General features: G+C 41.5%; 106 protein-coding genes, 1 pseudogene and 1 other annotated feature (1 of these 108 running past the window's edge). Of the genes and pseudogenes, 56 read left to right on the top strand and 51 right to left on the bottom strand.

The annotated features are described in order from the left end of the window. The 3 genes from M3204_RS07185 to M3204_RS07175 all read left to right on the top strand — a co-directional run. Window positions 1–36, top strand: partial view of a hypothetical protein gene (locus M3204_RS07185; protein WP_251480265.1) — the 3' portion only. Its footprint begins 708 nt before the window's first position; the window shows 36 of its 744 coding nt (coding positions 709–744); its start codon lies off the left edge, out of view; its stop codon occupies window positions 34–36. Window positions 37–57: 21 nt separating this feature from the next. After that, window positions 58–930 carry a DUF3307 domain-containing protein gene (locus M3204_RS07180; RefSeq protein ID WP_251480263.1) on the top strand — a complete coding sequence of 291 codons (873 nt, stop codon included), beginning with the start codon at window positions 58–60 and terminating at the stop codon, window positions 928–930. 249 nt (window positions 931–1,179) lie between these two features. Continuing rightward, window positions 1,180–2,568, top strand: a complete 1,389-nt coding sequence (locus tag M3204_RS07175) for an FAD-binding domain-containing protein (protein WP_251480260.1) — start codon at window positions 1,180–1,182, stop codon at window positions 2,566–2,568. A 4-nt stretch (window positions 2,569–2,572) separates the two neighbouring features. Here the strand turns inward: M3204_RS07175 and M3204_RS07170 are convergent, their stop codons facing one another. After that, window positions 2,573–3,463 (bottom strand): DMT family transporter, encoded by an 891-nt coding sequence (locus tag M3204_RS07170; RefSeq protein WP_251480257.1) that lies wholly within the window; start codon window positions 3,461–3,463, stop codon window positions 2,573–2,575. 145 nt (window positions 3,464–3,608) lie between these two features. On the opposite strand from M3204_RS07170, the gene M3204_RS07165 reads away from it, so the two are divergent. The 12 genes from M3204_RS07165 (at window position 3,609) to M3204_RS07110 (ending at window position 19,375) form a co-directional block, all read left to right on the top strand. Further along, window positions 3,609–5,018: a PLP-dependent aminotransferase family protein gene (locus tag M3204_RS07165; protein ID WP_251480254.1), complete on the top strand. Its 1,410-nt coding sequence runs from the start codon at window positions 3,609–3,611 to the stop codon at window positions 5,016–5,018. A gap of 91 nt (window positions 5,019–5,109) precedes the next feature. Beyond that, window positions 5,110–5,871, top strand: a complete 762-nt coding sequence (locus M3204_RS07160) for an exodeoxyribonuclease III (RefSeq protein ID WP_251480251.1) — start codon at window positions 5,110–5,112, stop codon at window positions 5,869–5,871. A 412-nt stretch (window positions 5,872–6,283) separates the two neighbouring features. Continuing rightward, window positions 6,284–6,931 carry a helix-turn-helix transcriptional regulator gene (locus tag M3204_RS07155; RefSeq protein WP_251480249.1) on the top strand — a complete coding sequence of 216 codons (648 nt, stop codon included), beginning with the start codon at window positions 6,284–6,286 and terminating at the stop codon, window positions 6,929–6,931. A gap of 14 nt (window positions 6,932–6,945) precedes the next feature. Continuing rightward, window positions 6,946–7,764 carry a pyruvate, water dikinase regulatory protein gene (locus M3204_RS07150; RefSeq protein WP_251480246.1) on the top strand — a complete coding sequence of 273 codons (819 nt, stop codon included), beginning with the start codon at window positions 6,946–6,948 and terminating at the stop codon, window positions 7,762–7,764. Beyond that, the gene (ppdK, locus tag M3204_RS07145; RefSeq protein WP_251480752.1) at window positions 7,764–10,436 is read left to right on the top strand and encodes a pyruvate, phosphate dikinase; all 2,673 of its coding nucleotides are present in this window, start codon (window positions 7,764–7,766) and stop codon (window positions 10,434–10,436) included. Before M3204_RS07150 ends, ppdK begins: the two co-directional genes overlap by 1 nt. Before the next feature lie 214 nt (window positions 10,437–10,650). Continuing rightward, complete coding sequence (locus tag M3204_RS07140) at window positions 10,651–11,031, top strand: hypothetical protein (RefSeq protein WP_251480243.1); 381 nt, start codon at window positions 10,651–10,653, stop codon at window positions 11,029–11,031. Between the two features lie 337 nt (window positions 11,032–11,368). Then, window positions 11,369–13,945, top strand: a complete 2,577-nt coding sequence (locus tag M3204_RS07135) for a DEAD/DEAH box helicase (protein ID WP_251480240.1) — start codon at window positions 11,369–11,371, stop codon at window positions 13,943–13,945. Window positions 13,946–14,052: 107 nt separating this feature from the next. Further along, entirely contained in the window at window positions 14,053–15,324 is a 1,272-nt protein-coding gene (locus M3204_RS07130; protein ID WP_251480238.1) for a LysM peptidoglycan-binding domain-containing protein, read from the top strand. A gap of 162 nt (window positions 15,325–15,486) precedes the next feature. After that, window positions 15,487–15,870 (top strand): phasin family protein, encoded by a 384-nt coding sequence (locus tag M3204_RS07125; protein WP_251480235.1) that lies wholly within the window; start codon window positions 15,487–15,489, stop codon window positions 15,868–15,870. A 14-nt stretch (window positions 15,871–15,884) separates the two neighbouring features. Further along, window positions 15,885–17,561, top strand: a complete 1,677-nt coding sequence (locus tag M3204_RS07120) for an ABC1 kinase family protein (RefSeq protein WP_251480231.1) — start codon at window positions 15,885–15,887, stop codon at window positions 17,559–17,561. A 127-nt stretch (window positions 17,562–17,688) separates the two neighbouring features. Further along, window positions 17,689–18,615, top strand: coding sequence for a glutaminase A (glsA, locus tag M3204_RS07115; RefSeq protein WP_251480229.1), 927 nt, complete (start codon window positions 17,689–17,691; stop codon window positions 18,613–18,615). A gap of 106 nt (window positions 18,616–18,721) precedes the next feature. Further along, on the top strand, window positions 18,722–19,375 hold the full coding sequence (locus tag M3204_RS07110) for a hypothetical protein (protein ID WP_251480226.1): 654 nt from the start codon (window positions 18,722–18,724) through the stop codon (window positions 19,373–19,375). Between the two features lie 74 nt (window positions 19,376–19,449). Here the strand turns inward: M3204_RS07110 and M3204_RS07105 are convergent, their stop codons facing one another. Together M3204_RS07105 and M3204_RS07100 are read right to left on the bottom strand one after the other, a co-directional pair. Continuing rightward, entirely contained in the window at window positions 19,450–19,824 is a 375-nt protein-coding gene (locus M3204_RS07105) for a hypothetical protein (protein WP_251480223.1), read from the bottom strand. Between the two features lie 5 nt (window positions 19,825–19,829). After that, complete coding sequence (locus tag M3204_RS07100; protein WP_251480207.1) at window positions 19,830–21,020, bottom strand: ParM/StbA family protein; 1,191 nt, start codon at window positions 21,018–21,020, stop codon at window positions 19,830–19,832. 202 nt (window positions 21,021–21,222) lie between these two features. Here M3204_RS07100 and M3204_RS07095 point away from each other — a divergent pair, with 202 nt between their 5' ends. The 3 genes from M3204_RS07095 (at window position 21,223) to M3204_RS07085 (ending at window position 24,339) form a co-directional block, all read left to right on the top strand. Further along, window positions 21,223–22,008, top strand: coding sequence for a CsxC family protein (locus M3204_RS07095; RefSeq protein WP_251480190.1), 786 nt, complete (start codon window positions 21,223–21,225; stop codon window positions 22,006–22,008). Between the two features lie 318 nt (window positions 22,009–22,326). Beyond that, the gene (locus M3204_RS07090; protein ID WP_251480188.1) at window positions 22,327–23,106 is read left to right on the top strand and encodes a CsxC family protein; all 780 of its coding nucleotides are present in this window, start codon (window positions 22,327–22,329) and stop codon (window positions 23,104–23,106) included. A 102-nt stretch (window positions 23,107–23,208) separates the two neighbouring features. After that, entirely contained in the window at window positions 23,209–24,339 is a 1,131-nt protein-coding gene (locus M3204_RS07085) for a hypothetical protein (RefSeq protein ID WP_251480186.1), read from the top strand. Between the two features lie 46 nt (window positions 24,340–24,385). Here the strand turns inward: M3204_RS07085 and M3204_RS07080 are convergent, their stop codons facing one another. Beyond that, a complete protein-coding gene (locus M3204_RS07080) occupies window positions 24,386–25,207 on the bottom strand; it encodes a CsxC family protein (protein WP_251480182.1) in 822 nt (273 codons plus the stop codon). Between the two features lie 295 nt (window positions 25,208–25,502). Then, complete coding sequence (locus M3204_RS07075; RefSeq protein WP_251480179.1) at window positions 25,503–26,267, bottom strand: CotY/CotZ family spore coat protein; 765 nt, start codon at window positions 26,265–26,267, stop codon at window positions 25,503–25,505. Between the two features lie 195 nt (window positions 26,268–26,462). Between M3204_RS07075 and M3204_RS07070 the strand changes: the two genes are divergently transcribed. The 6 genes from M3204_RS07070 (at window position 26,463) to hutG (ending at window position 33,355) form a co-directional block, all read left to right on the top strand. Then, on the top strand, window positions 26,463–27,053 hold the full coding sequence (locus tag M3204_RS07070; protein WP_251480176.1) for a branched-chain amino acid aminotransferase: 591 nt from the start codon (window positions 26,463–26,465) through the stop codon (window positions 27,051–27,053). Window positions 27,054–27,241: 188 nt separating this feature from the next. Beyond that, the gene (hutP, locus tag M3204_RS07065) at window positions 27,242–27,679 is read left to right on the top strand and encodes a hut operon transcriptional regulator HutP (RefSeq protein ID WP_251480173.1); all 438 of its coding nucleotides are present in this window, start codon (window positions 27,242–27,244) and stop codon (window positions 27,677–27,679) included. 105 nt (window positions 27,680–27,784) lie between these two features. After that, a complete protein-coding gene (hutH, locus tag M3204_RS07060) occupies window positions 27,785–29,311 on the top strand; it encodes a histidine ammonia-lyase (RefSeq protein WP_251480170.1) in 1,527 nt (508 codons plus the stop codon). A gap of 107 nt (window positions 29,312–29,418) precedes the next feature. Then, window positions 29,419–31,080: a urocanate hydratase gene (hutU, locus tag M3204_RS07055; protein WP_251480167.1), complete on the top strand. Its 1,662-nt coding sequence runs from the start codon at window positions 29,419–29,421 to the stop codon at window positions 31,078–31,080. Window positions 31,081–31,161: 81 nt separating this feature from the next. Then, window positions 31,162–32,442, top strand: a complete 1,281-nt coding sequence (hutI, locus tag M3204_RS07050; protein ID WP_285856816.1) for an imidazolonepropionase — start codon at window positions 31,162–31,164, stop codon at window positions 32,440–32,442. Beyond that, a complete protein-coding gene (hutG, locus tag M3204_RS07045; RefSeq protein WP_251480163.1) occupies window positions 32,411–33,355 on the top strand; it encodes a formimidoylglutamase in 945 nt (314 codons plus the stop codon). Before hutI ends, hutG begins: the two co-directional genes overlap by 32 nt. 212 nt (window positions 33,356–33,567) lie before the next feature. On the opposite strand, the gene M3204_RS07040 is transcribed toward hutG, so the two are convergent. The 7 genes from M3204_RS07040 to M3204_RS07010 form a co-directional block, all read right to left on the bottom strand. Continuing rightward, window positions 33,568–34,593, bottom strand: coding sequence for an LLM class flavin-dependent oxidoreductase (locus M3204_RS07040; RefSeq protein WP_435367708.1), 1,026 nt, complete (start codon window positions 34,591–34,593; stop codon window positions 33,568–33,570). 187 nt (window positions 34,594–34,780) lie between these two features. Then, window positions 34,781–35,515 carry an exonuclease domain-containing protein gene (locus M3204_RS07035; protein ID WP_251480160.1) on the bottom strand — a complete coding sequence of 245 codons (735 nt, stop codon included), beginning with the start codon at window positions 35,513–35,515 and terminating at the stop codon, window positions 34,781–34,783. 5 nt (window positions 35,516–35,520) lie between these two features. Then, window positions 35,521–36,489 (bottom strand): DUF294 nucleotidyltransferase-like domain-containing protein, encoded by a 969-nt coding sequence (locus tag M3204_RS07030; RefSeq protein ID WP_251480158.1) that lies wholly within the window; start codon window positions 36,487–36,489, stop codon window positions 35,521–35,523. A gap of 297 nt (window positions 36,490–36,786) precedes the next feature. Beyond that, window positions 36,787–38,109 carry an ammonium transporter gene (locus M3204_RS07025; RefSeq protein ID WP_251480155.1) on the bottom strand — a complete coding sequence of 441 codons (1,323 nt, stop codon included), beginning with the start codon at window positions 38,107–38,109 and terminating at the stop codon, window positions 36,787–36,789. A gap of 136 nt (window positions 38,110–38,245) precedes the next feature. Further along, complete coding sequence (locus M3204_RS07020; protein ID WP_251480153.1) at window positions 38,246–38,569, bottom strand: MerR family transcriptional regulator; 324 nt, start codon at window positions 38,567–38,569, stop codon at window positions 38,246–38,248. 93 nt (window positions 38,570–38,662) lie between these two features. Then, a complete protein-coding gene (gene fbpA / locus M3204_RS07015; RefSeq protein ID WP_251480151.1) occupies window positions 38,663–38,815 on the bottom strand; it encodes a Fur-regulated basic protein FbpA in 153 nt (50 codons plus the stop codon). A gap of 15 nt (window positions 38,816–38,830) precedes the next feature. Next, window positions 38,831–38,974 (bottom strand): hypothetical protein, encoded by a 144-nt coding sequence (locus tag M3204_RS07010; protein WP_251480148.1) that lies wholly within the window; start codon window positions 38,972–38,974, stop codon window positions 38,831–38,833. Window positions 38,975–39,142: 168 nt separating this feature from the next. Here M3204_RS07010 and M3204_RS07005 point away from each other — a divergent pair, with 168 nt between their 5' ends. From M3204_RS07005 to M3204_RS06980, 6 genes are all read left to right on the top strand, one after another. Then, complete coding sequence (locus M3204_RS07005) at window positions 39,143–40,009, top strand: dimethylarginine dimethylaminohydrolase family protein (protein WP_251480145.1); 867 nt, start codon at window positions 39,143–39,145, stop codon at window positions 40,007–40,009. Between the two features lie 160 nt (window positions 40,010–40,169). Continuing rightward, window positions 40,170–41,630: an alanine/glycine:cation symporter family protein gene (locus M3204_RS07000; RefSeq protein WP_251480142.1), complete on the top strand. Its 1,461-nt coding sequence runs from the start codon at window positions 40,170–40,172 to the stop codon at window positions 41,628–41,630. Window positions 41,631–41,951: 321 nt separating this feature from the next. Beyond that, complete coding sequence (locus M3204_RS06995) at window positions 41,952–42,872, top strand: CBASS cGAMP-activated phospholipase (RefSeq protein WP_251480139.1); 921 nt, start codon at window positions 41,952–41,954, stop codon at window positions 42,870–42,872. 84 nt (window positions 42,873–42,956) lie between these two features. After that, complete coding sequence (locus tag M3204_RS06990; RefSeq protein ID WP_251480749.1) at window positions 42,957–43,226, top strand: DUF1292 domain-containing protein; 270 nt, start codon at window positions 42,957–42,959, stop codon at window positions 43,224–43,226. Window positions 43,227–43,413: 187 nt separating this feature from the next. Beyond that, window positions 43,414–44,190 (top strand): class I SAM-dependent methyltransferase, encoded by a 777-nt coding sequence (locus M3204_RS06985; protein ID WP_251480136.1) that lies wholly within the window; start codon window positions 43,414–43,416, stop codon window positions 44,188–44,190. 59 nt (window positions 44,191–44,249) lie between these two features. Next, the gene (locus M3204_RS06980; RefSeq protein ID WP_251480134.1) at window positions 44,250–44,519 is read left to right on the top strand and encodes a hypothetical protein; all 270 of its coding nucleotides are present in this window, start codon (window positions 44,250–44,252) and stop codon (window positions 44,517–44,519) included. Between the two features lie 459 nt (window positions 44,520–44,978). Here the strand turns inward: M3204_RS06980 and M3204_RS06975 are convergent, their stop codons facing one another. Further along, window positions 44,979–46,895: a hypothetical protein gene (locus tag M3204_RS06975; RefSeq protein WP_251480131.1), complete on the bottom strand. Its 1,917-nt coding sequence runs from the start codon at window positions 46,893–46,895 to the stop codon at window positions 44,979–44,981. 264 nt (window positions 46,896–47,159) lie between these two features. Continuing rightward, window positions 47,160–48,314 carry a glycoside hydrolase family 18 protein gene (locus tag M3204_RS06970; protein WP_251480128.1) on the bottom strand — a complete coding sequence of 385 codons (1,155 nt, stop codon included), beginning with the start codon at window positions 48,312–48,314 and terminating at the stop codon, window positions 47,160–47,162. A 185-nt stretch (window positions 48,315–48,499) separates the two neighbouring features. Here M3204_RS06970 and M3204_RS06965 point away from each other — a divergent pair, with 185 nt between their 5' ends. From M3204_RS06965 to M3204_RS06950, 4 genes are all read left to right on the top strand, one after another. Next, window positions 48,500–49,291, top strand: a complete 792-nt coding sequence (locus M3204_RS06965; RefSeq protein WP_251480125.1) for an alpha/beta fold hydrolase — start codon at window positions 48,500–48,502, stop codon at window positions 49,289–49,291. A gap of 63 nt (window positions 49,292–49,354) precedes the next feature. Continuing rightward, window positions 49,355–49,639, top strand: a complete 285-nt coding sequence (locus M3204_RS06960) for a DUF3219 family protein (RefSeq protein ID WP_251480122.1) — start codon at window positions 49,355–49,357, stop codon at window positions 49,637–49,639. Between the two features lie 3 nt (window positions 49,640–49,642). After that, complete coding sequence (locus M3204_RS06955) at window positions 49,643–50,635, top strand: LLM class flavin-dependent oxidoreductase (protein ID WP_251480119.1); 993 nt, start codon at window positions 49,643–49,645, stop codon at window positions 50,633–50,635. 158 nt (window positions 50,636–50,793) lie between these two features. After that, a complete protein-coding gene (locus M3204_RS06950; protein WP_251480116.1) occupies window positions 50,794–51,513 on the top strand; it encodes a YebC/PmpR family DNA-binding transcriptional regulator in 720 nt (239 codons plus the stop codon). A gap of 179 nt (window positions 51,514–51,692) precedes the next feature. Here M3204_RS06950 and M3204_RS06945 read toward each other — a convergent pair whose 3' ends face one another. Continuing rightward, entirely contained in the window at window positions 51,693–51,953 is a 261-nt protein-coding gene (locus M3204_RS06945) for a hypothetical protein (RefSeq protein WP_251480113.1), read from the bottom strand. Window positions 51,954–52,236: 283 nt separating this feature from the next. Here M3204_RS06945 and M3204_RS06940 point away from each other — a divergent pair, with 283 nt between their 5' ends. From M3204_RS06940 to M3204_RS06930, 3 genes are all read left to right on the top strand, one after another. Then, window positions 52,237–52,791, top strand: a complete 555-nt coding sequence (locus M3204_RS06940) for a methyltransferase domain-containing protein (RefSeq protein WP_251480110.1) — start codon at window positions 52,237–52,239, stop codon at window positions 52,789–52,791. Between the two features lie 333 nt (window positions 52,792–53,124). Then, window positions 53,125–54,084 (top strand): nucleoside hydrolase, encoded by a 960-nt coding sequence (locus M3204_RS06935; protein ID WP_251480108.1) that lies wholly within the window; start codon window positions 53,125–53,127, stop codon window positions 54,082–54,084. A gap of 264 nt (window positions 54,085–54,348) precedes the next feature. Beyond that, complete coding sequence (locus M3204_RS06930; protein WP_251480105.1) at window positions 54,349–54,687, top strand: hypothetical protein; 339 nt, start codon at window positions 54,349–54,351, stop codon at window positions 54,685–54,687. 508 nt (window positions 54,688–55,195) lie between these two features. Here the strand turns inward: M3204_RS06930 and M3204_RS06925 are convergent. The 5 genes from M3204_RS06925 to parE all read right to left on the bottom strand — a co-directional run bounded on the left by M3204_RS06925 (window position 55,196) and on the right by parE (window position 62,671). Then, window positions 55,196–55,687: a staygreen family protein gene (locus M3204_RS06925; protein WP_251480101.1), complete on the bottom strand. Its 492-nt coding sequence runs from the start codon at window positions 55,685–55,687 to the stop codon at window positions 55,196–55,198. A gap of 83 nt (window positions 55,688–55,770) precedes the next feature. Next, window positions 55,771–56,529: a hypothetical protein gene (locus M3204_RS06920; RefSeq protein ID WP_251480098.1), complete on the bottom strand. Its 759-nt coding sequence runs from the start codon at window positions 56,527–56,529 to the stop codon at window positions 55,771–55,773. Window positions 56,530–56,621: 92 nt separating this feature from the next. After that, window positions 56,622–58,049 carry an alanine/glycine:cation symporter family protein gene (locus tag M3204_RS06915; protein ID WP_251480095.1) on the bottom strand — a complete coding sequence of 476 codons (1,428 nt, stop codon included), beginning with the start codon at window positions 58,047–58,049 and terminating at the stop codon, window positions 56,622–56,624. 204 nt (window positions 58,050–58,253) lie between these two features. After that, window positions 58,254–60,695 carry a DNA topoisomerase IV subunit A gene (parC, locus tag M3204_RS06910; protein ID WP_251480092.1) on the bottom strand — a complete coding sequence of 814 codons (2,442 nt, stop codon included), beginning with the start codon at window positions 60,693–60,695 and terminating at the stop codon, window positions 58,254–58,256. Continuing rightward, window positions 60,692–62,671, bottom strand: a complete 1,980-nt coding sequence (gene parE / locus M3204_RS06905) for a DNA topoisomerase IV subunit B (protein ID WP_353056012.1) — start codon at window positions 62,669–62,671, stop codon at window positions 60,692–60,694. Before parE ends, parC begins: the two co-directional genes overlap by 4 nt. Window positions 62,672–63,234: 563 nt before the next feature. Here parE and M3204_RS06900 point away from each other — a divergent pair. Further along, window positions 63,235–64,647, top strand: a complete 1,413-nt coding sequence (locus M3204_RS06900; protein WP_251480086.1) for a S8 family peptidase — start codon at window positions 63,235–63,237, stop codon at window positions 64,645–64,647. A gap of 81 nt (window positions 64,648–64,728) precedes the next feature. On the opposite strand, the gene helD is transcribed toward M3204_RS06900, so the two are convergent. From helD to M3204_RS06865, 7 genes are all read right to left on the bottom strand, one after another. After that, window positions 64,729–67,056 (bottom strand): RNA polymerase recycling motor HelD, encoded by a 2,328-nt coding sequence (gene helD / locus M3204_RS06895; protein ID WP_251480084.1) that lies wholly within the window; start codon window positions 67,054–67,056, stop codon window positions 64,729–64,731. Window positions 67,057–67,324: 268 nt separating this feature from the next. Next, window positions 67,325–68,461, bottom strand: coding sequence for a glycerate kinase (locus tag M3204_RS06890; RefSeq protein WP_251480081.1), 1,137 nt, complete (start codon window positions 68,459–68,461; stop codon window positions 67,325–67,327). A 91-nt stretch (window positions 68,462–68,552) separates the two neighbouring features. Then, window positions 68,553–69,821: a GntP family permease gene (locus M3204_RS06885; protein WP_251480078.1), complete on the bottom strand. Its 1,269-nt coding sequence runs from the start codon at window positions 69,819–69,821 to the stop codon at window positions 68,553–68,555. A 133-nt stretch (window positions 69,822–69,954) separates the two neighbouring features. Further along, a complete protein-coding gene (locus M3204_RS06880) occupies window positions 69,955–71,100 on the bottom strand; it encodes a sugar diacid recognition domain-containing protein (protein ID WP_251480077.1) in 1,146 nt (381 codons plus the stop codon). Window positions 71,101–71,200: 100 nt separating this feature from the next. Further along, window positions 71,201–71,614, bottom strand: coding sequence for a CoA-binding protein (locus tag M3204_RS06875; RefSeq protein ID WP_251480073.1), 414 nt, complete (start codon window positions 71,612–71,614; stop codon window positions 71,201–71,203). A gap of 113 nt (window positions 71,615–71,727) precedes the next feature. Then, window positions 71,728–73,029 carry a purine/pyrimidine permease gene (locus M3204_RS06870; RefSeq protein ID WP_251480070.1) on the bottom strand — a complete coding sequence of 434 codons (1,302 nt, stop codon included), beginning with the start codon at window positions 73,027–73,029 and terminating at the stop codon, window positions 71,728–71,730. Between the two features lie 255 nt (window positions 73,030–73,284). Continuing rightward, the gene (locus M3204_RS06865; protein WP_251480067.1) at window positions 73,285–74,721 is read right to left on the bottom strand and encodes a phospholipase D family protein; all 1,437 of its coding nucleotides are present in this window, start codon (window positions 74,719–74,721) and stop codon (window positions 73,285–73,287) included. Window positions 74,722–74,960: 239 nt separating this feature from the next. Between M3204_RS06865 and plsY the strand changes: the two genes are divergently transcribed. Beyond that, window positions 74,961–75,545 carry a glycerol-3-phosphate 1-O-acyltransferase PlsY gene (gene plsY / locus M3204_RS06860; RefSeq protein WP_251480065.1) on the top strand — a complete coding sequence of 195 codons (585 nt, stop codon included), beginning with the start codon at window positions 74,961–74,963 and terminating at the stop codon, window positions 75,543–75,545. Window positions 75,546–75,581: 36 nt separating this feature from the next. Here plsY and M3204_RS06855 read toward each other — a convergent pair whose 3' ends face one another. Further along, window positions 75,582–76,421 carry an STAS domain-containing protein gene (locus M3204_RS06855; RefSeq protein ID WP_251480062.1) on the bottom strand — a complete coding sequence of 280 codons (840 nt, stop codon included), beginning with the start codon at window positions 76,419–76,421 and terminating at the stop codon, window positions 75,582–75,584. A 239-nt stretch (window positions 76,422–76,660) separates the two neighbouring features. Here M3204_RS06855 and M3204_RS06850 point away from each other — a divergent pair, with 239 nt between their 5' ends. The 4 genes from M3204_RS06850 (at window position 76,661) to M3204_RS06835 (ending at window position 80,098) form a co-directional block, all read left to right on the top strand. Continuing rightward, complete coding sequence (locus M3204_RS06850) at window positions 76,661–77,647, top strand: sensor histidine kinase (RefSeq protein ID WP_251480060.1); 987 nt, start codon at window positions 76,661–76,663, stop codon at window positions 77,645–77,647. A gap of 133 nt (window positions 77,648–77,780) precedes the next feature. Next, window positions 77,781–77,969, top strand: a complete 189-nt coding sequence (locus M3204_RS06845) for a hypothetical protein (protein ID WP_251480057.1) — start codon at window positions 77,781–77,783, stop codon at window positions 77,967–77,969. 566 nt (window positions 77,970–78,535) lie between these two features. Next, window positions 78,536–79,705 carry a CapA family protein gene (locus tag M3204_RS06840; RefSeq protein WP_251480054.1) on the top strand — a complete coding sequence of 390 codons (1,170 nt, stop codon included), beginning with the start codon at window positions 78,536–78,538 and terminating at the stop codon, window positions 79,703–79,705. Window positions 79,706–79,804: 99 nt separating this feature from the next. Next, a complete protein-coding gene (locus M3204_RS06835) occupies window positions 79,805–80,098 on the top strand; it encodes a HesB/YadR/YfhF family protein (RefSeq protein ID WP_251480052.1) in 294 nt (97 codons plus the stop codon). 335 nt (window positions 80,099–80,433) lie between these two features. On the opposite strand, the gene M3204_RS06830 is transcribed toward M3204_RS06835, so the two are convergent. The 8 genes from M3204_RS06830 to mtnA all read right to left on the bottom strand — a co-directional run bounded on the left by M3204_RS06830 (window position 80,434) and on the right by mtnA (window position 86,304). Beyond that, a complete protein-coding gene (locus M3204_RS06830) occupies window positions 80,434–80,727 on the bottom strand; it encodes a hypothetical protein (protein ID WP_251480049.1) in 294 nt (97 codons plus the stop codon). After that, window positions 80,728–81,171 (bottom strand): acyl-CoA thioesterase, encoded by a 444-nt coding sequence (locus tag M3204_RS06825; protein WP_251480046.1) that lies wholly within the window; start codon window positions 81,169–81,171, stop codon window positions 80,728–80,730. It lies immediately after the preceding gene. A 2-nt stretch (window positions 81,172–81,173) separates the two neighbouring features. Then, a complete protein-coding gene (locus tag M3204_RS06820; RefSeq protein ID WP_435371089.1) occupies window positions 81,174–83,498 on the bottom strand; it encodes an AAA family ATPase in 2,325 nt (774 codons plus the stop codon). A 99-nt stretch (window positions 83,499–83,597) separates the two neighbouring features. Beyond that, on the bottom strand, window positions 83,598–83,819 hold the full coding sequence (tlp, locus tag M3204_RS06815) for a small acid-soluble spore protein Tlp (protein ID WP_251480039.1): 222 nt from the start codon (window positions 83,817–83,819) through the stop codon (window positions 83,598–83,600). Window positions 83,820–84,008: 189 nt separating this feature from the next. Further along, window positions 84,009–84,152: an acid-soluble spore protein N gene (locus M3204_RS06810; protein WP_079509087.1), complete on the bottom strand. Its 144-nt coding sequence runs from the start codon at window positions 84,150–84,152 to the stop codon at window positions 84,009–84,011. Window positions 84,153–84,222: 70 nt separating this feature from the next. Continuing rightward, the gene (locus tag M3204_RS06805) at window positions 84,223–84,354 is read right to left on the bottom strand and encodes an FbpB family small basic protein (RefSeq protein ID WP_251480036.1); all 132 of its coding nucleotides are present in this window, start codon (window positions 84,352–84,354) and stop codon (window positions 84,223–84,225) included. 222 nt (window positions 84,355–84,576) lie between these two features. Further along, window positions 84,577–85,098: a peroxiredoxin family protein gene (locus tag M3204_RS06800; protein WP_251480033.1), complete on the bottom strand. Its 522-nt coding sequence runs from the start codon at window positions 85,096–85,098 to the stop codon at window positions 84,577–84,579. 156 nt (window positions 85,099–85,254) lie between these two features. Continuing rightward, entirely contained in the window at window positions 85,255–86,304 is a 1,050-nt protein-coding gene (gene mtnA / locus M3204_RS06795; RefSeq protein ID WP_251480030.1) for an S-methyl-5-thioribose-1-phosphate isomerase, read from the bottom strand. Window positions 86,305–86,631: 327 nt separating this feature from the next. Between mtnA and M3204_RS06790 the strand changes: the two genes are divergently transcribed. Then, on the top strand, window positions 86,632–87,663 hold the full coding sequence (locus M3204_RS06790) for an NAD-dependent epimerase/dehydratase family protein (protein WP_251480026.1): 1,032 nt from the start codon (window positions 86,632–86,634) through the stop codon (window positions 87,661–87,663). 24 nt (window positions 87,664–87,687) lie between these two features. On the opposite strand, the gene M3204_RS06785 is transcribed toward M3204_RS06790, so the two are convergent. Both M3204_RS06785 and M3204_RS06780 read right to left on the bottom strand, forming a co-directional pair. Next, the gene (locus M3204_RS06785; RefSeq protein ID WP_251480023.1) at window positions 87,688–88,224 is read right to left on the bottom strand and encodes a DUF3231 family protein; all 537 of its coding nucleotides are present in this window, start codon (window positions 88,222–88,224) and stop codon (window positions 87,688–87,690) included. Between the two features lie 64 nt (window positions 88,225–88,288). Next, the gene (locus M3204_RS06780) at window positions 88,289–89,182 is read right to left on the bottom strand and encodes a LysR family transcriptional regulator (RefSeq protein WP_251480020.1); all 894 of its coding nucleotides are present in this window, start codon (window positions 89,180–89,182) and stop codon (window positions 88,289–88,291) included. Window positions 89,183–89,318: 136 nt separating this feature from the next. Here M3204_RS06780 and M3204_RS06775 point away from each other — a divergent pair, with 136 nt between their 5' ends. Continuing rightward, window positions 89,319–90,605, top strand: a complete 1,287-nt coding sequence (locus tag M3204_RS06775) for an NCS2 family permease (RefSeq protein WP_251480017.1) — start codon at window positions 89,319–89,321, stop codon at window positions 90,603–90,605. A gap of 73 nt (window positions 90,606–90,678) precedes the next feature. Here M3204_RS06775 and M3204_RS06770 read toward each other — a convergent pair whose 3' ends face one another. Both M3204_RS06770 and acnA read right to left on the bottom strand, forming a co-directional pair. After that, a complete protein-coding gene (locus tag M3204_RS06770; protein WP_251480015.1) occupies window positions 90,679–91,236 on the bottom strand; it encodes a hypothetical protein in 558 nt (185 codons plus the stop codon). A 498-nt stretch (window positions 91,237–91,734) separates the two neighbouring features. Next, window positions 91,735–94,443: an aconitate hydratase AcnA gene (gene acnA / locus M3204_RS06765; RefSeq protein WP_251480012.1), complete on the bottom strand. Its 2,709-nt coding sequence runs from the start codon at window positions 94,441–94,443 to the stop codon at window positions 91,735–91,737. 332 nt (window positions 94,444–94,775) lie between these two features. Here acnA and sspO point away from each other — a divergent pair, with 332 nt between their 5' ends. Further along, a complete protein-coding gene (gene sspO, locus M3204_RS06760) occupies window positions 94,776–94,925 on the top strand; it encodes a small acid-soluble spore protein O (protein WP_251480009.1) in 150 nt (49 codons plus the stop codon). Between the two features lie 136 nt (window positions 94,926–95,061). Here sspO and M3204_RS06755 read toward each other — a convergent pair whose 3' ends face one another. Next, a complete protein-coding gene (locus M3204_RS06755) occupies window positions 95,062–95,319 on the bottom strand; it encodes a hypothetical protein (RefSeq protein WP_079509096.1) in 258 nt (85 codons plus the stop codon). A gap of 114 nt (window positions 95,320–95,433) precedes the next feature. Here M3204_RS06755 and M3204_RS06750 point away from each other — a divergent pair, with 114 nt between their 5' ends. Next, a complete protein-coding gene (locus M3204_RS06750) occupies window positions 95,434–95,577 on the top strand; it encodes a small acid-soluble spore protein P (protein WP_079509097.1) in 144 nt (47 codons plus the stop codon). A gap of 40 nt (window positions 95,578–95,617) precedes the next feature. Here the strand turns inward: M3204_RS06750 and selA are convergent, their stop codons facing one another. Both selA and M3204_RS06740 read right to left on the bottom strand, forming a co-directional pair. Then, complete coding sequence (gene selA / locus M3204_RS06745) at window positions 95,618–97,027, bottom strand: L-seryl-tRNA(Sec) selenium transferase (RefSeq protein ID WP_251480006.1); 1,410 nt, start codon at window positions 97,025–97,027, stop codon at window positions 95,618–95,620. 126 nt (window positions 97,028–97,153) lie between these two features. After that, window positions 97,154–97,342 (bottom strand): annotated as a pseudogene (locus M3204_RS06740) (Rdx family protein); the annotation flags it as partial. Between the two features lie 189 nt (window positions 97,343–97,531). Between M3204_RS06740 and selD the strand changes: the two are divergent. Continuing rightward, window positions 97,532–98,584 carry a selenide, water dikinase SelD gene (selD, locus tag M3204_RS06735; protein WP_285856812.1) on the top strand — a complete coding sequence of 351 codons (1,053 nt, stop codon included), beginning with the start codon at window positions 97,532–97,534 and terminating at the stop codon, window positions 98,582–98,584. A 29-nt stretch (window positions 98,585–98,613) separates the two neighbouring features. Here selD and M3204_RS06730 read toward each other — a convergent pair whose 3' ends face one another. Then, window positions 98,614–99,561, bottom strand: coding sequence for an L-threonine 3-dehydrogenase (locus tag M3204_RS06730; protein WP_251480000.1), 948 nt, complete (start codon window positions 99,559–99,561; stop codon window positions 98,614–98,616). 73 nt (window positions 99,562–99,634) lie between these two features. Beyond that, window positions 99,635–100,825 (bottom strand): glycine C-acetyltransferase, encoded by a 1,191-nt coding sequence (locus M3204_RS06725; RefSeq protein WP_251479998.1) that lies wholly within the window; start codon window positions 100,823–100,825, stop codon window positions 99,635–99,637. A gap of 393 nt (window positions 100,826–101,218) precedes the next feature. Here M3204_RS06725 and arcA point away from each other — a divergent pair, with 393 nt between their 5' ends. Next, window positions 101,219–102,451, top strand: coding sequence for an arginine deiminase (arcA, locus tag M3204_RS06720; protein ID WP_251479996.1), 1,233 nt, complete (start codon window positions 101,219–101,221; stop codon window positions 102,449–102,451). Between the two features lie 48 nt (window positions 102,452–102,499). On the opposite strand, the gene M3204_RS06715 is transcribed toward arcA, so the two are convergent. The 3 genes from M3204_RS06715 to M3204_RS06705 all read right to left on the bottom strand — a co-directional run bounded on the left by M3204_RS06715 (window position 102,500) and on the right by M3204_RS06705 (window position 105,588). Beyond that, on the bottom strand, window positions 102,500–102,781 hold the full coding sequence (locus M3204_RS06715) for an AbrB/MazE/SpoVT family DNA-binding domain-containing protein (protein ID WP_251479992.1): 282 nt from the start codon (window positions 102,779–102,781) through the stop codon (window positions 102,500–102,502). Window positions 102,782–102,930: 149 nt separating this feature from the next. Next, window positions 102,931–104,361 carry a proline--tRNA ligase gene (proS, locus tag M3204_RS06710; protein ID WP_251479988.1) on the bottom strand — a complete coding sequence of 477 codons (1,431 nt, stop codon included), beginning with the start codon at window positions 104,359–104,361 and terminating at the stop codon, window positions 102,931–102,933. A gap of 67 nt (window positions 104,362–104,428) precedes the next feature. After that, window positions 104,429–104,641: a binding site (T-box leader), on the bottom strand. A 218-nt stretch (window positions 104,642–104,859) separates the two neighbouring features. After that, window positions 104,860–105,588 carry a YqcI/YcgG family protein gene (locus M3204_RS06705; protein ID WP_251479985.1) on the bottom strand — a complete coding sequence of 243 codons (729 nt, stop codon included), beginning with the start codon at window positions 105,586–105,588 and terminating at the stop codon, window positions 104,860–104,862. Window positions 105,589–105,953: 365 nt separating this feature from the next. On the opposite strand from M3204_RS06705, the gene M3204_RS06700 reads away from it, so the two are divergent. The 5 genes from M3204_RS06700 to M3204_RS06680 all read left to right on the top strand — a co-directional run bounded on the left by M3204_RS06700 (window position 105,954) and on the right by M3204_RS06680 (window position 111,076). Then, window positions 105,954–107,504, top strand: a complete 1,551-nt coding sequence (locus M3204_RS06700) for an ABC-F family ATP-binding cassette domain-containing protein (RefSeq protein WP_251479982.1) — start codon at window positions 105,954–105,956, stop codon at window positions 107,502–107,504. Between the two features lie 299 nt (window positions 107,505–107,803). Then, window positions 107,804–108,676, top strand: a complete 873-nt coding sequence (locus M3204_RS06695; RefSeq protein ID WP_251479978.1) for a putative selenate ABC transporter substrate-binding protein — start codon at window positions 107,804–107,806, stop codon at window positions 108,674–108,676. Window positions 108,677–108,685: 9 nt separating this feature from the next. Next, window positions 108,686–109,432 (top strand): phosphonate ABC transporter ATP-binding protein, encoded by a 747-nt coding sequence (locus M3204_RS06690; RefSeq protein WP_251479976.1) that lies wholly within the window; start codon window positions 108,686–108,688, stop codon window positions 109,430–109,432. A gap of 1 nt (window position 109,433) precedes the next feature. Next, window positions 109,434–110,234, top strand: a complete 801-nt coding sequence (locus M3204_RS06685; protein WP_251479974.1) for a PhnE/PtxC family ABC transporter permease — start codon at window positions 109,434–109,436, stop codon at window positions 110,232–110,234. Beyond that, the gene (locus M3204_RS06680; protein WP_251479971.1) at window positions 110,231–111,076 is read left to right on the top strand and encodes a PhnE/PtxC family ABC transporter permease; all 846 of its coding nucleotides are present in this window, start codon (window positions 110,231–110,233) and stop codon (window positions 111,074–111,076) included. The genes M3204_RS06685 and M3204_RS06680 overlap by 4 nt, the downstream gene beginning before the upstream one ends. Before the next feature lie 195 nt (window positions 111,077–111,271). Here the strand turns inward: M3204_RS06680 and M3204_RS06675 are convergent, their stop codons facing one another. Both M3204_RS06675 and M3204_RS06670 read right to left on the bottom strand, forming a co-directional pair. After that, window positions 111,272–111,694, bottom strand: coding sequence for a hypothetical protein (locus M3204_RS06675; RefSeq protein ID WP_251479969.1), 423 nt, complete (start codon window positions 111,692–111,694; stop codon window positions 111,272–111,274). Window positions 111,695–111,823: 129 nt separating this feature from the next. Then, window positions 111,824–111,970, bottom strand: coding sequence for a hypothetical protein (locus tag M3204_RS06670; protein ID WP_251479966.1), 147 nt, complete (start codon window positions 111,968–111,970; stop codon window positions 111,824–111,826). Window positions 111,971–112,371: 401 nt separating this feature from the next. Between M3204_RS06670 and M3204_RS06665 the strand changes: the two genes are divergently transcribed. Beyond that, entirely contained in the window at window positions 112,372–113,457 is a 1,086-nt protein-coding gene (locus tag M3204_RS06665; protein ID WP_251479964.1) for an AI-2E family transporter, read from the top strand. Between the two features lie 38 nt (window positions 113,458–113,495). Here M3204_RS06665 and M3204_RS06660 read toward each other — a convergent pair whose 3' ends face one another. Then, entirely contained in the window at window positions 113,496–114,224 is a 729-nt protein-coding gene (locus tag M3204_RS06660) for an esterase/lipase family protein (protein ID WP_251479962.1), read from the bottom strand. Between the two features lie 179 nt (window positions 114,225–114,403). Here M3204_RS06660 and M3204_RS06655 point away from each other — a divergent pair, with 179 nt between their 5' ends. Continuing rightward, a complete protein-coding gene (locus tag M3204_RS06655; RefSeq protein ID WP_251479960.1) occupies window positions 114,404–114,904 on the top strand; it encodes a YhcN/YlaJ family sporulation lipoprotein in 501 nt (166 codons plus the stop codon). Window positions 114,905–115,343: the final 439 nt, after the last annotated feature.

Below are 115,343 nucleotides of genomic sequence, written 5' to 3'. Positions count from 1 at the left end.
ATAAAAGGTCAGGTCCAGGAAATATTCTGTCTCTAGGACCCGATGAAAGGAGCAGGCATGCTTTTATTAAGTTTAATCATTGCACATTTAATAGCTGATTTTTACCTGCAGACCGATTTCATGGTGCAGGACAAGCTGAAGTATATTAAAAAGCATATACTCCATCATTTATTCGTGAATACAGCTGTGCTGTCTGGAGGATGGCTCATTGTTAATGATATCGCAGACCCTCTGATTGCTATCGTTTGGCCTGTGCTCTTTATAGCTTTTACGCATTTCGTGATTGACATTTCAAAAATAAAACTTGTTGATAAATATACCGACAGCGAAAATCTCAATAAATTATGGTTTTTTGTGTTGGATCAGCTTCTTCATCTATTTATGATTCTGATTGCACTTCAGTTATTTTATAGTATACCGATAGTTTCAGTAACTGATAGAATCACAGAATTACTGATGAAAAATGAGAGCCAGTTAAGTGTGCCAAATGCGATTCTGTTCACTGTAATCATTTTAATTTTAGGAACGACTGTCAGCGGACATCTCATCAGGATACTGCTTGGCTCGCTGCCAGGCCAGCTTTTAACCTTTGAAGGAAAGTATACGTTTAAGAATGAGCTGAAAGAGTCTGTATACCCGAAAAATAGCAATGGTGAAAAAGGGCTGTCAGAGCAATACAGCTATATGATTTTTAATAAGCATGATATGTCACGCGGGAAACTTATTGGTTATATTGAACGGCTGCTCGTCATCCTGCTAACATTCTACGGTTCGTACCCGGCGATCGCCTTCATTGTGACTGCAAAATCCATAGCCCGGTTTAAACAAATGGATGACCGTGATTGGGCAGAGTATTTTCTTCTGGGCACTTTAACATCAATGTTTTTGGGAATATTATTCGGAATCATTTTAAGAGAAATCCTAATTTAGTAACACTTTTTAAGGTAAACTTTTTTGCCTTCACAACCAAGGTATTTCGAGTTTTAATGGAATCCCTGTTAAGGAACCTTCTCGAAAAGAGCTTGAAGCCAAGATATTACTGGATGGAAACTTGGTTCGGAAAACAACAATTTATGCGCAAACGGCGGTTGGTAATAAATGTATAGCAGCCAATGAGGATGCCATAGTTGAATTTTCAGGGTAAAGGGTAGAAACGGCCTGGTAAATGGAGTGAGTTTGATGAACATCGTTCTCTTTGATAAAGACCTGCGGATTACTGATCATCAGCCATTATCCGAAGCGGCTAAATTAGGGGAAGTCTTACCCCTTTATGTCTTTGTGCCTTCAAAATGGCAAGGTACAGAGCTCTCTGTCCGCCATTTGCAGTTTGTCATTGAAAGTCTTGAGGAGCTTTCAAAGCAAATACAAGAACACGGCGGGGAACTCTTTTTCGCAATTGGCGAGATTGAAGCTGTGCTGGAAGAGTTGCTCCAATCATTTGGATCAATCAATGTATTTACCCATAAGGAAAATGCTGTAAAAAGCACAGCCGGCGTAAAATGGATAGCTGAAAATAAACAGCAACTGATGACATATGGCCCAGACTTGGAAGGAGTCTCGAACAAGCTTTTAAATAGCGTTTTGAAGTCCTATCTAGTGGAACCAGTAAATGATTCTCTTAAAAGGATTGAAGTTCCGGCACATGTTCCTGGGATCCTTTTTACAGATCTTAGAAAACTGCAAAATTTTAAAGTCGAAGGCAGGAAAATCCGTTTCGGACAACAGGGCGGGGAATTGAAGGGATTTGAGACTCTGGATTCGTTCCTTGAAGGCAGGTTCGCAAATTACATCGAAAACCACCAGAAGCCAATACCGTCCTCCCTTTCATCATCCAGACTTTCTGCTTATATTACTTGGGGAAATATCTCTGTGAGGACAATTTTCCAAAGAACAAGCGAAAGAATTCAATCGTGTGAATCTGAGAAAGAGAAGCTTCAGCTTGAAGATTTTTTATCAAAGCTCGTATCCCGTGCGAAGATTTGTAACGGCACTAAAGTGATTGATAATAATTCTAATGAAGGCCAACTGAAAAAGGAATGGAATGAGGAATGGTACCAGCACTGGATAAATGGGAAAACGGGAATACCGATCATTGATGCCGCCATGAGGAGTCTTGACAAAACCGGGTGGTTAAATTTCACGTTAAGGGGAGTAGTCCTTTCTTTTATTTGTAAATCATTGCTTCAGGACTGCCGAAAACCATCAGAGGGATTGGCAAAATTGTTTTTGGATTATGAGCCGGTTATTCATGACTTCCATGTCCTGCAGCAATCGGGCATATCAGGGAAAGGGAAGATTATCAATCCTGTTAAAGTTGGCAAACAGCTTGATCCTGAGGGGGCATTCATTCGTAGATATGTACCCGAACTGAACCGCATTCCAGAGGAGTACATCCATGAACCTTGGCTTTACCCGGGTTTTTACAGTCTCGGCTATGAACCCCCCATTGTAGATGTGGTAAAAGCGAACAAACAAGCTCGGCTTCATTATCAGAGGATAAATGACAATAGAAAAGAGAGCAAGGTAAAAAAGAATCTGGAGACGGAGCAGCTTTCCTTCGATCTGTGAAGGTTTAAGCCGATTCTTTATCTGCTACAAACTCCTTGCTTTTCCCCTTAAAAAAGGTCAAAGATACTCCGATGAGCGTAATGAGTCCACCGATAACTGTCCAAACGTCAGGGACCTCACCCAGCCATACCCAAGCAATAAGGAAGGAAACGGCAGGTGTCAGATACAATGAACTTGCTGCTTCGGATGCACCAGATTTTGCAGTAATATAGGCTAAGGCTAAATAGGCGATCACCGTAGGGAATAGTCCAAGATAAAAAGCACTTATTGTTGCCCCCGCTGGTGCTTCCATCAGCTGTGTTCCTAAACCAGGTGCAAAGAAACTCATCAAAAATGTCGCTGCCCATATGGTATAGGCAGTGAAGGGGAGGGCCCCGTATTTACTTAAGTAATTCTTCTGAAAAACAAAGTAAAGTGATTCGGAAAGGGATGCAATTAAAATCAAGAAAACACCACTTCCAAGTTCAAAGCCCCCACCAGTGCCAAAGGAAAGGAAGAAGATCCCGACCATGCTGATGGCAGCCCCGCTCCAGTACCATAATCCAGTGCGTTCCTTGAAGAAGACCCTGCCCAATAATCCGATAAATACAGGTGAGGTAGAGACAAGTAAGCTTGCAGCACCTGCACTTACCGTTTGCTCGCCAAAATTTAGCGCCGTTTGATAGACGGCAAATCCCAAGAATCCGAACAAGAAAATAACAGGCCAATCTTTAACTTCAGGTAATTTCATTTTTGTGTAAATGGCATAAAAAATAAGAGCCAACGATCCGATCAGGAGCCTGAGGAAAGACAATTGCTCAGGTGAATACCCTTCAAGACCATGTCTTATTCCAGCGAAAGCTGATCCCCATAATAAAATAATAAGCAAATGCGCAGCTGCCATTTTAAATTTCATACATATCACCCCTTCAAGAACCATCCAATTTAGTCCTGTGTCAGCTATTGTCTTTCAAATATAACTGGGTCTTGGTAAAATGTATCCAACCAATAGGGGTATATTAAAACCAACCAATTTTAAGTGCATGGAAGGGAGCCGTTAAATGAAAGCGCCAAAATACAAGGTAATTAGCGATTATATTAAGGGACAAATAACCAATGGTACATGGCCGGTAGGCAGCAGGCTCCCTAGCCAGCGGGAACTTGCAAAGCAATTTGAGGTGAACAGAAGTACTGTTGTCACAGCACTTGATGAATTGGCCGCAGATGGCTTAATTGAGGGCAAGCTGGGGATGGGAACCGTGGTGGTCAATAATACATGGACATTGATGAGTGCCAACTCACCTGTAAATTGGAATGAACAGGTCCAGCTTGGCGCACATCAGGCCAGTTTAGCCACGGTCCAGGCTATCAATCTCGCTGAGTCAGATGAGAATTTGATCCAGCTTAGCAAGGGGGAGCTTTCAAAAGACCTTTTTCCTCTGGAGGAAATGAAGGCTGTGATCCAAAAAGTAGCTCAAGACCTGACCCCTTTTGGCTATGAGGACCCTAAAGGGAATCCTGCACTAAGGGAAGCGATCAGTGATTATCTTAAACCGAAAGGAATCGACTCCCCGCCAACATCGATTTTAGTCGTTTCAGGAGCATTGCAGGCTTTGCACCTCATTTCTATTGGGTTATTGGAAAGAGAATCGACAGTGTTTCTCGAAAACCCTTCCTATTTATATTCTTTATCGACCTTCCAATCTGCTGGCATGAAGCTGCAGGGAATTCCGATGGATGATGAAGGAATGCTGCCAGAGATGATCAAGGCGTCCCAACACAGCGGGAGATCGGTATTATACTGCCATCCAACGTTCCAGAATCCGACAGGAACATTAATGAGTGAAAAAAGGAGACAGGAGCTGCTACAGTTAGCTGAAAATATCCAGCTTCCGATCATTGAGGACGATGTGTATGGAGATTTATGGCTTGACTCTCCACCTCCGCCGCCGATTAAATCATATGACAGGCACGGAAATGTTTTGTACGTTGGAAGTCTCTCGAAGAGCCTCAATCCTGGCTTAAGGATTGGATGGATTGCAGGTCCTGAGGCAGTCATTGACCGGCTGTCAGACCTGAAAATGCAAACCGATTATGGCTCAAGCTCTTTATCGCAAAGAGCAGCGGCCGAGTGGCTTTCAAGTGGACTGTACGAAGAATATTTATTTAAGGTAAGAAAGCAGTTAAAGGAACGGAGAAATACCGCACTGGCTGCACTTAATAAACATTTAAGCCGCTGGGCAGATTGGTCTGAACCTGCCGGAGGATTTTTTATTTGGGTAAAAATGAAGCCTGAAATCTCATTAGCTGATCTATACCGGAGAGCACTTTCAAATGGAGTCCTGATTAATCCCGGGAGGATTTATACGACCCAAAAACTGCAGCATTTCAGGCTTTCCTATGCCAATGCGCCGATTGACGACATCGTAAAGGGAATCGCGGTATTAGAATTGCTTATAAAAGACTGCTAAAATTATAGGATGAGCGTTTTGCGGAGCTTTCCAAATGATCCCCTAAGCAAAGCTCAATATAATAAACCAACATCGAGGAGAATATGTATTTATGAAATTAGTATCATGGAATGTGAATGGAATCAGGGCCTGTTCAGGCAAGGGGTTTTTAGACTTTTTTAAAGAAGCCGAGGCGGACCTTTTCTGCATACAGGAAACTAAATTGCAGGAAGGCCAAATTAACCTGGAGCTAGAAGGCTACCATCAGTTTTGGAATTACGCTGAGAAAAAAGGGTATTCTGGAACGGCTGTTTTTTCAAGAAAAGAGCCTTTATCGGTAAAATACGGGATAGGGTCAGCGGACCATGATCATGAAGGCAGAGCGATTACGCTAGAATTCGATCAATTTTATCTTGTGAATGTTTACACCCCAAATTCACAGCGTGATTTGGCTCGCCTTGGCTACCGCTTGGCCTGGGAAGATAGAATCAAGGAATATATGCTTGAACTGGACGAAAAAAAGCCAGTTATCCTATGCGGCGATTTAAACGTTGCTCATCATGAGATCGATTTGAAAAACCCAAAGTCTAATCGCGGCAATTCAGGCTTCACAGATGAGGAGAGGGGAAAAATGACTGATCTGCTAAACAGCGGCTTCGTCGATTCCTTCCGCCATCTCTACCCTGAAGCCGAAGGAGTCTACACATGGTGGTCATACATGAATAAGGTAAGGGATAGGAATATCGGCTGGCGTATTGACTATTTCATCATTTCGGAGAGGCTTGCCCCCGCTATTGTTGAAGCAGGTGCAGAGTGCTTTGTCATGGGAAGCGACCACTGTCCGGTTACGCTTGAACTGAATTTGAATGAATAATTGTTTCCCCTGGGCAGTGGCCCAGGGGGTTTTTTATGGTGATTCTTGTCTTCACCCGAACATAGATTGGGTTCTATTGGTGCCCATTTATCGGAAACCGTCCGATTGTGGTGACCAAAAATGATTCTTATTGAGAAGCCTCACCTGCTGATTCCCGAGTAGGCTTCATAATAGCCTTACGTTCCTCTCTTGTTCATGTAAGGATAATAAGTATAGCCTAATCTAAATTTGAGACTCATAGAGTATAGCCTATATCTAGCAGTGAATACGGCGGTTTAAAAGATTTTTAGAATAAAACTAAACCTTTTCTTTTGATTTTTGGTTAAATGTTATATACTATAAATTAATAAGGATAACACATTTAAATTTTCCTTGATAATGTTACATAATTATTATTGGGGGTTCGTTGGTGGTGAGTTCTATTAAACTAACAAAAAGACAGGAAGAAATCGTTCAAATCGTCAAGGAGGACGGACCAATCACTGGGGAGCAGATTGCGGAAAAGCTAAAGCTGACACGCGCTACCCTAAGGCCTGACCTGGCAATCCTGACGATGGCTGGAAGTCTTGAAGCAAGGCCGAGAGTTGGCTATTTTTTCAACAAAGATAAAGAAAAACAGTTCAAGGCAACGGCTTTTCTTAATCTTAAGGTCAATGATTACAAGGGTCACCCGATAGTCGTGCAAAAATCTTCTTCAGTGTACGATGCGATTGTCCAGATGTTTCTTGAGGATGTAGGAACCCTGTACGCGGTAGATTCTGAAGGATGCCTCGCTGGTGTCATTTCCCGGAAGGATTTGCTGAGGGCGGCAATCGGAAACAAGAATCTCGAGGACCTTCCTGTAAGCGTCATCATGACACGGATGCCGAACATCATTACGGTAAAACCGGAGGAAACGATGCTTCAGGCTGCCAAAAAGCTTGTTTTGAACCGCATCGATTCTCTGCCTGTCGTCCGGGAACTCAATAATAAACCAGATACATATGAAGTCATCGGGCGAATTACAAAAACGACGATTACTAAGATTTATCTAGAAATAGTAGAGCAAAAATCTGTCTAGGAAGTGAGCGCATTTTGGATATGAAGGAAGTTGTTTATGTGGTATCCGATTCGGTCGGTGAAACAGCAGAATTTGTGGTAAAGGCCGTTGCAACGCAGTTTAATGGCGGCCAAGTGGATATTAGGCGTAATTCTTACGTTGAAGACGAAGAGGATATTGAGGATGTCATTATGGTTGCCAAGCAAGGGCGTTCGATCATCGCTTACACCATAGTCGTTCCAGCTTTAAAGGCTTATCTTGATAAAAGGGCACAGGAAGAGGGAATTTATGCCGTCGATCTGCTGAACCCGCTCATGAACGCGTTCGAAAAAAAGTTCAACAAGGAACCTAATCATCGTCCAGGAATGATGCGCAAGCTCGATGATGAATACTTCCGCAAGATCGAAGCGATTGAATTTGCCGTAAAATATGATGACGGCAGGGACCCCCGAGGAATCTTGAGGGCGGATATTGTTTTAGTCGGAGTTTCCCGAACCTCAAAAACACCATTATCCATGTATCTGGCACATAAGCGATATAAAGTAGCCAATGTACCGATTGTTCCTGAAGTGAAGCCGCCTGATGAATTGTTCCAAATTTCCAGAAGCAAATGTGTCGGTTTAATCATCTCGCCTGACAAGTTAAATGAAATCAGGACGGAGAGACTGAAAGCGCTGGGTCTAGGTGCAAGGGCAAATTATGCAAGCTATGAACGGATTCTTGAGGAACTTGATTACGCAGAGAAAATCATGAAGCGTGTCGGCTGCCCAGTTATTAACGTTTCGAATAAAGCGATTGAAGAAACAGCGGGGCTGATACTTGATATTCTAAAAAGTGAGAGGAGTTTTACATGATGTCTAAATTTGTTTATCTCTTTAATGAAGGCAACAGTGGGATGAAAGAAATTCTTGGCGGCAAGGGTGCCAACCTCGCGGAAATGACTCGCATCGGCCTGCCAGTCCCTTTCGGATTCACGATTTCAACAGAAGCATGCAACGCTTATTATGATGCTGGGAAAACAATCCCTGCTGAAGTCCAGGCGCAGGTGCTTGAAGCCCTGGGAGAGCTTGAAGAGAAAACAGGCAAGAAGCTGGGCAATCCTGAAAACCCTCTGCTTGTATCGGTACGATCAGGTGCTGTATTTTCAATGCCGGGTATGATGGATACGATCCTTAACCTTGGAATGAACGATGAAACAGTTGAGGGAATGGCGAAGCTTACGAACAACCCTCGTTTTGCTTACGATTCTTACCGCCGCTTCATCCAGATGTTCAGTGATGTCGTCCTTGATGTCGATGTCTTTTTCTTCGAGCGTCTTTTGGAAGAAACAAGGGAAGCCAAGGGCTATAATTCAGATCCGGAAATGAGTGCAGAGGACTGGAAGGAAGTCATCCAGGGCTATAAAAATATCGTCACAAAGCATACTAGAAAGCCATTCCCGCAGGATCCAAAGGAGCAATTATTCCTTTCAATCAATGCGGTATTTGATTCCTGGAACAACCAGCGCGCGATCGTTTACCGCCGTTTGAATAAAATTCCTTCACATTTAGGTACTGCTGTAAATATCCAGAGCATGGTTTTTGGCAACATGGGTGACGATTCTGGTACAGGTGTTGCGTTTACCCGCGACCCATCTACCGGTGAACACATCCTTTATGGGGAATATTTGATCAATGCACAAGGCGAAGACGTCGTGGCTGGTATCCGTACTCCTCAGCCAATCCAAACACTAAAGGATGAGATGCCTGCGGTCTATCAGGAATTTGTTGATACTTGCGAGCGTCTTGAAAAGCATTATGAGGATATGCAGGATATTGAATTCACAGTTGAACGAGGAGAGTTATTCATCCTCCAGACTCGTACCGGAAAACGTACTGCCCAGGCAGCCATCCGCATTGCGGCTGAGCTTGTTGAAGAGGGCATTATCGATAAAAAGACCGCGTTGCTTCGCGTTGATCCTGACCAGCTTGATCAGCTTCTTCATCGCAGAATTGATGAGAATTATGAGCGGAAACAGCTCGCTAAAGGCTTGCCTGCTTCTCCAGGAGCAGCTACGGGTAAGGTCGTTTTTGATGCGGACGAAGCCGAATTGCTTGCTAATGACGGTCAAAAGGTAATCCTTGTACGTCCTGAAACAACTCCGGATGACATTCACGGCATTATCGCAGCACAAGCAGTCGTAACGAGCCGAGGCGGAATGACAAGCCATGCTGCAGTAGTGGCACGTGGCATGGGAAAAGCATGTATCTGCGGATGTGAGGCCATGAAGATTGATCTTCATGATAAACAATTCCGCGTAGGTGAAGCGGTTGTAAATCATGGAGACATCATCACGATTGATGGAGGAACTGGTGAAATTATGCTTGGCGAAATTCCGATGATTGAGCCAGAACTGTCAGATGAGTTCCAGCTTCTGCTTTCATGGGCGGACGAAGAGCGTAAAATTGGCGTCCGTGCCAATGCGGATAACCCGGAAGATGCTGCAAAAGCTCTTGAATTCGGGGCAGGCGGAATCGGATTATGCCGTACTGAACATATGTTTATGGATGCAGCCAGGGTACCGATTGTCCAAAAAATGATTCTTGCTGAGACATTTGAAGAACGAAATGCTGCGCTGGATGAACTACTGCCAATGCAGCAGGATGATTTCGAAGGAATTCTTGAAGTAATGCAGGGGCTTCCTGTTACGATCCGTTTGCTCGATCCTCCACTTCATGAGTTCTTGCCGGATAAGGAAGAGCTTCTAGTCGAGATTACAAAGCTGCAAATCCTTGACCCTCAATCGAAAGAGCTTAAGGAAAAAGAAGCATTGCTTAAGAAAGTCCGCCAATTGGACGAATTCAACCCAATGCTTGGACACCGAGGCTGCAGACTTGGCATGATCCATCCTGAAATTTATGAAATGCAGGCAAGGGCAATCTTCTATGCAGTGGCTAATTTAGCCGATAAAGGCATTGTGGTGCAGCCTGAAATCATGATTCCGCTTGTCGGACATGTGAACGAGCTGAAGGAGATGCGTGAGCTTGTCAATGCTGCAGCACAGAGTATCCAAGAAGAAACCAACAAAGAATTTGAATATACAGTTGGGACGATGATTGAAATTCCGCGTGCTGCATTGACTGCAGACCAAATTGCTGAGGAAGCTGACTTCTTCTCATTCGGCACGAATGATTTGACGCAGACTACATTTGGCTACAGCCGTGATGATGCTGAAGGGAAATTCCTTCAGGCCTATATCGAACAAAAGGTTTTGCCTGAGAATCCATTTGCCGTGCTTGACCGTGAAGGCGTCGGCAAATTGGTTGAAACTGGCGTCAGTCTTGGCCGGAAAACAAAGCCAGGCCTAAAGACTGGAATTTGCGGGGAGCATGGAGGAGAAAAGAGCTCCATTGAATTCTGCTATAACGCAGGACTCGACTATGTAAGCTGTTCACCATACCGCGTTCCATTAGCGCGACTTGCAGCAGCGCAGGCGACAATCCGTCACGAAAAAAACAACGAAAAAGAAATCGTTTCAGCAAAATAATCATAAATGAAGAGCGTGTTGCTATGACACGCTCTTTCAATTCATACAGCGGAATAAAAATAGAATAAACAGCTTAATTTGAGAAAATACCTTATTAATAGGTAACTGATGGAAAAAGGGGTATACTATTTGTATGAATAAAAATCCTTGGGTCTTCTGGTGTTACGACTCACCATGAGAAGGCGTGAGACCAAACCAGAAAGGATGAGGAAAAATGATCGTGAAATTATATCAGGCTAAAGCAGGCGACGGCAATAAAAAGAAAGGCTTAAGGAGGACTCAGTCCTATTTTACGACGCCTCAGGATGCGGTTTCTGAAGCGCTTGCCTTAAAGGAAAGAATGGATGACAGATATCAAAATGAAATCGAATGGGATTATAAGACCGACTTTTCAGGAACCTCTGAAAAGATGAAAATCTTGAAGGGATATCTAAAGGGCAACCGTGAAAGCACAGCATTTTATCTTGAAATCCTTTGTGTGGAGAATGATGATAAAATTACACCTGTGTCGCCTATCAAGCCTAAAAGCGTAACAAAAGAAGATAAAAAGGTTTTAAATAAGTTCGTAAAAATGTTAAAAGTGCAGAACGCATAAACAAAATTTTTACTAGCCGGTCCTTAAATGTATTCCAGATATAATGAAATGAAGGGCTCGCACAAAAATTTGTGCGGCCTTTTGTTATTCTTTAGGAAACTATAAAATTATTTAGTAGTGGATAACTACAAGTAGTATTCTTAATCCAGCTCCAGCGCCTAGCCCCTCGAGTCGCTTCGGTCCGCCCAATGAAGTCAAAGAACGACTTCACCGGTCGGCCCTCCAGCGCTTGTCGGGGCTGAACGAGGCGCTTGCGCTTTTTGTTCTTACCATTGTCATCAGATTCAAACCGCCATTAATTTGTATTGGAATTTATAAAATCTTAAGGGGCTTATACATGAAACAAATTGATTCAATCCACCAGCAAGCAGTGGAGCATACAAAGAACAAGATTATGGAAGATATCAGTAAATTCCTGGGCGAACACGAATCCGCTCCTGATTTCCATCAATTTTTAGAAAAAAGAAGTACATATATCAGTCAAATCTGGCTGAACGTTTGGCTGACAAAATCGACTAATGATTTTTCAAAACGGGATAAGAAGGAATTTTTAAGCGAGCGGGGTTTCGGAGTTGAAGGTGTGGACCGCAAGTTGATCAATAAGCTTTTCAGGAATGAAATGAGGGAGTACGAACCATTCAACGCTTTCTCTTGGATCGAGAATACTATTGATTACTCCACTTGGGCAGACATGTATGCGAAAGCAAGGAAAAGCTTTTTGAAGAAAGCAGAGGAAGACCGGCTCCTTGAGAAAAAAGCATACGTCCGCAGTCAGATATACGAGGCAGCGCAAGACATTTTAAATGATTATCAAGAGGCTGCCTACCTGAAGATAAGACATGAGACAGCAATGAATTTGCGTGAAATAATGAAAGAAAACCCTAAATATAAGGATATCGACACGTTCATGCTGGAAGAAAGATTGACCGAAATGGGCTCTTTTGATCCAAGTGAGTACCAGACGTTGGCTGATTTTTTTGATGAATTAACAGGACAGATCCATCAAACCACGCATTGGGGCAGGTCTTACTTCGAATATGAGACTTACCAGTATCACTTTGAGAAAAGAGTCAAGGAGTACTTTGGCCAAATAGGAACTGAACAGGTGTTTAAAAATCTGCCAATACAGGTTATAAGTGCTTATAAGGAAATACATGAAGATGAGTTGTCAATCGCTGAAGCAAAAAGAATAATTAATGATGTGCTTGAGCTGTATATTGATGGGTATCTTTATAAACTTCAGGAGGAGTACATCAGTGATTTAATAGGGCTGGCCGAAACCTCATTTGATGAACATATTCATCAGGAAATTTATGAACGGGATCTTGAAGAAAGGGAACGCCGGCGTGCAGAAGAATTAGCAGAGATCGAACGTAAAAGGGAAGAAGAAGCACGCATGCTTGAAGATATTTTCGGCAGGGAATACAATCCTTCTCTTAGGCGGAATGTCACGTATATTCTCCATATCGGTGAAACAAATACCGGGAAAACCCACCATGCACTCGAAAGGATGAAGGAAGCAAAAAGCGGCTTGTATTTAGCGCCGCTGCGTCTGCTTGCGCTAGAGGTTTTTGAAAAGCTGAATTCGGAGGGGGTTCCGTGCTCTCTGAAAACAGGTGAAGAAGAGAAGCCTGTCGAGGGTGCTGCCCATATATCTTGTACGGTCGAGATGTTTCACGAAAAGGACTTTTATCATGTAGTAGTAATTGATGAATCCCAGATGATCGCCGATAAAGACCGCGGCTTTTCCTGGTTCAAAGCAATCACCAAAGCAAATGCTGAAGAAGTACACATCATAGGCAGCAAAAATATAAAGAGCATAATGATGGACCTCCTTGACGATAGTGTGGCTGAAATTTATGAATATAGCCGGGAAATCCCCCTACAGGTTGAGAGCAAGGAATTCAGCCTGAATCATACGAAAAAGGGTGATGCACTTGTTTGCTTTTCACGAAGACAAGTGCTCGAGAATGCTTCGAAATTGCAAAATAGCGGAAGCCAGGTAAGCATGATATATGGAAGCATGCCGCCGGAAACGAGAAAGAAGCAAATGGATCGGTTCATAAAGGGAGAAACGACGGTGGTTGTGGCGACCGACGCCATTGGGATGGGACTCAATTTGCCGATTAGGAGAATCGTGTTCCTGGAAAATGAAAAATTCGATGGAACCAGAAGAAGGAGACTGACCTCCCAGGAAGTGAAACAGATTGCAGGCAGGGCAGGCAGAAAAGGATTATACAATGTCGGTAAAGTCGCTTTTACATCAGAAATCAATGTGATGTCAAAGCTGCTTGAAAAAGAAGATAAGGAAGTAGAGACGTTTTCGATTGCACCGACATCCGGCATCTTTGAAAGGTTCCAAAAATATCATCGCTCACTAGCTATATTCTTTGAACTATGGGATAAATTCGAAAGTCCAAAGGGGACGAAAAAAGCTTCGCTCTCAGAAGAACGGGAGCTTTATGAATATGTCAGGGACACAGAGATTGAAGCAAGGCTGCCGATGATGGAATTGTATGGCTTCTTGCATCTGCCCTTTTCTTCGAGAGAACCTGCTCTTATAGAGCAGTGGCTCGAAACGATCAAGGCAATCGTAGCGGGAACAGAGATGCCAGAGCCGGTTCTCAAAACTTCCAGCTTGGAGGAGCTTGAGTTGTCATATAAAGCCATCGGCCTCCATCTTTTATTCTTATATAAGCTAGGCAGGAAAACAGAGGCAGTCTATTGGGAACGGATCCGTACAGGCTTAAGCGATGATGTCCATGAATATTTAAAGTCAGAAGTTAAAAATTATCAAAAGAAGTGCAGGCACTGCGGAAAAGGAATCCATGTCGATTCCCCATTCCAGATTTGTGACGCCTGCCATTCAGCAAGACTCAGGAATCGTTCTGAGGGCAGGGATCGGTGGAGATAAAAAAGTACAACAGGGTTTCCAAATTGGAAACCCTGTTTCTTTATGAGTATATAACAGCTGATTGGCCATATGATGGATATAGAGATATTACAAAAAGGTGTGATCATATGACTGTCCATGTAGTGAAATCAGGAGAGAATCTTTGGTCTATCGCACGAACCTATGGCGTTTCCATCCAGAGCATTGTTGATGTAAACGGACTTCCTTCGTCCGGTTTAATCATTCCAGGTCTGGCACTCTATATACCTGACCAGCAGCCAATCGTCCGCTTTTATAAAATCAAAGCCGGAGATACATTATGGAAGCTTTCGATACAGTTTCAGACTAGTGTCAGCAGCATTTTAGCAGCCAATCCCGGACTGGATGCTAACAGATTATACATTGGCCAGAATATAAATATACCTTCACCTGTTAAACCCAAAATGTCTACGCTTGGGTTCATAGTTCCGGGCTCATCGCAAACCTTTCTGGGCTCCTTTGAGGCCATCGCTCCCAAGGTTACCTTCCTGGCTGTAGCAGCATATTCCTTTACTGACGAAGGCTATGCCTATTTAGTAATGGATGATACAGCGATTGTCAAACGAAGCAGAGAACTGAATGTGATTCCTTTGTTAATGGTACAAAACACTACAGCTGTGGGTTTTAGCAAAGAGCTCGCCGGCAGTGTACTTGGAAACCCCGTGTACCGCAGGAACCTGGTTAACAGTCTTGTGAATCTTGCCAACCAGAGAGGGTATGGAGGTATAAGTGTAGATTTGGAATTCGTTCCGCCGCCTCAAAGGGAAAACTTCAATACCTTTCTCCGTTATCTGAAAGCGGCAATGGGCAATCTGATTTTGCATGTGAATGTCCATGCGAAGACAGAAGATATCCCAACAAATCCAATAATAGGGGCTTATGACTATAAAGCAATCGGAGAGATTGCAGACATTGTTGCCGTCATGACCATTGATTACGGATATCCAGGGGGACCGCCAGATCCAGTATCACCGATTTGGTGGATTGCACAGGTTGTAAGGTATGCCCTGACACTGATCCCGGCCTATAAAATACAAATTGGCCTCCCCCTCTACGGACATGATAAAGTCGTTTCAACCAATCAATACAAAGGGCTTTCAGTATTAGATGCGCAAAACCTTGCAATTTCGACAGGTGCAGTCGTCCAATTCGACCCAGTGTCAAGGTCGCCCTGGTTCAGGTATTGGAAAGGTACTGAAGAGCATATTGTCTGGTTTGAAGACATTCGGAGTTATATCGAAAAATACAGACTGATAGATCAGTACCAGCTATATGGAGCAACCTACTGGCAGCTAAGCATGCAAGCACCTCAAAATTGGGCGTATTTGGATAAAATAGAGGTGATTAAGACTTTGACTTAATCCTTTCACTGCTGAATGATACAGGCACCTAAGGGAACGGAAAAGTAATTCTTGCACTTGCTATCAAAATAGAGCCAGTGCTTTTTTTGTTTAATAAGGTGATTTAACAGCATTTTGGGGTATTAATAAGTAAATAGTTTTATAAAGGAGGATGACTGCACTATGAATAATTTCTTGAAGAGTGGTTTTTTACTAGGTCTTGGAGCGGCCGTAGCAGGAAAGGAAAAAGTGGATGAAACAATTATGAAGCTGGTCGAAAAGGGCAGCATGACCCAGACAGAGGCAGATACACTTTTTGATGGTTTTTTCCGAAAAGGGGAATCCAAAAGTGATGAATGGAATCAGGAATTCAGAAACATGGCGAGAAGTCAGCTGAGTGAGCTGGGATTTGCGACGAGGGAAGAATTAGATACAGTCAAGGCGCAGCTCGTTCTGCTGCAGGAAGAAATTACACACATTCGAAACAAAAACTTAAATTCGGATTTGGATGAGGCGGAAAGAGGAATGGAAAATATTCCTCCTGGCTTTTCAAAAGACGTGGAATAACAGCAGGTGATGGAATGTTGACAGACCGTTTGAGACGTTTAAATAGATATAGAGAAATTGCATCCTTATTTGTTAAGTATGGATTTGGCTATGTGTTAGAGGAAGTCGGTCTATTTCATGTCCTGTCTTTAAAGGATAGGATTGCCGCTGAAGTTAAAAACGGAAATACAAAAGAAGCCGGACACCGGATCAGGTGTATGCTGGAGGAATTGGGACCGGCTTTTGTAAAGCTTGGCCAGCTTCTTAGCATCAGGAATGATTTGCTGCCTGTAGAAATTGTGCGGGAATTAGAGCTGCTGCAGGATCAGGTACCGCCAGTGCCGGTTGAAGAAATTAAAGCAAAAATAGACCAGGAATTCGGCAGGCCAGCAGAAGAGGTATTCCATTACTTCAACGAAGAGTGCATTGCCGCAGCTTCAATCGGTCAAGTCCATGAGGCAGTACTGCCTAATGGTGAGAATGTCATGGTCAAAGTCCAGCGTCCAGGTATAAAGCAAGTTGTGCATACCGACCTTGAAATTTTAAGAGATATTGCCAGATTAATTGAACAGCGTTACGATTGGGCACAATATTACAATATTACTGATATGGTAGAAGAATTATCCGAATCCATCCGCAGGGAACTTGATTATGCGGAAGAGGCAAGAAATACAGATATTGTCCAACTTCAATTTGAAGATAATGAATCCATTAAAGTTCCGGAAGTATTCCATGAATACTCTACTTCCCAAATCCTCACATTGGAAAAAATCGATGGGATAAAGCTCAACGAGTTAAACAATTTCGTTGCAGGAAAAGATGAGAAGCGATATATTTCTGACTTATTGGTTAGTTCATTCATAACCCAAATTTTAAAAGAAGGCTTTTTTCACGGAGATCCGCATCCGGGCAATATTCTCTATATCCCGGAAAAAAAGCAGCTTGTGTTCATAGATTTTGGACAAGTTGGCAGGCTGTCTGCAAGCATGAGATACAATTCCGCCTCGATGATGATGGGCATCATGCAAGAGGATACTCATCAAATAGTCAAGGCGATTTTCCGGATGGCATATGTGCCATCTGACATAGATGAACAGCACTTTTATGACGATGTTGATGGCATCAGGAAAACGATTGACCGCTCTCCTCAGGAGGGACTTAGTTTGGGATTAACTGTGAAGGAGTTGTTTGGTGCGGCCCAGGAACATCGTATTATCCTTCCAAAGGAAATGACGATGATGGGAAAAGCGCTGATTACTATAGAAGGAATCATTTCGGAAATTGACCCGAGCCTGGATATGATCTCACTTGCAAAGCCATATGGCGAAAAGCTAATGAGAGAACGATATGATCCAATAAAAATGGGGAAAAGGCTTTGGAACAAGACGGAGGATTTGACGGATACGATCACGAATATACCGAATCAAGTAGAGAATGTTTTGGATCAAGCAACTAAAGGTGATTTAAAATTTGAAATCAGCCTGTCGGAAATAAACCGGATTCTTCATAAATTTGATCGAATCAGCAACCAGGTATCCTTCAGTCTAACGCTGCTAGCTTTCAGCATAGTCGTCCTTGGCTTGATTGTTGGGGCTACTTTTGGAAATAATACCGTTCTGACAAGCGTACCGGCAATTGAAATAGGGTTTGTTATTGCTTTTGGGATGTTCCTCTGGATTATTTATTCTATCCTTAAATCGGGCAGGTTTTAGCATTAGCAGTTTGGGAAAAGGCGATGTGATGCATTGCCTTTTTTACTTGGATAAAATGGGGTAATATTAATACAATAGGGTAATTGTAAATTTTATAGTGATCATTACTTTGTCGGAGGAGTCTCTTATGCCTTGCAGATCTACAGCTGAATTAAATGAACTTGTTCGCGAAGCAAAAAAGTATACTGGCAGCGGAAAGACGGCGGATTATATCCCTGCCCTTGCAAAAGCAAATCCAGAGGAGCTTTCTGTTGCTATATTCCATGATGATGGAACATGCGTATCCGCAGGGGATGTAAGGCAAAAGCTTACATTGCAAAGTGTCTCTAAAGTCCTGACACTGGCGCTTGCATTAATGGATTATGGGGAGGAAGCAGTTTTTGAAAAAGTTGGCTATGAACCTACCGGCGATCCGTTCAACTCTATAGTCAAACTTGAATTCAGCCCATCCAAACCTTTGAATCCAATGATTAATGCGGGTGCATTGGCTGTTACCAATATGATCAAAGGATCAACTGCTGATGTGCGTTTTAATAGGATTCTCTCATTCATTCAGGAACTTGCCGGAAATTCATCCATTGGCTTTTCAGAAGAAGTGGCTGAATCAGAATACAGGACATCTGATTTAAACCGGGCGCTATGCTACTTTATGAAGCAGCATGGTGTCATAGATGACGATGTTGAAGAATTACTTATGGTATATACAAAACAGTGTGCAATTGAAATGGATTGTCGAGATTTGGCGCGGATCGGCTGTGTTTTTGCAATGGATGGAATGGAGCCAGTTACGAACCGCCGGCTGATCCCCGCGCAGGTAGCAAGGCTATGTAAAACCTTTATGGTGACCTGCGGAATGTACAATGCTTCGGGAGAATTCGCTGTAAGAGTTGGAATCCCGGCAAAAAGCGGAGTATCGGGCGGGATCATGGGATCAGTGCCAAACCGGTTTGGAATTGGTATTCTAGGCCCGGCATTGGATGAAAAAGGGAACAGTATAGGTGGTATTAAACTGTTAGAGATGATGTCAGATAAATATCATATGAGCATGTTTTAAAGGTGGCATCAAAATGTAAAAATTCAGACAAATATTACCCAAGCCCGTATTGTTTTTTATGCTACGATAAGGTGGTGATATCAATAAAATATGAAAGGAGAAAAGTATGATTGTTGAGCAAAAGGTCATTTCGATGCAGGAAAAGTTAAAAGATGTGGCTTTTGAAGAAATTAGTGAACTGTTTTATTTTGCAAATGAATATTATGGTGAGTACTTACTCGATTTAGTCGACGATTTTACCGAAAAAGAAAAGATTCCTGAAAACGTATCCTCGACGATGGTTCCTCACTTGATTTCCTGGGCGGTATTTTGCCATCAAATCCGCAATAGTAAAAAAACGATTTTTCAGCATTATCTGGAATCTCCTCAGTATAAAAGCAGAAGAAGACCTAAGGTCCATAAAATCATCAATGAATGGAAGTATACAATGCCGGGCTTCTATTATATTGAAGAAATCATCGGGGAAAGGGTGCTTCTAGTAACAGATGTTTTCCAGTTGAAGGAGAAGGTTGTAGGGGTTTATAATGAGGTTTACCATCAGCCGAGAGAAAGGGATATGGTCTTAGGATACCTGCTCCCCGCAGGAGATGGCACATATTCCCCTATTATTGATTTCTTTCATATCCCTGTTTCCCACAAAAGAGAAGCGGCTGTGAGAATCATTGAGTATTATCACAAAAAAGCCGTTACCACTGAACATGAATTCTTCGTAAAGCACTATCCTAAATTGCTCTCCATTATTTCAAGTGTTCTTCAATAATAAATTTAAATTTATAGTATAGATAAAAGTGAAGGACGCGTACTCATGTACGGTCCTTGCTTCTGTTTATTCAACTATCCCCCGAAGGCTTCGAGGATATCCTCGATTTCCTTCATATTGAGAAGTCTTGCGGCATCTGTTTGATCCTTTGGTGTTCTTGGCTGTGCAGCTGGCTTGATCTGGTATACCCCATTTTCCAGAATCGACTTGATTTCCGCAAGCTGCTGAAGGATTTCGGCAGATCCGCCAATCATTGCTGGTTTGGCGCTCAGGTAATGATGAAGTGCCGATAAAACAAGATGGCTAAGTGTGCTGTTTTCGGCATGGTATTCAATCTGCTCCACAATTTTAGCTGAAACAGCGTGAGACTCACCGGTCTTGACATCAATATATCTTTCAGGGACAGTTATCGCGATTTTATTGACATAATCCGTATAAATGTTTGACATACCGATCATCCTTCAACGGAAATTAGTTCCTCGGTATTCTCATGTTGTTTTTTAAGTTGATTCATCTTGGCTAAAATCATGAGTCCGAAGACATTTAGTTTTTCCAGGTTTTCAGGAAAAGTCAGTTCGATCGGACGGCCTTTGTCAGACCATCTCACTGCGGCTTCCTGGATTTGTTTCTGGGCTAGCTTTGCAGCACCGCCTACAGCGATATACCGTGATGCTCCTTTGATTTCACTCGAACTGCTTCTGGCCCGGTCGAAATGTTCAAGGTACTTAATCGCCATGATTCTTAATTGAGGAATGACATATTTGCTGATATCTTTCCTCACACCCGCAAAAGGTTCGACATACCATTCAGACTGGCCGGCAAACAGCTTTTCTTCAAGTTCGGATCTTGAATCAAAAGTGTAAAGTTCATTCTTGCTGACTTTTTTGATGATGGTATCAAGGAATAAATTGATACCGAAGTGGTCACCTTCTACAGAAGCCACCGGTTTATTGTTCTTGATACCTACAAAATCAACTGAGTCGCCGCCGAGGTCGCCAATGATGATTCCTTTCTTGGAATCTTTAACAAGGCTGTCGTCCTTGATGGCAAGTGTGTCAATATCGCGGATCAAGCCTAAATATGCGCAAGCTCCTTCTGCCCCGACGATTACATCCTTTATCTCAAGCTTGACAGTCAATTCTTTTGGCTCTGGTATCCCCGCAACTTTATGAAGGACGACTGTGTGTTTTCCGATCAATCTTTGTTTCAGTATTCCTTTATTTTCTTTATATTGTGTTGTTGGAAGGGATACTGCTAATTGATCTATTGTAAAATCTATTTCAATGTCATCTGGATTGATGATTGAAGCGTGGTAAGCAGCTGCTGCAAATAGAAGGATATAGGTGCGGTCCTCATCTGCTTTTTGATTGTTGCTGGCTGTCAGGCTGACATTTCGTTGCTTGGCAGCTAATTTTCCTGCATAGAATATTTCTCTTTTGTTGGTGATCGCCGGGCTTTTTATCTCTACGATCAAATTTTCTTCGAGGTCTATATCTTCCTCGTCATACGGTTTATCATAAAATTCATCATCATATAATGCGATGGCATTTGGCATCTGGTATTCACTAAGCTCTCCATGATCAGAGGCCAAAACTTTATACCAGCTGTTGCCTATATCAACTGCAAAGAAATTATAATTATTCATTTTATCCTCCTCCTTTTGAATTCTATGCAAAAGGCATGTTCAACTGTGCAAGTACCTATATGTATTAGAAGAAAAATTAAAAAGCGATGTAAATCTTGCAAAATAGCAAAAATCCGCATTTGCTCTGATTCATTCATCTATGCCAAAAACTCTAGTAGGAATAGGATAAATTGTACAAGAAATTTAAAAGGAGGAAAAATGAATGACTAATGATCGTAAAGGATCTCATGGATGTGTCAACACAAATCAATCTGCTTCCATGGAGCAATGTGATAATGTTACCGTTAACCCACCATTAGTAAACGCAGGACCAACAATAGTGCAATTGCCTATTACACTAGCGGAAATTCGTGTAACTAGCAATTTAGTTGCCAATATTCACTTCCCTGATCCTGTTCTGGAAATCAAGGATATTAAAAAGCGGGTGAAAATTGTACAGTGCAGACTGTTATTAGGTGGAAACACTATTGATCCTGCAACTGGATTATTAACAAGACCTGTTCCACTATACCTAAAAGGATTTATCCGCAAAAATATCCAGTATGCAACACCTTGTGCAACTTCAAAGAGTGATTGCGTATCATCAGATTTACGCTCTTTGACAGTGGATGTACCTTTTGAGTGCGTAACTAATATCGCACCTGATCAATTCTTTACAAATCCAGTAATCCCAACTTTTAATTCGCGAAATGAATTTGATTTCTTTAGAGCACAGGATTTAGGACATGGTTTCCCTGAAAAGGATCAACTGCTTTCAAGCGATCTATCGCAATTCCATCAAGTGAGTGAGCAGTCCTATAATCAGCTTCCATATTGTGAGTTGATTTCAAGCAGGATGGTACAATGGGATGAGTCTATTGACCGTTACCCATTGCCTGGCAATGCTCCATTTGAAGAAGGAACATTCCAGACAATTGTAGAGAAGACGATGCTGGATTTCACAATAAAAGTATTGCAAAAGCAGCAAGTAAATATTACAGCTCTATAAGTCTTAGTAGGTTCTTTAACTATAAGTGATCACAAAAAAGTATGCCGATTTCAAAGCTGAAAACGGCATGCTTTTTTGTTTGCTTATGATTTTATATTCACTTTAACTTAATTTTGCTAATGACAATAGAAGCAAAAATAACGAAAATTTTTTTTATTGATGTATTGCAGCAAGTACATTCATAGGAATATAAAGGGATGTCAATGGGTACTTGCCCCAAATTTCGTCTGTGCCCACGGGCTAATGCCTAGACCCAAAAATTCAAAGTGCATAGGATAGACCATCTTCACTCTAAGGAGTTCTAAGGAGGAGCCATGTATGTTTGAATTAGATAAAAATAAGAAGCCCGATTTCGAATGTAAGCCTTCAAATGACAAATTTGAATGCAAGCCTCACCATCATCACCCACACGTAAGCCTTGGAAAGATTGTTACGAAAGTTCCTGTGGTCCTTGCAGAGTTAACGCTGCATGTGAATCTGGATACATTGATCAATTTTCCAGAACCAGTACTTGAAATTAAGGATATCAAGAAAAGAATAAAATTAACCCAATGCAGACTGCTTTTGCCGACTAATAAATTATTCATCAAAGGATTTGTAAGGAAAAATATCCAGTATGCAAGCCCTAGCCAGGAAATTCAATCTTCATCTGCATCTTCTGTAGCTTCAGACCTGCATTCTTACACAGTGGATATTCCATTCCAGGTGATAACTGAAATTAAACACTTCTTGTCGCACCCAGTTATGCCTCAAGTAAACAACCGCAAAGAATTTGATTTCTTTGTATCAAAACCTTTGCCTACTGGATTCCCGGAAAAAGACGAATTGCTGACAAGCGATTTATCTCAATTCCACCAGGAAAGCTCTCAGCACTATAACGAACTGCCTTTCTGTGAACTAGTATCCAGCCAGATCATTGAATGGGATGAAGCGATCGACCGTCAGCCCCTTCCAACATCTTCACCTATAGATGAGGGATATTTCCAGACGATCGAGGAAAAAATGGTGATTGATTTCACAGTCCGCGTTCTTCAAAATCAGCAGATCCGCGTTTCTTCAGCAACTAATGATCCTGATTACTACGACGAGTCAGAATAAATATTTAAAAACGGCGGGGTATTATACTAAACTTTCTATAGTATATGCCCCTTTATGTATTTATCCAATTCGTGAAGGGAGGTTAGGGAAAGGATGCACTAAATGCAGCACCTTCCATTGAACATGCAAAATGGAAATAGAACGTTTCATGAAATGAACCTTTTTCAAGGGAATTGGAGGAATCCAGGACTCGATCGCATGCCGCCTGTAAGTGAATCAGAAATGGAAAAGATTTTTGAGGAAATCGACCATGACCTTGGTGCCGAAAATTTCCGAAGTGAGAATAGCATTCGGTCCACATCAAAAGGCAAAAGCTCAGGAATACCTTTGATTCTCGCACCCCCGCCTCTAAATAGCATCGAAGAAAAATCTGTTGCCACCAAAAAACGTTTTGTTGTGGAAGACCAATACAGTGATGAGTCCAGTGATTTACTTGAATCAAGTGAACTTAATGATGATAATGCATTTAATCAGGAGCTCCATAAAAGCTCTGAGGAATTATTAGGGGAAAAAATGGTGCAAGAAGATCTTGATACTCTTGATCAAGAAGAATCCTCAGAATCAGCCTGGTACAACAATAAAGGACCTGAAGATGAACCAATATCAGATGATCGTGACGAGGAATCATCGGGAGATTATGAATCTCCAATATCAGAACACGATTTAGCGCCGGCAGCATATAGAGCTATACAACATCATATGGCCTTTACAAAAGTGCGGCTTCCATTACATCTGGCCAATGTCGACCTTGAAGTGGATATTTTCGATACATTCAATCTTGCAAGGCCCGTATCATCTGTATCTAACGTAGACTGTTCCCTTCATTCGATAGATGCTGAGGTATTGCTTCCATCAGCAAACTTATTTACGAAAGGAACCCTGCTTTTAACTATTGATTATGTAAGCACGAATGATACTGGAACGATGCATTCAATCAAGATTCATATACCATGGAAAAAGATCATTCCGGTCAAATGGATGCACAAGCCTGAACTTTCCTGGAAAGACAGCAAGGAATATATGTTCACATCCCCTAATGGAATGGATGCGGGCTTCACAAGGGAATTCAGTGAGAGTTTGGTAGAAAAAGTGGATTTCAGCCTTTCAAGCCTTCATTGTGTATGGAATGAACAATTTATTAATAATGAAAGAGTATTAATCCAGGGAACGGCAAAAATGCAAATTGATCTGTTCCAAAAACAATGTGTTGATTTAGAAAGATTACTTTCATAAAAGTAGTGAAACAGGGTGCCTCTATCGAGACACCCTTACTGTGGTGTTAGCCTTCATAGTTCTTGTGTAATTCAGACATCCTGTCTTTCATGCTTTTTGGCTTGTAACCCATGTCATACCCTGAGTCAGAAGAAGACGACGACGACGAAGAAGAAGAAGACTCTTCGCCATATGTGCATCCTAAGTCAACCTGCTGCTTTTGCAGCAATTTGAAGAATAGACCAACTTCTGCTTTTTCAGTAATTTTGCTGAACCTGCCCCAATTATCAAAATCCTTATAAAGATCTAGATCGTTGACGAAAGAAGCAAGTAGCTTGCACTCGATTGGCTCATTGTAGTATTCATACGTAAATGCTCCGGAAGTGCATCGGTCTGCTCCGTGGCCTTTTTTATCAATGAATCTTCTTTCGTAGACTGCGTTCTTTTGGCTGAGGTGCTCATAGTCAGGATAGTTGTGGACATGTACAGACTGACTGCAAGTAAATGGTACATCTACGCTGTAGTCTCTCAGTATACCACTGCACTGCTCTACATACTGGATATTCTTGTGAACAATACCTGAAATATAGAGTTTAACTTTTTTGTAATCCATCTTAGAACGGATCGCTTTGCATTGCGTCAGGGAAACGTTCCTGCGCATATGTTTGATTTCCTTTGCAGCAGTTGGCAAGTAGATATCAGATTCTACTTCTACTTGAAGTTCTACCTCGGACAGTACAACTGGAATATCGGCGACTGGATATTTTAGAGAATTGCCGTTCGGATAGAAGGAATCACTATCGCAATCTACCCGAATCGTTTTTGCTTCATCACATTGAAGCGATGGCGGGCAGCCATGGTGCGAATTGCAACCTGTATTTCTCTTCATTATTTTCACTCCTTTTTTTAATAATCAAAAGCAGTAAGAAACAAGATATTTCTGTTTCTTTCTTTTGACTTACTATTTTATATGCCAGTTCAAAGACAAAGGCATAGACGAATGATAGAGGGCAATCACATATTTTTTTTAAAAGGATAATAATTTAGGAGAATTCGGGACAAGTGCGGATTAATAGATACATAAAGGAACCCCACATACAATTTTGTGTTGAGTGGGGTTCAGGATTTTTATTTCAGCTAGGTTATACCGGATCACCAAGTACGGTTTATATTCGTAGTCCTTCTTATCTAGAATGCTTTTTGCTGCCTGAGCATAAAAGTTTGGTGGGATCCATTTTCTTAGCCTTGACTGGAGGGAAGCATGTAATCCCGACAAAATCTTTCAAATCTACTTCAAAGCATGCTCCTGTCCGGATGAAGCCTTCTATTCCATGATGCTTTCCTTCACATCGTTCCGGGCATAATAGTTCCAGAATCGCACAGCAATCAGAGCCTTTTACAAAATCTGCTACACGGAAAAAAGTGGACTTGATATCATAAAAGCAGCCATTTATTTTCACAACGCCTGTACCGACAAATGTTTCACAATCACCTTTGCTGCAGCCGCACAATAGTTTAAAAGGAATTGTATCGAAGTCAGACTGTTTGCATTGGTTTAACAGTTCTTTAATAGAACGATCACAGCTGACATCACAGCCATGTTTTTTCCTGGTTACTTTATGTTGAGCATCATTGATATCCCTTACTTTTTTGCAGACACAGCTGTGGGAGTGTTTGTAATCATCATAGTCCCTGTCTTTTTTACATCCACAGTCATGAAAATCCTTATCCCAATCCCTGTGCTTATCACGATCATGGTGCTTATCGCAATCGTGGTTCTTATCGCGATCATGGTGCTTATCGCAATCGTGGTGCTTACCACGATCCTTGTGCTTATCTCTATCGTCATCCATATCCCAATCCCTGTGCCTGTGCTTTGGTTTATCCTTCTTGCATCCACAGTCATGGTCATGGTGGTGATCATAATCGTGATCTTGATGGTACTTCATATAAGCATCTCCTTTCTTATAGAGTGGTGATGATATTAACAGGTTATGGGGAAAAGCATTGGTTTGTATGGGGATGTGACTATATGGGTTAAAATCTTTCTCGAATAATGGGAAAACCGATGAAGATTATTTGCTATTTCTAAATTTTACATTCAATATATATAGCAGTTAAATGAAAATGGAGGTTCGGCAATCATGTTAAAAAAACAGGTAGAAGATTATATTTCCAAGGCATCTGCCTCTGGTGCTGTTGAATTACATCCTGAAGAAAAAGCATATGCAGAACGCTTAGGACTTCTGCAAGGAGTCCAGGTTCCGATAAAGGAATCATCTGGGGAACATCGCTTTGAAAAGGCTTATATAGAGAGAGGAAACAAAGAAACAGAGGAATTTCTCGGAGAAGAATCGTCTGAGTTCTTAAAACAGCCTATTTCTTATTTTAAAGAGCGTAAAAATGAATTTATGTATATGGAATCGGAATGGTTTGAAATGGTGAGAGTTGATGCTGTCAGCTTTGAGAACGATGATGTATTTGGTGCTTATGACGTGATGCTGGGTCTTAAGCTTCAGAAGAAATTTGAACCTGTAATCAAGTCATACTTGAAAGAGAATCTCCAGGATGATGGATATGATTTAATGTTCGATGGCAACGAAGGAATTTGGAGCCTTAATTTTGCGCTGAACGGATTAGGAGGGTACAAAGAGGATTTGACAGTCGGTGAGGCATATGGTCTGATCTACAGTTTTTTATTCGAATTGGCCGAGTGGGTTGAAAGCAAGCAATAACAAAGCGCCTTTTAGGCGTTTTTTTTTTATATGGGCACAAGGTGCTCTTAAAGTCACTTTAGTGTGTCATCATACTACTATATTAGAATACTAAAATTTCCCAAAACAATTGACAGTAGGTATATTTGGGGCATAAAATTAATGTTAGTTATTAGTTAATAGTTAAAATTCAGAAAACGGGGTTTATCATGAGCAATAAAATAGCGATTGGGAAAACAGCGATCCTGCTAGCTTCATTAACAGAAGAAGAAATGGGTTTATTCAGCCTATCTTTGGAAGATGTAAGCTATTGTCTCGGCAAGGTTGGGTCGATGAATATGCAAAAAGTGATTTCCGCAGTGGAAACGGCAGCCAAACGCCATGGGCTCATACATCCCAATTTGTATCGGGAAACACATGCACTTTACCATGCAATCATGGAAGGTATGGAAGGAGTAACGAGGGGGCATCTTGCTATTGGCGAGATGAGCCGGACTGTCGGCCTTCGATTTGCCGTTGTGCGCGGGACTCCTTTTACTGATAAAAGTGAAGGGGAATGGATTGCCGTAGCGTTTTATGGAACGATTGGTGCTCCAGTAAAGGGTTCTGAACACGAAACGGTTGGTTTAGGAATCAATCACATATAGTTTTACATTGCCTATAGTCCACTAGTCAGCAGGAGGCGATGATGGTTTAAGTATGCCATTGTCGTCTCCTTTTTATTTTATCTTTTAATCAGGAGGTTTAAGTCAATGGTTGTTTTAACAGGAGAAACATTAACATTGGAACAAATCAAGCGGGTTTGCTACCAGGGAGAAATCCTCGCGATCAGCCCGGATAGCATGCGCAAGGTGGAAGAAAGCAGGGCTGCGGTTGACAAAATCGTCGCTGAAAAAAGAACCATATATGGAATCAATACAGGCTTTGGTAAATTCAGTGATGTCGTTATTGATGAACAGGATGTAAATGCCCTGCAGTTGAACTTAATCCGTTCGCATGCCTGCGGTGTTGGCGAGCCGTTTCCTGAAGTTGTTTCAAGGGCGATGGTGTTGTTAAGACTTAATGCTCTAATCAAAGGTTTTTCAGGAATCAGACCCGTAATCGTCGAACGGCTGACAGAATTGATCAACCTCCAAATCCATCCGGTCGTTCCGCAGCAGGGGTCATTAGGTGCTTCAGGAGATCTAGCCCCATTATCCCATCTGGCACTCGTGCTTCTTGGAGAAGGCAAGGTTTTTTACCAGGGCAAGGTTTGTCATACAGAGGAAGCATATAAGCAGGAAGGTCTCGAGCCAATTGTATTGCAGGCGAAAGAGGGTCTTGCGCTGATCAACGGAACCCAGGCTATGACCGCGATGGGAGTAGTAAACTGGATTGAAGCCAATGATTTAGCTTGCCAGTCTGAGTGGATTGCCGCTCTCACTATGGAGGGCCTTGAAGGTGTGATTGATGCCTTCCATCCAGCGATTCATGAAGCTCGCGGCTATAAGCAGCAGATGGATGTTGCGGAACGAATGAGAGGTTTACTGTCAGGAAGCAAGCTGACGACTCGCCAGGGTGAAAAAAGGGTTCAGGATGCGTATTCATTAAGGTGCATTCCCCAGGTTCACGGTGCATCATGGCAGGCGCTTGATTATGTAAAAGAAAAACTTGAAATCGAAATGAACGCTGCGACTGACAATCCATTAATTTTTGATGGTGGAGAAACAGTTATTTCTGGCGGCAACTTCCATGGTCAGCCTATCGCAATCGCGATGGACTTTATGAAAATAGCAGTTGCTGAATTTGCTAGCATTTCTGAACGAAGGATTGAACGCCTGGTTAATCCACAATTAAATGATCTTCCCCCATTTTTAAGTCCGCAGCCAGGACTTCAATCCGGTGCGATGATCATGCAATACAGCGCAGCATCACTAGTTTCTGAAAACAAGACGCTTGCACATCCTGCAAGTGTAGATTCAATCCCATCCTCTGCAAACCAGGAGGACCATGTTAGCATGGGAACGATCGCGGCACGCCATGCCCATAGTATTATCCAGAATGTAAGGCGTGTACTGGCGATTGAATGCATTTGTGCATTGCAGGCGGTTCAGTATCGCGGTATTGACAAAATGTCACCGCAAACAAGGGCATTTTACGAGGATGCCAGAAAAATAGTTCCTTCCATCACAGAGGATCGGATTTTCTCGGAAGACATTGAGAGACTTGGGGGTTGGCTAAAAAAAAATAATAGGCAGTGGACAGCTATAACAAGGGATGAAGCCAAACTGGCTTATTAAAATTAAAATCTACAATCCTATTAAAATAAGGCTCTTTTCGTCAGATATGTTGCATGGAAAACAATCTAAGCGAAACGGCCATCAATGAAAACGGAGGAGTGGAAAATATGGCAATCGATGCAAAAAGAAACATCAGAGCAAAAAAGGGTCTAGAACTTGAATGCAAAGGCTGGGAGCAGGAAGCAGCATTAAGGATGCTTTATAACAATTTGGATCCTGAGGTCGCTGAGAAACCGGAAGATCTAGTCGTTTACGGCGGGATTGGAAAAGCAGCGCGAAACTGGGAAGCATTTGATGCAATTGTTGATACTCTTCGCAGATTGGAAAACGACGAAACCTTGCTGATTCAGTCAGGCAAGCCAGTCGCTGTATTTAAAACACATAAGGCAGCTCCACGCGTCTTATTATCAAATTCAGTTTTAGTACCTAAATGGGCGAATTGGGAGCATTTCCATGAGCTTGATAAAAAGGGTTTAATGATGTACGGCCAGATGACAGCTGGAAGCTGGATTTATATTGGCTCACAGGGAATCCTGCAGGGGACATATGAAACATTTGCTGAGGTTGCCAGGCAGCATTTCGGAGGCTCATTGAAAAACACGATCACATTAACAGCAGGCCTTGGTGGAATGGGAGGCGCACAGCCGCTCGCAGTCACCATGAATGGCGGTGTCTGTATCGCAGTAGAAATCGATCCTGAGCGAATTCAGAAAAGGATTGATACCCGCTATTGCGACCGGATGACTCATTCGATCGAAGAGGCGATTGAATGGGCGAAGGAAGCGAAGCATAAGGGCGAAGCACTGTCCATCGGGCTTGTCGGCAATGCAGCAGAAGTCCATCTTGAATTGCTGCAAAGGAACTTCAAGGTAGATATCGTCACGGATCAGACTTCTGCTCATGATCCATTGAATGGATACATTCCAGTTGGCCTGACATTGGAGGATGCTGCAAGGCTTCGTGAGGAAAATCCAAAGGAATATGTGAAGCAATCCTGTTTCTCCATGGCGAAGCATGTTGCAGCCATGCTCGAGTTCCAGCGTAAAGGTGCTGTCACATTTGATTACGGCAACAACATCCGCCAGGTTGCAAAGGATCATGGCGAGGAGCATGCTTTCGATTTCCCAGGTTTTGTACCTGCCTATATCCGTCCCCTTTTCTGTGAGGGTAAAGGACCTTTCCGCTGGGCAGCGCTATCTGGAGACCCAGCTGACATCCACCGCACAGATGCGCTCATCAAAGAACTCTTCCCGGAAAATGAACCGCTCCAGCGCTGGATTGACATGGCACAGGAAAAGGTTGAATTCCAGGGACTGCCTTCCCGTATTTGCTGGCTAGGTTATGGTGAGAGAGTGAAAATGGGGCTTGCAATCAACGATTTGGTTCGCAAGGGTGAACTAAAGGCACCGATTGTCATTGGCCGTGACCATTTAGATAGCGGTTCAGTTGCCTCGCCTAATCGCGAGACAGAAGCGATGAAGGATGGCAGCGATGCGGTTGGCGACTGGGCGATCCTGAATGCAATGGTGAACGTCGCAGCAGGCGGTTCATGGATCTCCGTCCACCATGGCGGCGGTGTAGGAATGGGGTATTCTCTACATGCTGGAATGGTCGTAGTCGCAGACGGCACAGACCTCGCAGAAGAACGTCTTAGAAGAGTTCTGACAACTGATCCGGGCATGGGAGTAGTCCGCCATGCTGACGCTGGATATGAAAAAGCAATCGAAACGGCGAAGGAAAAAGGCGTAGACATTCCAATGCTTCCATAAAAATGATTTTCATCAAGGAACTAAAAATGAATCTGAATTATAACCGGACCACATTTTTAACTAAGAAAGGGTGGAACAGGATTGAAATACGATTTGCTCGTACACAATATTGGCCAGCTTATTTTGCCGAAAAGCTCTTCTCAGCCATTAAAGGGCCAGGAGATGAAACAACTTGATATCATAGAAAATGCTGCGTTAGGAATTACCGACGGAAAGGTGACGTGGGTGGGTCCTGATGAAGAAGCCGCTAGTTTTGGTTCATCGGAGCGGATTGATGCGAATGGCAAGGTCGTATCCCCTGGTCTCGTCGATCCCCATACACATTTAGTTTTCGGCGGTTCGCGTGAGCATGAGCATTCATTGAAGCAGGCGGGAGTACCGTATCTTGAAATTCTCGCTCAGGGTGGGGGTATTCTATCAACAGTCACATCAACAAAAAAGGCTTCAGAGGAAGAATTGTTTGATAAAGCATCCTTCCATTTGGAAAGAATGATTTCGCATGGTGTCACCACTCTTGAAGTGAAAAGTGGCTATGGCTTAGATGCTGAAACTGAATTGAAACAGCTAAGAGTCGTAAAAAAATTAAAGGAAAAGTATCCAATCTCGATCGTATCAACTTTCCTCGGAGCGCATGCTGTACCACCTGCTTATAAAGGAAAGGAAAATGAATTCCTAAAAGAGATGACTGAATTGCTGGATGAGATAAGGGATGCAGAATTAGCAGAATTCGTTGATATTTTTTGCGAAACAGGGGTATTCACAATCGACCAATCAAGACAATTTTTACAGGATGCTAAAGATAAGGGCTTCGGCTTGAAGATTCATGCTGATGAAATCGACCCACTCGGAGGGGCAGAACTTGCGGCTTCATTGAATGCTGCTAGTGCTGACCACCTGGTTGCCGCTTCTGACGAAGGAATCGAGCAGCTCAGCAGAAGCGATACAGTAGCGGTATTGCTCCCTGGGACAACTTTTTACCTCGGAAAAGACCATTATGCCCGGGCGAGAAAAATGATTGATGAGGGAACTGCGGTGGCATTGGCGACGGATTTCAATCCTGGAAGCTGTGTTACGGAAAACCTGCAGATGATTATGTCGCTTGCTGCTTTGAAGCTTAAAATGTCTGCTGAAGAGATTTGGAACGCGGTCACCGTGAACGCGGCACATGCGATTGGAAAAGGCATGGATGCAGGAACGCTTGAAATCGGAAAGGCTGCTAATTTTGTCGTTTGGGATGCTACTAACTACAAATATATCCCGTATCACTTCGGCGTGAATCATGCGCATAGTGTTTACCATTCTGGCAACAAACTGTGGGAGAGGAAGCCTTATGGAGAAATTCAGTTATCTTCAGCCAGGTAAACCGGCTGTTTTTAAGGACCAGTTCGTCGCAAAGGTAAATGAGTGCGTAGTTCCTTATTCAGAAGGTGAAAAAGGAGATGTTGGTTTGATTGGTCTCCCTTTTTCCAAAACGTCCATTTCTTTATCACAGGCTTCGGATGCTCCAAGAACAATCAGATCCTGCTTAAGCGGTTTTTCAACATTTTCAGGAGAGCGGGATCTAGATTATGAAGATGTAAAAATCATTGACTTTGGTGATGTATTGACACATCCAACTGATATGGAGGAGTCCATTACGCGCCTCCATCTAAGTGTGAAAGAAATGATTGATAAAAATGTATGCGAGCGGTACATCATGCTTGGTGGGGACCATGGGGTCAGCTATCCATCTATCCGCGCTTTCCGGGAAAGCTTCGGGGAAATAGGAGTGATTCAATGGGATGCGCACCATGATGTGAGAAATTTGGAGGACGGCGGCAGGACGAACGGGACTCCTTTTAGAAGCCTTATCGAGGGCGGATATTTAAAAGGGGAGCATTTGGTACAGATTGGCATTCGTGATTTTGCCAACGCTAAAAAATATCATGAGTACACAAAGGAAAAAGGTCTTTCTGTTTATACAATGGCAGATGTTGACATGACTGGGATCGTCCCTATTATAAAAAAAGAACTAGACAGATTATCTAAATTAGTAGACATAATCTACTTATCTGTTGATATGGATGTAGTGGACCAGGCGTTCGCCCCGGGTTGTCCGGCAATTGGGCCAGGAGGAATTACGAGCAGGGAATTGCTTTCCAGCATTTCTGCAGCTGCTTCTCATGAAAAAGTAAAAGCGATGGACATCGTTGAAATCGATCCTTCTAAGGATTTCCGTGATATTACCAGCAGGCTTGCAGCCGCAGCAATGCTCCGGTTTATGTATGTTCAATAATCCAACGGTCTTTAAAACAGTCTGCTTCTGCATTTTACTTTAGACATCAGGTTTGGAATTTTTAGTTGCAGGTATACAGAACCTGCTAAATTTCAGTCAATCCGTTGCTATTTAATACACAAACTCTTATGAACTAGAGTACTGAATAATCTTAAAAAGGAGGAGAATCCAATGTAGGATTCTCCTCCTTTTTGTTAGGCCGATATTCTATCTTATGCCATCTCTTTAAAAACCTTAGACACAATCTCAAAGGAGTTCAGTCTTGCTTTATGGTCAAAGATTTGGGCGTTAATGATCATTTCGTCTGCCTGTGTTTCGTCGAGGAACTGCTGAAGCTTGGCCTTCACTGTTTGCGGGCTTCCGACGATGGAAGAGCCAATACGGCTGTCAAGCAGCATCTTTTCATACTCGCTAAGCTGTTCATCCATATTTTCAACTGGCGGCAAAAGTGGACTTGGATTGTTCCTGAATAAATTAAGGAACTGCTGCTGCATGGAGGTTGCCAGCAATTGTGCTTCCTGATCCGTTTCAGCTGCAATGACATTTACTCCAACCATCGCATACGGCTCCTGAAGGATATCGGATGGCTGGAAGCTCCTGCGGTAAAGCTTGAGTGCACCAAGTGTATTTTCAGGTGAAAAATGGCTTGCGAAGGAAAATGGCAGTCCCAGCTGTCCGGCGAGCTGTGCGCTATATCCGCTGGAACCTAATAGCCAAATCGGAATGTTGAGTCCTTCCCCTGGTATAGCTTTCACGCTGCGATACTGTGAATCTAATTCAGGATTAAAGTAGGCGCGCAGTTCATCCAATTGTTCAGGGAAGTCCTGTCCATCACTGCGCCGTTCACGCCTTAACGCATAAGCGGTTACCTGGTCGGTTCCTGGAGCGCGGCCCAGTCCCAGATCTATTCTTCCGGGAAATAACGATTCCAGCGTACCGAATTGCTCAGCTATTACTAGTGGAGCGTGGTTTGGAAGCATGATTCCGCCGGAACCAACACGGATTTTAGAAGTCCCTGCAGCTACATGGCCAATCACAACTGATGTTGCTGAGCTTGCGATGCCAGGCATATTATGGTGTTCAGCAAGCCAATATCGGTTATAACCCCATTTTTCAGCGTGCTGGGCAAGATCAAGTGTATTTTTAAAAGAGTCCGCCGCATTGCCGCCCTGGATAATAGGGGACAAGTCCAGGACAGAATATTTAATTTCGTTCAAACGTTTCCCGTTAGTCATCATTTCATCTTCTTTCATTGTAAAAATAATCACACACAGTACGAACACTTTTACTATTCCCTGCGGGTATACAAATCAATAGTACCAATTATCTTTCGGTTATTAAAATAATATGATTTGAGATAAATGAAATGAGGATATATACAGGCTGGAAAGAGGGGGGAGGAAGAATTTTGGAGCGGGGTAAAAATTATCTTAGCAGGGAGAGATATTCGTATACTTCACGCAGATTTTTGTATCCTTTTTCCTGTGCTTTTTCTAAATAAAATGACCATAGCTTCGCAGCCATCTTGGCATCAGCTAATGCGTGATGCCGATTGTTCACTTCAATTCCGCACTCGGAGCAGATTTGTTCTAAAGGCAGCGGGTGCAAAACGGGCTGGCATAGCCTGATTAAAAAAGATGTATCAATTACTCTATGTTCGAACTTAGTACGAAGCAAATCATTAGATATTTTCATCATGAATGCTTGTTCATGCTTAGCGTGATGTGCAACTAATACTGAACTCCCAATAAAACGGAAAAACTGCATTAGAACCTCGGGAGCCTCAGGTGCTGTCTTGAGTTGTTCATCAGAGATATTGGTCAATTTAGACGCTTCTTTTGGAATTGGAGTATCCGTTTTTACTAATGAATAAAATACTTCATTTTCAATTATCCTGGAACCGAGCATTTTGACTGCACCTATCGAAATGATTTTATCTCCTTTTTCCGGATTAAAGCCGGTCGTTTCGAGATCAAAAACTGTAACAGGAAGAACTTCCATTGGGCAATCAAGGCTGTTTTTTTCCTTCATTTCCTTTTGCAGCTGCCTTAAAAATGATATTTGCTGGGGGTTAGACTGGGGCTGCATTCCTGCGTAAATGCTTGATCCCAGCTGGCCGGACATTTGTCTTACAAACCGGATCATATCATTCATACCCATTAATATTACATCCTTTCAATTAACCTTCTGACTTTTTCATATAAATGTTCCCCGGCTCTTAAAATTTCCTTAAGAATTTTCTTTTCCTTCTTAGTTAGTGCCATTCCATCTACGTAATGTCCTGCATCATAATCAATATGACTGCCATGGACAAGTCGGTATTCCAGCAAGTCTGAGAAATGCTCTCTGTAAAATACTTTCTCAACTGGCGTCATTATACTGTCTGAGAGCATGCTGATTCTTGAGAGAGTGGAAGTTCCATTGATTCCTTCATAAAAAGCAAGCAGCCTGACTGCGTTAACATATGGGAAAAAGGCTGTATCTTTTAAGTTGATCGAACCAGAAAAGGTGCCGTACGTTTCCACAAGCAGCTGGCCGAGGATACCCACTCCTTTTTTCAGGTGCATTGTATTATGGAGCATTCTTACAAGTAATTGGTCCTTTTCGCTGTAATTAGCTAGTTGTGTTTTTAAAATCGAAAGCAGGGTTGATTCCCCGTATAATGACCTGGCATCAGCAAAAATAAGTAAATGGCGTATGGATTCCCATGTTGAATCGGTCACCCAATAGTCAAGCTGGTTCCCCCAATCAGCTGAAGACTTGCACCATAATGGGTTGCTAGCCATGACAGAACCCGAGCATTTTTTGTAGCCAACAATCTCCATTCCGTTAGAAATTTCTCTGCCGAGGTCAAGAAAATATTCCAGATCTGTAGGTTCCTCCGCCGCAAATACCATACCGTGGTCCTGGTCGCTCCAAATGGATTGCTCCATTCGCCCAGCACTTCCCATGGCAAAGAAACAAAATGGGGAAGAGGGCTGTCCTCGCCGCATGACGACTTCATGTAAGGCAACTGAGATTACGGACTCATGAACAAAGTCATGAAATAAATTTAATTCTTCATTGTTTATTGAGGCAGCTTTAAATCTCTTTATGCGAAAATCTTTTATTTTGGCATAACTGTTTAATTCCATTTGTCAAAATCACCACCTTTCTTAAAAAATGGCTGTTTTTCATAAATTGTTGTTTTTCGAACCAAGTTTTCATCCAATATATCTCTTGGCTTCGAACTCTTTTCGAAGAGGTTTCTGAACAGGTACTGCATTAACACTCGTAAAAATCCAAATGCCGATCTTTACTTTTGATTGTGAAAGCAACAACGGCTAGGAACACCCTTAAAAATCAAAGGCGGCAGACCCCAGTTTTATTGGGATCGCCGCGAAAAAAATTTCTTTATACTATCCTATTCATAGGATGCCGTCTAGAAGTTCTTAATTGACCGTTGGCTGCTGTGAATTCAATGGAGCTTGTTGTATACTGCTTCCGTTGTGAGTTTTTTCTTTTGCGATAGTTTCAGATCTGACCAATTCCGGATAACCATAGCTGCCATGTTCGCTAATATCCAGGCCGATGATTTCTTCTTCTTCTGTTACGCGCAAGCCTTTCATTGATACCTTCATAATCGATAATATGATATAGGAAACGATAAATGCGAATGCCCCGCAAGCCAAAACACCAAGTGCCTGGACTCCCAATTGCTCAAATCCGCCATCATAAAACAAGCCTGGTTTTCCGACAGCTGCCAGTTCAGGTGTGGCAAAGAATCCTGTTGATAATGTACCCCAGACACCAGCCGTTCCGTGGACTGATAGTGCGAAGATAGGATCGTCTATCTTTCTGCTTTCAAATAACCGGATGCTATAGAATACAAGAATTCCCGCGATTAATCCGATGACTACAGCTGCCCACGTATCAACAAATGCACATGAAGCTGTAATTGCTACTAAACCGGCTAAAGCACCATTCAGCATCATTGGGACATCAGCCTTGCCAACGACAATCCAGGAAATCAGCATAGCTGCGACTGTGCCAGCTGCGGCTGCAAGGTTAGTATTGAGAGCGACGAAACCGAAGAATGCACCGTCGACCGAAATCGTACTGCCAGCGTTGAATCCGAACCAGCCCACCCATAATAACAGGACGCTCAAAGCAGTAAACACCTGGTTGTGGCCTTCGATATTATTAGCTGAGCCATCTTTATTGTATTTCCCGATCCGTGGCTTTAATAAGATCGTAGCAGCCAGCGCTGCCATTGCACCAGTAAGATGGACTACCGTGGAACCCGCGAAATCCTGCTTTCCATGCTCTGCCAGCCAGCCGCCTCCCCAAATCCAATGTGCAATGAATGGATAAACTAATATAGAGAATAAGAGTGCGAAAACTAGGTAAACAGATAACTTTGCCCGTTCAGCAAATCCGCCAAAAGCAATCGTCAGAGAAATGCCGGCGAATGCTAATTGAAAAAGGAAGAAAACAGGGCCGGAAAGTCCTAAGCCTTCGACATCATAACCGGAATAAAAAAAGTCTGAGAATCCAAGAATTGAGTTACCTGTGCCGAATATCAGACCGTAGCCAACTGCCCAAAATACAATTGATGAAATCCCAAACGTTAAAATCGTTTTACCGGCAATATGGCCGGCATTCTTCATCCTTGTTGATCCTGTTTCAAGAAGGATGAACCCCCCAATCATCAAAATAACTAATACGGCAGAAATCATTACCCACAAACTGTTCATTAAAAATGTAATATCCATTGTGTTTCCTCCTTCTAATTATGAATGTAGTTTGTATTCTCGCATGTATTTTGGCAGACAACCACATTTATGTAAGGAAACCTAACATTGTTTTCGGAGACAAAAGAAAAAACTTCCAAAATGGAAGTTTAATTGGTTAATATTTTCGGACGCCGAACCTGGCGTTCAACTGGCCCTGGATCATCTTTTTATGGGCTGCTTCATCATTACGCTTCTTTTCTCGGATCATTTCCTGGCGAATCTCATAAGTTTGGACACCATCTTCAATTTTGTTCGCAATCTCAACTAATTGTTCAACATCGGCAAAAGAATATCTCCTGCTTCCTCCTGAGGTCCTTTCCGGGAAAATCAATTTGCGTTCCTCGTAATAGCGAATTTGCCGTTCAGAAAGACCGGTTAACTCTTTGACGATCCCTATGGTAATCACTTTCTTGTCTTTATAAGAAAATTCATTTGCCAAGCTTTTCACCACACTTTGAAGGAGGTAATTTATTTTATGTTATATTTTCTCACATGGAACTTTTTTTAGCAAAGTATAAATAAAAATGGGTGATTATTTAGAAAAGTCATTCGTTAGAGTTTTTAATTCGGTAATTGTTAACCTCTTTAAATCTTCTTTTGTTTCTTCGGTAAAACCAGATTTTATTAAATGATTGATGTAGTGATCCTTAAGTTTTTCGATCGCTGTCCTCAAATGCATAGACATCGCTTTTTCCCCCTCTTAAAATAATTCATTTTGAACTGCCCTTAATAGCTCATTAGCTTGGTTTCCGTGTTGTTTTAAGAGTTCTTCATATAATTCATCCCTAAATAGGTCAACTAAAATTATTAATTTGGCTAGTTTCATTGCTTTAAGTTGCATCATCGTCATTCTCCTCACTCGTTTTTATAATTTTCATTATCATAAGGAATATTTAAATTATAGTCAGTAAATGTGTAAGAATATCTGACCGAATTTTTTAGGATGGATAAGTAATGTTTAAAGAAGAATAAGGAAAACATATAAATGATTTGGCCAATAGGAGGAATGAGAATGGAACCGAACCGCCAGCCTGACAATAAAGGATTTGTCATGAATGAATACGATGTGCTGAAGAAGGTTATTTTGTGTCAGCCTCAGTACATGACGATACGCGATGTCATTAATGAAACACAGAAACATTTCAAGGATGAAGGTATACATATTGAAGTCGCCTTAGAACAGCATAATGATTTTGTTAATACACTTCGACAATATGGAGTGGAAGTCATATTGCTTCCATACCATAAAAAATACCCTGAACAAGTCTTTACAAGGGATATAGGCTTCACTCTTGGACAGACCATCTTTGTGGCAGAGATGGCAAATGAGGTGCGCAAGGGAGAAGAAGATGTTTTAAAGCAATGGCTGGAGGATGAAGAAATCTCCTATTATAATTTGCTTGGTGATCAAATCGAGGGCGGGGATGTCATCATTGACCAAGATACGATTTATGTGGGATTGAGCAACCGTACAAATCAAAGAGCTGTTGAGCATTTGCAGGGATTGCTTCCACAATTTACTGTACACGCCATTCCCTTTAAAGCTGAATACCTTCATCTTGATTGTGTTTTTAATGTTGTTTCTTCGGATGTTGCGCTTATTTATCGCCCTTCGCTTACAGAGGAGGACATTAAAATGTTCAGCTCACGCTATGAATTGATTGATGTTTCTGAAGACGAACAATTCACTCTCGGTACGAATGTTTTGGGTATCGGAAATAAACGGATCCTAAGCTTGCCGGTCAATAAGGGAGTAAATGAACAGCTCAGAAACAAGGGCTTCGAAGTTATTGAAGTCGATATAACGGAGATCATAAAATCAGGAGGCTCATTCCGTTGCTGTACCCTTCCAATTTTGCGCGAAAGCATTGTTGGTTGATATATATTAACTCCAAACACCCTTCTACTTAAGTAGAAGGGTGTTTTTATACAGCCGCAGAAATTGTTTACTGTTACAAACACATTTTGATTGTCCTTATGTAAATATTATCTTATAATTCTAAATAGAAAGAAATTTAATTAAGCAAAGGGGGATTCATTTGGAAGCTTTTGTATCTTGGCTCAATGGGATTTTGTGGAGTACACCTGTCATTTATACCATTTTAGGCATCGGGTTGCTCTTCTCAGTCCTGACACGATTTTTGCAGGTTAGGCATATCAAAGACATGGTAATGCTTATGTTCAAAGGAAGAAGTTCCGACGCGGGTGTTTCATCTTTTCAGGCCTTATCTATTGCTTTATCAGGCCGTGTAGGAACGGGTAATATCGCTGGTACTGCCACAGCCATTGCGATGGGGGGACCGGGTGCAGTGTTCTGGATGTGGGCAATTGCCTTCATCGGAGCTGGCAGTGCATTCGTAGAGTCAACTCTCGCGCAAATCTATAAAGTTAAGCAAGATGGACTTTATCGAGGCGGGCCGGCATACTACATCGAAAAAGGTCTTGGAATCCGTTGGTTCGCCATCCTGTTTGCAATCTCTGCACTTTTGGCGATGGCGATATTGATGCCAGGTATCCAGTCTAACTCGATTGCAATTGGTTTGGAGAACGCTTTTGGTGTAAGCAAATCAGTAACAGGGTTAATCGTTATCGCTCTGCTAGGCTTAATTATTTTTGGGGGAGTTAAAAGGATTGCGACAGTAGCGCAATACACGGTTCCTTTTATGGCAGTGGGCTATATCCTAGTAGCTCTAGTTATTATCGGGATGAATATTACTGAAGTGCCAGCTGTGTTCGCATTGATCTTCAAAAGTGCGTTCGGTGCAGATTCCATGTTTGGCGGTATTCTTGGCAGTGCAATCGCATGGGGTGTAAAACGCGGTATCTATTCCAATGAAGCAGGCCAGGGCACAGGTCCGCATGCGGCTGCAGCTGCAGAAGTTTCTCACCCTGCGAAACAAGGCCTTGTCCAGGCATTCTCAGTTTATATCGACACTTTATTCGTTTGTTCCGCAACTGCGTTCATGATTCTATTCACTGGCATGTTCAATACTGTCGGAGCAGACGGCACTTTCATCGTCGAAAACTTGAAAGGTGTAGAAGCAGGTCCAGGCTATACACAGGCAGCTGTTGATTCCGTCATACCTGGTTTTGGGGCTGAATTTGTTGCGGTCGCGCTATTCTTCTTTGCTTTCACAACAATCATGGCTTATTACTATATGGCAGAAACAAATATTGCATACCTTCTCAGAGGAAGAAATGGCAAGGTGCCAATGTTCATCTTAAAAGTTGTCATTCTTGGCGCTACATTCTACGGTGCAGTCAAGGAAGCATCTCTTGCGTGGGCATTGGGTGATGCGGGATTGGGATTGATGGTATGGCTGAACCTGATCGCGATTGTCCTTCTTGCAAAACCTGCTTTAATTGCATTGAAGGATTATGAAGAGCAGAAGAAGCAAGGACTCGATCCTGTATTCAATTCCAAGAAACTTGGCATTAAAAACGCCGAGTATTGGGAAGAGGAATACTCATTCAATCATGAAAAAGAAAAAGTTTCATAAGGCTTTAAGAGAAGAGAGCTGATCAATCGCGATCAACTCTCTTTTTTATTTGTGGAGGCTTTTTTCTTAAAATTTTGTTGCTTTTACAACCAAAAGTAAAAATTGGCATTTGAGATTATTACGAGTTTTAATGCATTCCCCTTTCAGAAACCCTCCTCGAAAAGAGCTAGAAGTCCGGAGATATGCCGGATGAACACTTAGTTCGAAAAACTACAATCTATGCGAAAACAGCCTTTTTGGACATTTATCGTTGGGACCATTATATTGTGCAAGTGGAAAGGGAAGGATGAATATATCATTGCTTGATATCGGGGGATAAGGATGAAGATTTTATGCGTGGATGGGGGCGGAATACGAGGTGTCTTTCCTATAGCGATTTTGCAGGCGATCGAAGAAGAATTCCAAACACCTATTGGGGATTTATTCGATGTAATAGCTGGTACTAGTACAGGTTCCATTATCGCCGCATCCGCAGCTATTAAAACACCGATGAACAAGGTGATGGAAAGCTACCTCAAATATGGTGAGAAAATATTTGTCAGAAATGCTAAAGTAGGATTATTTAAAAGCGTCTATACTGACAGGTACTTACGGAGACTTCTGATAAGAGCATTTAAGGATCTGGCTCTTAAAGACATAAAAAAACCCCTTCTGATTCCTGCGGTCGATCTTACCCATGGGAAACCTTATGTTCATCGGTCGGATTATGGTTTTTCAAAGTCAGAAGAACTTTCCGTAAAGTTATGGGATGCAGTACTGTCATCTTGTTCAGCGCCGATTTACTTTCCACCAAACAATGTTAATAATCAATACTTATCCATAGACGGAGGTTTGTGGGCAAATAATCCTTCCTTAGTGAGTGTCACTGAGGTTTTGCACCATTTCAAGGTTGACCTCGACGATATTCAAATCTTTTCGATTGGGACAGGTCAGCAAAGGATTGATTTTACAATTGACGAGAAAAAATACTGGGGCATCCGCCATTGGATGCCGTTTCAATTCCCATCAATGAAGGTAACCCCCAAACTTCTTGATCTGGCAATGGATTTGTCCTCTGAATCAGTTTCGTATCATTGCCGACTTTTGCTTGGTGAACATTATTTCCGTCTCAATAAGGAATTATCAGAAGAAATTCCGTTTGATGATATTTCTTTCATGACAGAAATGAAAATCTGGGGAAAGGAAGTTTTTAATGAAAACAAGGAAGGGATTTTTAAATTTCTAAATGGAGTTTCAAAATGAATGGTTATGTTACTATAAGAATTGGGAAGAAATAGAGAAGACATACTATTTTATGAATATCAACAAATTGGGAGGGGTTGCATGATGGAAAAAATCGATGTAGGCGAAGTATTTACAATTAGTGATGAAAATGATGAGGAACAGGAAGTTGAGGTAATTGGGACAGTTACCATTGAAGGCAAAGACTATGTTGCCGTAAGCTTCGTGGAGGATCTTCAAGAAGAAACCGATGAAGACATCGATATCTTTTTCCTTAAAGTCGATAATGAAGGTGATTTTGCTGCTATTGACTCAGATGATGAGTTTGAAAAGGTTTCCTCTGCATTTGATGAAATGATGAGTGAAGAGGAATAGTGAACAATGGAAACGGAGAGGGTTATTCCTCTTCGTTTCTTTTTTTGGGTTTATTTTCACCTGATACGGCATACCTTCTAAACTGCAAAGGAAATCTTTGAACCCAAAGTATATGCAGAAAAGCAATGGCGAACAATTTTTTCCTTTATTTGTTATTGTTATGTAAGAGCAAAAAGGAGGAGTTAGGATGAGTGAAAAAGAAAAAGTACAACAGCAATTCGGAAAAAATGCCAGTCATTATGTAACCAGTAAATCCCACGCTAAAGGCTTTGATTTGGCTAAACTTGTTGAAATTGTAACCGGCTATGGAGCTTTTTCAGGGGAACTTCTTGATATTGCAACAGGTGGAGGACATGTCGCGAACGCATTTGCACCTTCCTTCCAAAAGGTCACTGCGTTGGATTTAACAGAGGATATGCTTCATGAGGCTGAACAGTTTATCCGTTTGAATGGACATGAAAATGTTGTTTTTATTCAAGGGGATGCAGAAAAAACTCCTTTTCCTAATGAATCTTTCGAAGTCGTCACCTGCAGGATCGCTGCTCATCATTTTCCGGATGTCGATCGTTTCATCAGTGAGGTATTTCGGGTATTAAATCCAGGAGGACTTTTTGTTCTTGTCGATACTGTCGCACCAGAAAAGGATGAATATGATCAGTTTTATAATACAATCGAAAAGAAAAGGGATCCAAGCCATTTCAGAGCATATAAAAAATCTGAATGGATATCAAAGATTGAGAATGCAGGTTTGTATATGGAAAACATGTTTACTTTTAGCAAGAAATTTACCTATGAGACATGGTGTACGATGATGGATTTGCCTGCTAGAGAAAAAAATGAATTAAGTACATATATGAACGCTGCCCCTAAGAGAACACACAACCATTTTTCAATTGAATTTTCTGGTGATGAAGTGCAGAGCTTTAAAGGACAGAGCATCCTGCTTGCTGCTATAAAGAAATGACCTGAAAAGAGGAAATATCGTAAAAAGCGTCGAATTGGTTTTGAAAGGAGTTGATTTAATTGGATAGCGTCATTTTAGTAACCTTCAAGATTAAAGGAATACCCATTCCTATTAAAATAGCATCTACTAATGAACCAAGCAGGGAACAGATCCTTAAGAAAATCTTGGATTTAGCCAAAGGATATAATCTAATAGGCGAGATCCAATTTAAGAAGCTTCTGAAAGAAAACGGACATAAAATGTATATATATGAAATCGGGGACCGGAAATGCATGGTGCTTGTGGAAAGGCTTGAGAAGATTAAGGAGTTTGAGGAAATAGGGACATAGGGATCTCCTAAACATTCACACCAGTCAATTTTATAAAATAACCCAGGAGAAAGCTCTCCTGGGTTATTTGTCGGTATCAAAATAAGATTTAGAAGCATTTGAATTCTGAATCAAGACAGCATATTGGAAGTAGTTAAGCGTACCTCCCTTAATTCCCTTATTCATAAAAATAGTAACATCTGAATAAGGTGTGTGGGCTCCATTCAGTTTAAATAAAGTCACATCACTTTCTGCATACCTTGCTAATATACTAGACGTCACTTCAGAATTAGGGAGAAAAATATTGGAGTTTATATACATGTATGCAATCGATAACACCTTCCTCTTTGTCGGGTGGATTCTGCAGGGATTAAAGTAAAGAAGATGATAAAGGAAAACATAACACGCATTAACGAATCCTCCAATTTACATATAATATCTCCATCATATCACCTATTCATGGGTAAATTGGATAAAATTTCACATATCACTATCTGTTTTTTCAAAGTCTTTCAAAAGAGTGTTTTCAATTTTTCCTTTTCTATTCATTAATGACCCAAGGGAATTTTTTGTTTCAATGAGACTGCCATCGTCAAAGGGAAGATATTGAATGGTCTCAGTCCATAAGTGGCTGGAGTTTTTATCAAATGGCTGTGATTGCAAGGTCATATTGTAATTGCGGTCGCAGCATCGGTGGAGTGTATGATTTTTTCGTTTTCTTGCATTAAACCACATGACTATGTTCAATAGACTCCCCCAGATACCTGTAAAGCTTTCGTTAGCAATCGGGCTGCTTGTAAATTGATATAAAGATAATTTATCTCCATTACCGTATTGAATTTCTGATTTTACCGAAGCGGAGAAGTGAATATCCCCTGAAAGCAAGACACAATAGCTGGGCTTCCAACTGCCGACAATGCTTAGAAATTGATGAAATCCTTTTCCATTGTATTTCCAAGAATCAAAATCAAAGGATGTCTGAACTGGAATACCGAGTACTTTAAAGGGATAAACGTATTTATGAAGGACAGATTCTATTAATCCCATCCCATAAACCGGTGATGGAGAGACTATATTCAGCGGTGTATTTTTCCTCCAGCCGCTTTCCTTAAGTTTTTGAGTAATCTGGTCCCATCCTTCTTTGCTGATCAGAAAAGGAGTCCGAGTAGTTTCCTCTATGATTTTCAAAAGCTTAACCGGCTTTGGCCGCGGGTCAAATTCCCGTTGTGTACGGGTGTCAAGGAAAACCGTTCTTGGAATCGTCGGAGCGACAAAGTGCCAGGAATGGAACTCTGATAAAAAATGGAGACCATCTTGATAATCATCAGAGAAAACATCTCTTGTTTCAATATAGTTACGGATAGTTTTCAAAAAAGTGCGATCAAAGCTTTCGGGATCATTCCCCCAACCCTGAAAAAGCCAGTAGGCAGCCAAGCCATTTGTTACAATATGCTGACCTAAAGGTGAATGGCTGACGGATGCAGTCCAATCTTGCGATATATTCCAGTCATCTGTTATATCGTGATCATCAAAAATCATATATGTTGGGATATTGGCCATTACCCTTCTTGCGGCCGAAATTGAAGGAATAAAACTTCTTAGATTATCAAGCTGCTCTTCATATCTCGCTTCTAGTTTTGTGAGCTCTTTCTTTCTTATCTTCTCGTCATGCTCAAATTTAAGATGCAGCATTCCATGATCCATCACTTGCTGAAAAGTCAGCAGAAGTTCATTTTCCTGTACATAATGCCAGAGCTTAGGATTCCAAACCATTAAATACATTGCGGCATATTCGTCGAAAGAGATTAAGTGATTATCTCCATTTCTAGTTGTAAATTTAGCCAGATGTTCTATCAGATAGTGACGGCCATTAACCTTTTTTAGTCGAGGAGAGAGTGAATCATTGATCAAGGTTCCATCATGAAGGGAAGCTTGATCGCTACCGGACAACTGTTGACGGACAGCAATTAAAATAGGGATGAACGGGTCTGCCACATCATCGGCATAAATCTGGTCACCCATTAAAAATAATGCATTAGGCCGTTCAGAAAGATTTTGACACTGCTCGGTCAGTAATAGATCAGCAGCTGAAAATGCATCAATTCCATTTCCATGCGGTTTCCGGCATGACCCATATAGGATCCTGGTTGGTTCACGTTTATGCTCTATATAAAAAGCAGGATATTTGAGATTTCCATATACAATTGCATCCGAATGTCCGGGTGTTAGTAAATCAAAGCTTCCTAAGTCGCGATGGTGAGCCCCCTTTTTAAAAAACAGATTATAGCCCAATAGTGTGTAAGGAGGGAAGATTTTGTTCTTGGGCATTATTTTTATTAGTGATACATAGAGCTGTTCTCCTGCCTTGATTGTCGTAGTTTCATATTCGATATCCAATGGAAGATATTGAATTTGATCAGTGGACTCTGATTCAAGAATGTGAAACAATTCAGTACCAATTTCCAGCTTTCGACTCAAAGCAATCCATATATATATACAGGAAGGTTCAGCCCTGCGTAATATAGGGCCGCCTAAAATAGTGGGTAATTTCATGCAGATTGCACCACCTAATATTCTTTACTGCTAATTTATTCGAGCGGTACAAATCTATGTCCAGGTTTGATGCAGGCAAAAAAAAGAAGCCAAAATGGCTTCTTTGAGTTATTTTTTTGAAAAGAATCGTGTGTCATCTTTATTTTCTAAGACGTTAGCAATCAAAGTAGTCGCACTATTTGATCCTTGAGCATCGAGGCCGGCTTCCCACACCATCATTCCGCCTAGCTTGTGGTCAAGGGCTAATATGGTTTTCTTTTGGAGTGTGGTATGCCCATTGTAATGATAAGTGGTTCCGTTCAAGCTGACCTTATCCCTTGTAACATTTGCGGGATTATTTTGAATGAGTGCTTTGTATGAAACCTGCTTTATAGCAGGGTCCTCAGGCTGTGCATAAAGAGGAACACCTAATACAAGCTTTTCCCTCGAAAAACCTTGTCGATCAAAAAGATTCGACCAATACGAGACAATATTAGCAGAATAAGAGTAAGGAGATAAATTGGCTGCATTGTATTCGCCATCCCAATGGCCGTCATAAGCCATTAAATTGACATGGTCGAAATACTGGAACATTTTCGGGTCGAATACGACAGAATGGATTTCTGTCCCTGTCACGCTATGTACCTTAGCGTTTACTGCAATGGATAGCTCTTTGCCTTTAGGATGAAGCGAAAAACTTAGTTCTTTTGCAAATGAAGACAGGAATTGCGCATCCTCCTTAGAACGCGGATGTTCAAAGTCGATATCAATCCCATCGAGATTTTCTCTTTCTGCTAAACTGACTAGCTCATAGACTAGTTTTTTTCTAGAATCAGGATTTGAAATCGCAGCTTTAAAGTAATCATAGGATTCGCCGCCATTCATATGGTTCCAGCCTCCTATTGCTAAGATAACCTTAGTATCATGCTGTTTTGCCTTAGCGTTAATTGCCCGCAAATTTTTTAGAGCATGGTCACCGTTTAATAAGAGTTTGCCATCGGCTGTTGGATGGGCAAATGAAAATATCACATGAGTCAGGTTCGTATAGTCGATCTCATCTGGATTGCGAAAGTCCTGGACATAGCCTATCAGCACTTGAGACTCTAGCTTTTTCGCCTTTGGCTCAGCTTTCAGCTCCAGTCTTTTTGCGGATTGCGGAACATGTTCACTATTATATAGTACATCAGCATTCTGTGAATCCTTGCTGGAGTACAGGACACCTGTAATAAAGCCTAAACTGAAGGTAAACAATAAGACCATAATGAGCAGGATACGTTTTTTCATATCAGAATCCTCCTAAGATTATTCAACTTTAAAATTGTAACAGAGAAATAGGCAGCTGCGATGTGGTAATATCAGCCTTTCTACCTGTGCAAACGGAATTTTCTGCAAAGAGTAAGCTGCGGAGAGATTAATAAATTCGTACCAGGGAATAAAATAAGTATTACTAAAGGATAGGAGCAAAAGATATGGAATCAAAAAAAACAGAAGTTGGCAGTACAGCAGTATCATATTTCGATAAAGGTGAAGGAAAAACAATCGTGTTAATTCACGGATTTGCAGGAAGCAAGCTTTATTGGGAGAAGGTGCTTCCGGATTTATCTGTAAATAATCGTGTTATAGCCATAGACCTTCCCGGACACGGTGATTCTGAAATGGAATTAGAAAATTATTCGATTGAAGATATGGCGGGGTTGATAAAGGAATTCCTCGATAAATTAGAACTTGAGGAGGTAACAATGTTTGGACACTCCCTTGGAGGATATATCACACTTGCATTTTGTGAGCTCTATCCTCAATATTTGAATGGTTTTTCACTTGTGCATTCCACTGCCAACCCAGATTCGGAAGAAGCGAAAGCGGGAAGAGAGTCAAATGCAAAAAAAGTTCTCGAACAAGGTCCTGAAGAGTTCATCAAGGGACTATCTACCAAACTATTCTCAAAAGATCATACAGAAATGAATGCCCAAGATATAAAAAACACTGTGGAAATAGGTATGTCCACCTCAATAGATGGGCTGGCAAGCGCATTGATGGCGATGAAGAATAGGCCGGACCGTAATATCGTCCTTAAGGATACGGACATGCCAGTACTACTTATTGCAGGAGAACAGGATCAAATTATCCCACCTGAAAAGACTTTTACAGTAAAAAAGGAAAATATCGAACAACGCATTATTGAAGGGGCGGGTCACATGAGCATGTATGAAAAGCCTGGAGAACTTGTGAAGATCATGAAAGATTTTTTAGCTAAAATTTAAGCATATACCACCTGTCCTTCCCGGGCAGGCTTTTTATTGAGAGCTTAAGGAAGGAGCTGCCAAATGGCCAATGAAATAATATTAGACGACCGTCCCATCACCTTGAAAAAATTCAAGTTGACTCAGGTAGATGGATTACAGCGCATATCCGCAGAATTCAACGTTACAAGTGAGGAGTATCATGATGTAGCCACTTTGCTTTATAAGGGTGAATTTGAAGTGAAAGTGCCAGCTGCTCAGCTCTCCTTTAGGGGTAAAATGGTTGAGTATTCAACATCAGTCACTAATCTATACGAAAGCGGACAGGTTGGCCTGTTTAGATTAGTGTTATTGGAAGTAAAGGAGTAAGCCATGAAACTGAGTATTCTTGACCAGGCACCGATATCAGCGAATCAAACGGCAAAAGAGGCATTAGAGCAATCTGTATTGCTGGCACAAGCTGGTGAGAGAATGGGTTATACACGCTACTGGATTGCTGAGCACCACGATATGACCGGGTTGGCATGCCCTGCGCCTGAAGTGATGCTCCCGTATATAGGGGCAATGACCAACAAAATCAGAATAGGTTCCGGTGCTGTTTTGCTACCGCATTATAAGCCTTATAAAGTCGCGGAGATTTATAATATGCTTTCTACCCTGTTTCCCGGCCGCATTGATATTGGAATAGGCAGGGCGCCTGGTGGTTCAGCGGAAGTGACAAGCGCCCTATCAGATAACTTCCTCCAAAATGTATGGAAGATGCCCGAATCCTTGAGGGATTTGCTCCATTTTATAAATAACGATCATGAAGAAGATAGTGATTTTGCAAAAATCAGCGCTTCACCGCTACCGGAAGTCCGCCCCGAACAATGGCTGCTCGGCACGAGCAAGAAAAGCGCCCTGCTTGCGGCGGAATACGGAATGGCTTACGCATTTGGGTTGTTTATGAGTGAAAAGGATGCAGCAGAGATTTTAGAAAGCTACTATGAGTCATTCAAACCTGGAAGTAACAATGTGCCACAATCGATTTTAACTGTATCGGCAATTTGCGCCGATACGACTGAACAGGCAGAAGAAATCGCGTTAAGCTCGCTTATTTGGAATATCCAGAGGGGAAACAGCGAAGGTCAGTCAGGTCTCCCATCAATTGAGGACGCAAAGCTATACAAACTATCGCATACAGAACACGAAGCAGTAGAAACTATGAAAAAGAAAATGATTATCGGGGACTCCCGTCAGGTAAAGCACAAGCTGCTGGAATTACAAAAACAGTACAATACTGATGAGATCATGATCGTGACTAATACCTATTTAGCAAAAGACCGAATTAGGTCGTATGAGCTGATAGCAGAAGGACTCTTATAATTCAAACTGAAAGAAGACTTCAATACTTCCCTCTTAACAAATCCACTATTTAAGGTATAATATTATCTGTGAAAGGCTGCAGCCACATTCTATTTTTCTTGTTTTTTGGAGATTATGTGATGCAGTTATCTGATATAAGTCGAAAGAGAGTGGAATATATGGGTCGTAAATGGAACAACATCAAGGAAAAGAAGGCATCCAAGGATGCGAATACCAGCCGGGTTTATTCAAAATTCGCGTTAGAGATCTATGTTGCAGCCAGACAGGGTGAACCTAATCCAGAATCTAACCAGGCTTTGAAATTCGTGCTTGAACGCGCCAAGACGTATAATGTGCCAAGGGTGATCATTGACCGTGCGATTGAGAAAGCCAAAGGCGGCGGAGAAGAAAGTTACGATGAGCTTCGTTATGAAGGTTTTGGCCCTAGCGGCTCCATGATCATCGTTGACGCCCTTACGAACAACGTAAACCGCACAGCTTCAAATGTGCGTGCCGCTTATGGCAAGAATGGCGGAAACATGGGTGTTAGTGGATCCGTATCTTATATGTTCGATGCTACAGCGGTAATTGGTTTCGAAGGCAAGACTGCTGATGAAGTCCTTGAAATTTTGATGGAAGCAGATGTAGATGTACGCGATATCATCGAAGAAGAAGATGCTGTCATTGTATATGGTGAGCCAGACCAGTTCCATGCGATACAGGAAGCAATCAAAAATTCAGGTATTACTAATTTTACTGTTGCAGAACTGACAATGCTTGCCCAAAATGACATCACTCTTGATCAAGATGCACAGGCACAATTTGAAAAACTGATCGACGCGTTGGAAGATTTGGAGGATGTCCAACAAGTTTATCATAATGTGGATTTAGGAGAATAAGTGATGAAGATGAAGCAGCCTATGCTATTGCAGCGAGGCTGCTTTTTTGTTTGGGTTTCCACTTTCATAAATGGTTAAACTAAATAAAAAAGTGGACCGCAAACAGCTGTTAGATGAGAGCATATTATCAAGCTGCAGGAGATTAGGATAAAAATGAAGGATCACACTTGCTGAAGTTATTATAAAAAATTCGTTTTTTTCACGGGAAGATATTTACCGTTAGGCAGCTTCTCGACTAAATCAAATTCAATCAGCTTTTTCAGTGAAAGATTGCAATAAGCGGCAGCGTCGTATTTGTCCCTTCCAACTTTAATCCCTATTTCTTTCGGGCCAATCCCAGGGTAATCAAATTCATTTCTATCACTGCTGGATAATTCACATAATGCCGCGTAAATTTTTTTATCCTTTTCGGTGAATTGTTTTTTTAAATGCTTGGCCATGGGAACCTCCTCTTCAAAGGTGTTATCTATTATATAGACATAGAATCCATCTCTACTCAAATGTCAGCTAAAAGCTGAACTTCTGCAGCAGTGTAAGGGGATTTATTTTCCCAAACAGTATAGCCAGAAGAGAGCAGTACAATAGGAAAAGTAATTAATTTTCTACTTAATAAAAGGAATATCACCTCTTATTTTCCCAACATATCATCGGGAGGGTCAGAAGAAATACACTCTTGTAATGATTATGGTATATTCGATGTAAATCGGTGCAGGAGGGTTTCGAATGGATTCTCAAAATAAATGGAACAGAAAGTACAAGGAACGATTAAAAAATCTATCTGAACCAGAACCGAATGAAAGGCTGTATAATCTAGCTCCTTATCTAATTGGGAGGACAGCGATCGATATTGCTTCCGGACTGGGTGGAAATAGTTTTTTTCTTGCGGAGCAAGGCTATGAAGTAACAGCTGTGGACCAATCTGAAGTTGCGGTCAAATTTGTAAGTGAACAAGCATCCAGGCGGCATTTAAAGATAACGGCGTTGACTGCTGACCTCACCCAGGGTCAAAATGATATTTTTCAGTATAAATTCGATTTGGCTGTAATCACTTATTATTTAGACCGAATATTATTCCCTTTAGTTAAAGAAATGGTGAATGAAAAAGGTTATTTCTTTATGGAAACATACTATAAGACTGATGGAGGGGGAAACCAGCCGATCTCCCAGAAGTACAAACTTGAATCAAATGAGCTGTTAAAGGAATTCAGTGAATGGAAGGTTCTCTTTTTTGAAGAAAATGAACAGGAAGGCAGGCAGACGATATTTTGCCAGAAATAGTAGAATATAATTGTTGCGTAATTGAAAGGTGAATGCCCACTGATTTTGTGGGCATTTTTTATGTGGGATAAGAATTTTTAACCAGGCTAAAAGCTCAATAGTCATCGAACATACCATTTCTTCTGCCTGCAAGCAGAGAAGTAAAGGATTCAAAACTGGTTCCCGGTTGCTCACTCGAACATTATAATAGGGAAACATTTAAAAAAATTCCGGATAACAATAAATTCCGAGGTCGAAAGGTAAAAAGATAATTTTTGCTTGAGTCAATTAACCGAATGAACAATACAGGGGGAATCATACAATATAATTATGGCAAAGCAGGAGGGGAAAGCTGTGTATAATATACTTTTGTTTACAGATTCAGGAGTTGATGACTCACTGGCGCTGATGTATGCACTATTGCATCCACAGTTAAATGTAGTGGGTGTTGTAACGGGCTACGGAAATATAACCAAAAAACAGGCAATCAACAATACAGCCTATTTACTTAAACTTGCTGGCAGAGAAGATATTCCGATCATTGCCGGTTCTACTGGGCCGCTGTCTGGTGAACTTGCTACTTTTTATCCCGAAATTCATGGTCCTGAAGGGCTTGGACCAATTAGGCCTCCTGAGGATTTAGGGGAAGTTGAAGTTTACGATATAAACAAAATACTTGAGATTGTAAAAGAGTACCCAAACAATTTGGTTATCGTTGGGGTAGGAAGGCAAACAGATCTTGCTATTCCATTCATTTTATATGGGCAGGAAGCTTTTGAAACGGTTAACGCAGTTTATATCATGGGAGGAGCATTTCTTGTTCCTGGTAACGTTACGGCCGAAGCTGAGGCAAACTTCCACGCCGATCCAATTGCTGCAAATCAGGTGCTCGAAAAGGCAAGGAATGTATTTTTGCATCCACTGAATATAACCAATAAAGCTATTATCCCTCCAGCAGTAATCGACTATCTTGCCGAAAACAGCCAATCGCCCTTTAAGGATCTCATTAAACCAGTATACGATTACTACTTTGAAGCTTATAAGAAGAATGTGCCAGGCATTCAGGGTGCACCGCTTCATGATGTTATAACATTAAGTGCACTTGTAAATAAAAACCTTGTAAAATACCTGCCAAGACGCGTAAGTGTCGAACTTTTTGGTGGGGCTAGGGGGAAGAGCATAGCTGATTTCCGCCCTAAACCGGATCCTGAACCGGAGAAGACACTGGACTGGATCGGGATGGAAGCAGACATACCTGCTTTTATCGAAGACTTTACACTTGTATTCATGAATAGCACAAAAGCTAAAGATTGAAAAAATGACTCCCTGTATATAAATGTAGGGAGTCATGAAGAATATTACGAGATGCATATATAGCTTACGAGTGTAAAATCATGCAGACCTTCAGTTTAGTTCTATTAGGAAACCAACTCTACACCTTTATTAGTCTAGGTGAATATTATAGAAAATAAAAAAGATGCTGATATATGTCCATCGAATGTATTAATTAATAGTAAAAATAGCCTTAAGATTACTTTACGAACCTATAAACCGTATTTATAAATATGGAGGGAGTTCATGAACAACAACCAAAGGTCTTACATTGTCGCAGATGGAGCGAAGAATAGCGGGAATAAATCGAACTCAAATACAACCTTAGGTAATTTTGAAATTAAGCCACCTAACAATACTGGAACAATCCTGGGCATAATTGGCGGAGTATTGACTACTGTGGGTGACGCTTTGGCAACTATTGGAGCAATTATTCAGCTAAACACAGATGTTTCTGTCGACCTTCAATCACAAGTGGATGATTTTAAATCAGATCAAGAGAAGGACATAATGCGGGAAGAAATTGATGATCTTCAGGAAAAGGTGAAACAGCTTGAAAAATTAATTAAGAGTAACCAATATTAAGAGGTTACTCTTAATTAATTTATCTTTGCGAGTTTATGTCATTAATTAAGGGAAGATGATAATCCTGATAAAAAATCTTTTTTATAGTTTACATAACATAAATTCTAGGAAGTTGTATGCGAGGAATTAAATCTCATCTCAATGGCTAAGTATACTTAAATTAGTGAGACGAAACAAAAAATTATAAGTCTGATATTGTTTCTATTTTCTACAATTTAATTTTTAATTAAAATATTATTTTCTCATTTCTATGGGATCATGATTGGTTTCTTGTTTCATTACAACGATCAGCAATTTAAATCCTTTATGAAATTTTGTTAGTACTGCTATTAAACTTGATTAAGTTCTGAAAATTCATCTAATATTCATAGCAATAAAATCGGATCCATTGCTTTAAGTTCTGATATTATGTTCTGAATTAGTTTACATAATATTATTATGTATATATCCTTTTGTTTATTAGCCTCTACCTTCCCTTCGAATTCCAGGTACATAAGAAAACACAGGCTCAAACCTGTGTTTTTTGGGTTTTTAGTCTCTGGGCCAAGTTCAAATAGCTTCTTGGCGTTCCATAGTAAGCTACTTCACTGAATTCTGGGTAAATTGATGTGAATTGCACGTATATAGGCGCATCCAGCAGCCATGGATAATAAGTGTAGAAGCTTCTGTCTCCGTAGATGATACCGGTTAATGCTAAATCCAGTTCTTTTTTGAAGATCATATAACGAATCCGGGACATATTTTTATCATATTCACCGTTACTGATATACACCTTGGCGTACAGCAAGTATTCACCATTTACGGTTATCCAGTCAGCCAAAACCTCATCGCGCATTGTGTAATTGATGGCTTGATAATCATATATTTTGCCGATGCTTAAAAACAACTCACCGGTAGTATCTGAATGAGTTAGAGTATACTTTCTGCAGTCTACAGGTTCGAAAGAAGTTGCAGGCGGAATGTATTTGACATTTAACTTTTCAGGCTTGAATTTGCTCATAGTAAAAGGCTCCTTCCAAAAAAGAATCCCTTGGTCTTTCCATAGCTTATGCCAGCTGCGCCCAATACGTTACAAACGCCTAACTATTGAGAATCTAAACTTTTGACCCTTGTATTGACCAAATTCCACTTGTCATTCTCATAAAACCAGGTGGATTCAACTAAAGCGATTCCATCTGCATTGTATGCTCCATTTATTCGCTGGCTGCCAGTTAATCCGTATAGGTTGTCTTTTATTATAATCGGTTTAAGTGTCCCGTATGGCAGTACCATCAGCTCAGTCGGTTCATTTAATTTACCATCCTGGTAAAGGCCCAGCCGTTCGTAATCCTCTTTCCGGTCGCTTAGGTCAAAGCTATAGGATTGGCCAGTTTCTTCAATTGTCATAGACGCTTTGTAGCCATCTTCGAATTGGGATCTGATTGCTAAAGGATCTGGCACTGTTAAGTCTTTTACGACATTATCCTTCAACGTGTATAAGTAAAAATTGGACAGGCCGCCGCTTCCTCCTGTAGGGACGCTGATAAAGATATCTTTTACTCCATCATGGTTTAAATCCCTATAAGTTGTGACTGGATCGTAGCCGCCTTCCAGCTCGATTTTATAGGTCTCGCCGTTTGAGGCCTTGATTTTAAGAAAAATACTCTTAAGAAATTGTGCACCTTCTTCAAAAGGCACACCCTTAACATAGATCAAATCTTTCTTGCCATCACCAGTTACATCCACTTTTTCTTCTGAAATGGTTGCTGTCTTCTCATGTGATTCACCTGCATACACGCCTGTCAGGGCGGTTAATGACATAAAAAAGAAAGCAGTAAAAGTCATCAATAGCTCCTTCTTCATATGCATCCCTCCAAATTGTATATAGTTAAGATGTCCATTTTTGGAAAAAAGATGCATAAAAACCCTCTGACACAAATCAGAGGGTTTTAATATTAAATCTTATCTTTTGATTCTGCTGTTTTCCTAGCTTCCCACGATTCTATACCTGAGAGACCTGGGATTGAATCAGAGTAAAATACAGGATCTTTCCCTTGTTTACGCTGGTCACGATAATCCTTCAATGCAGCCATTGCAATTTTGGTAAGCATTGTGATCGCAACTAGATTTATTAATGCCATAATGCCCATGAATAAATCTGCTAAGTTCCAGACAACTGCTAAATCTACCACGGAGCCGAATAATACCATTACGATAACGGCAATTCGATAAAGAAGAAGCGCTGTAGGACTTTCTTTGATAAATTCAATGTTAGTTTCACCATAATAATAGTTCCCAATAATTGAAGTGAATGCAAAAAGGAAAATCGCGCCTCCAACAAATGCTGGTGCCCATGAGCCTACGTGTACAGTTAGAGCAGCCTGTGTTAACTGGATACCATCCAGGTCTGCGTTAGTATAAGCTCCCGATAATATAATGATGAATGCAGTAGCTGTACAGATAAGGATTGTGTCCGTGAATACCCCTAGAGTCTGAATCAAACCTTGTTTGACAGGATGAGTTACAGCAGCCGTCGCCGCAGCGTTTGGTGCACTGCCCATCCCTGCTTCATTGGAGAACAGCCCTCGCTTGATTCCCATCATAACAGCGGCACCCATTCCGCCACCTGCAACCTCCTGTAGCCCGAACGCATTTTTAAAGATCAAGGAAAGCATCGCCGGGATTTCGGTCAAGTTTGTTAAAACAATGAAAGTCGCAAGGATTAAATAAAGAACAGCCATGATTGGGACAATGATTTGAGAAACATGAGCGATCCTTTTAATCCCTCCAAATATTATCACAGCGGTTAATGCCGTAAGAATTAAACCCATCCACAACCGATCAACACCAAATGCTTCAAAAGCCAGGGAAATCGTATTGGATTGAACGGAGCTAAAGACTAAACCAAAGGTAAACACAATAATCACTGCAAACAAAATTCCCAGCCAGCGTTTGTTCAGTCCGCGTTCCATATAGTAAGCTGGACCGCCTCGATATTCATCCTTATCCTTAACTTTGTAAATTTGCGCAAGAGTACTTTCAATGAAACTGGAAGCAGCACCAATAAGTGCAATCACCCACATCCAAAAAACTGCACCAGGTCCACCGGCTGAAATTGCGGTTGCAACACCAGCCAGGTTTCCGGTTCCTACACGTGAAGCAAGGCTGACAGTGAATGCCTGGAACGAAGACCGTCCTCTTTTGCCTTCTGATGATACAGTCGCTGGATCCTTTAGAACCCTGATCATTTCAGGAAGATACTTGAATTGAACAAATCTGGTTTTAAAAGTGAAATATGTACCTAATGCAACAAGAACAGCTATTAAGATATAACCCCACATAAAATTGTTTAATTCTGATATTAAGTTATTAAAAAACTCCATAAAAAACTCCTTTACATAAAATTTCATTAACACAAAGCTTTTTTAATATAGTTACCAATGTACCAAATATGCAAAAACATCACAATGGTACTAAACTTCCAAACCAGTTTAGTCATTAAAACTGGTCAGTAAGTCACCTCTATATTTACCCTTTTAATGGATGAAAAAACAAAAAAACACAGGATTTACCCTGTGTTTTAAAAGTTATTCTCTGTCTGTTTCTTTTTCATTTTCATTTTTCCAGAGTTTTGCAAGCTTTCCTGTTTCACTTTCATCAACCAGGAATGAACCGTTTGTGTATCGGTCATTGAATCGAAGTTCTGATGCTCTCACTGTAACGACGTGCTGTTTTTCTGTCTGGAAGAAAATCTCATCCTGTTCACTGACAGCTTCTACACCCATGATGCGGTGAGGATTCGATTTCAATTCTCTCAACATGACGACTCCACGTTTTGCACGGGAGCTTTTTTCAAATTCAGAAAGTTTCATCTTTTTCACGGCACCACGTTGTGTAGCAATCACGATTGACTGCTTAAGATCCTGGTCGATGATTTTGCCGCCAACGAGGTAATCGCCATCCTTGAGATTCATGCCTTTCACACCAGCAGCCCTGATTCCGATCGTGCTAATTTCCTCTTCACTGAACCAAAGGCCATATCCAAGATGTGATGAAAGGAAAAGATCCTTGGTTCCATCAGTCATATGCACATCGATCACACGGTCATCACCTTTGACATTGATGGCTGTTAAAGGCTTAGAATAACGCTGAGCTTTATATAGACTTAATTCTGATTTCTTGACCATCCCATTCTTTGTCACAAATAGCAGGAACAGGTTTTGATCAAAGTCAGTGATTGGCATCGTTTTAATGATTTCTTCATCCCTGTCAATCGGGACAAGGTTTCCAACGTGCTGGCCAAGATCCTTCCAGCGGATATCAGGCAACTCATGAACCGGCAGATACAGGTAGCTTCCCTTGTTTGTGAATAACAACAGAACATCCTTTGTGTTCATGTTAAGCTGGGACAATAGCCTGTCTGTGTCTTTCATCGCAAAATCCTGGCCATTGGAAGCTGCGTAAGAACGCTGGCTTGTGCGTTTCACATAGCCGTCCTTCGTCACCGTAACTATGACATCCTCACTAGCGATCAAGACCTCAAGATTGATTTTGATCTCCTCAATCTCTGCCTCGATTTTTGTGCGGCGATCATCGGAGAAACGCTTCTTGACATCCTTTAATTCTTTCTTGATGACAGCTAAAAGCTTTTTCTCGCTGCCGAGAATTGCGGAAAGTTCTTCCACCTTCTTGGCGAGCTCTTCTGCTTCCGCCTGCAATGCAGTAATATCAGTATTTGTCAAACGATATAGCTGCAAGGAAACAATAGCTTCAGCCTGGGTTTCGGAAAAAGCAAAATTCTTTATCAAATTATCCTTTGCATCCCGTTTATCTTTAGAGGCACGGATTGTCGCAATAACTTCATCAAGGATGGACAGTGCCTTCATTAAGCCTTCAACAATATGCTGACGTTCTTTTGCTTTTTGCAAATCGTATTGTGAACGTTTGGTCACGACATCCTTCTGATGGTCGATATACGCATCAAGAAGCTCGGCGAGCCCCATCAAGACAGGTCTTTTCTTGTTAATCGCAACCATATTGAAATTATAAGTAATCTGAAGATCGCTATTTTTATACAGATAGTGCAGCACACCATTTGCGTCAGCATCTTTTTTCAGTTCGATGACGACGCGTAGGCCTGTTCGGTCTGTTTCATCTCGGACCTCTGAAATGCCTTCCACTTTACGGTCCAGTCGGAATTCGTCGATTCTCTTGACGAGGTTGGCCTTGTTGATTTCATACGGGATTTCAGTGATGACAATTTGCTGCTTGCCGCCCCGGACTTCTTCGATCTCAGCCTTTCCGCGAACGATGATTTTGCCTTTGCCTGTCTGATATGCTTTTTTGATGCCTTCTACACCTTGAATGATTCCGCCAGTTGGGAAATCTGGGCCTTTAATCACCTGCATAAGATCATCGATTGTGCATCCGGGGTTATCCATCCTCATGATTACCCCATCGATAACCTCAAATAAGTTATGAGGCGGGATATCAGTTGCATAACCTGCTGAGATACCTGTTGACCCATTAACTAGCAGGTTCGGGAACATCGCTGGCAGCACTGTAGGTTCACTTGAAGTATCGTCGAAGTTCGGAATGAATTCGACCGTGCGTTTTTCAATGTCTCTTAATAACTCTCCGGCGATCGCGGATAATCTTGCTTCTGTATAACGCATTGCTGCTGGAGGATCGCCATCAATACTTCCGTTATTACCATGCATATCAATAAGGTAATTTCGCACTTTCCAATCCTGGCTCATCCGCACCATCGCATCGTATACGGAGGTATCTCCATGTGGATGATAGTTACCGATGACGTTTCCGACTGTCTTTGCTGACTTCCGGAAACCCTTTTCGCTCGTGTTGCCTTCTACATGCATTGCATACAAAATTCTGCGCTGTACAGGCTTTAGTCCATCCCTGGCGTCAGGAAGAGCACGCTCCTGGATTATATATTTACTGTAACGGCCAAATCGGTCGCCTATAACATCTTCTAAAGGGAGGTCACGGAATTTCTCAACTGAACTCATTCGCCAGCAACCTCCTCTGTAACTGAAATGTTTTCATTCTCAAGAATATTTCCGTCTTCTTCAAGCCCGAATGCGACATTGGATTCAATCCACTTTCGCCTTGGTTCAACTTTGTCGCCCATAAGGGTTGTAACTCTTCGCTCAGCTCTGGCTGCATCATCGATACGGACACGGATAAGTGTTCTTGTTTCAGGATCCATTGTCGTTTCCCAAAGCTGGTCGGCGTTCATTTCACCGAGACCTTTATAGCGCTGGATCATATAGCCTTTTCCAACCTTTTTCATCGCGCCTTTTAACTCATCATCGCTCCATGCGTACTCAATGACTTCTTTCTTGCCAGTACCCTTGCTTACCTTGTATAGCGGCGGAAGAGCAATAAAGACCTTCCCAGCCTCAATAAGCGGCTTCATGTAACGGTAAAAGAAGGTCAACAACAGTACCTGGATATGGGCTCCGTCCGTATCAGCATCTGTCATGATGATGATTTTGTCGTAATTGATATCATCTACATTGAAGTCAGAACCTACACCTGCGCCAATCGCATGAATAATTGTATTGATCTCTTCATTTTTGAAAATGTCTTGCAGCTTTGCCTTCTCAGTATTGATTACTTTACCGCGCAGCGGAAGGACCGCCTGGAATTTTCTGTCCCGGCCCTGTTTAGCCGAACCGCCAGCAGAGTCACCCTCTACAAGGTAAAGTTCATTTTTAGCTGGGTTTTTAGACTGTGCGGGTGTCAGCTTTCCGGATAGCATCGCGTCTGAACGCTTTTTTTTCTTTCCGCTCCGTGCGTCCTCGCGTGCCTTACGGGCAGCTTCTCGTGCTTGAAAAGCCTTGATAGACTTGCGGATGAGCAAGGTGCTGATATCAGGGTTTTCCTCAAGGAAATAAGAAAGGTGCTCGGAAACCACAGAGTCAACCGCTGATCTGGCTTCGCTCGTGCCAAGCTTTCCTTTTGTCTGGCCTTCAAACTGGAGGAGCTCTTCAGGTATACGGACTGAAACGATTCCGGCCAATCCTTCACGGATATCCGCGCCTTCAAGATTCTTGTCTTTTTCCTTCAATAGCCCGACTTTGCGTGCGTATTCGTTGAATACCCTGGTCATGGCAGTTCTTGCTCCTGCCTCGTGAGTACCGCCATCCTTCGTACGGACATTGTTAACGAAGGAAAGGACATTCTCGGAGTATCCATCGTTAAACTGGAACGCAAACTCCACCTCAATCTTGCTGAATTCGCCTTCAAAGCTGACGACAGGATTCATGACTTCTTTATCCTCATTCAAGTATTCAACAAAAGCTTGTATACCTGTTTCGTAATGGAATACATCCTTCGCATCATGCCGTTCGTCAATTATTTCAATTTTTAATCCCTTTAATAAGAATGCGGATTCGCGCAGGCGCTCGCACAGGGTGTCATAGTTATATGTCAATGTCGAAAAGATTTCAGGATCTGGCTTGAAATGGATTGTCGTTCCAGTCTGGTTCGTTTTCCCAATCTTCTCAAGTGTTGTAACAGGCTTTCCGCCATTTTCAAAACGCTGCTCGTATACAAAACCATCCCTTTTGATGGTAACAACAAGCCATTCGGACAGAGCATTTACAACAGAAGCACCGACACCATGCAATCCACCGCTCGTTTTATAACCGCCTTGTCCAAATTTTCCGCCTGCGTGCAAAATGGTCAGGATGACTTCTGGAGTTGGTTTCCCAAGCTTATGCATCCCAGTGGGCATACCACGCCCTTTATCCTGGACGCTGATTGAATTATCCTTGTGTATTTTTACAATGATCTGGTTTCCAAAGCCGCCAAGCGCTTCGTCAACCGAGTTATCAACTATTTCATAAACGAGGTGGTGCAGTCCTCGTGTATCTGTGCTGCCAATGTACATACCTGGTCTTTTGCGGACGGCTTCCAGACCTTCTAAAACCTGTATGGCATCATCATTGTAATCAAAAGCTTGCTGATTTGTTGCCACAAACATACCCCTTTCATTTCCTGCAAACAACATTGACGGTTTTTATGTATAGTGTCAATGAATTCTTTAAGTATTCGTCTTTTTAGATTAAGCTGTTTAAACTTGCCTGATGATTACTATTCCAGTCAATAAGTTCCTAATCTATAATGGCTTTTAACACAGCTTAAATAAAAGGAATTTTTGCTGAAACGGCTTTTAAACTTCACGGAACATTTGTTCTCTTGTTTATTTTACCATAAGAATGGCGTCTATGCTTAATTGTAGCGATTTATTAGGATTTGGCAAACGGATTTAAAGAATTAAATAGAAATTTGTCATAAAAAATCGTTAAAATGGACACTTGTATCTTTATTTTAACATCCATTTTGCCTAATAGTTGAATAGTAGTTCTCCTCTAAATTTTTTAATTTGGGCTCTTTTCCTAAACTTTGTGGATTCTAAAAAATCTATACGATAGCTTCTATTTTTAATAATCCCTAAAATCCCAGCGTTTTCCGCCATTAAAATTAGTGACTGTACTGCATCATAAGTACAAATTAATCTTTTTACGGAGGGCTTTTGATATGAAAAGCACGAAGGTGTTCATACTTGGAGCTTCATTAATCCTGCTTCTGGCCCTGACAGCCGGAGGAGTTTTTAGGCGAGATCCTGTTGATGATAATGGTAACATAGCTGAAGCGCAATCTGACGGGCAGCAAATAGTATTGAAGCCAAATAATAGAAATCTTCATATGGCTGAAGTCAATAATGTTCACCTGGGTGAAAGTATAAAAAAACAGCTGGATTCACAGCAAGAGATTACCCTGATTTACCATAACAAAAAAGATACAAGCCACTACTATGACCATGAGGCTACAGTTGATTTTGTTAACGAACCAAGTGCGGAAGAGCTCGACCAGATTACAAGTGATATTAAAGGCTGGGTAATTAAGCACCTTGATTCAATCTATATTTTCAGATCGACATTCATGGAAACCCCCGAGATGATCAATTATTTTAATAAAAGAACCAATATCGAATATGCAGAACCTAATTTTATCTTAATGCAAAACCAAGTAAACAAACCTAATGATCTGCTTTACCAGGAGAACTATCAGTGGAACTTGCCGGTGATTGGAACTGAACAAGGATGGGATATTACCCGAGGAAATGCTGAAGTTGAGATTGCAATCGTTGATACTGGTGTAGACCTTGACCATCCTGATTTAAAAAACAGAATCGTAAAAGGCTATAATGTCATCAACGAAAAAGCCGAACCGGATGATGACAATGGCCACGGGACCCATGTAGCAGGAATAATCGCTTCTGAGACGAATAATAACGAAGGGATCGCCGGCATGACCTGGTATAGCAAAATCATGCCTGTAAAAGCGATGGGAGCAAAAGGGTACGGAACTACATTCGATATCGCCAGGGGAATTGTTTGGGCAGTCGATCATGGAGCGGATGTAATCAATTTAAGTCTTGGCAATTACCAGCCATCAAAAGTTCTTGGAGAAGCGGTAAGGTACGCCTACTCTAAAAATGTTGTTATGGTTTCCGCGGCTGGCAATGATGGTTCGAACCAGCCTACCTACCCGTCAGCTTATCCTGAAGTATTAAGCGTTGCAGCAGTAGATTATGACGGAAAAAGAGCGAGCTTTTCTAACTATGGAGACTATATTGACATAGCTGCCCCCGGAGTATATATTCCAAGCACCTATTTCAATAAACAATATGCTGCCCTATCTGGAACGTCTATGGCCGCTCCTCATGTTGCAGGCCTTGCAGCTTTGATTAAGTCTGCTAATCCGGATTTAAAAAACACACAAGTCATCAATATCATTAAAAAATCAGCAATCGACCTTGGCGAACAAGGGAAAGACAATGATTACGGCAATGGTCTGATCGATGTGAACTCAGCTCTGCAGGAAGCAAACCATGAGGTTTTAAAATTCGATAAAAGGAATAAAAGATTATTTAACTGGCATAGGTGAATGGAAAATAAAGGAAAATACGCGAAAAATAGACAGGTTAATTAGAAGCAGCCGCCAGTTTTAACTCTGGCGGCTGTTTCATCATTTGAATTCGTATAAGTCCTGCTCAACATCTTCAATTAGCGGACTGACCCTTCCCGGTGACAGTATATATAATTCATGCATTGCTCGTGTGCATGCGGTGTATAGTAATTTCCTTTCTTCTTCTCTCGTGTATTCTGAAGCATCATTGATAATCACAGCATCGAATTCGATGCCTTTGGCTAGATATGTGGGCACAACATTGACTCCACTTTCGAAGGTAAGCGTACCCTTTTCGATTAGCCTTGCGTCATGCTTTTGTTTTATCGAATTAAATGCTGCTTTGCTTTCTTTTGCTGTTTTACAAATGATCGCAATATTTTTGTGTCCTGCTTGCTGTATCTCAGCAATTAATTCATTGGTTTTGCCAGCATGTTTGCTCCTGTCATCGATTTTTAAGACGACTGGTTTTGGCCCTGTACGGTTAAATGGTTCAATTAAATCCCCACCTTCAATCAGTTGGCGGGTGAATTCAACGATTTGCCTTGTAGATCGGTAAGTTTTTGTTAACCTATAGGTTTCCTTGTCGCCAAAATCATGTTCAGTTTCTGCAAGGATTGTTGGTGCGCCAGTAGGTCCTGAATAGATGGCCTGGTTTATATCTCCGAGCAATGTCATTTTGCTGTAAGGGAACAGCATCTTGATATAGGCAAATTGAAATGGAGTATAGTCCTGTGCCTCATCAATGAATACATGGCGGATCGATGTGTTCGATTTCCTTCCCTCTATCAGATCCTGAAGGTATAAAAATGGTGTAGCGTCCTCATAAGCAATATACCTATTCTCTAAATTTCTGATTGTTTTAGAACAGGACTGATTCCAATTTTCTGGAATGAGAGCATCATTAGGCTGAGATACTTTGAAAAAATTGATATAAATGGCTCTAATATCAACAAATTTTAATTTTTTAACGGCAGTGAACAGCGGCTTAAATCGATTTTTTACAACCATTTCGGTTAGCCACCTTTGCTCCCGCTCATAATCATTGAAAGTGTCATCAGCCGCACCCTGCTTATGCTGGCTTTGTTTATAGGCTTCTAGGTAATCTTCTTTTTCGAGGAATTGAATCTCTTTTTCTACCCATTCCTGTGACTGCTCCGTTTTTGATTTCTTCCTTAGTTCCTTGATCAGCCATTCCCTCACTAGCTGGATCCTGTTGGGAATAGAAATGCTCTTGTCCAGTGAATCATAGTAAGCAGTAATATCCTTTTTAGATATGATGACCCGCTTCCTGAAGCTGATGTTTTTAAACGGGAGTGTTTCCTGTGATAATCTTCCAGTGTATTTGTCTAAAAGATATTTCATATCGAGGCTTGATTTGAACCGAATACTCTCAATCCTTGCATCGTATTCTGCATCTTTTTCAGCTTTTAACAAATATTCCATTTGTTCAAAAGCATCTTCTAGATCATAGTTCCCACCGAATCTAGATGCCAGATATTCCTGAAACGTGGCCTGCTGCATGTTTTCTTCCCCAAGCTCCGGAAGAACAGTGGCAACATAACTGTTGAATAATGGGTTTGGAGAAAAAAGCATGATGTTTTCTGATTTGATGATGTTCCTGTATCTATACAGCAGGTAAGCAACCCTTTGCATTGCAGCAGATGTCTTGCCGCTGCCTGCAACACCTTGGACGACTAACAGGCTGCTGGAATCGTTTCGAATAATTTGGTTCTGTTCCTTCTGGATTGTTGCAACAATTGTTTTCATCTGTGTGTCAGCATTATTGCCCAGTACCTCCTGGAGCATCTCATCCCCGATTGTGACGCCGGTCTCAAACATCGCCTTAATGTTGCCGCCTTTGATGACAAACTGGCGCTTTAGCTCCATGGTACCTTCAATGGTATCTGTTTCCGTTCGATATTCAGCTTGACCTGGGGAGGAGTCGTAGTACAGCCCTGAAATAGGTGCCCGCCAGTCATAGATGAGAAAATTCTCTTCCTTGTCATCCATGAGTGAGGCAATTCCCAGGTAAATTTTTTCTGTTTGTTCTTCTCCGTCTTCCTTAAAATCTACCCTGCCAAAATAGGGGGAAAATCTCAAGCGGGATAGAGTTTGCAGTTGCTTGATCATTTGGGACTGAGTTCGTTCACGTTCAGAAAGGAGGGCAGCCTGCTGTTTGATGCTAGTGAAGGTTTCGGCTACGTCATCTGCTTCGTCAAAGTTAACAGTTACGTCTTCCCAGAAAGTTTTTCTGATCTGGAGAGCATCAGAGCCGACGTCACTTGAACTTTCATTCCACTTTTCCGCTTTTTTATCGATTTCCTTAATGATGTCATCGACTCGGTTTTGTTCAATTACCAGCTCTTTCAGCTGTTTTTCTTCCATAAAAAAATCACTCCCCAAAATGGTACTCATTGTTGACAATCGCCTTTGATTATGATAATGTTATAGTAGACTTATTATGTCCTTATATAAACTATAGTTTTGGGCCAATCTCCATTTTACTATGTGCATATTTATAATACAAATACATTTTCACTAAAATCACCTTTTAAGGTGTTTTTTATTTTGTCTGAACCTATTTATATCATTTGAATATCGATGAAAAATAAAAGCCGCGATCCTGTATATACAGATCGCGGCTTTTTTTGGGTTATACCCTGCTTAGTTTGATTATTGAAGCTATATTGGCGGAAAGCCTTTCAACATATTCACTTGCATGTTCAAATGCTTCCGATAATGGTATGACTCCAGGTACGATACTGAATACTGCGTCAATACCATGCTCGTGGACAATGTCGCTGTCTTGCGCAACATTCCCTGCAATAGCAATTACTGAGACATTGTGCTTTTTGGCTGTTTTAGCGACACCAATCGGCGTTTTGCCAAATATCGTCTGTCCATCAATCTTCCCTTCACCAGTAATGACAAAATCTGCATCAGCAAGGTGTTCCTCCAGCATTGTCGCCTCCAGTACGATATCTACGCCTCTTTTTAACTCGGCTGACAAGAATGCCAGCAATCCGCCACCAAGGCCGCCAGCTGCACCCGCCCCTGAAAGGTGTTCAATATCCTTGCCAAGATCCCTGCGGATGATATCGGCAAAATGGTGAAGGTTATCGTCTAAGACCTTCACCATTTCTGGTGATGCTCCTTTTTGCGGCCCGAAAATGGCAGATGCCCCTTTTGGCCCTGTAAGCGGGTTATCAACATCACATGCCACTTCTATTTTTACCGAAGACAGACGTTGATCAGCGTGGGACATATCGATTGCAGCGATAGCTCCGAGTGCACTACCGCCTTCGCCTATTTCATTACCAGCTGCATCAAGCAGCTTAATGCCGAGTGATTTGGCCATGCCGGAACCGCCATCATTGGTAGCACTACCGCCGATTCCTATGATGATGTGTTCTACACCATGATCAAGGGCAGCAGCAATCAATTCACCTGTTCCTCTGGTGGTAGTAATTAAGGGATTCCTTTTTTCAGACGGGACAAGATGCAAGCCTGAAGCTGCAGCCATTTCAATGACTGCTGTCTTTTCATCTCCAGATATTCCGAAGAACGCTTTAACAGGTTCACCAAGCGGTCCTGTGACTTTTTTGGGAATGATTTGTCCGCCTGTTGCATCGACAAGTGATTGAACCGTGCCTTCTCCTCCATCTGCCATCGGAACTTTGACGAATTCTGCTTCTGGGAGCATTTTTTGCATGCCGTTCTCGATCGCTAGTGCTGCCTCCATTGCAGTGAGGCTTTCTTTGAAAGAATCAGGTGCTATAACTATTTTCATGGACTCGTTTCTCCTTTCGTTGATAATTCATTTAATTTCTGCTTATATGAACGGTCCGGATTTTTTTAATCCAGACCGTCAGGGAAAACGTTTAACCGAAGAACTTAAAGATACCAAAGATTAATGTAGAAATGACTGCAAGTGTTAAACCGACTGCTGTTTCATAAGGAATTAATTTTAAACGCTCTTTGATTTCCATATTTACACTTCCGCCTGTAGCGTGGAAGAAGCTTCCGTGCGGAAGATGGTCAAGCACTGTTGCGCCAGCGTGAACCATTGCGGCACCTGCCAGTGCTGTAACACCCATTTCAAGAATCGTTGAACCGAATACTTGAGAAGCAACCGCAGTACCTGCTGTTGTTGATGCGGTTGCAGCTGACATGAAGATTCCTGATACAGGAGCAAGAACAAATGCAGGAAGTCCTAATGCCTCTAAGCTGTTAATAAGTACATCCTTCAGACCTGAGTTAGCGATGATTCCTGCAAGTGTTCCTGTTCCAAGAAGCATGATAGCTACTCCAGACATTTTCCCAAGTCCCGATACTGCATAGTCGTTGATCTGTTTGATACGTCCCATGGCCAGTGCTCCGGCAATACCACCTGCTGGCAATGCGATCATTGGGTCGATATTAATATCAAATAATGGACGAAGAGCAAGAAGAATAATCGTCACTAATGGTGCAACGATGGCCGGTAAAATTAGCGGAAGCTTGCCGTTAATTTTCGTTTCACTTTCCTGGGCCGTAACGTTTGATCCTTTTTTAACGAGCTTTTTAGCTAAAATATAGGTTACTGCAAGTCCAAAAATGGCTGGAATGATTCCAGCAGCCATAACCGAAGTCAAAGGGATTTGAAATGCATCTGCAGCAGCGATAGCATTTGGATTTGGTGACATAATATTGCCAGCCTTGCCGCCGCCAATCATCGCAAACAAGATGGCTGTCTTTGAAATTCCAGCTCTGTTTGCGATTGCCAATGCAATTGGTGCTACAGTGATAACAGCTACATCAATGAAGACACCAACCATAGTAAGGATCATCGTCGCGATTGCCAATGCGAGCAAGGCACGTGTCTCACCTACTTTTTTGACGATCGTTTCTGCGATAACAGCTGCTGCACCTGATTCAATCAGCACACCCGCTAGCACACCTGCAGCCAGGATCCTCAATACTGCTGGAATAATGCCTTTTGCACCTTCCATCATCAAAGTCACTGTATTTGTGACATCCACTCCACCAGCTAATCCGCCAATGAGAGCCCCTGCGATCATACCGTAAGCTGGAGACACCTTTTTTAAAATGAGAAAAATTGCAACTACAAGTGCTACTAAGGCACCGAAAGCGCTTACTTGAATATCCACGGTTATTCCTCCTTCGAACAATTTGTACCTCAATTGTAAGCGCTATCGCAATGGGTTTCATTATTCAAATCATCAAAAAAAGACCTGTAATAGTACAGGTCTTTTGTGCATATGCACAATGACATTCTGCCTGCTACCTTTTAAAACCGGCAATCTGAGAGATAACATCGTTTAAATAAGACAAATAGAGATGGAGCAAGTCGGTCATTTTTCGCGGATCTTTTCCTGTGATTTCGGCGATTTTATCCAGGCGATAGCGAAGAGTATTCCGGTGGATGTAAAGATTTTGAGCCGCGCCGTTCATGTCTCCATTTGTTGTAATGATCGCTTTTAACGTTTCGGTAAGCTCTCCTTTTGGGTCCTTATGACTCAGAACGAGATAATAGGGTGGTAATCCTTCTGTTAAACCGGATTCTAAGGCAGTCATCAGGAAAACAGGCAGATAATAATCCTCATAAATGAAAATCTGATTTTCAGGCGCTAACTTCACTCCAGCTTTTAGTGTATTTGCAGCCTCTTGGTAAGACTTTGCGAGTCCTGAGAGACCTTCATGATATTGGCCGATCGCGATTTTAACATTCATATTTACGGTCTTTTTTATACCGTTAACCCAACCTTCTGCAGTTTTCAAAAGGTAATTTGAAATCAAGGGGTCTTTACCCGTCGCATTGACCTTTTTTAAAATGACAATCCGGTCATGCTGCATTAATAAGAGATCCTCCTTTTCAAGTCGGTTTTTTAAATAAGAAAATGATTTCTTACGGTCAGTTGTCAAGAGAACAATCGCAACCCTTGGCAATTCAAGGTCGATTCCGAGGCGCAGCGATCTTTCCAGGAAAAGAGGATCAAGCTTACCCTCATAATGAATAATTTGGCTGACGAGCTCTTCCTTGAGCCTGTCGTCCCACTGGATTTCATTGATCAACACAGCCTGCTGGAGACTGAGCTCGGCAGCCATTCTGACGAGTTCCCCGTAACTTCTGATCTCATCAGGAGCCCCTGTGATTCCAATAACGCCAGCGATATTTCCATCAAATGTGATGGGAAGATTGATTCCTGCTCTTACGCCTTGAAGCTTTTCCGCCTCCTTTTCCGTGATTTCAAAACCTGATCCGCGCTCAATCACGATAACTGCCCCTTCATGGACATCATCAATGCGATTTTGGTCGCCCGATCCGATAATCACTCCGCGGTTATCCATTACGTTGATATTTCTGCCGATGATTCCCATCGTCCGATCAACAATCTCCTGGGCCAGCTGCTTGTTCAAAAACTCCATCGTAAACCCCATCCTTGCAAGACGTTATATATTTAACCATTATGGCTGATATTTGCTTTAAACAAGAGAAGCGTGAGAACGAAGTCCTCACGCCTTAAAATTATTTCGTCATTGCATGTTCAACTTTTATGCACCTGTCCATGATTACTGTATAGCCTTTTTCGTTAAGGAAATTATAGGCTTCTTCGTTTTCAAGGCCGAGCTGTGCCCAAAAGACGTCAGCGTCAATTTCCGCGAATTCCTTTGCCACTTCCATAAGAAATTCAGAGCGGCGAAAGACATTGACAATATCTATGTGTCCTTCAATCTCTTTTAAAGACTTAACTGCTTTTACACCTAGCACTTCATCAGCAGCCGGGTTGACCGGGATGATATCATAGCCTGCAGCCTGCATCGCCTGTGAAACCATGTAAGATGTACGCTCGGGATTATCACTCAAACCAACCACAGCTATCTTTCTTGCCTTTTTTAAGATTTTGCCGATTTCTTCACGACTGGGATTCTCAATTGCCATTGTCACTCACTCCTTTGAATATAATATCTCCATTTAATTGTAACCTTAGGCTGTTACATGAGTCACACAATAATACTTAATGATTCAGCTATCATTGCAGAATGATGATATTGTCATCTTTTTTCTGTAATCTTCTGTCTCATTTTTGCTTGTGTAAGTTGGTCTGTTAAGACTGCAATCAAAGTACCGAGGATCAAGCCATTATTAAGAATGGAAATAAGTGCAGGTGAAATGCCGGTGAATGCTTCTCCAGGAACGAACATTGCACCTACTCCAGCTAGCAGTGAGATTCCGATGACTATTCTTGTCCTGTTTTTTTCAGGCTCACGATCAAATTCGGAAAAAGCAATCCCAATCATATTGGCAAAAATGACAAAAGTAACTGAATACCCTACTGGCGCTGGGAGCGAAGCGAAAAAAGACATGACCCCAGGGAGCAGGCTTGTGAAAATGATCAACAGTGAGCTGATGATGAACGGAAGCAATCTCGTGATCCCGGTCGTGGCGATGAAACCTGCCGCTCCTGAGATTGGAACAGATCCTATTGCAGAAAAAATACCTGCAAGAATCTGATTTATGCCAGCTGTAAAACCGCTCCCGCGATAGCGGAACTCACCTTCCACACTGCCCTTTTCTTTCAGAACCTGTCCAGTAACCCGGATGCTTGCTAGCATATTGGTAATCAAAAGGAATGTGATAAAAACAGAAGTAACCATCATTCCTGAGTCAAATATAGGTTTGCCAAATGAGAACAACTCAGGAAGAGCGAATGCGGGGCCTTGATAAGGATGAAATGCTTCTCCCAGATTAAATAATGAAAAAAGCATCCAGCCAGCTGCTAAACTCATAAGGATGGAATACTGGCGGACCCAGTTGATTCGGTGTCTTGATAGATAGAAAGTTATCAATACCATTAAGAAGCTGAAAAAGGCGATTGAAAGTTCCGCTTTACTTTTATCGCCGCTTAATCCCATCATGCCATTCAGAAAAGAACCGCTTAACTGGATTACAAGTAACAGCAAATAAATCCCGCTGACCACTGGGGTAAACAGCTGAGCCAGTTTTTCAATCAGCTTCAGCAAACTTAACAGCAAGAAAACAATACCGCTAATGACCATGGCTCCTTCAAGTGCCTGCAGGGTTTCAATTTTTGATGAAAACAATGCAGTGCTTAGCCCGGCATATATAGTGAATACACCCCACCAGAGGCCTGCTGGTCCCTCATTGATTGGCATTCTATGCCCAATCACAGCCTGGAGCAGGCTTGACAGGCCCAGCACGAACATTGTCCGCTGTACTAACCCTGTTGTTTCCGCCGGGCTCAATTGGTATAAATCCGCGATAGCAATCGGGGCAACGATTGAGCCAGCGATAATGAATGCCATCCACTGTATGGCAGAAAGGCCAATTCTCATCCTGAAAAACTCCATTTTTAATTATTTTTTTGCAACTGCTTTTTCGTAGGTGATGTTCAAAAACAAAGAGAGAATGATCAAGGGGAAAATTTTAAAATTAATTCTCTCTTTATATTAGTCATCAATTCTTCCCCCTTAATAACTATCGTACTGAATGAAATTGGAAATGAGAAGGATTTTTTGTTTAACTTGAAAACCAAAGAGCTCTTATAACTTAATCACATTGAAAAAGACTCCCTGTTTGGGAGCCTTGCTTCAATAACTTGTAAATCGAAGGATTTTTTGAATCCAGTAGATCATATACTTAAATGGAGTCATCTTGTCATCGATATCTTCATAATTAAGAGTGAATCTTCCTTCTTCATTATTCCAAAGTCTATTGAAATATTGATCAACATCTTTGACAACCGAGCTGTCGGAAGGTGCCGCTATCTTAATATTTGTTTCCAGATTTAAGTCATCGAGGTTCCGACTGGTAAAATTGGCCGAGCCTCCAAGAATCATTCCTTCATTGCCGCGGTCAAAGTAAATCATCTTTGTATGATATTGCTCCTCACCTGCATTGTACCATTTCATTTTTATATTTTCGCTGCCGAGCTTCTTGATTTCGGCTGTTACAGGGATGTTTGGCAGCCCTGATTTCTGATTGCCAAAGGCATTTTTATTTGGATCAAGAATGATATATATTTTGGCGCCTCGGTTGGCAGCTTTGTCGATTTCGTCGATTACATTCCGTTCCGCGAGATAGAACATGCCAATCCAGATTTTATCTCCTTTTTCGGTTTTCTGCAGTTCCTTGAGGAGATGCTCGAAAATCTTGCCTTCTGTCAGGACTTGTACCTGTATGGGTCCTGTTTCTTCTACAGGAGTATACTCAGGAAGTTTTCCTCCGCCTGAGAAATTGGACACTGCCTGCTCAGCTTCCAGAATGTCTCCAATGACATTTCCGCTTGTTTCGAAAGCTATGTTTGAGTGAAAACCGCTTGCATCATGCGGATTTGCAGATGCAACAATGGCTGTTTTTTCAGTCACAAAGACTTTACGATGGTTGGCTTTCAGGTTTAAAAGCTCGAGATATGAACGCAATGTTACATCAGGCGCGTTTTTTGCCATCGGATTTGGTATCCAGCCTTCTCCAGATTGGCCGAACCATTGGAAGAAAACCCGCCAAACTCCTGTATATATAGGATTTGAATCTCTTAGTGGATCGAGATTGGTGAAAATGACTTCGATTCCATTGTCTCTCAATTCTTTCAGCATGCCAGATTTATGTGATCCGTACGTAAGGTTTATTTCATCGGTAATGAACACTACTTTAAGGTCCTTGTGCTTCTTTTTTTGGGCAATGAGTTTTTCGCTTATCGTCCCGCTTATTTCAGGGTAGCCCATATCTTTTTTGTAATAATCATTAAATAAAAACATATCCAGAACTATGAATTCTTCGGCTTCCTCTATTCTTTTTAAGACCGTTTTAAATATTCTATGATCGAATTTTTTCTCACCATCATCTGCTGTATAGGTTAGATCATATAAAAAGCGGACATCCTTGACTTTATGGACATTACCTTCGTAGGACAAACCCTCTGGCAGGTCTTTGTGCGTATGATAATAGATAGTCGAACCGACGACCAATGCTAGGAAGAGCGCAATTAAAAACTTTTTATTTCTAAATAAATCCTTAGCCATCCTCATATGATCGGACCCCTTAGTTTTAATATTATCCTTATTCACTAATTAAGCGAGTTATAAACTCAGCTAGCAAATGCCGCGGAATTTGTCTGCTTTTGGTTGTAAAAGCAAAATAGTGTACAAAAAGAACCTATCAAAAACCAAATAAATGTGAAAACCATCATTGTTTAAGATTTGCATGGAGTTTTTAATAGAACATGGTAAAATAAAAGAACCGTAAAATCTTTAAAGGAGAATAATTCATGGCATTAAACGCAATTATTATTGTTTTAGCTTATTTGCTAGGATCAATACCTTCTGGCTTAATCGTAGGGAAGGTATTCTTTGGGAAAGACATACGTGAACATGGAAGCGGAAATTTAGGAGGAACAAACACATTCCGGACACTTGGGGTAAAAGCAGGTTTGGCTGTCAGTATCGCAGACGTGCTTAAAGGTACACTAGCGGCAAGTTTGCCGTTGATTTTCAACTCTGATCTTCACATGTTAGCGGTGGGTGTTTTTGCGGTAATCGGCCATATGTACCCTGTCTTCGCTGGATTCAGGGGCGGAAAAGCGGTTGCTACTTCCGGGGGGATTTTGCTGGCATATGTTCCTGTTTTATTTTTGTTCATGCTTGTTTTCTTCTTCTTAAGCCTGTACATAACAAAATATGTTTCATTATCATCCATTCTAACTTCAATCGCTACATTTGTTTATGCACTTTTTACCGGCGACGGTCCATTGATTGCGATTGTGGCAGTATTGGCAAGTTTCGTCATCTACAGGCACCGTGCAAATATTGCTAGAATTCGTAATAAAACAGAACCGAAAATTAAGTGGTTATAGAGTAAAACCGGCAAACTTTATAAGTTTGCCGGTTTTTTAGTTACGGACGATGCCGAATGCCTTGAGCGCCTGCCCAAGATTATTATACATCTTAACATTGTCAAAATTGATTCCCAGTGTTACCACTGAATGAGCCAGTTCCGGCCTCAATCCGGTTAAGTTGACATCGACTCCTGTTAGCTTGAGGCTGTCTATGATCTTAAAAAGCTCCTGAGCAACCATTGTATCGACGATGAATACACCCGAAAAATCCATGATTAGGCAATCCACTTCCTGCCTGTTTGTTTCTCGAAGCGTGTGCTCCATCAAGATTCTTGCCCTGTGCGTGTCGATATCGCCTATAATCGGCAGAACAGCTACACCATCTACTATTGATATCACTGGTGTGCTTAGTTCATCAATAACCTCCTGCTGTGCACGGAGTCGCTTATTCGTTAGACCTGTATAAGAATTGGTGAAGATTAATACTAATCTATCCGTGAATTTATTGATGATTTTCCCAAAAGTCAAAGTTTGTTCTGCGGAGAGATTTCCATGTTTTTTTGCTAAGTCCTCCAATGCCCCCCACATAACATCGCGTATGATTGTAAAGTGTTGAAGTGATTCATAAAGAGACAGACCCAGACGTACTTTATCCTCACTCACTTGTTTTCCCCATAGTTCGATTTCAGAATCCGTACTTTCACCAGCTGCATATTTTCCTAGCAGATGAATAAGCTGCTTTATCTGCTCTATATAATTATGAGGTTTCGTTTGATTGGTAAGTTTAATAAAAGCTTCTGGCTGGATTTGATTAATTGACCTTAAAATGTTGTTGGTTAATATGTCATCTTCTTCAGATAGGAATTCCCTAAACAATAGATTTGATTGATTCATCCTGTAACCCCTTTGTTGATAATCTTTGCATTTTGTTCTTTTTAAAATATTTTTTTGTTCTTTATAAGAAAAATGTTGAATTTGCTGGTATAATTCAAATGATAATGTCATATAAATTCGAAAGAAATCGAAATTAGGATGCCCACATATATAAATGACAATTCCTGATAAAAATACCCTATTCCGTTTTGGTTCAAACAAAGAAAAACCAAGTATTTTAAAGAAAAGAAGGGATTGACTTGAGAGAAACGTATTACCTGAATTTTTTACCCTATAAGACCAAGACAGTTATTAAGAACACAACCTTAAAAGAACTCCTTCCACCATCAGGGTCCGTTACCTACTCTAAGATTTCCTGTATGGGAGCTCTATATAGCTTTTCCCACGATCAGCATGCAAGCATTACATCTAAGCAAGTCCAGCAGGGTAACAACGAATTAGCAATGCTTAATGCAAAAAAGAGTGAGTTAGAAAAAGAATGCGCCAGACTAAATCAAGAAATCCTCCATAAGGAGCAATCATTAACCCATCTGCAAAAACTTATAGATTCTGCCGCTGGCAATTATCAGGCTTCTTCCGCCAGCCAATTAGCTGCAGGACTAGCTCATGAAATCAGGAATCCACTGACCACAATAAAAGGATTTATCCAGCTATTGCAGCCAGATTTGCAGTCAACAGGCAAACAGGAATTAGCTGATGTCGCACTGGATGAAATCAATCGTGCCAATGGTTTGCTAAGTGAATTCCTGTCAGTATTAAAACCTGGCTTCTCAGGTAAGAGGAACCTGCCATTTAATAGTTTGGTTAAAAGTATGTTAAAGCTGATAAGCAGTGAGGCATTGCTTAAAGATATAGAGTTGAAGCTAAGCGTCCCAGAAAAAGTTCTGTATGTGCTGGCAGAAGAAAACCAAATAAAGCAAGTCCTCATAAATTTAATGAAGAATGCACTGGAAGCGGTTGAAGGAAACATGGAAAAGAAAGGTGTTATTACTGTGGCTGTCCAGGAACAAAGTGGTTATGCACAAATCAGCGTTACCGATAATGGGGTCGGTATTGATGAATTTTCAATGAAAAAAATGTTCACCCCATTTTATACAACCAAAGAAACGGGCACTGGGATTGGACTCGTTATTTGCAAGCAAATAATTGAGGATCATGGCGGAAGCATTCGTGTAGATACTGAAGGCGGAATCACTACATTCTCTTTCACGCTACCAGTTATATAATAAGTATTAGGTTGCCATTTCCCTTCTTCCTCATGTCGCGCTATAAGTCGGAAATTTGTCAAATAGGTCACGGAAATGTCTTCAGTTTGATTGCTAAAATATAGTAAGAACTATTTGAAAGAAGGCGGATGAAATGGAAGAAGTACTTAAGTCAACGGATAATTTTATATTCACGACTTCTACTGCTGATGTAATGTCGCCAGATGATTTTGTTATAGAACTCCTTGACGAATTACCGGATTTGAGCAATAAGGAACATTCTGTGATTAAAATTAAAAACTTGGATGAACTGTTGGACTTTCTTGAAAAAACTGATTGGTAAGCTTTATTCCCTTAGCTAATGACCATTACAAAAATGCGGATAGCTTATCTATCCGCATTTTTTTTTCATTTAATAGTTTTTACTAAGCTCATTGCACAGAACTGAGCATTACACTTTTAGCAATTTGAACTTCCCCATTCCAAATACATCCTTATATAATCGAGCTTTGTCTGATTGAAATAAACATGATCACGTTCGTGGATCAACACCGAAACCTCATCAAACGTGAAAACCTGATCGTTCGTTAAAGGTCGCTCCTCCAGAGCAACACGCAGCTGAGGTCCTCCTCAACCAATCCCCATGGTAAGACGTACATACAATTTTTCGTCATCACTACTTTCATTTTTGATAGCACTTTGTAAAATCCTTTGAGCACTTTCAGTAATGCTAAACAAAATTACCCCACCCCTCATCGTTTCTATTACATTTGCAACGAGAAAAAAATCGAATTATGACAAAAAAGAGAAAATACTCCTGAAATTTATACATTTATCATCATACTTATAATATATTATCCTTAGAGGCTTAAAAATAAAAATGCCTCATTATTTAACGGGGAGATTACTATGAGAAAAAAGAAGAAAAAAGTTGGTTATGGGTTGTCCGTCTTCTTGGGACTAGGGATGATTGTTTCCGCCTTGATGTTTCAAATGTATCATGAAGCTCAGGCAAAAGAACCCAACGTGACACTAAAAAGCCAGAAAGCCCATCATGAAAGAAGCATCGATGTTTCAGGAAAGAGTTATATAGAAAAGATTAAATTAGGTGCCATTGGAGATATCCTCATCCATGATACCGTATATGAAGATGCCTTTAAAAACCCTAGCTACGATTTTAAGCCTATGCTCAGCAATGTTAAAGACTATTTGATCGAGCCTGACCTATTGCTGGCCAATCAGGAAACCCTTCTTGGCGGAGTTGAAATTGGTTTATCAAGCTACCCAATGTTCAACAGCCCTGTCGAGGTCGGCGACGCTTTAATTGATGCTGGAGTAGATATAGTCTCAAATGCTAACAATCATTCACTAGATAAATCTGAAAAAGGTGTTATGGCATCAATCAGCAATATGGAAGCAGCAGGCCTTCCTTATGTCGGATCTTTTAGAGATTCCGATGACCAGCAGAAATTACGTGTTTTAAATAATAAAGGTATCAATGTTTCTTATCTATCCTACACATATGGAACGAACGGGATTCCCGTCCCAATCGGCAAGGACCATCTGGTAAATCTGATCGACCGGGAATTGATGAAGGCTGAAATCAACCGTGCAAAAGAGCAGTCTGATGTCGTTGTCATGAGCATACATTGGGGTAATGAATATCAGCGGTTCCCGACCGATGAACAGAAGGATCTGGCCCAATTCCTTGTAAACGAGGGTGTGGATATCATATTTGGACATCATCCTCATGTCCTGCAGCCTATGGATTGGCTGACAGCGGCAGACGGGAGAAAAGCATTGGTAGTATACTCTCTTGGAAATTTCCTATCGGGTCAAATGTGGGACTATAAAGATATTGGCGGTCTTGCCACAGTTGAGATCACTAAGGAGATTACACCTGAAGGAACGGAAATGACACTGTCGAATCCTGAGTTCATGCCTACTTTTGTCTCCAGCAGCAGGCAAGCCAACTATCGTGTAGTGCCTCTGAAAGAAGCCGGTAAATACGGTCTTGCAGGTGCTGAAAGTAAATATAATGAAATCATGAATCATATGACCCAATTTATAAAAAAATAACAATGAATGTGCCTGGCCCATCCTGACAAAATCGTATAGTGATGGGACCAGGCATTGCTTATGTTATAATCTGTCTATCGGCAATGGAAGGAGAACAATATGAAAATAACAATTAATGATGATGCTGCAGCCTGGTATGAAAATGAAATGGACCTATCCAAAGGAAGTTATTTGCGTTTCTTTGTGCGGTATGGTGGTTTCAGTACAGTCCAGAAAGGTTTTTCATTAGGTGTCTCCAAGGATGAACCAGATCATATCGGGGTTAAAACAGAAAAGAATGGCGTGACTTATTATATTGAAGAAAAAGATATCTGGTATTTTGACGGACATGACTTAATCGTCGACTTTCATGCTGTTGGCCAGGAGCCAGAATTTAAATTTGAGAAAAAATAAGGCAGACGCTCATGCGCCTGCCTTATTTTATTGTTCTTTTGGAAATTATTAAATTATTTAGCTGTGTATAACTACATGTAGTATTCTTAATCCAGCTCCAGCGCCTAGCCCCTCGAGTCGCTTGTCTAGCTGCGGCTCCTAACTCCTCGAGACGCTTCGGTCCTGCCAATGAAGTCAAAGAACGACTTCACTGTCAGGCCCTCCAGCGCTTGTCGGAGTTGGACAGTCGCCTATACTTTTCGATTTCGGTCCGCCCAATGAAGTCAAAGAACGACTTCACCGGTCGGCCCTCCAGCGCTTGTCGGGACTGAACGAGGCGCTTGCGCTTTTTATTCTTACTTTAAAAGTGGATTTTCAATTCCTTCTTGTTTCAAAACTTCTGCCTGCTTAGGACCAAACAGATCAAAATGTGGATAATCCTTTTTCCTCTTGTCGATCCATTCAGGTTTCAAGCCATAATTCATTCCCCAGGCAGCTAATTTTTCCAGGTCCTTGCAGCCTGCTTTGGTTACTGTATTACAGCCAGGGAAACGGTCATCAATCCAGTAATGTGTCAGAAAAGCGATTTCCCCTCCCTGGATTTTCGCCTTCCATTCGTTTAGTGCGCTCCGCTTGATTCCGAAAGCCAATCAGACCTTCTCCCCTTCATCTACCGGCTGTTTCATTGCCTGTAGGTATGCTTCATGCCAGTCTGGATAGGACCTCTTTAGTGAGATAGGGCGAAAATTCTCCCTTTTTACACACACATGTTTAGAGCTTCCTGTTAATGCGAGTTCCCCTGCCCCATTTAACACCTCATACTTATATTCAACACGGAATCCGTCATATTGCTCTACCCATGTGTTAATTGTTGCCGTCTCACCATATCTTAATGGTTTTTTGTATGAAGCCTGGATATCGATTACTGGAGAGATAATTCCGTCCCTTTCCATTTCAGCATAATTAAAACCAAGATCCTTGATCAGCTGTGTTCTGCCAAGCTCCATCCATACCAAGTAATTAGCATGGTATACGACGCCCATCTGGTCTGTCTCTGCATATCGTACCTCGATTTCCTTAGTTGAAATTTGCATCCTTATTCCCCTTTTATCTTATTTAATGCTGCTTCAAAATCACTTTTCTCCAAGTATAAAACATCCTCATCAAAATCTACGACGTTTTCGATTCCCATTAGCCTGAAAGCCTGCGATTGGACCGCTTCATCAACTAAATTCGTTCCAAACCTGCCATTCCCCTTTATATCAGTTTCAGAAAGCACTTCAGCTAAAAATGATCCTGTCTTTTCAGTCATTTTATAATGATACTTTCCAGCGTAATTCTTGATGATGACTAGCAGTTCTTCAGTTGTATAATCAGGGAAATGAAAAAATTTCTTAAACCGTGACCGAAGCCCGGGATTGCTTTCAAGTAGCATGTCCATTTCAGCGGGATAGCCGGCAAGAATCACGACAAGATTTTCATTATGCCTGGTCATCTCGTCAACAAGTGTGTCAATTACCTCTTTTCCAAAATCGCCAGATGTCTGGCCCAGCAGTGAATAAGCCTCGTCAATGAACAATACTCCGCCAAGCGCTTCTCGAATTTTCTTCTTCGTTTTAATCGCTGTCTGCCCTACATAGCCAGCAACGAAATCGGCACGGCTGCTCACGATCAGATGTCCCCTCTTAAGCATTCCACATTCTTTAAGGAGCTCTGCATATATTTTCGCAACAGTCGTCTTTCCTGTTCCAGGATTCCCTGTGAATACAGAATGAAGCTGCACCGGAACAGCTGGAAGGCCCTTCTCCTTTCTCAGCTGCTGCATCCTTACAAAAGAGATGAGTGTGGTAACTTCAGATTTAACGGTCTCCAGACCGACAAGAGAATTAAGTTTTTCGAGAGGCTTTTCTGAAGTTGATACAGAAGATGATTCAAAGTCCTCTTTTTCCAAAAGTGTATAAAGGGAAAAATCATCCCCATCAACTGGCCTTGCGCCTTTTTTGAAAATCGCTTCAAGCACCAGGTTGCGGACGGTTCTGGCGTTCCCGAAGGTGTCATCCACTCGTTCCTTCTCAATCCGGTCTTTCAGCTCGGCCTTAGCTTCTTCGGTAATGGCGAAATCATTGTCCATAGCTGCCTGCTCTGCAATCTGCATTAATTCATCATTTGTATAGTCTGGAAGGTAAATAAAGTTCGATTGCGGGAAACGGGATCTTAATCCGGGATTAGCATCTAAAAACTGACGCATTTCTTCAGGATATCCTGCGAGGATGACTGCGAATTTTCCACCGTATTCCTTTCCTGTCATCAAAGACACAAGGGTGTCAATCGCTGTCTGGCCATAGTCATTTCCAGTCTGGCCTTCTCGCTTCAAACTGTAAGCTTCATCGATGAATAAGACTCCTCCGAGTGCCTGTTCTACGACCTTGCGCACGTTCTCTTCTGTTTGTCCTACATATGCCCCCACAAGCTTTGACCGGTCTGCTTCAATGACTTCTTCCCGAGGCAATACACCAAGCTGGTGAAAGATTTTTGCAAGCAGACGGGCCAAGGATGTTTTGCCTGTTCCTGGATTCCCTGTAAGGACCATATTAAGGCTTTGATCATCCTTCGTTAACAGGCCAAGCTCTTTACGTTTCTGCTGGTATTTTAAAAAACGATAAAAATCGTTTACTCTTTCCTTTACCGTTTCAAGACCTACCATATTGTTGAGTTCCGCAAGCGGGTCGCTGCTGAATGGAAACTCATCGTGCGTGTCGTTTGAAAACTGAGCTTCCCAAAGTTCCTTCAGCTTATCGAGATTATTTACTCTTGTTTTAATCTCCTCATAATGGACGGCAGTATGGAAAACACCTGTAACCGATTCTTCATACAGCTCCGTCGCTTTTAAGAGCGCGGCAGTCTCTTCAATTGCTTTTTCTAAGACATCTGTAAAAATTAGGAACTTTTCTTGCAGTTCAGAATCGCTTTCAACTTCCTGTTTTTTAAACTCGTCAAGCTGTTCCTCGGCAAAAGCTAAGAATTGCTGAGAAATTTCGATATATTGCTCTGCAGTCTTCTTTTTCAAGGCCCGGTTATCGGTTTCCCTGATTCTTGGAAAGATAAGCTGGTCAAAAATATGCCCTTTGTTGGTCCATTGGTTACGAGCCAGCAATTTTTTAGCTTTCAAGTTTGTTGGATCATGTTCAATCGCTTTTTGCAGCCATTGAAGCACCAGGGAGTCATATCCGCTCCTTTTTGCTCTCGATTGGGCTGCCAAAGTAAGAACCTTTGAAAAGCTAATTTCATCATGGCCATTAGTCAGCATCTTGATCGCTGTAATCAATCCTGCTTCATTGCGGATATATCCATTTTGATCTATTTCTTTTTCCCAAAGAACCAATTGTTCATCTAGTGGGAATTGCTTCTTTTGTTCACGCATCATTATCACTTCTTTTTTTAGTATACATTTTGTATATTATCACAATATCCTGCAAACGGAAAAAGACCCGCCTTTTGTCGGCGGGTCCTTTTAACTTTCCTACTGCTGATTATGAGCTTCGTCCTTGATTTCCGCTCTGAATGCATCGATGCTTTCGCGGCGGCGCTCATTTTTAGCCTCAATTCTTGCCTGATCTTCAGGGCTGGAGTTGACCATTGCAGCTTCAGCATCCTCCATATTCTCAATCGTATGGTGGATCATGGATTGCAGCTTTTCCACGTTATCGCTTCGATCGTCTGGCTTTGGTGTATGGTTCGCCATATCAAAAGTACCTCCTTTTAAAAAGTACATCAATAGTATGCGACCGTTTAGCTTGTTTATTAGTGTAAAACAGTGGATAGAGAAATAAAATGGAAAGGTCCAGCGCCGTGGTAGTTTGAGAACCAAAATTTACGAAAAGAGTCTAAAAAATAAAACCTGCCATTGATTTGGCAGGCATAATCCATTTATTTATTCACCTTTTGTCTGAATCACCTGGGCATGCTCACCTGATTTATCGTTCATCTTCTTTCCTTTGTTTCCGCTAAATCCACGCGGCTGCGTACCAAGGTGGCTTGGAACATAATGCTTGCTGTCCTTTTTTGGATTGCTCATGAATATCCCCTCCTCTTTAATTAAAGTTTTGCCTAAAGAAGAGGAATTCATTTATGGTAATGTATGATAGTTACTCTGCTTTTCCCATGCGCTTTTGTTCTAATCTAGCCTCGATTTTTTCGAGGGCATCACGGTCATTCAGAAGTTGACGTTTATTTTCCATAACAAGCTCTTGAAAAGAACGCTTCCTAGGTTTTCTCATCGTGTTCACCATCCTTTATCAGTATTGTAACAGTTATTATGTCCGGAAACGGTTGCAATTATTACAACTTTTTGAAAATTTAATCGTATTTTATTCTTACCCTCCTTTTTAGTGAATTTGCTAAGCAATTTTTACCAAGAGTATGCTGGAGCGGATGAGCGATTCAATTATTATTCCTAAATGAGGTTTGCAAAATAAAAAAAGCATCAGTATGACTGATGCTCATTTGAGAAGTTCCTGCATTTGCTTATAAGTCAAAGATCCGATTTGTTTTTTTAAGATTATTCCATTTTCATCAATAATGAAAGTGGTAGGAATAGATATAATGGCGTAGGTTTGCTGTGTTTGTCCATTTTGGTCAAGCAAAACAGGGAATGTTAATTTATTATCGTTAACAAAGCCGGCCACGTTGTTTTGCGGATCAAGATTCACGGCCAGGATTTCAAACTCTGATGATTTTTCCTCATATATTTTTTCCATTGCTGGCATTTCCTCTTTGCAAGGGGGACACCATGTCGCCCAAAAGTTCAACATGACTTTTTTTCCTCTGTAATCCTTCAGACTGACTTCCTTGCCATCCAGATTTTTTATTGTGAAATCCGGGGCCAGCATGCCCGCATCTATGCCGGTTGCCGCTTGTGATGCTTCGATCGCTTCAGGTTCTTCCACCTTATTAAAATGCTGAAAAATGGCGAATAACACCAACCCGGCGAGGATCCCTGCGCCAATAGCCTTTTTGATCATGAGATATAACTCCTTTATATAGGATGAATTCACATGTAGTTTATCCCAAGTATATCTAGATAATTAAAGTGATAACGGTAATAATTTCGAGGATTGTGTGAATTTTAAAAGACAAAATAAAAAATGCCGGGTTTGGTGCCCGGCATTTTAAAATGTTCAGTTTTCAAATAAACGTGGAAGTTCTTCAATGTAGTTCCCGTGCATAATCCCTTTTTCCGTAATAATTGCAGTGATTAAATGGTGCGGTGTTACATCGAAAGCCGGATTGAATACTTTCACGCCTTCCGGAGCTGTTGATTTACCGAAGCCAGCGGTAATTTCTTCAGCTGCCCGCTCCTCGATAGGAATACCCTCACCTGTCTCTGTTTCCAAGTCGATGGTTGAAAGCGGCGCAGCAACATAGAATGGAATGTTATGTGCTTTTGCGAGCAAAGCAACACCATAAGTACCTATTTTATTAGCTACATCTCCATTGGCGGCTACTCTGTCACAGCCAACGATCACTGCTTGTACCATTCCTTTTTGCATCACCATCGCTGCCATGCTGTCAGTAATAAGTGTGACATCAATACCAGCCTGCATCAGTTCCCATGCTGTAAGGCGAGCGCCCTGGAGCAATGGACGGGTTTCGTCAGCATAAACCTTGATGTCCATTCCACGTTCCTTGGCCAGGTAGAATGGCGCAAGAGCAGTACCATATCTTGCTGTGGCAATACCGCCTGCGTTGCAATGAGTCAAAACGGTCATGCCATCTTTAAATAAAGTCAGGGCATTTTCACCGATCGAGCTGCACACATTTTCGTCTTCCTGTCGGATTAAATGAGCCTCTTCTGCCAATAACATCTTAATTTCAGTTACTGGCTTGCTGCTCTCTTGTTTTGCGCGCGTGTCCATCCTTTTAAGAGCCCAAAAAAGGTTTACTGCAGTAGGTCTTGAAGCAGCGAGATAATCAGACTGTTTTTTAAAGAATTCATAAAAACTCTCAAAGTCCTTCTCAGGTGCTTCTTTAATACCAAGCACCAATCCGTAAGCAGCGGCTATGCCGATTGCGGGTGCTCCCCTGACTTTCAGCTGTTTAATCGCATCCCATACTTCTTCGATATCAGTTAACTCCAGGAATTCTGTTAACTGAGGCAATTTTGTTTGATCAAGAATATAAAGCGTTTCACCATCATATCTTACAGACTGCAAGTACGTTTCTTCCATGTTGATCCCCCTACGTCCTTAAAAGACAATTCTGAACTAAGTATCATTTTATCAATTATCTGAGATTGAGCAAAGTTAAAACAGACTAGCTATTATAAGGTTTTTAAAAATTGAGTCTAAAATTAAATTATCTAAATAATCTTACAATGTGTTATCTTATTATTAAAGGCTTTTTTCACGAATAATTTTAATTCGTATAATGCTTTTTCTTGTTTAACTTCGAGTAAGCTAGCTTTTCTACAAGGCAGTATCATACTAGCTTGTTGATTTTCGCTTTAGTGTGAAATAGTCAAAAAGACCGTAACAATTTTGTTAAGGGGGAAAGCCATGAAAATTCTAGTAATAGGTGGGAGTCGTTTTCTCGGCAAGGCATTTATTGAGGAAGCTCAAAAAAGAGGTCATGAAATAACTGTTTTTAATCGCGGGAACAATAACATCGTACTGCGCGATGTTGAGATCCTTACTGGCGACCGTAATGGAAACCTGGAACAGCTTAAAGGTCGCCGATGGGATGCAGTGCTCGATACATCAGGTTTAGTGCCTCGTTCTGTTCGCAATTTAACAACATTATTGAAAGAGCAAACTGACTTCTATGCATTTGTTTCAAGTATATCAGTATATAAAGATTGGATTCCAAAAGGAATAAAAGAAGACTATAATATTCAATCGATGCCAATTGAAGAAGCAGATGAACTTACGAAAGATTTATCTGGTTCCTTCCTTGAATATTACGGGCAATTCAAGTCGTTGTCTGAATTGGAAGCGGAAAAACACATGCCGGGAAGGGTCTTGAATATTCGTGCAGGCCAGCTGATCGGTGAGAATGACTATACAGATCGGCTTCCTTACTGGTTAGACAGAATTGCCCGCGGCGGCAAAGTGCTGGTGCCTGGAAATCCAGAAAGCTCATCCGTCCAGTTAATTGATGTTAAAGACCTATCAATATGGATGCTTAAAATGATGGATGAAAAAAAGGCTGGTACATATAATGCGACTGGGAAACCAATCTTACTTCAAGAACTCTTTCATAAATGCAAGGTAGTAACAGCTAGCGACGCTGAATTTGTTTGGGCTGGGGAAGAGTTTCTGCTTGGAAACAATGTGGCACCTTGGACAGAAATGCCATTATGGTTACCAGAAAAAACACCTTTGGGTGCAGAACATGAAGAGCCATGGGCTGGGGCTTTCCACATAAATATAGATAAAGCTCTGGAATCAGGGCTAACTTTCCGGCCGCTTGACGATACACTCCATGAAGTTCTTGAATGGCTAAACTCGCAATCAGCTTCGGGGAAAACCATGAAAGCAGGAATAACAGCGGACCGGGAAAAAGATCTCCTGGATATATTGTCACAGTAAAAAACAGCATCTCAGTGCTGTTTTTTACTGTTTTCCACTTATATAGTAAGGTGGCACCCTCAGCCAGCCTCTTTCTTGCATAAGTGCTTTAAAGGTTAATGAAAAAGTGATTTTCATCATTTGATACTTAACAAACATATACCCTACATCTGATCTTACTGATTCAGTGATACCCCTTGAGGCTGACGTAATTCCCACTACAAGATTATAAGCAATCAGGTTGGCTATTTCCTCGTCATTCATTCTTGCCCCTTCGGGAAGCGCCTGATACTCACCAACAATCTTCTCTGCCCCGACATCTGGTAAAGGTATGCCTTCGTCCTTAAAAAATTGAGTAAGTTCATTGATCATAGGTCGATGGACATTTTCAATTATATCTGCAATCTTCTCTTTAAGTTCCTTATCCTGAGCCAAATTGTATGCGTGCTGATCATAGCGGAGTGTTTGTTCCGTGCCATGGAGGTAAAACCACAGATTCATGACCTCTCCAACGTGCAGCGGCTTTTTCTCTCCATCCATAAAAGGTCCAAATGCATCTTTCATTACTTCAAATAAATTCAATGCAGGCACATCCCATTCCACTAGGTTATTTGCACTTATTTTAGGGAGTTATGTACCTTTTTATTCATTTATGACTAGAATCTTCATCCAACTCAAGCCGAGCCTTTACCAATTCTATAAAATTCCTTGCGGGTCTGGATAAATAATGCTGCTTCAGCCATATAAGACCTAGAGATGATTTAAGTATCGAATCTGTGATCTCCCTTGCGTAGAGGCTGGAGTGGCCGTATGTCTGAAAAACGGATTTTGGAACAATGGTTGTACCTATTCCTGAAGAAACCAACTCCATTAGCACCTTCATATCCGAGCATTCACAAACAACATGTAGGGGAAGCTGGGCTTTGGAAAAAGCCTCGTGGATGATATTAAAGCTTCCAAGTCCCTCCGTACTTGGCAGGATTAATGGATGACTGCTGATTTCTTCAATTGTAATATCATTCTTTCCTTTGGTTCTGCAGACGAATAAGAAAGGTTCATTATATAAATGAAGATAGTTTAATTCGTGGTTCGGCAGCGGCAGCCTGATCAGTGCCAGCTCTATTGCACGGTTTTTAACTAGTTCAGCTAAATATGCGGAATCATTCTGGACAACTCTCAAATAAACCAGTGGAAAAGCCGAATGAAATGTATCTAGCCATTCAGGAATTTCCGGCACAGACAAGGTGTTGATCCCGATAGATAAGCTTCCCTTCCTCCCTTCATCCGTTTCTTGAAGCTCATTTTTCACTTCCTCGAACGAATGGACAATGTTCAGAGCATGTCTGTAAAGCACCTCCCCTTTATCCGTCAATTCAAGCTTCTTTCCATGGCGTTCTACTAGCATCACACCTAGCTCTTCCTCCATCTGTTTTAACTGAAGACTCAACGGAGGCTGTGACATATGGAGTTTGTTAGCGGCAGCAGTAATATTTTTTTCCTCGGCGATCGCAATGAAATATCTCATTTGTCTTATATCCATAAGTACCTCTCTATATGTAAAAAGTATGATATGTATATTAATTATATATTTTAAATATGGTAGAAGTCTATGGTACGATAATTTCATTCGTTTGAAAACGGAAAAAATTTATCTGTAATAGAGAGAGGAGAAAAACATGGATAAATTATTTCAACTTAAAGCACACAACACGACAATTGGAAGAGAATTGTCAGCCGGACTGATTTCTTATATTACGGTCGTCTATATCATCATCGTAAATGCTACGATCCTGTCTGCTGCTGGAATTCCGCTAGAAGCCGGTATTATAGCCACAATCCTCACTGTCTTTGCAGGCTGCCTGCTGATGGGATTTTGGAGCAATACACCAATTCTCGTGATACCAGGCATGGGACTGAACGCAATGTTTACATATACAATTGTGCAGTCTGGCGGTTTTGCCTGGCAGGAAGCTCTGGCGATGGTATTTGTTTCAGGTATCCTATTTATGGTTTTAGCTTTTACTCCGCTGGCAAAAACAATCATTGCTTCAATTCCTGATTCATTGAAGGAAGCAATCACGGTCGGAATTGGAATTCTGTTGATCCTGATTGGATTTGATAACAGTGGAATAATCACAAGCTCAGAACATACTTTGTTAGCGATTGGAGATTTGAGCAGTTCTACTGCACTTATAACATTAATCGGTTTAATTGTTACTGTAGTATTGTTCCTGCGAAATGTTCCTGGTAATCTGCTGTTGAGCATCGTATTTACTTCTGTTCTATCGATTCTTTTTGGAGATTTTGAGGGTGCCGTTAAGTCCTGGAGCATGCCTTCAATTACGGAATACAGTTTTGTGTTCGGGCAGATGTCTTTTGCCCAAGCAGGTAATTTCGTATTCTGGCTGACTGCTTTTTCACTTGCGATGGTTGTTATATTCGAGAACATTGGTTTGATTCACGGACATACAAAGATGCTTAACCAGACTCAAAAAAACAAGAAAGCTCTGCAGGCTAACGCGATTTCCGTTACAACTGCAGGAATTTTCGGCACGAGTCCGACTGTCGCTTCCGTCGAAAGTGCAGCAGGCATTGCCGCTGGCGGCAGGACAGGATTGACAAGCATTGTAACCGGAGTTCTATTCCTTGCTTCCATTGTTCTGATCCCTGTGATTAAGATGGTTCCGGAAAGTGCTGTATCACCAGTATTGATTCTGATTGGTGTATTGATGCTTCAAAACATCACTCATATCAAGCTTGACGATCTACTGGAAAGCTTTCCTGCACTTTTGATCATCGTGCTCATTCCGTTAACATACAGTATTGCCGATGGCATGGCAATAGGCTTTATCCTCTACCCGCTGATGAAACTGTTGATGGGAAAAGGACGCGAAATACAGCCCGCTCTTTATATGATTGCATTGCTTTTCCTTGGCAATTTTGTATTGCAGTATGCGCTTTAACTTAAGCAAATCGCCATTAATTGAAATGAAATTCATAGAAAAATATAAAACAGCCTTGGTCTCCAAGGCTGTTTTAATTTGCTTTTTTAAGTACATAAGTAGAAGCCTGATTGTTTACATTAGGAATTGATTTTGCTGCCTCATGAAGTAAGTGGAATTGGGCTGCTTGCGCCTGGCTGATTGTTCCCATGCCATGCATTTTTAATGATTTTTCCAGGACCAGCATCGGTTCGAGCCCATTTGCATAATAAAGGCTCTCCCCTTCACCCGGATAATATGATTCTAGTGGTTTAAAGTTTGATATGACGTGATATTGTGCTTCACCATATAGAGAATAGCCAGCCAATACTGCTTCAAAGACAAGACCGCTCACCTCATATGTGAACCTCTCATTGTTAAAGGCCGATTGGATGGATTCAGCGATTTCTCTCAGGGAAAAACCTTGCTTTACAAGCGTGACAGCAGCTGCGGCTGCCATAGTTGCATATTCCTCATCACCGGAAAAAGCAATAAAGGCCGTATCAGGGATGAGTTCTTTTAATCTTACATTTTCCTCCATAAACTTATGATTCCCGATGTCCGTAACTACCGAAATAAAATCCTCTCTAGCGACTATTGATATAAGGCTCATAGAGTTCACTCCTTACGTTCCATCTATCTTAAACATAACCTTTTTAAGGATTATTTCAATAGGAGAAGTTGTCGATTTGTGAGAAGTTTGCTCGGGTTTTGTAGACTAGTCCGAATGGAATGGCATAAAGGGGTTTTATAGGGTTTTTGTGGAAAGCTTGATAGAGTTCGCTCTAGGGCATTATGTAGTAAAATGACTGGTGTACTTAATAGAGGAGGTTACAATAAAATTGTCTAATAAATCGTGATTAAAGGACATTTCAGCTTGGGTTTCACCTTAAAATGTCTAATAATACGGGTTTAATGTACATTTCACCGTGTCGTTTTCCTCAAAATATCTAATAAAACAGGTTTAATGTAATCTTAGAAGTGAAATTTCCATCAAAAAATCTAATAAGAGCAGACCATATGCATTCAAAAGAAAAACTGCGGCGCAAGACTCTATCAAGCATCAACAGACTAAAAACCCCCTAGATCAAAGATCAGGGGGAAAGCTTGATTATGCTTTTAGCTTGTCACGAAGAACCATTTGCAGGATGCCTCCGTGGCGGTAGTAATCGATTTCGACTTCTGAATCGAAACGTACAAGAGCTTCGAAAGTTTTCTTGTTGCCGTCTTCATCAGTAGCTGTCACTGTGATGATGTCGCGTGGGCGGACATTTTCATCAATTTGGACATCAAATGATTCTTTTCCTGTCAGGCCAAGTGTTTCTGCGTTTTCACCAGCTTTGAATTGAAGCGGCAGTACGCCCATCAATACTAGGTTAGAACGGTGGATACGCTCGAAGCTTTCAGCGATAACAGTCTTGATTCCTAATAGGTTAGTACCTTTCGCTGCCCAGTCACGGGAGGAGCCCATTCCGTAATCCTTGCCAGCGATAACCATAAGTCCTGTTCCATTTTCTTTGTACTGCATGCAAGCATCAAAGATAGACATTACTTCGTTTGTAGGCCAGTAAGTAGTGAAGCCGCCTTCTGTACCAGGAGCGATTTGGTTTTTGATGCGGATGTTCGCGAATGTTCCGCGCATCATGACTTCATGGTTACCACGACGTGATCCGTAAGAGTTGAAATCACGTGGTTCAACACCCTTTTCACGCAGGTATTTTCCAGCTGGTGTATCTTTGCCGATTGCACCTGCAGGAGAAATGTGGTCAGTCGTTACGGAATCACCGAATTTACCAACTACACGCAAGTCGTTCAATGGAGCAACTTCCCCCGCTTCAGGAGTCAAACCTTCAAAGAATGGAGGGTTAGCGATGTAAGTTGAATCTTCATCGAATGTATAAAGCGCATCGCTATTTGTTTGGATTTCGTTCCATTTTTCATTGTCGCTGAATACAGTTTCATATTCTCTGCGGAACAATTCAGGCGTTACAACACGGTGAACGACTTCATTTACTTCTGCAGTTGAAGGCCAGATGTCCCTGAAGAATACTTCGTTGCCGTCTTTGTCTTTACCAATTGGATCGTTTTGTAGATCGATGTCCACTGTTCCAGCAAGAGCGTAAGCTACTACTAATGGCGGAGAAGCCAGATAGTTAGCTTTAACTAGCGGGTGGATACGTCCTTCGAAGTTACGGTTACCGGAAAGAACTGAAGTTACAAGCAAGTCGCTTTCGGCCACTGTCTTTTCAATTTCTGGTCTTAACGGACCGGAGTTTCCGATACATGTCGTACATCCGTAACCAACAAGATTAAATCCAAGTGCCTCAAGGTAAGGAAGCAATTCTGAATCACGAAGGTATCCTGTAACAACCTTTGATCCTGGTGCCAAAGAAGTTTTTACGAACTTAGGAACTTCCATTCCAAGCTCTACTGCTTTTTTAGCAACAAGGCCTGCACCTACTAGAACGTATGGGTTAGATGTATTTGTACAGCTTGTGATCGCAGCAATTGCGATTGCACCAGTTTTCATTGTGGTTTTGTCACCATTGTTGAATTCAACGACGGCTTCTTTATTAATTTCTTTCTTGCCAAGACCGAATCCCTGGTTCCCAGCTGGTGCAGTCAATGCTTCTTTGAAGGATTTCTGCATTTCTGAAAGTGGGATCAAATCCTGAGGGCGCTTAGGGCCAGAAAGGTTTGGCTCAATTTCAGACAGGCTGATTTCAACAACATCCGTATAAACTGGTTCAAGAGCAGGGTCGAAAAATAATCCGTTCTCTTTGCAGTATGTCTCAACCACTTTAATGTGATCTTCTGGGCGGCCAGTTAAACGCATGTAATCGAGCGCTTCTCCGTCTACCGGGAAGAATCCGCAAGTTGCGCCGTATTCAGGTGCCATGTTAGCAACAGTCGCACGGTCAGCTAATGGAAGTGATACAACTCCAGGACCGAAGAATTCGACAAATTTGCCAACAACGCCTTTGCTGCGGAGAACTTGTGTCACTTTAAGTGCAAGGTCAGTTGCAGTTGCGCCGTTCGGCATATCGCCTACTAATTTTACCCCTACTACTTCCGGAACCGGGAAGTATGAAGGCTGGCCAAGCATTCCAGCTTCAGCTTCGATACCGCCTACGCCCCATCCTAGTACACCGATACCGTTGATCATTGTTGTATGTGAGTCAGTACCCACCAATGAATCAGGGAAAGTTTCAAATTCTCCATTAGCATTCTCTACAGAATGGACAACGCTTGCAAGGTACTCAAGGTTTACCTGATGTACAATACCTGTTGCAGGCGGTACAGCGCGGTAGTTATCGAATGATTTCTGAGCCCAGCTTAAGAACTGATAACGCTCAGCATTACGCTCGAATTCAAGTTCCATATTCACATTAAGTGCGTCTGGAGTTCCGTATTTATCAACCTGTACTGAGTGGTCGATAACTAGGTCAACCGGCTTCTCAGGATTGATTTTGTCTGGATCTCCACCCAAGTCTGCCATTGCTTTTCTTAAAGACGCAAGGTCAACGACTGCAGGTACACCAGTGAAGTCCTGAAGGATGACACGTGATGGCTTGAACGGCACATCAATTTCCTGTACTTCGCTTGTTCCCCATTTTGCTAGATTTTCAACATGCTCTTTAGTGATTACAAAGCCATCATGCTGGCGCAGCACGGATTCAAGCAATACTTTTACGGAATAAGGCAATTTAGAAACATTGCCGATTCCAGCATTTTCAAGTGCTGCCAGGCTATAGTAATGATAGCGTTTCCCGTCAATTTCAAATGAACTGCGGGCGTTAAAAACATCTTGGTTTGACATATGTTTACCCCCTTCTTTTACGTAAACATCATAAACTAAATATAAGTAATTGTCGAAAAGTTTGAATTTTGTTCGTTATCCTAACTTTTCTCACAATTTCATATTAATATAACTATCTATATAAGTAAATAACAAGAAAGTTATTGTCCTTGATAAGTTTTGCTTATGCTTTTTAGCATTAACATGATAAAAACTAGTTAAATGCTTTTATTTTAAAAAAAGAAAGGCCATCGTTTACTTTTTGTTTTTTAGAAAAGCTATTTCACAAAAATGAAATAGCTGGATTGAGGATCGGTTTATGGGAGAAAATATGGCAGATGGAGGTGAAATGTATGGCGAAAAGAAAAGCAAACCATGTCATCCCGGGTGCGAATGCAGCAAAAGCACAAGGAAAGGGTGCTGGATTCAATGAGGAAATGGCGAATGAACCTTTAACAGAGATGGAAAAACAAAACAACAAAAAGCGTAAAAAGAATCAATAAAGAACAAAAAGCGCAGGCGCATGGACCATAAATCAATAGACTAATCTTCAAAGAAAAAGACTGTAGACAGGCTCGATATTCATCGAGCCTGTCTACAGTCTGAAGCGGAAGGTGTTCCTTCCGCTTTTCCGCTTACTTATTCCATGTTTACCTCATTCACGATGCTGCGAAGGTCCTGCTGGAATCTTTCTAGCTGGGCCCGCTGGTGCTCCGATGCATTTTCTAAGGCATTTTCGATTTGCTGGAATGCTTCATTTACTTCATTTTTAAGATGCTTTAGCTGGTGGCCGTAGCTCGCGCTGTCTCTGACGATTTCAGAATACAATCCCTGTGCATCTTCGAACCCTTGCTGAGCTGCCTGGAATGCTTGCTGTTTATCTTTATGATAAGGCATGTGTGAATTCCTCCTGATGTATTAAAGCTATACCGTTAAATTGCTCATTTCTATATAAATTATTCAGTATAAATTCTTCGGAAAATCAAATCCTAATTACAGGAGGGATGAGCTATGAACAAAAACGACTCTAAAGATATGCGCAAAAACGCCCCAAAGGGTGACCAGGACAGCCAGCCTGCTCCATTAAGCGGTTCTAAAAAAGTGAAGAACCGAAACCATACACGCCAAAAACACAATTCGGGCCACGATATGTAAAGATTTAAGGGCTGCCAGGTTCACTGGTCAGCCCTTAAAATTACTTTAGTTGTTGAAGAGCTGCTAGAATTTCTGTTTCCTCTTCAGCAGATACAGTACGGAGGTCCATATGGACTTCTTCTTTTTGAATTCGGACAATGATGGCCGGGCTGTTTTCCGTCCGCAGCATCCTGGCAATTTGTTCGGCGCTCAGACCAGGATGTGCCATTGACGCTATAAATGCCGGCAGCTGCACATCGGGCATCGTTCCTCCACCTACTTGGCTGGTCCCCTGTATGATTCTTGCCTTTAACCCGCCATCGATAGCATTTATCTTTTGGACAAATTCCTCTGTCCTCATCTTTAATTCATCTAAAGGGACGAGCAAGTCTCTCAGTGCTGGGATGTTAACCCTGCCTTTCTCTCCTCTTAAATAATCCAATAATGTTCCTTCCAATGCAGCCAGTGTCATTTTATCTACGCGGACTACTCTGGCAAGCTGGTGCTTCTTTAATTTATCAATCAAAGCTTTTTTTCCTGCAATAATACCCGCCTGTGGTCCGCCAAGCAGTTTGTCACCGCTGAAGGAAACGATGTCAGCCCCCATTTTCAACACATCCGACACAACGGGTTCATCCCCAATACCATGCTTTTTAAAATCATAAAGCACCCCGCTGCCGAGGTCTTCGTAAAAAATCACCTGGTCATGCTTGCTTGCGAGTTGTGCCAGCTCTTCCGTCTCGACTGTTTTGGTGAAGCCGAAAATTTTAAAATTGCTCGTATGAACCTTAAGGATCATGGCAGTATTTTCATTAATTGCATTCTCATAATCATGTAAATGAGTTTTATTTGTGGTGCCTACTTCTATAAGCCCTGCTCCGCTTTCCTCCATAATAGAAGAGATTCGGAAAGAACCGCCTATTTCAACTAGCTGTCCGCGCGAAACGATAACTTCTTTGTCTTTTGCAAAAGCGCTGAGGATGATAAAGACCGCTGCAGCGTTATTATTCACTACCATCGCTGCTTCAGCTCCTGTAATCTCCTTAACAAGAGCTTCTACATGAGAGTGGCGTGAACCGCGTTCGCCTTCATCCAGCTTATATTCCAGGTTGGAGTAATTCCTAGCAGTATCTACTACATGGCGGATTGCGTTCTCACTCAATCTCGCCCTTCCAAGATTCGTATGAAGGATTGTGCCTGTTGCATTGACGACTCTTTTTAGAGTGTAGTCCAGCTGTTTGTCTGCAGCTGACTTAGTCAAATTAAATATTTCATTTATAAATAATTCTGTTCCGGGATCATGTCCATCCCAGCTGTCTTTTATTAAATCTTCTCTGATTTTAGCCAATACGCCCTTAATGACTTCGGTAATATGTTCAGCGTCTGTTTCCTGCTGTTCAGCTATTTCCTTAAACCTATCATCATTCTGCAGTTCATGCACTGCAGGCAGCTGCCTTAAGAGATGTTTCATTCTTGAACCCCCACCTCGATTAAACATTGGTTAATTATATCATTATTGTACATTATAAAGTTTTTCAATCCAGTGAACCTGGACATTATTCGCGGGCATTAAAAAAGCCAGGCTGTATGCCTGGCATTAATTCAATGCTTCCATTTGCTTAATGATCTCATCTGTATCAGGAAATACACCTGTATCCAATTTTGAATAGATCATCTGATCATTAACTGATACTTCAAACGCACCTTTTGAAGCAGGCACGAGTTCCATTTTTTCAATCAAGCTGCGAAAATGAGTAAATAGCTCTTCCGCGAAACTCGCGGCTTTAGGAGCATAGTTTCATTGCATACAAAATTGGACACGTACTTGAAATTTTTCCATTGTAGAATCCCCCTTTTAAAGCTTCTATATGTATTTACTGTCATTTTAGTGTATAGTCAATTTCGTTGCAAATAATAGTTGCTTAAGGATGATTTTGAAAAAAAGAAAGAGTATACTTCTTTTGAGGTGATAAAGTTGAGCGAACACGAAAAAATCCGTCTGACATCATTGTCAACAAAAGCTGGCTGAGGCTGCAAAATCAGTCCAGAGGACTTGATGCAAGTTTTGCGTCTATTGCCTGTACAGGAACCAGTTCCTGAACTGCTAGTCGGCCATGAAACGTCCGATGATGCAGGCGTATATAAACTGACCGAAAGTATCGCCCTGATCCAAACGATTGATTACTTTACCCCAATTGTAGATGATCCTTATATGTTTGGCCAGATTGCCGCTGCAAATGCACTCAGCGATGTGTATGCGATGGGCGGCGAACCAAAAACCGTCCTGAATATAGTCGGTTACCCAGTGAAAAAACTTGGCCCAGACATTCTTGCTGAGATCTTAAGGGGTGCCAGTGACAAGGTGAAGGAAGCTGGCGCAGTGACCGTTGGCGGTCACTCAATCGATGACCAGGAACCAAAATTCGGCTTGTCGGTGACCGGTCTTGCGCATCCGGATAAAATCTGGAAAAATGTCGGTGCCTTACCAGGAGATGTCCTTGTGCTCTCGAAACCAATAGGCGTCGGAATCATGACAACCGGCATCAAACGGAGTGCGGTCAGTCCAGAACAAGAACAGGAAGTTACCGAAACCATGGCACTTCTGAACAAGTCTGCGGCTGAAGCATTGCAAGGCTTCACACCACATGCTGTTACGGATGTAACCGGCTTTGGCTTGCTGGGACATGGAAGTGAAATTGCCCGCGGCAGCGATGTCAGCTTTGAGATCGCCCTATCAAAGGTTCCTGTACTTGACGGAACGTATGAGCTGGCTTCAAAAGGAGTCGTACCAGGAGGTTCAAAATCGAACCATAAATGGCTGATTGATGATGTTGATTATGAAGATATATCTGCTGAAGAGCAAATTGTCCTATGCGACGCTATCACATCAGGAGGATTGCTAGTTTCCCTGCCTGAAGCTGAAGCTGACCAATATGTGGAGGCTTTGAAGGCACAGGGTTTAATCCATGCTGCCGTAATTGGTAAGGTAATCGAAAAGAAAGACAAGTTAATCTATGTAAAAAGGTGAAATCAAAATGATTTCACCTTTTTAATGTCCTATTTAAGCTTTGTTCGTAATTTATCGAGCATATCTGCAGTCATGCTGGACATGTCATACTTTGCCTTGAAACCCCACTCAGCAGATGCTGCTGATGCATCAATAGAGTTAGGCCAGCTGTCGGCGATTGTCTGGCGTACGGGATCGACATGATAAATCATTTCAAATCCGGGGATATGCTTTTTGATTTCAGCTGCCAGTTCCTCAGGATCAAAGCTCATTGCTGTAACGTTAAATGCGTTACGGTGAATCAGCTTAGCTGAGTCCGCCTCCATTAAATCAATAATGGCATCTAGTGCATCAGGCATGTACATCATGTCCATGTATGTCCCTTTATCAATATAGGAAGTATAAGTCCCGTTTTTAATTGCTTCGTAATAAATTTCAACTGCATAATCTGTTGTTCCGCCGCCCGGAGGTGTTACATAGGAAATTAAGCCTGGGAACCTTACTCCTCTTGTATCGACTCCAAAACGGTGGAAATAATAATCTGCCAGCAATTCGCCAGCTACTTTGTTGACTCCATACATCGTCGTCGGTCGCTGAATCGTATCCTGTGGAGTATTGTCCTTTGGAGTACTAGGGCCAAATGCGCCGATAGAGCTAGGTGTGAAGAATTGGCAATTCAATTCCCTGGCTGTTTCAAGTGCGTTCATCAGTCCGCCCATATTGAGGTTCCATGCAAAAACAGGCTTGGTTTCAGCTGTGGCCGAAAGAAGCGCCGCCATGTGCATGATTGTGTCGACATGGTATTTGCTTGCAATTTCACCCATTGATTTTGCGTCCATAACATCAAGAATTTCAAAAGGACCGTTGGCAGCGGCTTCTGAATCTGTCTTTCTTATGTCAGTTGCGATCACATTATCCCGGCCGTAAATTTCACGTAGTTTGCCTGTCAATTCTGAACCGATTTGACCCAAAGCTCCGGTAATCAAGATTTTTTTCATTATATGTACTCCTCCCGGTTGATCCTTTAAAAGGACTGCCGGCTTGAAGACCAAACCGGCAAGTCAATTTCTGTTAGATAATTCCTAGTTCCTTGCCAACTTTTTCATAGGCAGTGATTGCTTGATCCAGCATTGCTTTCGTATGAGCAGCAGATGGCATGTTCCTTACACGGCCTGTTCCGCGCGGCACTGTAGGGAAAACGATGGATTTTGCATAGACACCCTCATCGTTCAGCCGCTTGCTGAATTCCTGGGTCTTAACTTCATCGCCGATAATGCATGGAGTGATTGGTGTCTCTGAATGTCCAATATCAAAGCCCAGCTTCTGAAGTCCTTCCTTCAAGTAGTTTGCATTTTCCCACAGGCGCTCATTTAATTCCGTGCTTTCTGTTAAAATCTCAACTGCTTTTATACTGGCAGCAACATCTGCTGGCGTAAGTGATGTTGAGAATAGAAACGGACGGCTTCTTACCTTCAGCCAGTCAATCAGGCTTTGTTTGCCGGCAACATATCCGCCGACTACGCCGATAGCCTTTGATAAAGTCCCGATTTGGAAATCAACTTTATCAGACAGTCCGAAATGCTTCACCGTTCCAGCACCTTCGCCCAGAACCCCAGATCCGTGTGCATCGTCGACATATGTAATCAAGTCGAATTCTTCTGCTATTTCCACGATTTCAGGCAATTTTGCGATGTCGCCATCCATCGAGAATACTCCATCAGTAATGACCATGATTTTATTGTATTGGCCAGATTCCGTGGCTTCTTTTGCCTTTGCTCGCAGGTCATCCATGTCCGAATGGTTAAAGCGGATGATCTTTGCCCTCGACAAGCGGCAGCCATCGATAATGGAAGCATGGTTTAATTCATCAGACAGGATAGCATCGTTCTTGTCCATTACTGCAGAGATTGCAGCCATATTGCACATGAATCCGGATTGATAGGCAATCGCCGCTTCTGTTTTCTTGAACTTCGCCAGCTTTTCCTCAAGTTCTACGTGCAACTTGAGTGTACCGTTGATGGTCCGGACTGCTCCAGCTCCTACCCCATATTTGCTGATCGCTTCGTCAGCAGCCTTCTTTAGCCTTTCATCAGTTGCTAGCCCGAGGTAGTTATTAGAAGAGAGGTTGATCAATTCCCTTCCATTGATGGTGATTACTGGTCCATTTGGGCTTTCGAGAGGGTCGATTACATTATACAAACCCTTTCCTTTCAAATCCTCTAAGTTTTCATTTAAAAATTGCTCTAATACTTTGCTAGACATCGTAAATCCCCTTTCTGCCGTAAAAGCGGCATGTCATTATAATGGATACAACTGTCTTTTTGGAGAGGACAACAATTTCATTCCTGCTTCCATGTTTAATGTAGTGTTCACAAAATATACTTTATCACATTTGATTCCTTTGTACATCTATGAAGGACAGAAAACGCTTACTTTTTTTGTTGGCTTAGTTTTCCCTTTTTCTAAAAGAAAACTTCAATAAGAGCTATATTTTTAAAGAAACAGGTTTGATTGAATAGATTAGGGTATAGAAAAGGGAGCCAGTCTGCAAGGAAGCAGGTTTTGGCGGGGGAAGTGAAAATTCGAGTTTGGTACATAACGATCACTCCCTCCTTATTTCATAGAAATAGATACTGAAAATGGGAGGCTAATAATATGAAATATCCATTGCATGTAACATCCGAAATTGGAGAATTGAAATCTGTAGTACTGCACAGGCCTGGCAAGGAAGTTGAGAACCTGACGCCCAAATATTTAGAACGCCTGCTTTTTGATGATATTCCTTATTTGCCAGCAGTGCAAAAAGAACATGATTATTTTGCCGATGTGCTTAGAAACCGCGGTGTTGAGGTTCTTTACTTGGAAAAATTAATGGCCGAATCATTGAGTTCGGATGAATTGCGTACTGAGTTCATTGATCGCTTATTGAACGAAAGCAAAAGGAATCTGAATGGATCCAGGAAAACAGTCGAGGAATACCTTCATTCTTTTACCACTGAGGAAATGATCCCAAAAGTAATGTCCGGAGTTCTCAAATCTGAAATCCAGGCAGAGAAAAAGATTCATTTGCATGAGCTCCTCGAGGACTACTATCCCTTCTTCCTTGATCCAATGCCAAATCTATATTTCACACGAGATCCAGCAGCGGTGATTGGCGATGGCATTTCGCTTAATAAGATGTGTGAAGGCGCTAGGAAAAGGGAGTCGCTTTTCATGGATTTCATTATTAACCATCACCCAAGGTTTTCGGGCTTCGATATCCCACACTGGTATGACCGTGATGAATATTACCCGATAGAAGGCGGCGATGAACTTGTCCTTAGCCCTGAAGTAATTGCGATAGGTGTGAGTGCAAGGACCTCGGCTCAGGCAATTGAAAAATTAGCAAAAAGAATTTTCTCGCGGAATGAGACGATAAAAAAAGTTGTGGCGGTTGAAATACCTAAATTAAGAGCCTATATGCATCTGGATACCGTTTTTACCATGGTTGACCATGAGAAGTTCACAATTCACCATGGTATTGAAGGACCAAATGGCAAAATGAAGATATATATCCTTGAACAAACTAGTGATCCGGAGAGTCTTGCAATCTCGGAGCGCTCCAATTTAACAAAAACATTGAAGGAAGTTTTGAATTTACAGGAACTTGTATTAATCCCATGCGGTGGCGGACATGAAATTGCTGCAGCGCGGGAGCAATGGAATGATGGATCCAATACATTGGCCATCGCACCAGGCGTTGTTGTCACCTACGACCGCAACTATGTTTCAAATGATTTGCTAAGGAAAAATGGTGTTGAAGTTATCGAAATACCAAGCTCTGAGCTTTCAAGAGGCCGTGGCGGCCCGCGCTGTATGAGCATGCCAATTTACCGTGAAGATATTTAAAGAGACAAGAAAAAGCAGTCCTGCGATGGACTGCTTTAGTTACGTTATCTAGGTAGTTGCCAGGTAGCTTTGTAATTCTTTGATCAGTTGTTCAGCACCTTCACGGCTTAAAACGACCTTGCCATTCGCGAGTGTAAAATTATCATTGCTGATGGTACCAGTAATGATGCATGTCTGGTCCGGCTGATATTTCTTCAGGATGATCATATCTTCATCAACAAAAATCTCCAGTGGATCATTCTCCCCTATGCTGAGCTTTTTCCTCAATTCCATTGGAATCACGACCCTGCCCAGCTGATCAGTTTTCCTGACAATTCCAGTAGCTTTCATATTTGCATCCTCCCCTGCTAAATAATAAATGGGATGTGGATGTATAATCTGTGAATCGATTCTCGCCCAATACAATTAAATCAAAACGATACATATTTTTACATTTTAAATATGTATCGTTTTGCATTTTATGATTGCTTCTTTCGGATCTAATAAGCTTTTGCCCAAAGAACCATTTCATCGGCTTCTTTGCCGCAGCACACGCATTTATCCCCTACTTTTTCCTGCTCGAATGGTATACAACGCGATGTCGCTGTTGTTTCTTCTTTGATTTTATCTTCACAAGTCCTGTCACCACACCACATTGCTTTTATAAATCCTGTTTCTTTTTCCAGAAGCACCTTGAATTCTTCGAGGTCTAAGGCAACATTTGTTTTACCTTCCCGATGTCTTTTTGCTTTTTCATAAAGGCTTCGCTGGATGTCCTCAAGCAGGTCTGAAAGCTTTGCTTCTAATTCGTTGATTGCAACGAAGATTTTTTCGCCTGTATCTCTTCTGGCAAGTACCACTTGCCCTTTTTCGATATCCTTTGGACCGACTTCCAGCCTGACAGGAATCCCCTTCATTTCGTATTCATTGAATTTCCAGCCTGGCTTCTTATCACTCGCATCAATACCTACGCGGGCGACTGCTGAAAGTTTCTCTTTTAAATCATAGGCAAAATCGAGAACCCCTGCTTTATGCTGTGCAACTGGCACGATCATAACCTGGATTGGCGCCGCTTTTGGAGGGATGACGAGTCCCCGGTCATCGCCATGAACCATAATCATGGCTCCAACCACTCTAGTGGTAAAACCCCAAGATGTTTGCTGTACATACTGGAGCTGGCCGTCTTTATCCGTGTACTGAATTCCGAATGCCTTGGCAAACCCATCTCCTAAATGATGTGATGTTCCAGTCTGAAGAGCTTTACCGTCATGCATTAAGCTTTCGATCGTGTAAGTAAGCTTTGCGCCGGCGAACTTTTCTTTAGCCGTTTTTTGCCCCTGTACAACTGGTATCGCCAGAATGTTTTCGCAAACATCAGCATATACCTTCAGCATCTTTACTGTTTCCTCAAGCGCTTCTTCATCAGTGGCATGGCAAGTATGTCCTTCCTGCCATAAAAATTCGAGTGTCCTTAGGAATGGTCTTGTCGTCTTTTCCCAGCGCACAACATTTGCCCACTGGTTATAAAGCTTTGGAAGATCACGATAAGAATGAATGATATTCTTATAATGCTCGCAGAAAAGCACTTCCGATGTTGGTCTCACTACAAGGCGTTCAGTCAGTTCCTCTGAGCCGCCATGAGTGACCCAGGCAACCTCCGGAGCAAATCCTTCGATATGATCCTTCTCTTTCTGAAGCAAACTTTCAGGAATGAAAAGTGGCATATAAACATTTTCATGTCCAGTTTCTTTAATCCGGAAATCCAACTCATTCTTAATATTTTCCCAAAGTGAGTAGCCATATGGACGGATGATCATGGATCCTCTAACACTTGAATAGTCTATCAGTTCTGCTTTTGTTACTACATCCGTGTACCATTGCGCAAAGTCATCTTCCATTGATGTTATTTCTTTTACAAATTCTTTAGCCATGTCTGCACCCCATCATTTTTAAAATAGCTGTTTAATTGTCGAGAAAACACAAAAAGGCCTTGATCCCAAAAGGGGCCAAGGCCTGGCGGTACCACCCTAATACATAAAGCATTGCTTTATACTCTGCATGATAACGGAACTGATCCGCCGTGATCTTCAAAACATCCGATCCGGAACTCGGAGGCAGGTTCAAATGGGTGCCAATAGGAGCTTTTCAGCATTCAGCTCCCTCTCTTAAATGGCGGTGTTCCAATTTACTGATCCTCGTCAACGTCACTATTTTTTGATGATTATATATAGAAATTATATAAATGTCAATTTTTACTTGAAAATTCATATTTTTTATATAAAAGCTTTGTTACTGTTGATTTCCGCTCGGGTCACTCGCTTTCCGCGGGAAGGTTTATGAAAACCAAAAGCAAATTTTTCCTATGACGTCCGGTGAGCCTCAATTAAGAAAAGGCTAAATCCTATTTTAAGGATTCAGCCTTCTTTGTATTATTTATGGTGAAATGGGCATTTGCCTTCAATAGGCTTGCTGTCGTCACCGATAAAATACATTTTCCATTCCCTATGTTCCGGGTCGCCGTAATGACTGATGTTTGGGTGTTTTGGAAGATTATCCCATTTCTCTACCCGCTCTCTTACCTTTTCACGTGACATAATTCCGCCCTTAGATGTTCCTTCAAGTCCTTCGAAAATTCGGCGGGGCTGGAAACCAAGAACAAGACTGTTTCCTAGATCTCTTGTTTTTCGTTGTTTATACGCTGGGGCGTTCCCAAAAGCAAAGAACGGTTCACCAGCAAAAGAGAATGCCCATAAATGATGGTCTGGATCTGTTGGATAGTCTGCAGGCCATGGCTGCGTGTCTTTTTGATGTAAAAACTGAAGGATATTCCAAAAGTTTTCACGGTAATATTCGATCGTTTTTTCTTCCAATTCGGGTTCGACGAACACAAATAATCCGTGCCTGATGAGCGGTTTGGATTCATCAAAAAGAGCAATGAATTCTTCAATGGCACCTGGAAGTTGATCCCAATTGTCCCTGCTGATATATGAATAACGTAGTTCCCCTTTTTTCTCGGCAGTCATCCCAAAGTAGCAAGGAAACTCTCTGTCAGTAACGACATCTCGAAAATTTTTATATTCATTTATTACCCATTCAGGCACAAGTTCAGGATTAACCATATCTTCCTTGGTAAACAAATAGCTATTGGTAACTTTCATTTTCCACACCTCAAATTAGTTAGTTGGTTAGTTACCATTTACCCTATCCATCTATTAATAAACAGTTTGGTTTGTGTATTAAGCCCTATATAAAAATCAGCCAGACCATCTAATTGCTTTATTATTGGGTTTTAGACAGTATGACCGTGAATTTAAAACCTTAAATTGCCAAAGTCTACACTAATTTTATTAAGGCTGCTTTCGTAGTCATTTTTGTTTTTATGAAAGGACATTAATGAAAATGAATGTAGCACACTCTCCCTCCTTCCTAAAAAAACTAGTCTAAAGTCAGAGATTTTAGTATGATTAGGGAATGTGATTGTTAACTAATGTAATAAAAATAGATTGAAGCGAGGATTTTTAAAATGAGTTTATTGAACGTAGAAAATTTGAGCCACACTTTTGGTGATCGCACCCTTTTCAAAGATGTCTCATTCCGCCTTTTAGCAGAAGACCATGTTGGCTTGGTCGGCGCTAACGGTGTCGGCAAGTCGACATTAATGAATATCATCACCGGTCAATTAATCCACGACTCTGGTAAAGTTGAATGGACACCTGGAGTGGAATATGGATATTTGGACCAGCATACTGTACTCACCACCGGTAAGACCATTCGCGATGTCTTGCGTGATGCCTTCCTTCCTCTTTTTAAAAAAGAAGAAGAACTGAATGAAGTTACTGGCAAAATGGCAGACGCTTCTCCTGAGGAATTGGAAGTATTGCTTGAACAGATGGCAGAAATCCAGGATGCACTTGACGCTGGAGGATTCTATTCCCTTGATATGGAAGTCGAGGAAGCTGCTCGCGGACTGGGTCTGGATGCAATTGGAATTGATCGCGATGTGTCTGCATTAAGCGGTGGACAGCGTACAAAGGTGTTGCTTGCCAAGCTGTTGCTTGAAAAGCCGAAGGTCCTCCTGCTTGATGAGCCGACGAACTATCTAGATGTCGAGCATATCCAGTGGCTGACTAAATATTTGAAAGAATATCCATACGCTTTTATACTGATTTCCCATGATACTGAATTCATGAACCAGGTTTCCAATGTCATTTTTCAACTGGAATTTTCAAAATTGACACGATACACCGCAACCTATGAAAAATTCCTTGAACTTGCTGAAATAAATAAAAACCAGCACATCAACGCTTATGAGAAACAAAAGGAATTCATCAAGAAACAGGAAGATTTCATCGCGAAAAATAAAGCCCGTTATTCTACAACTGGCCGTGCGAAGAGCCGCCAGAAGCAGCTTGACCGGATGGAACGCATTGACCGCCCGGAGACGGCACTAAAGCCTACTTTTGAGTTCAAGGAATCTCGTGCGAGCAGCCGTTATGTTTTTGAAGGTACTGACTTCGAAATCGGTTATTCTCACCCGCTTCTTCCAAAGATGTCAATCACCATCGAACGTGGTGAGAAGATTGCGATTGTCGGCATGAATGGTGTCGGAAAATCAACATTATTGAAAACGATGCTGGGTAAAATTCCGGCTCTTAGCGGAAAAATCGAACGTGGTGACTTCCTCTTCCCTTCATATTTTGAACAGGAAGTAAAGGCAGACAACATCACCCCAATCGATGATCTTTGGAACGAATTCCCAAGCCTTGACCAGCATCAAGTGCGTGCAGCTTTAGCGCGAAGCGGCTTGAAAAACGAACACATTTCTCGTCCTCTCAACCAGCTCAGCGGTGGAGAACAGGCTAAGGTCCGCCTCACTAAGCTGCTGATGCACGAAAGCAACTGGCTTGTATTTGACGAACCGACAAACCATCTTGACATCACCGCAAAAGCTGAATTGAAGCGCGCATTGAAAGCATATAAAGGTACAATCGTCCTTGTCAGTCACGAACCTGATTTTTATGAAGATTGGGTAACAAAAGTTTGGAATGTTGAAGAATGGGCGGAAAAAGCATAATTATAGATCGTTGATGGAACCTGTCGGCCCTGCCGGCAGGTTTTATTTTATATTACCCTATTTTGGCAGTCGAAGAAAAAATCGGAAATAATCGTCAAATAGCATTCGAAGAAAAAAAGGCGACAACCGCAACTTACTAAAAAAATTTTCTTATTGCTTTACTATAGCCAATAACTACAGCAGAAAAATATTCAACATGTAATTAAAACGGAATTTTTGTGAAAGCTATTGAGTTATTTCTTGTTTATTGATAAATTTTATAGTATCTATAAAATAAATTTATAACGGGTGATCATACTATGAAAAAACTAATTGCGCTATTTAGCTTATTAATGATTTTTAGCCTCGCTGCATGTTCTGAAGAAGGAGAAGATGCCGGTCAAAAGGACTCCAAAACAGAAACCATTAAAATCGGTGCCATTCCGGACCAAAATGCTGCTGATCTCAACAGGAGCATGGAGGATTTTGCGCAGGATTTAGGAGAAAAAACAGGACTGAATGTTGAGTACGTCCCTTCTGTTGACTATTCAGCGCTCGTAACTGCCTTTGGACGCGGTGAAATCCATCTTGCCTGGTTTGGCGGCCTTACTGGTGTTCAGGCAAGAGATTTAGTCCCTGAAGCAGAAGCCTTCGCCCAGAGGCCCATCGATGAAAAATTCAAATCTGTTTTCATCGCCCAAAAAGATATCGAGATTGATAGCCTTGAAGATTTAAAAGGAAAATCATTTACGTTCGGCAGCGAGAGCTCTACTTCAGGCCATTTAATGCCCCGCTATTTTATGATGGAGGCTGGGATCAATGCTGACAAAGATCTTGATGGAACTCCAAATTACTCCGGCTCACATGATAAAACCTATAAACTTGTTGAATCAGGAGCATTCCAGACAGGCGCATTGAATATTTCCGTCTGGGAAGCAGCTGTCAAAGAAGGTAAGGTCGATGAGTCCAAAGTGAAAGTTTTCTATACTACGCCTGAGTATTATGACTATAACTGGACGGTCAACAAAGTTGATGAGGAAACGAAAGAAAAATTGAAAGAAGCAATCCTCTCCATGACTTCAGGAGACAATGAAGTCATGGAGTTATTGCAAACTGATAAATTCATAGAAACCAAGAATGAAAATTATGAAGCAATTGAAAAGGTCGCGAAAGAACTTAAGATTATCAAGTAGGTGGAACATATGCCAGAAATTATCAGCCTTAATCAAATATCAAAGACCTACGAGCGGAAGATAGCCTTATCTTCCCTTTCTTTTTCTGTTAATAAAGGGGAGTCAATTGCTCTTATTGGACCGAGCGGTGCCGGGAAAACAACTTTGTTGAATATAATGGCATCCATTCTTACGCCGGATGAAGGCGAGATCTTTATCGATGGCAGCCCTTTGTCTGATTTTAAGGACCAAAGGAAAAGGGCGAAAAAAATCGGTGTCATTCGCCAACAATTTGATCTGGTTGGCGAGCTTCCGGTAATCCATAATGTCCTTGCAGGCCGGCTTTCGGATTGGGGAGTATTTAAATCGCTTCTATCTTTTTTAATTCCTCAGGATAAACAATACGCAGTGAAAGCGTTAGAACGTGTCGGACTGATGGATAAATTATATGACCGCACCTCCATTCTTTCTGGCGGTGAGCAGCAGCGTGTTGCTCTTGCCCGTCTGCTAGTCCAGAATCCAGAAATTATCCTTGCCGATGAACCAGTCGCCTCACTTGACCCTGCACGGGCGGAAGATATCCTTGACCTTTTGGCTAATATTGCAGTAGAAGAAAAACAGACGCTGATGGCAAGTTTGCATTCCGTTGAGTATGCGAAAAAGTATTTTGATAGGATCATAGCCCTGAAGAATGGTGAAATCTTCTTTGATCTTCCAGCCGCTTCAGTGACTGATGCTCATATCGCAAGCTTGTATAAACTAAAGGAGCAGGCTTGATATGGATAAAAGCTGGTTTACTTTTGATCTCCATAAGCGAAAAATTCTTACGATGATTCTTTTGCTAGTTTTTATCTTAAGTTTGTTTTCGGTCGAGTGGAACAGCAATTTGATTCATAGCGGCGGGTTTGAAACTGCCAAACAAATTTTTGTAGCTCTCTTTCAGCCTGATTTATCAACCGACATCCTGTTGCTGGCAGTAGAAGCAAGCTGGTCTACCCTTTCCTACGCAACAGCGGGCATGAGTTTAGCAATTTTTATTGCTTTTATATTTGGGATACCCGCATCAGGCGTTTTGGCCGAAAATGCAAAAACAAAAAGGATTATGAGATCCTTTTTCAGAGGGCATTTAGGATTCATGAGAGCCATTCATGAACTTGTTTGGGCATGGCTTTTTGTAGCCTCAATCGGCCTATCGCCTTTTGCTGCTATTTTTGCACTCGCTATTCCTTATGGTGGAATACTTGGGCGGATATTTGCCGATATGCTGGAGGACGTTCCTCGTGAACCGATATTGGCCCTAGAAGCAGCAGGTGCATCACGGCTTCAAACGTTATGGTATGGTTATCTTCCAATGGTGAGGACTAGTATCATAAGCTATGCTATGTACCGCTTTGAGTGTGCTGTTCGATCTTCGGCAATCATGAGTTTTGTAGGGATTGGCGGTCTAGGATACCAGATTCATCTTTCCCTGGATGACTTGCATTACAATGAAGTGTGGACATTCGTGTTCTTTTTAATCTTCTTAGTTATCATTATTGATGCATGGAGTAACCAATTAAGAAAGAGGCTGGTACGATGACCGTACGTAAAAGACGAAAAATTACCTTTGTAACCGCCTCTGTTTACGCTTTGCTCCTGCTGGCTGCTGCTTCGTGGCTGTCAATCTTCTCGTTTGAGAAAGCTAGTTTGACCACTCTTTTTTCGGAACAAAACCTTTTGCATACGGGTAAGTTTTTCAAAGGACTTTTTGGCATAGGTGAAGAAAACCCTGCATTTTTCAGTAAAGAAAGCTGGGAAAATGCATTTAACCTTACAGTCGAAACACTAATAATGAGTGTAATGGCCACAGGGTTTGCGACAATCGCAGCTTTCTTAACGGTTGTTCCCGCGGCAAGGAATGTGGCCGATGGTTCGTTAACTTTGGCAAAGAAATGGCATGGATGGATTTCATTTGGCATCATCAGAGGGGGGTATATTTTTTCCCGTGCTGTACCAGAGCTTGTCTGGGCAATGATCATTATCTTCATTTTCAAACCTGGAATATTGCCAGGAGCAATTGCACTTGCGCTTCATAATTTCGGGATTTTGGGAAAGCTTTGCGCAGAGGTGATTGAGGACCTCGAAACCCGCCCAGTCCGCAATCTTGCGTCGTCTGGAGCCAGCCGCGTGCAGATTCTACTATATGGTGTTCTGCCAGCTGCACTTCCCCGCTTTTTGACATATATTCTCTACCGCTGGGAAGTGATTATGAGAACTACCATTGTCGTAGGCTTCGTTGGAGCCGGCGGACTTGGACAGCAATTCAAGCTCAGCATGAGCTTTTTTCACTATACGGATATCACTCTGCTGCTGGTGTTTTATCTAATCCTAGTGTTCGCAGCTGATTTTATTTCAGAAAAAGCGAGATATTTGATTAAATAACTTTTTCGTTTTTATGTTTTTCGATTAAGCATTAATTCCTGATTCTTATCGTTTTGAACTCTTTCGAGCTGTTCCTGTAATTAAGAGTTATTAAAACAGTAATAACTCATAATCCGATTTATACTTTTGAGTGTCAAAGTATACGAAAAGTACCAATTAAAAAATCCGGCCTTATGCACTGGGCCGGATTTTTCTCTATAATATATCAATTTTGTCTAACCCATTCTCTAGAAAGTATTTTTCATAACGTGCCTTTAGCTGGAAAAGCCGATTTATTTTTTGTTCAATCGAAGCATTGATATCGATTTCACGCTTCAAATCGATCGTGGCAAGCTTATGTGTCAGCTGGTCCCAGAATACCTCTTCCTCATATTCGTCTATAATTGACTCAACAGTATCTTTCAGATTTTCTGAAAGATAATAATAGTCCTCTTCCTTATCAAAATATATTTCGTCCCCCGCTTCAAAATCCTTGGCCAATGAAAAAATATATTGCTCCAAACCTTCTGCTTTACTCACCAATTCATGGTCAGCCTCCGTCATTCCAAGCGGCCAATTACCAAGCTGCAGCAACTTTACCAGTGTTAAATATTGATCTTTCGAAAGGTCAATCCTCATATATACCTCCCCTTTCATATGCTTGTTTCATGTATATGACGGAAGAGGTGATGAATTTCCTAATTATACTTCCAGAAAAAATAAAAACGGCAAGCCCTCGGTCTTTGGCTTGCCGATATCTATTATGAATTAGTTACTAATACTGATGGCTTCCTCTATAAGCTGGATATCTTTATAGATTTCCTTTTTTAGTCCTTCATCCTCACATTGTGAGTACTCATCAAACAAACGCCCCAGTTCCTTAATAAATATCAGATGCTCTTCGACTGCAACCATACAGAGACCCCTTTACACAGAAGATGACCAGTGGCTATTGTAGTGGATTTCTATTTCTGTTGACCAGAATATTTACCCGTTTTAAAGAAAATAAAACTAGAATCTTTCAATTAGGCTTTTTTCGTAAACTTTGTTGCTTTCACAGCCAAAAGTAAAAATCGGTAGTTGGATTTTTACGAATTTTAATGTGTTCCCATTTCAGAAACCACCTAGAAAGAAGCTCGAGGTGAAAACCTATGCGGGTTTAAACTTAATTCGAAAAACAACAGTCTATGCGAAAACAGCCTCAAATTAGTATATTGTCCTTCTGTCCAACTTATGACAGCACAATTGATTTGTTTACAGTCCTTATCTTTTAGGGAAGTAATAAGGAGATACATACTTAATCAGGAGGAATACACATGTGGATTCAAAAACCATTTTTCAAATATGCTTCTGGCATCATTTTAGTTCTTGTCATTATCTTTCTTTTTGGGAAAATCGACTACTTCGTCTGGCCGCTGCAAAACTTCATTTTAGCCATATTTTTCCCGGTCTTGATTTCGGGGCTAATCTATTATATTTTGAGGAAACCTGTACGCTGGCTTGACCAGTTCATGCCTAAAGTAGTTAGCATACTGGTCGTTTTTGTGGTTGTTGCTGGATTGTTTACTGCCTTTTTCTACTTTGCAGGATCACTTGTTGGAGAACAGGTCAGCGGATTGTCAGCAAACTTTCCGGATAGGATTGATGAAATAACAAAGGAATCTGAAAAGGTCATTAAAGAAAATCAGCTAGGATTTGTGGATGCAAATGAAGTTAAACAAAGGGCATTGTCTTACCTCAGTAAAGTGTCTCAAAATCTCGGAGAGAATATCATGACTATCTTTTCATTGATTACAAGTATTGCAACGGTGTTGGTCGTTGTGCCTTTTCTTGTATTTTTCTTTTTAAAAGATGAAGAGAAACTCAGACCATATATTATTAAGTTAATTCCGAATGAACATGAACAAGAAGGCAATAAAATTCTTAAGGACATTGATAAAACACTGTTCACATACGTAACCGGCCAGTTCATCATAGCCCTCGTCGATGGAATTCTTATGTATATTGGATACAAAATTATCGGGTTAGAGTATGCATTGCTCCTTGCGATCTTTGCGATGTTTTTAACAATTGTTCCTTTCCTTGGTCCAATTATAGGTGTTATCCCTGCTTTGTTTGTCGCACTGGCGACTAGCCCATTCATGATGCTGAAGGTGCTGATTGTCCTCTTAATCGTACAGCAGCTAGAAGGTAATCTTGTTACACCACAGGTTATGGGTAAAAAACTGAACATCCATCCGATTACAGTAATATTGTTATTGATAGCGGCCGGTTCGATTTATGGCTTTATCGGTATCCTTATCGCTATACCGTTGTATTCGGTTGTTAAGATCATCATTAAGGATGTGTGGAAATTTTATAAACTCCGCCAGAAGGAAAATTTTATTAATCCTGAAGTTTAATCAAAAAGACGGCCTGCATTTTTGCAGGCCGTCTCTTTTTAGTTGGCATTTACCCCTCCGTCTTCTAAACCTTCAAGAATCAAAGGTCTCACTGATGCATCTGTCAGCAGGCCGCTGTGGCTTACTCCGCTGATTTGAAGGTTTTTCGCACCGTCAAGAATTGAACTTGTGTATGGATTGATGACTGTGTCTGCACTGCTGTAAACAGATGTATATTGGATGACCGCTGCGGGGTCGCTTCCATTTGGAGTTTCATCAATACTGTTTAAATCATTCAGGAATGGACTTCCTGGAACCATTTCACGCGCACCCTCAGTAAATAAACCGAAATAAGAGGAAGTTGTTCCGTGGTGTGGCGATCCCAAGGTGACAACATCGTCTACACTTTGAGAGCCGGCAAGGTATTTAATATAGTAGCGGGTGCTTAACCCTCCCATGCTGTGTGCTACAATATCCACTTTCGAAGCTTTTGTCTGTCTTAAGACATTCTTGATAAAGGATTGTAATTCATAGGCATTATTAATGCTGCTGCCTGTTGTATTGGAATATTGGATCGCGTACAAATGGCTTGATTGCCAACCCTGGCTAATAAGCCATTGCTTCATATTATCAAAACTGGATGATGAGCCCGTGAACCCATGTACGAAAATGACAGGATCTTTGTTTGAAGCTGCAGGAACTCTCTTAGCTGCGTCTGCTGATGAATAAACAGATAGAATCAAGGCAATCGATACTGCGAAAATCGTAAATCCCCTAATTATCTTCATTAATAACCTCCTAATGATTTTATCTATAAAATCATATGGGAGCGTTTTCATAAAATTCCTTTTGATTGATTATTTTTTTAATTTAACCTTGCCTTCCTTCCTCGATTGGTAAATTTATGAATAAACATATCCCTTTTCGGACATTCTATTTTGGATTTATATTTAAGGAGGATAAGCCAATGAAATTTCTTACATTCAAGCTGGTTCTTTTTGCTTCCGTACTTTTATTCACTGGATGTGGTACTTATACTGATGAGGGAGCGCAAATCAATCGCGTAAACGATGGTGGGGCGCAGATTCAGAATATTCACCAGGAACAGCGGTTCAATTCATATAATGAAACCTATCGAATGCGTGCGGATAAGGAGGTTAATGAGCAAGTCGAAATGCTTAAGGAAGTACAAAGTGCTACGGTTATTACGACTCACCGGAAGGCGTATGCAGCAGTTGTTCTGGAAAATGGTGACACAGATGGGTTTCCTGAAGATGTGCGGATGAAAATCTCGGAGCAAATCAAGTCCACTGATGACACGATTTCTGAGGTATATGTTTCAACGAATCCGGACTTTGTCGTACGTATGACAGATTACAGCGAACAACTTGAAAGCGGCAGGCCCATCACAGGATTAGCTGAGAAGTTTAATGCAACTATCGTGAATGTTTTTCCTAAAGCTCAATAGGTCTTGATGAAATAATGTTTTTCCTGAGATAACCCCATTCGGTTATCTTTTTATTTATTTCTGAATAATACCAATCTTTATCTATTTTGATAAAAAAGGTGCAGGGCACCCTAAATTAGATTCCGAAAACCATAGGATTGAACAAGACCTGGCAAGAAGTGATATGACGTTCATCTCCCATGGCGGAGAAGTACCAGGCAATTCATAAATAATTAAAAGGCTGCGGTATAATAACCGCAGCCTCAGTTTGTAGACAAAAGGGGTTCGGAATGCTCTTATTCCGAACCCCTTTTTGGATTTCATCGGATTTTTCAAAGGAAATAGACTCTCTTTGCTTTACTTTTAGGCCATTACTGGACTTCTCCATGTCCAGTTGGCCATCTTCTTCAAGTTCAAGGCAGCGAAAGTAAGCATCGCCTGCATCGACAATTTTTTAAGT

It is taken from the genome of Mesobacillus subterraneus, from assembly GCF_023715485.1.
Classification (GTDB): domain Bacteria; phylum Bacillota; class Bacilli; order Bacillales; family Cytobacillaceae; genus Mesobacillus; species Mesobacillus subterraneus_B.
The sequence above is the reverse complement of the archived record's forward strand: the minus strand, read 5'-3'. Positions and strand labels throughout refer to the sequence as shown.

Bases quoted from the DNA above. Each gene is read 5' to 3' on its own strand.
- M3204_RS07095 (WP_251480190.1), top strand. From the start codon at position 21,223: ATGACTAATGATCGTAAAGGATCTCATGGATGTGTCAACACAAATCAA.
- M3204_RS06790 (WP_251480026.1), top strand. From the start codon at position 86,632: ATGAAAATTCTAGTAATAGGTGGGAGTCGTTTTCTCGGCAAGGCATTT.
- M3204_RS06705 (WP_251479985.1), bottom strand. From the start codon at position 105,588: ATGAAAGTTACCAATAGCTATTTGTTTACCAAGGAAGATATGGTTAAT.
- M3204_RS06800 (WP_251480033.1), bottom strand. From the start codon at position 85,098: ATGATCAAAAAGGCTATTGGCGCAGGGATCCTCGCCGGGTTGGTGTTA.
- tlp (WP_251480039.1), bottom strand. From the start codon at position 83,819: ATGGCGAACCATACACCAAAGCCAGACGATCGAAGCGATAACGTGGAA.
- M3204_RS06950 (WP_251480116.1), top strand. From the start codon at position 50,794: ATGGGTCGTAAATGGAACAACATCAAGGAAAAGAAGGCATCCAAGGAT.
- M3204_RS06700 (WP_251479982.1), top strand. From the start codon at position 105,954: ATGAGTTTATTGAACGTAGAAAATTTGAGCCACACTTTTGGTGATCGC.
- M3204_RS07085 (WP_251480186.1), top strand. From the start codon at position 23,209: ATGCAGCACCTTCCATTGAACATGCAAAATGGAAATAGAACGTTTCAT.
- M3204_RS06955 (WP_251480119.1), top strand. From the start codon at position 49,643: ATGAAACTGAGTATTCTTGACCAGGCACCGATATCAGCGAATCAAACG.
- M3204_RS06965 (WP_251480125.1), top strand. From the start codon at position 48,500: ATGGAATCAAAAAAAACAGAAGTTGGCAGTACAGCAGTATCATATTTC.
- mtnA (WP_251480030.1), bottom strand. From the start codon at position 86,304: ATGGAAGAAACGTACTTGCAGTCTGTAAGATATGATGGTGAAACGCTT.
- hutU (WP_251480167.1), top strand. From the start codon at position 29,419: ATGGCAATCGATGCAAAAAGAAACATCAGAGCAAAAAAGGGTCTAGAA.
- glsA (WP_251480229.1), top strand. From the start codon at position 17,689: ATGCCTTGCAGATCTACAGCTGAATTAAATGAACTTGTTCGCGAAGCA.
- M3204_RS06880 (WP_251480077.1), bottom strand. From the start codon at position 71,100: ATGGAGTTTTTGAACAAGCAGCTGGCCCAGGAGATTGTTGATCGGACG.
- M3204_RS06990 (WP_251480749.1), top strand. From the start codon at position 42,957: ATGGAAAAAATCGATGTAGGCGAAGTATTTACAATTAGTGATGAAAAT.
- M3204_RS06775 (WP_251480017.1), top strand. From the start codon at position 89,319: ATGGATAAATTATTTCAACTTAAAGCACACAACACGACAATTGGAAGA.
- M3204_RS06875 (WP_251480073.1), bottom strand. From the start codon at position 71,614: ATGGCAATTGAGAATCCCAGTCGTGAAGAAATCGGCAAAATCTTAAAA.
- M3204_RS06845 (WP_251480057.1), top strand. From the start codon at position 77,781: ATGGAAGAAGTACTTAAGTCAACGGATAATTTTATATTCACGACTTCT.
- M3204_RS06920 (WP_251480098.1), bottom strand. From the start codon at position 56,529: ATGAAGAAGGAGCTATTGATGACTTTTACTGCTTTCTTTTTTATGTCA.
- M3204_RS06960 (WP_251480122.1), top strand. From the start codon at position 49,355: ATGGCCAATGAAATAATATTAGACGACCGTCCCATCACCTTGAAAAAA.
- M3204_RS07075 (WP_251480179.1), bottom strand. From the start codon at position 26,267: ATGAAGTACCATCAAGATCACGATTATGATCACCACCATGACCATGAC.
- M3204_RS06805 (WP_251480036.1), bottom strand. From the start codon at position 84,354: ATGAGAAAACCTAGGAAGCGTTCTTTTCAAGAGCTTGTTATGGAAAAT.
- M3204_RS06835 (WP_251480052.1), top strand. From the start codon at position 79,805: ATGAAAATAACAATTAATGATGATGCTGCAGCCTGGTATGAAAATGAA.
- M3204_RS07125 (WP_251480235.1), top strand. From the start codon at position 15,487: ATGAATAATTTCTTGAAGAGTGGTTTTTTACTAGGTCTTGGAGCGGCC.
- parC (WP_251480092.1), bottom strand. From the start codon at position 60,695: ATGAGTTCAGTTGAGAAATTCCGTGACCTCCCTTTAGAAGATGTTATA.
- M3204_RS07030 (WP_251480158.1), bottom strand. From the start codon at position 36,489: ATGGAATTAAACAGTTATGCCAAAATAAAAGATTTTCGCATAAAGAGA.
- M3204_RS06670 (WP_251479966.1), bottom strand. From the start codon at position 111,970: ATGGTTGCAGTCGAAGAGCATCTGATATTTATTAAGGAACTGGGGCGT.
- M3204_RS07025 (WP_251480155.1), bottom strand. From the start codon at position 38,109: ATGGATATTACATTTTTAATGAACAGTTTGTGGGTAATGATTTCTGCC.
- helD (WP_251480084.1), bottom strand. From the start codon at position 67,056: ATGGAAGAAAAACAGCTGAAAGAGCTGGTAATTGAACAAAACCGAGTC.
- M3204_RS06820 (WP_435371089.1), bottom strand. From the start codon at position 83,498: ATGCGTGAACAAAAGAAGCAATTCCCACTAGATGAACAATTGGTTCTT.
- M3204_RS06655 (WP_251479960.1), top strand. From the start codon at position 114,404: ATGAAATTTCTTACATTCAAGCTGGTTCTTTTTGCTTCCGTACTTTTA.
- plsY (WP_251480065.1), top strand. From the start codon at position 74,961: ATGGCATTAAACGCAATTATTATTGTTTTAGCTTATTTGCTAGGATCA.
- M3204_RS06725 (WP_251479998.1), bottom strand. From the start codon at position 100,825: ATGTCTAGCAAAGTATTAGAGCAATTTTTAAATGAAAACTTAGAGGAT.
- M3204_RS06915 (WP_251480095.1), bottom strand. From the start codon at position 58,049: ATGGAGTTTTTTAATAACTTAATATCAGAATTAAACAATTTTATGTGG.
- M3204_RS06870 (WP_251480070.1), bottom strand. From the start codon at position 73,029: ATGAGAATTGGCCTTTCTGCCATACAGTGGATGGCATTCATTATCGCT.
- M3204_RS06925 (WP_251480101.1), bottom strand. From the start codon at position 55,687: ATGAGCAAATTCAAGCCTGAAAAGTTAAATGTCAAATACATTCCGCCT.
- M3204_RS06930 (WP_251480105.1), top strand. From the start codon at position 54,349: ATGAACAACAACCAAAGGTCTTACATTGTCGCAGATGGAGCGAAGAAT.
- M3204_RS06715 (WP_251479992.1), bottom strand. From the start codon at position 102,781: ATGAAAGCTACTGGAATTGTCAGGAAAACTGATCAGCTGGGCAGGGTC.
- fbpA (WP_251480151.1), bottom strand. From the start codon at position 38,815: ATGTCTATGCATTTGAGGACAGCGATCGAAAAACTTAAGGATCACTAC.
- M3204_RS07160 (WP_251480251.1), top strand. From the start codon at position 5,110: ATGAAATTAGTATCATGGAATGTGAATGGAATCAGGGCCTGTTCAGGC.
- M3204_RS07120 (WP_251480231.1), top strand. From the start codon at position 15,885: ATGTTGACAGACCGTTTGAGACGTTTAAATAGATATAGAGAAATTGCA.
- M3204_RS07180 (WP_251480263.1), top strand. From the start codon at position 58: ATGCTTTTATTAAGTTTAATCATTGCACATTTAATAGCTGATTTTTAC.
- M3204_RS06750 (WP_079509097.1), top strand. From the start codon at position 95,434: ATGAACAAAAACGACTCTAAAGATATGCGCAAAAACGCCCCAAAGGGT.
- M3204_RS06755 (WP_079509096.1), bottom strand. From the start codon at position 95,319: ATGCCTTATCATAAAGATAAACAGCAAGCATTCCAGGCAGCTCAGCAA.
- ppdK (WP_251480752.1), top strand. From the start codon at position 7,764: ATGTCTAAATTTGTTTATCTCTTTAATGAAGGCAACAGTGGGATGAAA.
- M3204_RS06665 (WP_251479964.1), top strand. From the start codon at position 112,372: ATGTGGATTCAAAAACCATTTTTCAAATATGCTTCTGGCATCATTTTA.
- M3204_RS06680 (WP_251479971.1), top strand. From the start codon at position 110,231: ATGACCGTACGTAAAAGACGAAAAATTACCTTTGTAACCGCCTCTGTT.
- M3204_RS06995 (WP_251480139.1), top strand. From the start codon at position 41,952: ATGAAGATTTTATGCGTGGATGGGGGCGGAATACGAGGTGTCTTTCCT.
- hutP (WP_251480173.1), top strand. From the start codon at position 27,242: ATGAGCAATAAAATAGCGATTGGGAAAACAGCGATCCTGCTAGCTTCA.
- M3204_RS07080 (WP_251480182.1), bottom strand. From the start codon at position 25,207: ATGAAGAGAAATACAGGTTGCAATTCGCACCATGGCTGCCCGCCATCG.
- M3204_RS06940 (WP_251480110.1), top strand. From the start codon at position 52,237: ATGGATTCTCAAAATAAATGGAACAGAAAGTACAAGGAACGATTAAAA.
- M3204_RS06810 (WP_079509087.1), bottom strand. From the start codon at position 84,152: ATGAGCAATCCAAAAAAGGACAGCAAGCATTATGTTCCAAGCCACCTT.
- M3204_RS06985 (WP_251480136.1), top strand. From the start codon at position 43,414: ATGAGTGAAAAAGAAAAAGTACAACAGCAATTCGGAAAAAATGCCAGT.
- M3204_RS06890 (WP_251480081.1), bottom strand. From the start codon at position 68,461: ATGAAAATAGTTATAGCACCTGATTCTTTCAAAGAAAGCCTCACTGCA.
- sspO (WP_251480009.1), top strand. From the start codon at position 94,776: ATGGCGAAAAGAAAAGCAAACCATGTCATCCCGGGTGCGAATGCAGCA.
- proS (WP_251479988.1), bottom strand. From the start codon at position 104,361: ATGGCTAAAGAATTTGTAAAAGAAATAACATCAATGGAAGATGACTTT.
- M3204_RS07130 (WP_251480238.1), top strand. From the start codon at position 14,053: ATGACTGTCCATGTAGTGAAATCAGGAGAGAATCTTTGGTCTATCGCA.
- hutG (WP_251480163.1), top strand. From the start codon at position 32,411: ATGGAGAAATTCAGTTATCTTCAGCCAGGTAAACCGGCTGTTTTTAAG.
- M3204_RS07070 (WP_251480176.1), top strand. From the start codon at position 26,463: ATGTTAAAAAAACAGGTAGAAGATTATATTTCCAAGGCATCTGCCTCT.
- M3204_RS06945 (WP_251480113.1), bottom strand. From the start codon at position 51,953: ATGGCCAAGCATTTAAAAAAACAATTCACCGAAAAGGATAAAAAAATT.
- M3204_RS07175 (WP_251480260.1), top strand. From the start codon at position 1,180: ATGAACATCGTTCTCTTTGATAAAGACCTGCGGATTACTGATCATCAG.
- M3204_RS07010 (WP_251480148.1), bottom strand. From the start codon at position 38,974: ATGATGCAACTTAAAGCAATGAAACTAGCCAAATTAATAATTTTAGTT.
- M3204_RS06840 (WP_251480054.1), top strand. From the start codon at position 78,536: ATGAGAAAAAAGAAGAAAAAAGTTGGTTATGGGTTGTCCGTCTTCTTG.
- M3204_RS07165 (WP_251480254.1), top strand. From the start codon at position 3,609: ATGAAAGCGCCAAAATACAAGGTAATTAGCGATTATATTAAGGGACAA.
- arcA (WP_251479996.1), top strand. From the start codon at position 101,219: ATGAAATATCCATTGCATGTAACATCCGAAATTGGAGAATTGAAATCT.
- M3204_RS06825 (WP_251480046.1), bottom strand. From the start codon at position 81,171: ATGCAAATTTCAACTAAGGAAATCGAGGTACGATATGCAGAGACAGAC.
- M3204_RS06695 (WP_251479978.1), top strand. From the start codon at position 107,804: ATGAAAAAACTAATTGCGCTATTTAGCTTATTAATGATTTTTAGCCTC.
- selA (WP_251480006.1), bottom strand. From the start codon at position 97,027: ATGAAACATCTCTTAAGGCAGCTGCCTGCAGTGCATGAACTGCAGAAT.
- M3204_RS07170 (WP_251480257.1), bottom strand. From the start codon at position 3,463: ATGAAATTTAAAATGGCAGCTGCGCATTTGCTTATTATTTTATTATGG.
- M3204_RS06660 (WP_251479962.1), bottom strand. From the start codon at position 114,224: ATGAAGATAATTAGGGGATTTACGATTTTCGCAGTATCGATTGCCTTG.
- M3204_RS07140 (WP_251480243.1), top strand. From the start codon at position 10,651: ATGATCGTGAAATTATATCAGGCTAAAGCAGGCGACGGCAATAAAAAG.
- M3204_RS06855 (WP_251480062.1), bottom strand. From the start codon at position 76,421: ATGAATCAATCAAATCTATTGTTTAGGGAATTCCTATCTGAAGAAGAT.
- M3204_RS06900 (WP_251480086.1), top strand. From the start codon at position 63,235: ATGAAAAGCACGAAGGTGTTCATACTTGGAGCTTCATTAATCCTGCTT.
- hutH (WP_251480170.1), top strand. From the start codon at position 27,785: ATGGTTGTTTTAACAGGAGAAACATTAACATTGGAACAAATCAAGCGG.
- M3204_RS06730 (WP_251480000.1), bottom strand. From the start codon at position 99,561: ATGAAAAAAATCTTGATTACCGGAGCTTTGGGTCAAATCGGTTCAGAA.
- M3204_RS06865 (WP_251480067.1), bottom strand. From the start codon at position 74,721: ATGAGGATGGCTAAGGATTTATTTAGAAATAAAAAGTTTTTAATTGCG.
- acnA (WP_251480012.1), bottom strand. From the start codon at position 94,443: ATGTCAAACCAAGATGTTTTTAACGCCCGCAGTTCATTTGAAATTGAC.
- M3204_RS06685 (WP_251479974.1), top strand. From the start codon at position 109,434: ATGGATAAAAGCTGGTTTACTTTTGATCTCCATAAGCGAAAAATTCTT.
- M3204_RS07040 (WP_435367708.1), bottom strand. From the start codon at position 34,593: ATGATGACTAACGGGAAACGTTTGAACGAAATTAAATATTCTGTCCTG.
- M3204_RS06780 (WP_251480020.1), bottom strand. From the start codon at position 89,182: ATGGATATAAGACAAATGAGATATTTCATTGCGATCGCCGAGGAAAAA.
- M3204_RS06690 (WP_251479976.1), top strand. From the start codon at position 108,686: ATGCCAGAAATTATCAGCCTTAATCAAATATCAAAGACCTACGAGCGG.
- M3204_RS07005 (WP_251480145.1), top strand. From the start codon at position 39,143: ATGGAACCGAACCGCCAGCCTGACAATAAAGGATTTGTCATGAATGAA.
- M3204_RS07090 (WP_251480188.1), top strand. From the start codon at position 22,327: ATGTTTGAATTAGATAAAAATAAGAAGCCCGATTTCGAATGTAAGCCT.
- M3204_RS07105 (WP_251480223.1), bottom strand. From the start codon at position 19,824: ATGTCAAACATTTATACGGATTATGTCAATAAAATCGCGATAACTGTC.
- M3204_RS07135 (WP_251480240.1), top strand. From the start codon at position 11,369: ATGAAACAAATTGATTCAATCCACCAGCAAGCAGTGGAGCATACAAAG.
- M3204_RS06770 (WP_251480015.1), bottom strand. From the start codon at position 91,236: ATGAGCCTTATATCAATAGTCGCTAGAGAGGATTTTATTTCGGTAGTT.
- M3204_RS07100 (WP_251480207.1), bottom strand. From the start codon at position 21,020: ATGAATAATTATAATTTCTTTGCAGTTGATATAGGCAACAGCTGGTAT.
- M3204_RS07110 (WP_251480226.1), top strand. From the start codon at position 18,722: ATGATTGTTGAGCAAAAGGTCATTTCGATGCAGGAAAAGTTAAAAGAT.
- M3204_RS07035 (WP_251480160.1), bottom strand. From the start codon at position 35,515: ATGGGTATGAATGATATGATCCGGTTTGTAAGACAAATGTCCGGCCAG.
- M3204_RS06970 (WP_251480128.1), bottom strand. From the start codon at position 48,314: ATGAAAAAACGTATCCTGCTCATTATGGTCTTATTGTTTACCTTCAGT.
- M3204_RS06675 (WP_251479969.1), bottom strand. From the start codon at position 111,694: ATGAGGATTGACCTTTCGAAAGATCAATATTTAACACTGGTAAAGTTG.